The organism is Nitrosomonas sp. Nm51, assembly GCF_900111165.1.
GTDB lineage: Bacteria > Pseudomonadota > Gammaproteobacteria > Burkholderiales > Nitrosomonadaceae > Nitrosomonas.
In genome coordinates, this window is the sequence record NZ_FOGH01000003.1 from 1 (window position 1) to 115343 (window position 115343).

The following is a 115343-nucleotide window of genomic DNA, read 5'->3' on the forward strand; positions in this document are numbered from 1 at the left end:
CGTGTAGTACTGGATAATCACTCGGCCCATGTTTCCAAAGAAACAATGAAGTATCTTGCCTCAAGGCCTGGAAGATTTATCTATGTACATACGCCCAAACATGGATCGTGGCTAAATTTAATTGAGGCGGCCTTTTCTAAAATGGCGCGGACGTTTTTGAGGCATATTCGTGTTTCCTCCAAGGCCGAATTGCGGGAACGGATACTTAAAGGAATCGAGGAAATTAATTCTACTCCTGTCGTTTACCGCTGGAAGAAATTCAATCTCGAAATCGTTTAATTTGTAAATAATTTAATGAATCGAAATACTAGAGATTTTTCTCCGGATTTGATTGGTATGCTGCAGTATCAACGAATTGATCGGCTTTCGAATATTCAATCCGGTGGTCAGGATATTGATTTAACTGCCAATGCAGTCACAGTTTCTTTAACTAAGAATTTCTAATGGAATTAAGTAATGTATGAATCGTTTTACAGACTAAGTGCCAAACCGTTTCAGTTAAAACCGGACCCCAGTTTTTTTTACGGCAGTAAAGGTCATAAACGCGCTATGGCTTACTTGGAATACGGGCTTTCGCAAGGAGAAGGATTTATTGTTTTGACTGGTGAGGTTGGTGCAGGTAAAACAACGCTGATGCGAAATCTGTTTCGCAAACTTGAATCAGATAAAATTGTTGCTGTTCAAATAGTTAACACGCATATTGATTCTAATGACATTTTAACACTGGTAGCTGCTGCTTTTGGTTTGCCCTACGCAAAAGCTAGTAAGGCTGCTTTGTTACTTGAAATTGAGCAGTTTCTGCAGCGCTGTGATCGACAGGGAAAGCGTGTTTTGCTGGTTGTTGATGAGGCGCAAAACCTTACCTCTGAAACGCTTGAGGAGTTACGCATGTTATCCAATTTTCAGACGGACGAAGCGCCTTTATTACAAACATTTTTACTTGGTCAGCCTGAATTTAAAAAGACTCTTTTGAATCAAAAGATGCAACAGCTTAGACAAAGAGTGATTGCCACTTATCATTTGGGTCCTTTGGACGAGCAGGAAACGAAAGCATATGTCGAGCATCGATTAAATACTGTTGGATGGCAGAATGACCCAGTTCTTGATGACGGTGCTTATCGTTTAATTCATTTGTCGACCGGCGGGATTCCGCGAAAAATTAATTTGTTGTGTGATCGGATGTTTATGATGGGGTGTCTGGAAGAGCTGCATCATTTTGGCGAGGATGCTGTGAATGAAGTCATCAATGATTTTCAACAAGAATTTGATTCATCCCAAACGGCAGCCGAGGAAACAGAAAATGCGACAAATCAGTTTGTGACTGAGATACACGAAAATAACAATCTTGTAAAAGTTGACCTGGAAAAAATGGAAAGCCGATTAGTAAGGATGGAAAAATCTGTGCTTTTTGTCCTGGATTTATTAAAACAAAACCTGTCGTTTGGTAATGCAAAAAATGACTTTAACAAAAGATAGATTATGAATCAGTTAAGCACGCGTCCTTTAATCAAAAATGCGATGACGATCGATGTTGAGGATTACTTTCAAGTCTCCGCATTTGAGAACCATATACCCAAGTCGTCATGGGATACTATACCATGCAGAATCGAACACAATATGGAGAAAATATTGAATTTGCTGGATGAAAAGCAAATCAAAGCAACTTTCTTTACATTGGGCTGGGTTGCTGAACGGTATCAACAGATGACTAGATGTATAGTGGATAATGGACATGAGCTGGCCAGTCATGGCTGGGGGCATGCGCGTGTCACGGAGCTGACTCCAGCAGAATTTAATGAAGATATTATTCGAAGTAAAAAAATATTAGAGGATATAAGTGGCCAGGCTGTACAGGGTTACCGTGCTCCCAGTTTTTCAATTAACAGTAGAAATTTATGGGCGCTTGATTGTCTTGCAGAAGCCGGGTATCGATATAGTTCAAGTATTTATCCAGTGCGGCATGATCATTATGGCATGCCTGATGCTCCAAGATTTGCTTATTTCCCAAGAGGCGATAACGGAGTGCTTGAATTACCCGTAACAACAGTACGACTGTGGGGGCGGAATTTGCCTGCTGGCGGTGGCGGATATTTCAGATTATGGCCCTATACGGTTTCTAAATGGTTTATTAAACGATTAAACAGCGTTGAGTCTCATGCCGCTATTTTTTATTTCCATCCATGGGAGATAGACGCGGATCAACCACGTTTGGATGGCGTCAGTTTCAAGACCCGGTTCAGGCATTATCTTAATTTGCGGCGTATGGAAAAAAGACTGAAAGCGCTGACCCATGATTTTAAATGGGACAGAGTAGATAGAATTTTTCTCAACTAGAAGGTAATGTTTTATAAATGAGTGTACTAACCACGGTATCAGGTACAGAAAATTCAAATATGCAAATGGTTGTGCATGAAATGCAGCCAAGGGATTGTGAGCGCTGGGATCAGTTTGTTCTGTCATGTTCTGAGGCGACTTTTTTTCATCGAGCAGGCTGGAAAAATGTAATTGAACAGGCGTTTAATCATAAGACCTGGTTTTTGTATGTTGAGAGCAACGGTGAAATTCAGGGTGTGCTGCCACTCGCTGAAATCAAAAGCTTTCTTTTCGGACACTCTTTGAGTGCATTGCCTTTTTGTGTCTACGGCGGTGTCGCTGCTAACAACGATGTGGCGCGGAAGAAACTTGAATCAGCAGCCATTGAACTTGCAAAAAAACAAAAGGTTGATTACCTCGAATATCGTAACATGAGCCCAGTACATCAGGACTGGCCGACTAAGGATTTATATGTCACTTTCCGCAAAACGATCGACCAGGATATTGAAAAAAATCTGCTGGCGATACCGCGTAAACAACGTGCAATGATAAGGAAAGGCATTAAATTCGGGCTGGAGAGCGATATTGACGAAGATATAGAGCGATTCTTTATTGCTTATTCAGGCAGTGTGCATCGCCTGGGTACGCCGGTTTTTTCAAAAAAATACTTTCAGATGCTTAAACAAACATTTGCGCAAGACTGTGAGCTCATGACGATTCATAAAAATGGAGAGACGATAAGTAGTGTAATGAGTTTTTATTTCAGGGATGAAGTATTGCCTTACTACGGCGGGGGCACCGGCGACGCCAGAAAGTGGGCTGCAAATGATTTTATGTATTGGGAACTGATGCGGCGCAGCTGCGAGAAAGGTTATAAGACATTTGATTTTGGACGGAGTAAGCGAAGTACCGGATCATACAGCTTCAAAAAAAACTGGGGATTCGAGCCCCAGCCGCTTTATTATGAGTACCAATTAATTAAGTCTTCTCAGATACCCAATCATAGTCCTTCAAACCCGAAATATAAGTTATTTATTCAAACCTGGCAAAGATTGCCGCTTTTTGTTGCGAACAGGATTGGACCGTTTATTGTCAAGAACCTGGGTTAATGTGGCAGAGGACAATTATTAAATTTACAGAGTGAAGTCACATGAACACTATTGTTTTATCAGAGAATTCAAATCGCAGTTCAATTCTTTTTGCCATTTTGATGACAGTACTGGCTATTGTTGGGATTTTGGCCATTTATCATGAGACCGTTTGGTCTATGGTAGATACCTGGTACAGGTCTGATACCTATGCTCATGGTTTTTTGATACTGCCGTTTGTGATTTATATGGTTTGGACTAAACGTCAAAGTATCGCCATTCTCAATCAACAGCCCAGTCCAACCGCTCTAATCGGCTTGCTTGTGCTTGGCGGTCTTTGGCTGATTGCGGAACTGGCAAGTGTCCAGGTGGTAATGCAGTATACTGTTGTGGCCATGCTGCCAATCGTGGTTGCCGCTATTTTGGGTTACAGGACTATGTATGTTCTGGCATTTCCGCTGGCTTATCTGTTCTTTGCAGTACCATTTGGAGATATCCTGATACCGCCATTGATAAATTTCACAGCGGATTTTACGGTAAGCGCCTTACAGTTGAGTGGCATACCTGTTTACCGGGAAGGTACGTTTTTTTCACTCCCAACGGGAAATTGGTCTGTAGTGGAAGCTTGCAGCGGATTGCGGTATTTAATCGCATCGGTAACATTAGGAACGCTTTATGCTTATCTAACTTATCGTAGTTTAATCAAACGTATCATTTTTATAGCATTCTCGATACTTGTGCCAATAATTGCGAATGGTATTCGCGCATACTTAATTGTCATGACTGGACATTTAAGTGATATGCAATTGGCTGTGGGTGTGGATCACCTGATATACGGGTGGATCTTTTTCGGTTTTGTCATGCTATTACTCTTTTGGGTTGGTTCTCTATGGCGCGAAGATAGAATAGATGACGACAAGAGCCAAAGGAATGACGGCAGTAGAATCAAGGATGAAAATAATGTCGTTTCGATCAAAAAGACGGTTTTAATAACGGGCTCGGTACTTGCAGTCGCATTAATATGGCCGATTTACGCGGCCCATCTCGAAAAGGATATTAATTTTGTCCAGCCAGAATTTAACTTTTTTCATTCTGATAAAAGCTGGCACTTAACCGATGACCCGGTTTCGAATTGGGATCCAATTTATATCGGCTCTCCCGGAAAGTTTGAGGCGCACTTTATTAACGGCGAATACAAACGGGTCAGCTTATTTATTACTTATTACCAGAATCAACGACAGGGTAATGAATTAATAAATTCGGGAAATGTGCTAGTTCCGGAAATGGATTCTCCTTGGAAGCAGGTTGATGAGAACGTGCAGTCATTCATGGTGGGTTCTCGTGAAATTACATATCGCCAGGTTCAACTAAGATCTTATTATGAAAATTTGCTGGTATGGCGCTGGTATGTATTAGACAATGATGAAACAATTAGTCCGTATATGGCGAAAGTGATGCTCGCTAAAAACAGATTGTTAACAGAAAATGATTTTGGTGCTGAAGTAATTGTCGCAACACCTTATGGATTGCAGCCCGATGAAGCAATACCTGTACTTCAACAATTCCTAAAGGATATGTTGCCTGGCATAACAGACAGTCTGGATAATGTAAACAAGCAGTGATTTTTATGATCCATCAAATAATGTATGGTTGTTTGTAAAAAATTAGCGAACCTTGTATGGCATAATCTTAGATGCAGAACCCGCCTTTAATTGCGCACGTCATTCATCGCCTTGGTGTCGGCGGATTAGAGAATGGTCTGGTTAATCTGATTAATACCATTCCTTCCAGCCGGTATCGTCACGCTATCATCTGCCTTGAAGATTACACGGATTTTCGTAATAGAATTATTCGGAATGATATTGAAATCATTTCATTGAATAAACGCGAGGGGTACGATCTTAAATTATATCTGAAGCTGTTTACAGTATTGCGTAAATTAAAACCGGATATTATCCATACACGTAATCTGGCAGCTCTGGAAGCCCAAATAATTGCCGTTGCCGCAGGAATTAAAAAGCGAATACACAGTGAGCACGGCCGTGACATATCTGATTTAAAAGGTGAAAATTTTAAATATAATATGTTGCGCAGGGTTGTTTATCCATTTGTAGGGCATTTCATCACGGTCAGTCAGGATTTGGAATCATGGCTCACACGTTTGCTGGGTATTTCACCGGAACGGATTAGTCAAATTTATAATGGCGTTGATCATGATCGTTTTTCTCCTGGATTATCCAGTTACTGCCGATTTAGCCCAGAAGGTTTTTTTACAGAAGGTGCATTTATCATTGGTAGCGTAGGAAGAATGGAAGCAGTTAAAGACTACCCGAATCTGGTGCGTGCTTTTTTGCTGATTCTAGAAAAATTTCCTGAAGCGCGTAACAGAATGCGTTTGATGATTGTTGGTGATGGCAGTACACGTAAAGAATGCACTCGTTTAGTGCGGAAGGCCGGAGCCAGTAATATTGTCTGGTTTCCAGGAGAACGCTCTGATATTCCGGAGTTCATGCGCATGATGGATCTGTTTGTATTACCTTCGCTTGCTGAAGGGATCTCAAATACAATTTTGGAAGCGATGTCCAGTGGGTTGCCCATTGTAGCAACACGCGTAGGCGGAAATGTGGAATTGGTAGAAGACACGAGAACCGGTAGGCTGGTTGCTTCCGGCAGTACAACAGAGCTTGCGGATGCAATTCTGGATTATTTTACAGCCCCAGGACTAGCTCTAGAGCATGGCAGATCAGCGCGTCAAAAGATTGAAACAAATTTTAGTATTACAACCATGATAAATAAATATCTTGACGTATACGATCAAGTTTTATTACAAATAAAATAGGTTGATTGTAACTGTTCAATCCTGTTATCGATTATTCATTCAGCTTTAGCGATTGAATGAATTCCAATAAAAGTGATTACAATTTATCTGTCGGCTGTCTGGCCAAGTCAGTATGGTAAGCAAAGTCTACTTGGTAATATAAGTGAACACTGTCAGTCGAGCCATTTACTTAAATAGATATTAATTAAATCGACTACTACCTGTGCTTTAATGACGAGACCGAGATCAATCATTTCTGAACCCATGACTATGCTATGATTGTTGGCAGGCACTGGAGCAGGGATCAAATGATTGGCCTCTTCTCGAAAAAAAACGGCGGTGACTATGCCTGCGAATATTAATTTCCTGTTTGTAGGTCGTGTCATTCTCAGGGTGTCTGATGGATTAACAAAGACCGGGCTTCCGCTGGAACCTGGAAATACAGCAGCATCAATGAGAAACTCCTTCCGGCCTTCGAATTCAAGGGCGATCGGCGTTGCTGTAGTGCCGCGGCGAAAAATTGGCATGAGATTAACCTGATCCCACACGCCACTCGGATAGCCAATAAAAAATACTTCCTCTGGTACGTCGAGCGCACTTAAAGTTATAGCGTCAGGTGCTAACCGACTATCGATAGTGTGATAATATAATTCAACGCCTTGATCATTTGCGGCTTGTTCAAGTGGTCGTAGTGGAATAATTGCAAGATCGATTTCTGGGTCGGGGTGCATGTACCATGCGTGCGAAAAATCATCTATATTTAGTTGGAAACGTTTGCCGAATATAGGTTGGCCATTGCGTTTTTGTGTAAATACAAGGCCGCCACGTTGTACACTTTCTACTAGATGTCGATTGGTAACGATAAACAGGTACGTACTGTTTAGGTGGTTATGGCTCACAATAAAAGCGGTTCCCGATCCCTCACTGCCGTCTTCGAGTACGGTATCAACACGAACGGTATTAAACAGTAACTTCTTGGTAGTAGAATTAATTTCCATCATTACCCGCGCTCCGGTGAGATAAAATCACATCACGATGTTATTCATCAACCAATTCAATCTCTGGTTGTATAGCGCAGACTTTATTGGCTTTTTTAGTCTTTTCGTGCATGTTTATTGATTTGTTCAATAGCATTTTCGACTGCACGAGCGGCTTCTTTCGCTTCGGCCTCGTTTCCCATCATTGTTAATCTACCAAAGTTGCCAAAGGGTTTTACGTCAATAAGCGTAACATGCGCGGCCTTTTCAGCTTGATTGGCTGCATAGATTGCATAGCCTGCAGGCTCCACTTCCAGTATAAACATACTTCTTCCTGGTAGAATCATAGAGCCCTTTCGCAACTGACGATTAATAAGTGTGGCATGGTCCGGTGTAATGGCGCAGATAATTTCGTTCCACGCAATTCGACAGGCCATACGTGATTCAATAGTAGCGCCAATTTCCCGCAGAACAATATTACCTGCTTCGAGCACATCACTTTGATTGCGGTAATGGATTTCCATTGAACCAAATGAACGCTCCACGACCTGTTCACCCATGCGTACACTCGTTTCCTTCAATGCGATATCGGACAAGCGATGCACAGCCATGCCTGGTGCAACTTCAATCCACAAACATGCATCGCCGGGAGTAGGCAGAAACCCTTGTGAAGATGTGGCTAGATAAGAAGCGAGCTGAGGCTGCAGTGAATCGATAAAAACAAAAGTACGCAAAGAGATCTGCATGATTTCTTAGTGCGTAAGTCCCATATAGAGCATAGGCAGTTTCTCGGGAAGTCTCTCTACATGATCCAGAACAGTGTAATTTTTCATGCCAAAGATGCGCGAGACATACTGGTCAGCACCCGGATCGAGCGAAAGCGCGTAGGTTACGATACCAGAACGCAATAATTCCTCAACGGCGTGTTTTGTATCAAAGCGGAGGTACTGTGGATCACGTACATCATTATCGGCAGGTTCGCCATCGGTAATAACGAACAGGATTTTTTTATTTTGGGGTTGCTGTCTAAGTATCGAGCCAGCATGACGCAAGGCTGCTCCCATACGTGTCGAATAACTGCCTTCCATGGCTGCGAGACGAGCTTTGACAAGATCGCCATACGGTGCATCGAAATCTTTGAAGCGGGAGTAGTGCACGTCATGCCGCCCATCGGAGCAGAAACCGTGTATGGCAAAAGGGTCTCCGATACGATCAAGTGCATCTGAGAAAAGGACAGTGGCGGCGCGCGTGAGGTCCATTACCGTGTAATCATGGTCGTGAACTTTTTCATTAGCGGACTCAGACATGTCTAACAACACCATGACGGCTAAATCCCGCATGTTCCGTTTATGGCGAATCATAATCCGGTTGTCAGGTTGTTGTCCCATACGAATATCGATCATGGCACGCACTGCTGCATTAATATCCAGTTCATCACCGTCTTCAACGCGCCGGATACGTTGCATGCCATGCGGTGTCATGGAATCGATAAGAAATTTAAGCCGCGATATGATCGGCTTGTTATCCTCTATAATCTTATTTATCAGATCGAGATCGCCTAGTTTGGGGCGGCGTTCCAATACAGTTACCCAGCTGGGCCGTTCCAACTGTATCTGGTAATCCCATTCATGATAGTGGTAGGGATCAGATATCGGTTCTTTTCCCTCCATAGAATTGATGGTTACGCCCTCTTGATCCAGCCAGTACTCCGTGGGCAGTACCCATATTTCCTCTGCATCGTCACCGGCAAACTCGTTATCCAGCGAATTTACCATTTCCATAATATTAACCTTTTTACGCGTCTGCTTAGGCATCCAGCTTGCTTCCAGGGCTTCCATTTCGTCGTATTCTTCAGATTCCCAGATGGCGCGGTTGTCGTCTCTATAAATTGCGCGCAGAATATCCGATCGTGGGTCATATTCAGGCAAAGGGAACTTCGCTAAGTGATGTGCAAGTTCTACACCGATGTTCCAGCTTGATTGGTTAGTGTCCAGGTCTTGTTCTGCTCTAAAAAGTTCGACACCTTTCCGTATCCACGGATGGGGATCAGCGCTGTTTTCTTCAAGCAGCGCTCTTGCCAGCCGGTTTAACAAATCACCCACTGTTTGCGGCTCGCTATAATCCGTCAGTGGGTGCAATGCCAACCAGTCATTACGCATGCCAGGGAACTGGCGGCAGGCAAGTTCTTCCACTCGTGCATCTTCAATTACTTCAATAACGGCTATCTGGGTGGTATTCAGCATCTGCATTGACAAGGGCTTGTGCGTATAAACAAGGTGTGCAGCACAATGATTGGCAATAGCGCGGTAAATTTCAGATCCAGGGATCACAGACTCAACCGCCATTGCATCGTCCTGGAATGTGTAATCATCATAGGCGTCAGCAATATGGATAATATAATGACTGATGTAGGGTCTCAAACCTTCTCGGTTTTCATAATCTCCAGCGGTAGGTCGCAGGAAAAAATCACGCCCCCACATTGCGCGTAAGTAAATGTTGAGACGACGCTGTACATCTACGAACAATGTGCCTTTTCGTTCGGACTGCAGAACAGACAGTGCGTCCGGGCTTTGCAGTGAAAAATAACGGATTTGACCGTCAAAGTCTGATTTGTACGCTTGAGTGCCCCACTGCACCCATCTGCGCAGACCACCAAGAGTCAGCTGTGTCAGCAGCAGATCAAGTTTCTCTAACATAGGGCGCAAGCCGCGCGGTGCTTGAGCCAGCATAATAGACAATACGCTGAGATAGCTACGGAAGAGTTCTTCGTCACTCAATCTTTCAGCAGCAAGGGGAGCCGTGCTAACTATAAGCGCAAGCACTTGGCTTGAAGTTTTGGAAGCCATAGAGAGCAGAAAGCTTACAATATCCGGTAAAATATCCTCGCCAATGACGTAGGCTACGCGTGGAATCTCCTGGATAAAGGTTACAACAAGTTCTTCTCCTCGTCCAAGGTCATGCAACGCCACAGCTGCCTTAAGATAATTGCTCAGGCCGCGCGATGAGAAAACCTTGGCTGCCTCTGCCCATGATGAACGCAATACATCCTGTGAATTGCTCGGCAGATCATCAAGGAGTACTTGATATTCTTCAAGGTGGATAGTCATTTAAGCAGCCAGCGTGGCAAATTGGGTTTATTCCGTATTTTCTGCAGTTTGACTGTTTCGTATAGCTCTTTTAGAAATAGGTAGTAACCGCAGAATCAAGCGCATCTCGCATATCGGCATCATCAGTGATAGGGCGAACCAGTGCAACACGGCATGCAGCAAGCGGCTGCACGCCCTTACTGATGAGAGAACCAGCATAAATCAACATACGCGTTGACAGACCTTCATCCAGTCCGTGTCCTTTGAGATTACGTGCGCGCTCAGCGATATGTACAAGATTTTTGGCGACGTCTAGACTTACTCCCGATTCATGGGCAACAATCTCTGCCTCGATATCGTGTTCCGGATAATCAAAATCAAGTGCACCAAAGCGCTGTTTGGTCGACTGTTTGAGATCTTTCATAAGCGACTGATAGCCAGGATTATATGAAATCACCAACTGAAAATCCGGATGCGCTTCGATGACTTCGCCTTTTTTTTCCAGAGGCAACATGCGGCGAGCATCAGTAAGCGTGTGAATTGATACAATGGTATCCTGGCGCGCTTCTACTACTTCATCGAGATAACAAATTGCACCGTATCGGGCTGCAACAGCCAGCGGGCCATCTTGCCAATGCGTTCCATTGGCATCAAGTAAGAAACGTCCTGTAAGATCTGACGCGGTCATATCTTCATTACAGGCTACGGTAATCAGCGGTTTGCCAAGCTTCCAGGCCATATACTCAACAAAGCGTGTCTTGCCGGATCCTGTAGGTCCTTTCAACATAATAGGCATGCGCACTGAGTAAGCCGCCTCATACAGTTCGATTTCATCTGAAACCACACGATAGTACGGCTCGCTTCTGATGTGATATTGCTCCAGTACGCCGGACGGGGCGGTATCGATCTGTGCGGCGGTCTGTTGCACCGCCTGCTGTTGCGGCGTCCGGCGCGCCAGCATCGCCTGCCGGGGGGAGTAAGTACGTGTGAATGTCTGATTCTGCATAACAAAACTCCCTGTACTTAATCCGGCCAGACACGGCTTGGAAACAGCTCAACACTGCTTTCCTTAACACTGTTTGCGGAAACGGTTTTCTGTTTGGTATTTTTTTTGACAGCCGTCGGCCTGGTTTTCGTTTTTTCTTCCGTTGGTTTAGCGGCAGGTGGTGCTGCGGAATCAACGGCCTCAGATTTTGATTGTGGGGCTGTGCCGGCCTTGGCTTTACGCACGCTTGAGGTTAGCTTGTCTTTCATTGTGTTCATAATGGTATCGCCTCATTAATTATTGCTTCAATCTCTTCTACTGCCCGCTTGCCATTTCCTTTCATTTGGTAAACCGAAATACCTTCCAGCGCCGCGCTTCGATACGCGGCACGCCGGCGAATCATGGCTTGAAGCACGGGAATATCAAATTCCTTGAGCGCCTCGTTCATCGCGTTTGAAAGTGCGCTATTGGGTTCAAGCTGGTTAATGACAAGATAAGAATGGATATCCGGGTTGTCCTTTTTTGTTTTTTCGATTTCTTGTGATAGCTTTATGCTTGCCCAAAGGTCAATCGGAGAGGGTAAAACGGGTATTAATGCAATATCACAAGCTAGCAAAGCTTGTGCGGATGTATGACTGTCCAATGAAGGTGGACAATCAAGCACAATGTATTGGTAAATCTTATATTTAAGTCGCAGACCATAAGCATTCCAATCTCCGGATACTGCTTCAACCGGTGTGGAAAAAGCATTTGTGCCCATCGCTGCCCACTGCAATGAAGAACCTTGTGGGTCAAGATCAATTACTATTGTTTTGGCACGCAACGTTAATCCGGCTGCCAGATTCATTGCTAAAGTAGTTTTGCCGGCACCACCTTTTTGATTAATAATAGCAATGATATATGGAGCCATAGTCAATCGCTTTTTTTCAAGTAAAGCTGGTTTATGCGCATTGCTAAGCCTAATTCGGCTTCACCCAGCTCTCCTTTGTCATTTGTATCCAATGTTATATTCACGTAAGTGCTCGCAAAATTGATATTCTGTGGATGCAATCCGGTTTCTTCAGCAAGCGCGGCTAATGCATCAAGAAATGCTCTGGTCTCGTTGTAACTCTCGAACTCAAAACGTTTGAACAATGCCGGAAGTCCGCCGCGCGATTCCCAGCCATCGGGCAATTCAGCCAAGCTCATTTTGTTCTGCCCTCATATCATCAATTTTGTTGATATGGGTAATTTCATCATTCAGAATAGATTCCAGCAACGCAGCTGTTTCTTCGTCGCGCATGCGCTGTGCATGTGATAGTGCATCCTGATATAAATGCACGGCGTTAACTTCCAACATGCGATTGAACATCAACAATTCATCCTGGTTTCGTCCAAGACGCGCTGGCATTAAATTCCCGGCCGAAGGCGCTACACCACACAAGATTAAGCGCTCCATCAGACGCTCAGCATGCTCAAGTTCTTCAATCGCATCCTGGCGAAACTTCTCCTCTTGTATGGGATCTCCCTGCAAACGCGCAAGTATGCTTTGCGCAAGGTATTGCTGCACCGCACTCATTTCATGGGTGAGCGCGCGTGTCAGCCAGCCTAGCGTACGCGAATCGACACTCATCGATTTACTTATTAGCTGCGGGTAGAAGTAATTTCAGCATCTCGCCCACCACCGTTAATCTCTGGTTTCGTCGGCAGAATGTTTTCCACTTCGCTATGCACACGTGCAATGATATGCGCGGCTACGAGACCGTCACCTACGCGTTCGCAGGCGTCCGCTCCGGCGCGAACGGCAGCATTCACAGCGCCTGTTTCGCCCCGTACCAGTACGGTTACATAACCACCGCCAACAAATTGCCGTCCGATCAAACGGACTTCAGCAGCTTTAGTCATGGCATCCGCCGCTTCAATAGCGGGAACCAGACCACGGGTTTCAATCATGCCAAGCGCAATACCTGTCGTATTAGCCATTCTAAAATACTCCTAAAAAAACAATTGTTTCAAAATTGATAAAAATCATGCTCCAGGAGCCGTCGGCAGAATGCCTTCCACTTCGCTGTGTACGCGTGCAATGATATGCGCGGCCACAAGACCGTCACCCACACGTTCGCAGGCGTCCGCTCCGGCGCGAACCGCGGCGTTCACTGCACCTGTTTCGCCCCGCACTAATACGGTGACATAACCACCGCCAACAAATTGACGCCCGATCAAACGGACTTCGGCCGCTTTAGTCATTGCATCCGCCGCTTCGATAGCGGGAACCAAACCGCGTGTTTCAATCATGCCAAGCGCAATACCGGTCATATTAGCCATTCTAAAATACTCCTAAAAAAACAATTGCTTCAAAATTGATAAAAATCATGCTCCAGGAGCCGTCGGCAGAATGCCTTCCACTTCGCTGTGTACGCGTGCAATGATATGCGCGGCCACAAGACCGTCACCCACACGTTCGCAAGCGTCCGCTCCGGCGCGAACCGCGGCGTTCACCGCACCTGTTTCGCCCCGCACCAGTACGGTAACATAACCGCCGCCGACAAATTGACGCCCGATCAAACGGACTTCAGCCGCTTTAGTCATTGCGTCCGCCGCTTCGATAGCGGGAACCAGACCGCGCGTTTCAATCATGCCAAGCGCAATACCTGCATGTTCAGCCATTTTGTTTCTCCTCTTCAAACTTAGTTAAAAATAGTTCATTCATACTGTTCAAATTAAAAAAATCGATTGCGTCTCGCATGATTTTCTATCTGCTTATCTATTCCGCTTATTTATCCCAATTATCGATAATCCCGCAGATGGTCAGATCAGTTAATACCGTTTTGTCCGGCATTGCCATACGTCCCGCACTGCCGCTTGCCGTAAACACCCACTTGCCTATCGGCACACCTACCGGGTCCGTTGCCACAAGCGACTCTCCCGATTGTGTTTCGAGCACCCGCAGCGATACGGCTTTCAAACCGGGCACCCGGCGAGTACAAACCAGTTCATCGATGACACGCATGATTTCCATCAGGAATTATTCACTTCCCACTGATCGATAATGCCGACAATCGTCAGATCACTTGGAAATTCCTTACTACCCGCCGCTTCGCGCGCGGCCGACGAGCCGACGCATATTACCCAGTCTCCAGGGATACAGCCAACCGCGTCGACCGCGACGCTCGGCGTTCCGCCGATTTTGTCTACCACAACCAGCAATGGACGATGTCCCATTTCTCTGATCCGGTTGGTCGACACCAGTGTCTTTTCAACCCGCATGATTTTCATAGCAACACTACCTCGACAACGCGACCCGTTTTAATGCCCAGCCGCTTTAACTTCATCTTCAATGAACGTACAACGCTCCGTGCCCGCTTTATCGCTGATTGCTATCTGGCAATTCAAAAAGCCTCTTGCATGGAGATCCGGGTAACGCGCCTCAATTGCCTTTTTGACGCGTCTACCACGCGCGATCATACGTTCACGGGAGCCCGGCACATTCGACGAGTAGTGATAATGCACCAGTACCGGTACAGCCAGACCATGCTTGATATTAAGATTTGTGAAAATCTTGATCCCTACATCCAGGTGGGCCGCGCCTTCTTCTACCGTGCGCAAATGTGCAAAATAAAATTTATTGCGCAAGTGAAGTTCGTTCATGGCCTCTCCCGCGCAAATAAAGCGCTCGTTGTGGCCGATTACGGCGTAGCGCCCGGCATGATATTGAACGACAAATTCGATTTGCGACAGGTTGGCTTCGAGCAGACCCAGTATCAGATTTCGCATGCCTGCCGCCATCTTCCCCGCTCCCTGGCCTGTTCCGCTTTGAGATTCCACCTTGGCCACAGCGTCGGAAATATAGTTGCGTGCAGCTTCCAGATCCATACCTAACGATTGTTGATAAAGCACGCCGTTATCAATATAGCGATCTGGATCGATATCACCGTTCGCATCCGGCAAGTAAATACAAATGGAATCGATGTCCGTATCAACCCCGATTAATAAAATTTCCGGGGCCGCTCCGCGCCCATAGGTATTATTAATCGCGGCACGCAGTCCATTGAGTCTTGCCAGAGCGGATTCAATCGCTTTGTTCGTATCGCTGCCGTGTGCGGCACAGCCTTCATGGCCAGGATTCGAACTACTGTAGTGATAGGCCGCTATTTTCAGATAATTGCGCTCTTCACTACCGGGAAGACCGCCGGACAAACGTTCAAGTTCACGATGCGCCCAGTTGGCGATATCTTCCTCGATATCAAACATTGCACCGGCATAGGATTTGACAAATACAGACTCACTGGGTGCGAGTCGAAGTATAAAAGACAACAATCCTTGCAGACGCCCATCCGAACAGGGGCTGATGTTTACGGTGTGGTATCCGCAGGATTGTATGTAATCGGTATGCAACGCATTGACTTCACGCCAGGATGCCTGATCAAACCGCACCTTGGCGACACATTCCTTGAAACTGCGAAAAGTACAGTATGAATGCAATGCGCGTAAGTTTAATCCGGATACCCAAGCATCCTCGAGCAGATCCAGCGGCAGTTCATAACGCAGATTATCCTTCGCGATACGTTGCGCATGCGTCACGAAATCCAGTTCGTGCTGATAAATAGAGAGTTTTTTGAGCGTATTCGTAATTGCCGAGAAGCGACTGCGAACGAGCTCTTCATAAATATACAAAAGATCATTTAATTCAGCATCGACGAGCGCGTGTCTGCAGCTTTGGCTCGGGCCCACAGTACAGACCGGTTCCGGACTCGGTACGTTTTCAACTGATAGATTCGTGCTTACATTCATTCTGGTTATTCGCTTACGTGATCGTGATGTCTGTTTGCGGTTACGTATATTCATTATGAGCTACCCTTTCAGGCACGCGCGCCGCCCGAAACAGTCACAACAGCACCCTTGCTCGAATTGCCGGCCGAGCCGGTAATTCGGCTTTCCGGTACGGGTGGGCGTTCCATTTCACGAAAATGCTGCGCGTTGATGCCAACACCCCGGGTCTCGCCGCGCATTGATAAATTACGCGTCAGGGAAGAAGCGCTTTCAGTCCCTGTAATACGATTCTGAGCATGCCAAGCATCATCACCTGTGATGCGTGTGCCCATCTTGCCTTCGCCAGTCAATCGTTGATGGGCGGCAGCTACCGCTTCTTCCTGTGTGATTTGCAAATTCATGCTGTCACGATGGCGAAATTCCGGTGTTCCCGTAATGAGTCCACCTGCTTTATTAGCCGGACCTGTTATACGTTCATCGGTGTAAACATAGCCCGTGATATTATCGTTGGCAATACGCCGTTCTTGTGCTTGCCGCGCAGGCGGTTTAATACTGAAATCGGCCGGGGGAGGTGGCAATACCGGTTCTTCAGAAGTACGTGCTCGAGGGACAAAACGTCCGCTTGATGCGCACTTGCTGGCAATATTGTCTGCTCCGATGTAAGGTGTTCCGGTTACGGGTTCGCAAATACCCCGTTCGTCACCTGTCATTGCTCCTCCATTAGCGCCAGGACGATCGCCTGTAACAGCAACAGCCGGTATGCTGGTGCTATCAGGCAGGCGCGCCTTTTGCGTTTCAAGCGCCGAAGTTCCACAAAAACCACTATATTGGTTGCGTCCAATATAAGGCGTTCCACTTATGGGGGCACAATCGCCATATTCATCCCCCGTAACTTTCTGGGAGCGGCCCACATAACTTCCCGTAACTGGCTGACCGCGCCATGTCTGGTCGACCAATACTTTGGCAACAGGGGGTACAGGGGTGCTGACAGTGCAACCTTCCGGATTTGCACCGACATAATCTGTCCCGGTGACGGGTTTGCACCCACCTTTATCGTCACCGGTTATCTTTGGGCTATGCCCGACCTCCGTTCCAGTCACTGTACCATTTGCAAGCGTTTGCATGGAACTTACTTTACGCGGTCCGTTGGCCTCACATAACTTTCCGAAGTCGGAGGCAGTATAGTACTGCGAGCCGGTAACCGGACGGCAGGAGCCAGGTTCGTCACCGGTAACTTTGCCGGAACGACCGACTTCAGTACCGGATACCGGAAGATTGTCCTGCGAACTCATTACACTGACTTTATGTGGGTGAGACGGTGGCTCCGATCGACAGACATCTTTAAACTGCTCGGCTGAAAGATACTCGGTTCCAGTAATATTGCTGCGACAAGCACCCGGTTCATCACCGGTGATCTTTGTGGTATGCCCCACCGCTGTACCGGTAACCTGCTGATCATGTCCGGTGTGTGAGACAATTACCTTCTCGGGCGCATCATCCGCGGTCTGGCGCGTGTAGTTTGTACCCGTAATGGCCCGATCGGCGCCGTATTCGTTACCCGTTACCTTTTGCGTATTGACTACTGTAGTACCGGTGACTGCTTTCTCTTTTTCAGTCCAGGCAATATTAACTTTTGCCGGAGTCGGCGCAGGTTTGCTGGGGCAAAATTCATCAAAGCGCTCTGCAGCCAAGTATTCTGTGCCAGTTACGTTACGGCAGGCACCAGGCTCATCGCCGGTTACTTTTATTGAGCGACCCAGTTCGGCTCCGGTTATCTTGTGACTACGCAGCGTACTGCTGACACTTACTTTAGTCGGCGCAGGTTCTGGCCGTGTAGTACATAAGCTCTCAAATTGTTCGGCACCAATGTACTCTGTACCAGTGATGGCGCGACAGGAGCCAGGCTCATTACCGGTAACCCTTTTACTTCGTTCTACCATTGTTCCTGTTACCTCATGGTCGGAAAGGGTATGGCCTTTTTCGACCTTGGGAGGCACGTGTAACGATTGCGTGGTACGCATACGTCCAGATGGACGACATTCCTCGTTACGGATACCGGCAAAACCAGCAACAGACCGTACCAATCGACGCTGCATAGCCACTTGACGGCCAGTAGCGCCTTTAACTATTGCAGTTTGCCAATCCATATCCGGCATTGCGGTAGCAATTTTAGCGACTTGCGATACCCGTTTTAATCCAGACTTGCCATCCTGGGCTAACGCTGCGCGTCGAGCGCGCGCAAACGCACGACTGCTCAAATTAACAAGCGTCTTATTATGCACATTTGATGCTGCCGGTGCAGAGTCAGCACGAATTTGACCGCTATTTATCTCGGCGGCATCATCTCTTGTAATAGAAGAACCTCGTTTGATACCGTCAAAACCGCTATTACTACGATCACTTGATTTTTCAGTTATTTCTTGAGAAGTTGCGGTTGGCAGGCTGCTGCGTTGGTGCTGCGTACGTTTGCGTCCACTTGGCAAGCCGGATGTGGCCTTCACAGCAGCCTTACCTAATTGGTTCATTGCATTACGCCGGGCGCGGCTAACGCTGCGACCACTATTTATTGATACAGTGTCAAAGTCTACTTGATCAATACTTGCAACGACAGTCTTTCCTGTAGAGGGAGATTCCTGCTTACTATTATTGCAATCGCAATCATCACAGTCACATGATTTTTTTGAAATACCTTCTTGTTCAATGATGGTTGACGGCATGTTGTGCTGGTGCTGTGGGCGCCTGCGTCCACTTGGCAAGCTGGATGTAGTCTTCACAGCGGTTTTGCCTAATTGGTTCATTGCATTACGTCGGGCGCGACTAACGCTGCGGCCATTATTCACAGTTGCAACGTGTTTACTGGACGCAGAATCTAAAGTTGTGAAGACCGGATCGACAGATGACGTGGTTGAGGCAGTATTACTAGTGTTGTGTACTGCTGCTGACTGCTGATTAAATTTTTTATTGGTCATACCTGTCTTGCCATGTAGCGCCATTACCTTACGACGCCGCAAAGCTAGATCACGCCCCGATAAAGTAGCAACGGCAATACTATCTGAGACTTGCCTCATTACATACCTCTAACAATTAATATTCGGTTTCGATTATCGATAAACAACGAAAGCCAATCCCTGACTTTGGGTGTAATTATCGTAGGCGACAAAACGAACCATATGATCGGGGAATTCGCGATGACAGGCTTCGATCTCAGCCAGTACCGCTTCTACCGATTGCTCACCGAACAAGGGCAATTTCCACATGTACCAGTAGTTGCTGTACGCATCGGCACCTTTTTCGGTGTGTTCAACTGCAGGGTTCCAACCCAGACTGATGGCATAAGCGATTTGGCGGCTTACCTGATCGGGCGTCAATTGCGGTAAATATGAAAAAGTTTCATACTTGCGTGTAGCTTTATAGGCTTGAACAGTCATTTCTATTTATCCTTTCTTGCTTAAGAGTAACGATTCATAGTCTCATGATCCGAGAGCAGCAAATTTTGTATCAAATTTTCTCAACACCATAATTTAGAACCACTATTTGCATTACTTGTGTGTAGCATCCAATTTATCTACGGTATCAAACTCAAATTTGATTTCTTTCCATGTTTCCATGGCGATCTTGAGCTCTGGCGAGTATTGCGCCGCTGCCGTAAGAATCTCCTTACCCTCTTTCTCAATCGGACGACCTTCGTTACGCGCCTGCACACATGCTTCCAGCGCAACCCGATTAGCTGCGGCGCCAGCTGCATTACCCCAAGGATGGCCCAGCGTTCCGCCACCGAATTGCAACACGGAATCGTCACCAAAGATGGTTACCAGCGCAGGCATATGCCATACGTGAATACCGCCGGAAGCTACTGCGAAAGCACCGGGCATCGACCCCCAGTCCTGATCGAAGAAAATACCGCGTGCACGGTCTTCAGGAACGTATGATTCACGCAGCATGTCGATCCAGCCCAAAGTCGCTTCACGGTCACCTTCAAGCTTGCCGACCACGGTACCGGTATGCAGATGATCGCCACCGGACAGGCGCAAAATCTTGGTTAATACGCGAAAGTGAATACCGTGATGCGGATTACGATCGATTACCGCATGCATTGCACGGTGAATATGCAGCAACATGCCGTTGTCCCGGCACCAGTTGGCCAATCCTGTATTGGCGGTGAAACCACCGGTAATGTAGTCATGCATGATAATTGGCGCACCGATTTCTTTAGCGTATTCGGCGCGTTTATACATTTCTTCCGGCGTTGGTGCGGTGACGTTCAAATAATGCCCCTTCCGCTCTCCCGTTTCCGCCTCAGATTTGAGAATGGCTTCCATGACGAAGTCAAACCGTTGTCTCCAACGCATGAACGGTTGACTGTTAATGTTTTCATCGTCCTTGGTGAAATCCAGGCCGCCACGCAGGCATTCGTACACGGCGCGACCATAGTTTTTGGCTGACAAGCCCAGTTTAGGCTTGATCGTACAACCGAGTAATGGACGTCCGTATTTATTCATCACGTCGCGCTCAACCTGAATACCCAGCGGTGGGCCGCCACAGGTTTTAACGTAAGCGATTGGGAAACGAACGTCTTCAAGCCTTAACGCACGCACCGCTTTGAATCCAAATACGTTGCCCACCAACGATGTAAACACGTTAACCACCGAGCCCTCTTCGAACAAGTCGATTGGGTAAGCAATAAAAGCAAAAAAACAGGTGTCGTCACCTGGCACGTCTTCAATGCGATAAGCACGGCCTTTATAGAAATCCAGATCGGTTAATAGATCGGTCCATACCGTGGTCCAAGTTCCTGTAGAAGATTCGGCAGCTACAGCAGCAGCAGCTTCCTCGCGATCAACACCTGGTTGGGGAGTAATTTTAAAGCAAGCGAGAATATCGGTATCGAGAGGAACATATTCCGGCATCCAATAGGTTTGTCGATATTCCTTAACACCGGCATTGTATGTTTTAACAGCCATCTTGCAATTTCCTATTATTGAAAGTTCTATTTAAAATTTCTCAATAAATAGTTGAGAAATTATTATAGATCGAAGAATTATTAAAAGGATCTGTTTGTAATGCTTCACGAACTATATGCCAAGTCATGAATTAAAACAAATTAATAATTCTGATAGTTATGATAATATTTTATTTATACATAGGTTGTAACTGCTAACCCCCAAAAGAAATTAAAAAAACACTTGACAGGTTTTCAGGCGGCAAAAATTTGATTTCGTACCATAGCAAGAAACTCCCACACTAACTGCCTTATAAGCGAAACCCGCGAAGGGGGAAAGTATCAATGCATGTATGAGGGGCGGATCATCCCGTATTAGCGATGAAATTTCTGTAATGGAAATGGAGTGAAGGGGATGTGTTGGCTCGGGTAAAGCACTTGCCAACCCGGTTCGGGGACGGGCGTATGCTTTGCCTGTAGTATTAGCATTGAGAGGTGCTAATGGAATGGCCGGCAGGAGCTGTATGAATCGAGAGATTCACGTACGGAGTCTGTGAGGAGCTGGAGGTGAAATTCCTCCGGCTTACTCGACCGAAATTTGAATATTAACCGACATTAACTCAGTTGCTATCAGCAATTTTTGAGACACAGCAATTTTTGAGGCACTGACAAAAAATCAATAGGAAAAGATTTCATTCAACTGACTAAATGACGCGCCGGGCGAGGTTCCGCCGCCAATTGCATACAGCCGTCCGTCAGCCACTGCCACGCCTAAGCCATGCCTTGCTGTCGGCATGGGCGCCATGATCATCCAACGATCTTCGTCGGGAAGATATTTCTCGTTATTGTCAAACGTGCCTTCACCTGACTCTCCACCGAGCACATAAATATGTCCGTCGATAACGCCTGCGCCAATACCGCTGCGCGCAGTCGGCAAATTCGCTTTGAATTGCCACTGGTTAGTTGCAGGGTCATAAGCTTCTACCACGCTGGTGTTTTGCCGGTATTTCAAATTGGATCGTCCGCCGATTGCGTAGATTTTGGAATTGGCCGCCGCAATTGCAAGATGATCGCGGGGCGCCGAAAGGGGTGCGGCGATTGACCAGGAATCCGTTGCCGGGTCGTATATTTCGGTAGCGCCTGTGTTTTGTGTGCCGTCGTAACCGCCAATTGCGTATATCCGGCCCTGATAAACGGTTACGCCCAAAGCGCCGCGTGCTGTTGGCATTGGCGCGCGTTCGCTCCAAGTCTGCGTAGCAGGGTTATACTGGTATACTGTATTGACGGCATGCCAGACAGTCAAACCGGATTTGGCAAATCCGCCTATAACATATAAAAACCCATCAAGTGCCGCAATGCCTGTGTGGTGCCGTCCTTCTGGCATAGGCGTTGATACGGACCAGCTATTCGCAGCCGGATCGTAGACCTCAACATTCCGGCTGATAGCAAAATCCAGAATGCTGCCAAGGCTAGGCCGGTTAAAACCACCGACAACATAGATTTTGCCGTCAAGTGCGGCTGCAGCGATTTCAGTACGCTCGCTTGGGGCAGGGGCGCCCTGGCTCCAGACTCCGGGTTCGGGATTTGCATGAATCAACGGCACATGTCCAAACGAACACAAAAATATCAGCAGTGTTATTAGGAGTGGGTGTATTAACATCGGATGCCCTCCAGTGCAATGTTATTCAGAAAGTCCGTCATTAAACCTAAAATCCTCACTAGATCGCTACAACTATGGTCAATCTTATGAAATAAAACTGATATTTCTTTATACGCTACGCACCAAAAGGGTGGGTCACGCTATGATGCTTATAGCACACTGTTCTTCCTTTTTTGCTGCGTTGCAATTCGTTGCAATAACGCGTTATTACGCCTCATTGCGTCTTGCCAAAAAGGAAGAACAGTGCACTCTAAACACCATCCAACTGAATAGATGATTCTAGGTTAAAATGTTGCATCTTTAACTTTCAGCAAAGTAGAAAATCCCCTGCCAGGCGGGGCTTAGAACAATGTTTACAGAGTAGTTTCACCGAATCAATGGTTAAATACTATCGATACGGCAGCTTGATTAGACCCAGTCTTTTCCGGTCAAGAAATCGGTATAAAGCCTGTTTTCCTCACTGCCGCTTTCAGGTTTCCAGTCGTAGCGCCATTTAACAACAGGCGGCAGTGACATTAGTATGGATTCCGTGCGTCCGCCGGTTTGCAGGCCAAACAGTGTCCCGCGGTCCCAGACCAGATTGAATTCAACATAGCGACCACGCCGGTATGCCTGAAAATCACGTTCTCGTTCGCCATAAGGCGTGTCTTTACGGCGCTCCAGGATGGGGCGGTACGCATTCAGAAAATTACTGCCGACATTTTGCGTCAGGTTAAAACAGGTTGCAAAATCCGGCTTGTTCCAGTCGTCAAAAAATACCCCGCCGATTCCACGTGGCTCGTTGCGGTGTTTTAAAAAAAAATACTCATCGCACCATTTTTTCAACCGCGGATAACATTCGTTGCCAAAAGGCTGTAATGCATCTTTGCAGACCTGATGAAAATGAACGGCGTCTTCTTCAAATCCATAATAGGGCGTCAGGTCCATGCCGCCCCCAAACCACCAGACCGGCTCGGCGTCTTCCTTACGTGCTTCGAAATAACGTACATTCATGTGAACCGTTGGCGCATAGGGATTGCGTGGATGTAGAACTAGTGAAACACCCATAGCTTCAAACGATCTGCCAGATAACTCCGGGCGGGCCGCAGTCGCCGATGCGGGCAGTCCGCTGCCAGAAACATGTGAAAAGTTGACGCCACCACGTTCTAGTACGTTACCTTCTTCGACCACCGCACTTGTTCCGCCACCGCCGCCGGGACGGTCCCATTGGTCGCGTCGGAAGCTATTGCCATCAATCTGTTCAAGCCCAGAGACAATGCTGCCTTGCAGCCGGGTCAGATATTCCTTAACTTGCGTTGTGCTCATTCGATCTCCCGTGTTATAGCGTATTCCGCCTTATAATCGCCATACGCAATTCATGTATGCCTTTTATTTTTCAAATTTTGGCTTGCACTCTTTTATTATATTGTTTATATCTACAAATAAATGCGATTGCAAAAATTTGATGTGTAAAGAGTGTCTATTGTTAAATAAACGATAAAGCCAAGGCATGATGCCGTTGCCATACTTTTTACGTTTATAATACTGAATTTGGCTGGCCTGCTGCATATTGTACCTGTTATATAACATGATTAATCTGGCTATTGCATCAATTGCTGGAATTTGAATGCCGAACTGTGTTGAATTGCGTGCTCGCGACCGCAGACGCAGTTATTCTGCGGCATAGGGAGCATGTGCGTTCAATTCAACACAGGGCAAGTTAAAAACCAGCAAGGGATCCGTGGGTACAAACTGTACTTTCGTTAGAATTTATGAAAACGGTGCAAGTGACGATAAAAATGTACAAGCTGACTGGCATCAATACAATGATAAAAACATTTACAGGAAAACTTACGCATGTCTGGTAGTTCATTTGGCAGGCTTTTCAGTGTTACATCATTTGGCGAGTCGCATGGCCCTGCAATCGGTTGTGTGATTGACGGTTGTCCACCCGGTCTGGAAATCAAGGTATCTGATATCCAGCATGAACTGGACAGACGCAAACCGGGCACCTCCCGTCATGTAACACAGCGTCGCGAATCCGATACGGTGGAAATTTTGTCCGGTGTATTTGAAGGTAGAACCACGGGCACATCGATCGGATTACTGATCCGTAACGAAGACCAGCGTAGCAAAGATTACAGTAAAATTATGGATGTATTTCGCCCCGGTCATGCTGATTATACTTATTGGCAAAAATACGGTATTCGTGATTACCGTGGTGGTGGCCGTGCATCGGCGCGCGAGACTGCAGTACGAGTTGCTGCTGGCGCAATTGCCAAAAAGTGGTTGAATGAAAAATTTGGAGTTGTGGTACACGGTTATATGTCGCAGCTTGGGCCGATAGAAATTCCGTTCAAACAATGGGAAGATGTCCATCAGAATCCATTTTTTGTGGCGGATAGCAGCTATGTAGCGCAGCTTGAAACTTTTATGGATCAATTACGTAAATCCGGTGATTCTGTGGGCGCAAAAATCAGCGCTGTTGCAGAGAATGTGCCGGTAGGCTGGGGCGAACCGGTTTATGACCGTCTTGATGCCGAAATTGCATATGCCATGATGAACATCAATGCAGTTAAAGGTGTTGAGATTGGCGCAGGCTTTGCAAGTGTGGCGCAGAGCGGTACCGAGCATTCCGATGAAATAACACCGGCAGGATTTCTCAGTAATAACGCAGGTGGTATTTTGGGCGGAATATCAACCGGGCAGCCAGTTACTGTCAACGTCGCCATTAAACCGACTTCCAGCATACGTCTAGGCAGACGCTCCATTGATAAAAACGGCAAACCGGTGATTGTTGAAACACATGGCCGGCATGATCCGTGCGTCGGCATTCGCGCAACGCCTATTGTCGAAGCAATGCTTGCCTTGGTGTTGATTGATCATGCATTACGTCACCGTGCGCAAAATGCGGATGTTGTTTGCCATACACCGAAAATCAAAGGCAATGCCAGTTACATAAGCCATGTCAATGGAAAAGATAGTGCTGGCCTTCCCTTGAAGGAAGATCCGGAGCCCGAAGAAGGATAATTTGTACTGCTGGCAAATAAACAAGAAATTTTGGGACAATGACGTTTGTCCTTGACAAGAAAGGTTAAATCACTCATTGCCGCCGCCGCGAACAATATGAAACGAACGAAGCAAACTATCTGCCGACACATATATGTTCCGGGCATGATTGTACGATTTATAGCACCGGTCGAAAGAAAATAAATAATAGTTAGCAGCCCGCTGCCTGCTTCAATCTGTTATAATCTTCTCCCGTCTGCGAAGCAGTAGCTTGGTAATACAGAACATATCACAAGCGCAAGCGCCCGTAGCTCAGTTGGATAGAGTACTTGGCTACGAACCAAGGGGTCGTGGGTTCGAATCCTGCCGGGCGCGCCAGTTGATTGTTTTGCAGTATCTAACTCTAACGAATAAGATTAGATCGCGCGTGGAACGCGCCGCGATCTGAATCGTTTGTTGGACGAGCCCGGTTATTGATTGACTATGGAAATATATCCGGGTGGTTTTCCCGGTCTGGGTGTGTCTTACATGATCTGATGAACAGATCACTGAACGGCAACATTGCATTGCCGTTTTTTTGTACCTGAATCTGTGTTTTTGACCGGATGACAGGGCAAAGGAGGCAATTTCAACCCGAGTTGGGTTCTCCCTGTCTGGCACGGATTCTGGTGATGTGGGCGTGGTAGCGTTTACATGAGCGACGGCTTCCTTTCAGTTTAGCTACTATTGAGTATTAACGATTGATTGGTTTTAATCGAGTGCGCACGATTTGCATTACGCCTCGCCAAAACGGGTAAATCTGGTAACTGGATTATTAAGATTTCAGTTTGATATCTCATATATATGCAACTAACGTAAAGTTAATGGGCACGCTTTAGGGCTTCCTCCTTGCACGCCATGTTAGAACTTTTCTCATAGCCAGTGGAATATCGTTGTTTCAATTGGTCAGTGGTTGCGCCAAATAGAGTTATAACCGATGAGTAATCGGCGATTGGGGACTGTTGTAGCATGGCAAGTAGTTTTTTATTTCAGACAAAAAGATACCAGGTCTTGCAATACAACATCACAGCTCCATGCCAGCCTTAAACTAAAGATCTTACACAAAACCGACAATCACTTTTCAAATCGAAAGAAAGTGTTAGTCAAGAATGCATGTGTAGCATTACCGCCATCCGCCAGCATTTTCAGTCTCGCTCGTTTTGTCCCCTATTTGTGTCACGGTTCAGGTGACGCAGGGCGATGTGCGAATGTCTAAGGTAGAGCTAAACTTAATCGCGTGTTCTAATATCCGACCTTTGTTTGGTCTGTGGCTGCAATATATTGCTGTTTGCCGGCACGCTGTGCGTCAGCCATACATTGCCGCCGATTGTTGAACCGCGCCCGATGGTAATTCTGCCCAAAATAGTCGCGCCTGCATAAATCACTACATCGTCTTCCACGATCGGGTGACGCAGATTACCTTTGACCAGTGTGCCGTTTTCATCGACCGGGAAGCGTTTGGCGCCTAACGTCACTGCCTGATACAGCCGAACATTCTGGCCGATAATCGCTGTTTCACCGATAACCACCCCGGTACCGTGATCGATAAAAAAACTGCCGCCGATTTGTGCGCCTGGATGAATCTCTATTCCCGTTACAGAATGCGCAATTTCTGAAATCATGCGCGCTATTAACGGCGCGCCAAGTTTATGCAGTTCGTGTGCCAGGCGGTAGTGCGTGATTGCCATAATCCCTGGATAACAGACCAGGACTTCGTCAACGTTGCGTGCGGCAGGGTCGCCCTCATAAGCGGCGACAATATCGCTGTCGAGCAGTACACGGATTTCCGGCAGGCGCTTGGCAAACGCCTGCGTGACTGTGATTGATTTATCCCTGTCTTCGGGACTGAGCGCCTCCGAGCCTGAGTTATAGTGCAGTTCATGCTGAATTTGTACCATTAAATTGCGCAAGGTAACATTGAGCGTATGTCCCACATAATGGTCGATACCCTCATTCGCCAACTCTGACGAGCCCAGCCGGTTGGGAAATAAAGCTGCGCTTAATCCTTCGGCAACGCTGGCCAGCATTTTCCGCGAGGGCAGTTTCGGTGGCCTGTCATGGCGCTTGCGGCTCTCCAGAGAAGCAGTGCGTATGTCTCTTAATTTTGAAACAATATCGTCAATTTTTAAATTGGTACTTCTCACCTGAATATCCCGTGTTTTTTTGGTAGTGTTCACGCTATGCCAACCCCTGCAATCAATATCATCCCTGAACTGACCGGTAATTTAAATCTATTGTTTGTCTGCTGTTATCATCTGGTCACCTGCCATTCGGCGCTGAATGCGTTATTATAATGTAAACAATGATTACGATTCCAAAAGCTTTATTGATTGAGCGGTCATGGCGTGGCATTTAAATCAGTGGTGGCGTAACCGGATACTCGAGCGCGAGGAAATACCACAGCATATCTGGCAAAAAATGATTCATTTGCGTTGCCTGAACGGGATGGACGCGGATGAACTGCGCCGGTTGCAGGCGCTTGTTTTGCTGTTTCTGCATGCCAAAGTGATCAATGGTGCGCATGATCTCGAGATTACGGATGAAATGCGTGTCACGGTTGCGCTGCAGGCGTGTGTTTTGATCCTGAATCTCGGTCTGGACTATTATGACGACTGGATCGAAATCATTGTGTATCCCGGTGAATTTATTCTCGAGTACGATTACGCCGATGAGGCTGGTGTTGTGCATCATGCGCGTAATATCGTTTCCGGTGAAGCCTGGTTGTCGGGCCCGGTAATTTTGTCCTGGCAGGAAATGGCAAATACGCATGCAGCACCTGTTGTTCATAATGTATTTATTCATGAATTCGCGCATAAACTGGATATGCTGCATGAAGGTGCAAACGGATGTCCGCCCCTGCATGCGAACATGAGCGCGCAAACCTGGTGTGATGTGTTCAGTCACGCTTATGCAGCATTCTGCAGTCAGGTAGAAGAGGGCGCCGATACGGCGATTGATATCTATGCAGCCGAGAGCCCGGCAGAGTTTTTCGCTGTTTTGAGTGAAGTTTTTTTTGAATCTCCCGCAGTCCTTAAACAGCACTTTGTTGCCGTTTACGAACAGCTTGCGCTGTTTTACCGCCAGGACCCGGCAAAACGCGTGGCGGCTGGCGGCTGGCCGCGTAAAATGCGGTCATGACTGCGGTTGTGCTCAAGTACGGATAATTTTTGCAACTTCCTTGATACGCCGCAAATTACGCATTACCTGAGCCAGGTGATACCGGTTCTTGACCTGCAGGATAAAGCCCATGGCCGTATAGTCTTTCTCGCTTTCCATGGCGATATCGTCAATATTGGACTCTGTTTTTGCGATCGCCGCTGCGATCCTGGCCAGAACGCCATGCTTGTTCGCAGCTACAATCTTGATTTTGACTTCGAATGTGCGGGTAATATGTCTGCCCCATGTGACGTCCAGATAATTTTCCGGATTCTTTTGAGCCTGCGCGATAATCGGGCAGGTATGTGTATGAATGACCAGTCCGTGATCTTTTTTAATTAATCCGACAATGACATCGCCGGGTATCGGATGGCAGCACCTGGCAAACTGAACGGTCAAACCTTCGGTGCCAAGAATTGTAATTGGGTCGCTGGATAACCGCTCGCTGTTGACCGATTCAAGCGGGGAAAGCAATCGTTTGGCAATTACCGCGGGTAGCTGTTTACCCAGCGCCAGGTCGGCCAGCAGTACTTTTTTCGATTTGACGCCGCAATCGCGCACCAGTTTCTCCCATTGCGCGTCACTGACCAAATCAGGCTCAACATTCAAAGCCAGCAGCGTTTGGTTTAGCATGCGCTCACCCAATTCAACGGATTCGTCGAACTGTATGGTTTTAAGAAAGTGCCTGATATGAGAGCGCGCTCTTCCTGTAACCACATAGCTCAGCCAGGAAGGATTGGGTTTTGCGTAAGGTGCTGTAATAATTTCCACACGGTCGCCGTTTTTCAGTTCACTGCGCAGCGGAGCATTCTCTCCGTTGATTTTTGCAGCCACACAGCAGTTACCGATATCGGAGTGAATCGCATAAGCAAAATCCACAGCAGTGGAGCGTCTTGGCAACGTTAAAATCTTGCCATGCGGCGTGAATACATAGACGTCGCCCGGAAATAAATCAACTTTCAGGTGCTCCAGAAATTCCATGGAATCAGCGGAATCACTTAAAATTTCCAGCAGGCTTTGCAGCCACTGGTGCGTTTTTATATGCAAATCGTTGAGATTTGTATCGGCGCTTTTGTACATCCAGTGGGAGGCAACGCCATTCTCTGAAATCCGGTGCATTTCCTGCGTGCGGATCTGTATTTCTATCGGAATACCGAAAGGACCCAGCAGGGTACTGTGCAGCGACTGATATCCGTTGGCCTTGGGTATTGCGATATAGTCCTTGAATTTTCCAGGAATCGGTCTGTACAAACCGTGTAATGCACCGAGCGCGACATAGCAGGAAGGAATGTCCTTGACAACTACACGAAATCCATAAATATCAAGTACTTCAGAAAATGATAGCTGTTTTTCCACCATTTTCTTGTAGATGCTGTAAATATGTTTTTCGCGTCCGTGAACCTGTGTTTCAAGACCTGCTTTTTTTAACTTGTCTATGATGGTATCCTGGGTTTTCCCGACAACCTCGCGGCGGTTGCCGCGCGCCGCTCTGGTCGCTTTGACCAGTACGCGGTAGCGCAGCGGATGAGAATAGCAAAAGCCAAGCTCCTGTAATTCCTGGTAGATTTTGTTCAATCCCAGACGATGGGCGATGGGTGCGTAGATTTCAAGCGTTTCGCGGGCAATGCTGCGTTGTTTTTCTGTCCGCATAACATCCAGCGTCTGCATGTTATGCAATCTGTCGGCCAGTTTAATCAGAATGACCCGCACATCGCGTGCCATGGCCAGAAACATTTTGCGGAAATTTTCGGCTTGCGCCTCAGCCTGCGTCTGGAATTGGATTTTATCCAGCTTGGACACGCCATCAACCAGCTCGGCAACCGGCTCGCCAAATCGTTCACTGATTTCCTCTTTGGAAATATCCGTATCCTCGACGACATCATGCAATAAAGCCGCAGTAAGTGTTGGCGCATCCATATGCAGCTCACTCAAGATTCTGGCAACAGCTATCGGATGGGATATGTAGGGTTCGCCTGATTTTCTGTATTGACCCGAGTGCGCACCCTGACCGAAGGAATAAGCATTCTTCAACTGAGTAATATCTTCCGGTCTCAGGTACAGAGCGGTTTCGGAAAACAGTAACTCGGCTTCGTGCATGGATGGAACGGTTCAATTAAATGGGCTTAAACGGGCGAAATCGTGAGACAAGCGGCGGCCCGGACAAAAGCGCATAGCGCTGATGTATACGCTTGTGTTTTTAACGTCAGATATTTTTGGGATTTAAAATATCCATGTCGAATTTGCCTTGTGCGAGTTCGCGGAGCGCGATGACGGTCGGTTTGTCGCGCGCTGACTCAATCATGGGCGAAGCGCCTATTGCCAGTTGCCTGGCGCGGGCCGTTGCCGCTAATGTCATGTCAAAACGGTTCGGGATTTTCATCAAACAATCGTCTACAGTAATGCGTGCCATATTATTTATTTCAATGAACAGATAGAAGTTAAGTTGCTGCAATTAAATTTCAACTCAATTGCGTGATCAATACCTGATGTTTTTCAATTTGCCGCTCTCTTTTCAGGCGTTCCGCATTGACTATGCAGGCCAGGCCATTCAGTGCTTTTTCCAATTCGTCGTTAATAATAACATAGTCGAATTCATTCACGTGGCTGACTTCTTCACGAACCGCTTCGAGCCGTTTCCGTATTACTTCTGTATCATCTTGATCACGCGATACCAGACGCTTCTCCAGCGCTCTGCAAGAAGGCGGCAAAATGAAGATACCAATGGCATTTGAAAAAAAACGGCGTACCTGTGCTGCGCCCTGGCAGTCGATCTCCAGCACTATATCCTGCCCTGTCGCGATTGCATCGTCAATCCATTTTTTTGATGTGCCATAGAGGTTGCCATACACTTCAGCGGATTCAAGAAACTCTCCGCGAGCCTGCATCTGTCTGAAAATATCCTTGCTAACGAAGTGATAGTCGCGGCCGTCAATTTCTGCAGATCGCCGCGGGCGCGAAGTATACGAAATCGATAATCTGAGATGCGTATCTTTTCCCAATAATGCCCTGATCAGACTAGTTTTTCCGGTGCCAGAAGGTGCGCTGATGATAAACAAGCAACCTGATTCTGTTGTCGTAGCCATGATCTTATGTTATCCGTATTCTAGAAAGTTTTAACGTGTATGCAGCGCAGTAATGGTCTGCGCTTTTAAAGTTTTAATAAGCCGCATTTCTTCAGATGAGATACCTTCAGGCGCCTCAGTTTGCCGGTCCGCGTAAAACAAACCGATTCTTTTTTCATTCACCACCAATGGGAGCACAATAAAACTGCGTGCATCCGGTAATAATTCCTTAAACCATTTAGGCAATAAATTACGTACTTTATCGGTGGACGCATCTGAAATAATCAGATCCATATTTTTTTTCATCGCTAAATGGAAAATATCAGTTGATATGGCGAGCGGAAATGTGAACGCTTTTTGGTATGTCAAATAATCGTTACCGAGCGAGCTGCGTGCGCGATATTGTCCTTTCTCCTGATCACGTAAGCATAATGTAATAAAACGAAATCCAAGACTATTATAAAAAGTTTCCAGAATCAATGTAATCAGGTCGCTCAGTTTGTATTTGCCTGAAGCCATGATTTCAGTGACGTCCTGGATGCCTGCCAATAACAGTCTGGCTGCATGATGTGGCTTGCCGCTGGGATAACACTGCGGGCTCGGCGCTTCTTCATTTTCTGTAAATGCAAATGTCAGCTCTTTGAGCAGGTTTTCTCCAGTTTCAAAATTCAGCTCAGCCGCGCCAGCGTTCATCCTGATCTCTTTTTTTTGATCGGAGGAACGCAAGCCGGTGTTTATTTCGAACGCTTTTGTTTCTTTGTTTGCATTTGTAATCAGCGCGTTCAGCCTGGTTTTGTTCATGTCAAGCGCCTTACCGAACTGGAGCAGCAGCGTGTCTTCCAAATCCGGATTTAGTGATTGTTCCGTGCCGAGAACCAGAGGCGCAGCTTTTTGACTGAAATCAACAGCCTGCTGCATCCATTCAAGCCTGCTTTTAGGCGGCTGGCATATATCGGCCGATCGCATTTTTAGTGTCTTAACGATACTTGCGGGAATTTCCCATTCCAGCATAACTTTCTCGGCGAAGCTGTCTAAATCAAATCGCAGTATCTGCCGCGATGCTTGTGCTGGTGTGTGCGAGCCTTGCCTGATCAATGCAGTTATATCCTGATAGTGATCGGGATAATACGCAGCCAATAACAGACGTCCGATATTTTTAAATAATGCAGCAACGACAACTTCTTCCGCATCGCTGAAACGGCTATACCGGGCCAGTTCGCGGCTAACCATGCTGGCAGCCAGCGCGTACACCAATTCATATCGGACATATTCGGCCTTTTTTCCAGGCATGCCATCGACCAGCAGTATCGCCAGTGCACACGTCTTGACCGTATTAAATCCCAGTAAAAAAATTGCTTTACTGACACTTGTTATTGCTTTGCTGGACTCGGCGCGAAAGGATACCGAGTTAGAAAGCCGTAGTATCTTCTGAGTCAGAGAAACATCAGAAAGTACAAAATAGGTGAGCTTGCGAATGGATTCATCATCAGAGGAAGACAGTTGAACAATTTGAGAAATCGAAGCGCCTAAAGCAGGCAGATCCTGATCGCTGCGAATGGTTGCCAATAAGTCGTCTTCTATCGTGCTGGCTTGTCCGGCATGGGTTTTATTTTGAGTCATTTTAAATTAAAGAACGCTGCTTTAAGCAGATTTTTTGCCTAGATCAGTTTGTTACCCTTGTTGCAAAATATCATGTCCATACAATTTGAAAAATGGCGGATAAGCGATAAACGAAAACCGCATTTCAGGCTATGATGCCGATTTGCCAAAATTAGTGCAGTATCTTTATAAACGATACTGCCTTGGCGACACCCCTAATAAACTGAAGAATGATGCTAATTCAACCGATGCCCTTTTTTTCAAAATAACGTTGGTGATAGTCTTCGGCAGGATAAAACGGAGCGGCGTGCTGGATTTCCGTAACAATAGGTGCTTTCCAGCGCCCACTTTGCTGCGCAGCGTCTCGGGACAATCTGGCAGACTTTTCCTGGTCTTCGGTAAAAAAGTAAATCGCTGACCGGTATTGCGACCCGACATCCACGCCTTGCCGGTCTTTCGTTGTGGGATCATGACACTGCCAGAATGCTTCGAGTAATGCGTTGAGCGGAATGACTGAGGTGTCGTATTCAACCAGCACGACTTCTGCATGGCCGGTTTCGCCTGTACATACCATTTCATACGAAGGGTGTGGCGCATTACCGCCGCAATAACCGCAGGTTGTATTCACCACGCCGGGAATTCGAGAGAAAGTTGATTCCACGCCCCAGAAACAGCCAGCGCCAACTATGATTTTTTCTATAGACATTGAGAACGGCAGTTTATTTATTTAATTGCGTTTCAGCATGCGTTCATGCACTTGCAGCGCACGCATGCATTTACAACGGCCAACCCGTCACGGCGCTTTGTTCTTTCGAGCCATGGCAATAACTTCATCGAGTGTACGCAAAGTATCCTGCGGTGTTCCACCTTCTTTGCCATGCACCATATATTGCCCGGCAACGACAAATACCGGAACGCCGGTTAACTGATACTGCCGCATCATCTGGTTCGAACGGGCAACCTGATTCTGTACAGTAAATGATTGATAGTGATTAATAAATTTTTCTTTATCGACGCCTTGTCGCGCAACCCAGTTGAACAAAACAGTTTCATCATTTAGATTGATCTTGTCACGGTGAATAGCCTCGTATACACGGTCGTGCAATGTTTCTATTTCATCCATTGCTTCAATAGTGTAAAACGTTTTGGCGCCGGGTATCCAGTTGTTTCTGAAAATAGCCGGTACGTAACGGAAGTCGACATCGTCCGGTTTGTTCTTCAGCCATGCCTTGACATGCGGGTGCAGATTATTGCAATGCGGACAACCATACCAGAAAAACTCAATCACTTCGATACGTTCACTGTCTTGCGTGGGCTGGGGATTTTGCAGCACTTTGTAGTCGCTTCCGGCAACGATCCCGGCGTGAGTGCCTGCCGTACTCGATAACATGATTCCTAAAAACACAATCAATACCGTAATCAGTCTGTTCATATGCAAGTCCGCTCCTTATGTGAAGTTAAATTGATATTGCATCCATCCAATGGTATTACCGGGTTTTGATAAACTGCGCTTCTATTCCGTTTTCCCGCAGGGTGTGATGCATCTGATCCACGCGGGATTTTTGTGTGAATGGGCCGACCCGTACTCGATACCAGATGCCTTTATCGGACAACTCGGCCGATTGCACCGATGCAATGACGCCTAACAGTGCGAGTCTTGCCTTGAGATTGTCTGCATCGGCATTATTGCGGAATGAGCCGACCTGGAGATAATAGGTTTCCGTATATGCGCTGGCGGGCTGGATTTGTTTTTCCCGGGCTGGCGGCGGTTGCGGTAATGCAACCGATGGTGCCGGAGCCGGTCTGGGTTTTTCGGTAATCTGCGGCTGCTCCGTCGTTTGAGGTGTTTCAAATGTCATGCTCGGCTCGTTATCGCCGGGCAGGATGTTATAGAAATCAAACTGCAGCTTTTCGTCCATTTTTACGGTATTTTCCGACCGGGATTCTGCGCTCTTGTCCTGCCCTTCATTACCGGGATTATCATGAACGCCACGATGCTCGCTTATCTGCTGTTCTGTTAAAAAGGGGCTGGGTGCCTGTTCCAGATAAAACCAAATGCCAATGGCGCTGATAATACCCAGCGTATAACCAATAAAGATACCCAGCATCAGAGCGCCATTTCCGCTTCTAGATGTTGCGGATTTGCGGGATTTATAATCACGGCTCATGAATCTATTGCGTCCTTTTTAAAAATTACATCTTTTCCGGGGCGCTGACACCCAGTAATGTCAATCCATTTCTCAATACCTGCCGGATCGACGTAATTAACGCCAAGCGTGCTTCCATAAGTGAAACGTCTGATACCAGAAAATGCGTAGAATTATAGTAACTATGAAATTCACCGGCCAGTTCTCTTAAATAGAAAGCAATCAAATGAGGAGAAAATTCCTGTGCCGCTGCAACAATGGTATCGGGAAAGTCGATCAGCCGTTGCAGCAATGTCAGCTCGAATGCATTGGCCAGCAGGTTTGTGTCTGCATCCGCCAGTGTTGCAATATCTCCATCCCATTGCTCCAGTACGCTGCAAATACGCGCATGGGCATATTGAATATAATAAACCGGGTTTTCATTACTTTGCGATTTTGCCAGATCAAGATCGAAATCAAGGTGCTGATCGCTTTTGCGCATCACATAAAAAAAACGTGCTGCATCGTTGCCGACTTCCTGGCGCAATTCCCGCAGCGTAACGAATTCACCCGACCGTGTTGACATGGATGCTTTTTTGCCATTCCTGTACAGCACAGCAAACTGCACCAATGCAATTTTAAGCTTTTCCGCATCCAGCGCCAGCGCCTGCAATGCTGCTTTAACCCGTGGAATGTAACCGTGATGATCGGCTCCCCAGATATTGATAACGGTTTCAAAGCCGCGCTCAAATTTATTGAGATGATAGGCGATATCCGAAGCAAAGTAAGTGTACTGACCGTTTTCTCTCTGTACTACGCGATCTTTTTCGTCACCGAATTCAGTGGAACGGAACCAGGCCGCGCCATCCTGGCGATAGAGGAATTTTTTTTCTTCGAGCATGTGCACGACATGTGCTACCAGACCGCTATCGAAGAGCGATTGCTCTGAAAACCAGATATCGAACGCCACGCCGAATTCCATCAAGTCATTACGGCAGTCGCCCAGTTGTTCTGTCAGCACGAAATTGTGAATATATGCATAATCCTGGCCTAAAATAGTCTTGGCGTTGGCGATGAGCCGGTCCAGCGATTGGTCGGTATCTATCGCGCTCTCGTGCGCTGATGCCGGAAAACCCTGCAGCAGCTTTTCCGGGTGATGGACGTACCGGTCAGCATGCGCTTCATGGATCAGCCGCGCCATAGCTTTAACATATTCGCCCCGATAAGCGTTTTCCGGAAATGGCACGTGAATATTATTTAACGCCAAATACCGCAGCCATGTGGAAACAGCCAGAATATCCATCTGGCGGCCGGCGTCGTTGACATAATACTCGCGTGTCACCGAAAAGCCGGCGGCAGACAGCATATTCGCCAGGCTTGCGCCAAACGCAGCGCCCCGTCCATGTCCGACATGGAGCGGTCCGGTCGGGTTCGCGGAAACAAACTCGACCTGTATGTTTCTGTTATTGCCGAAGTCGCTGGCGCCAAATGCGCTGCCCTGCTGCAGAACAGTAGAAAGACAGGCCTGTTTGGCGGTTGTTTTGATAAAAAAATTGATGAATCCCGCCCCGGCGACTTCCACTTTTTCCAGGTGTGGCGATGTCGGCAACGCTTCGATCAAAAGCGCGGCAATCTCACGCGGGTTTTTTCGCAGCGGTTTGGCCAGTTGCATGGCGAGATTGCAGGAATAATCGCCGTGTTCGGCCTGCCGGGTGCGTACTATTTCGATACCGGTCTGTATCTCATTGTCGGTTTTGACCTGCTCAACGGCATGAAGCATGAGTTGAAATAAATGGTCTTTGAAATTCAAAGGCGCTGAAGTATTCATAACAGTGGAATAATTGTATTCCTTTACTTTTATTGGGGGTATCGTCATGTGTTATGTGTAATTCTGTTTGTTTTTCGGACAAAGGGATCACGTTTTTGTGCCGCGGGACATGCCAGAACATATTCAAGACGCGAAAACGACGATAATTTTGCTCGAAAAACAAACCCGAAGGGCGCGGCATATTTCTGCATCTGCTTGTTCGAAGCGCTTGAACATGGCTATGGCTATGTTCTGCACGCTTTTCACAAACATCCATCAAAAATCTGCACGCGCATAATTACGCATAACACGTGACGATACCTCCCAAGATTTAATCGGACGGATATTTTAATATATTCCGGCTTTAGTTGTCTGCGTCAGCGCAGGGATTTGTTTTTATAGAAATTCAATCCGTCCCGGCTGTTGTCTTTGAATGCTGACGTAACGTTTCAAACAGGCAGATGCCAGCGCTGACCGATACGTTTAGACTCTCAACGCCGCCTTGCATGGGAATGCGCACCAGCTGGTCGCAGGTTTCGCGTGTCAGCCGTCGCATTCCTTTTTCTTCAGACCCGAAAACCCAGGCAACCGAGTCATGGATATGAAAATCATTCAAATCATGTTCGGCATTATCCGCCGTACCGACAAGCCAGATATCGCGCGCTTTGATCTGCCGCATTGTACGCGCCAGATTGGTGACGGCTATATACGGTACGGTTTCCGCAGCGCCGCTGGATACCTGGTATACAGCAGCAGTCAATCCGACTGCACGGTCTTTCGGCGCGATCACAGCATGCACGCCAAATGCGTCTGCTACCCGCAGGCATGCACCCAGATTATGCGGGTCCTGTATGCCGTCCAGTATCAACAGCCTGGCCGGTCCGGTCAATGCATCCAGGATATCATCGATACTGGATGCTAATGCTGCCTGATCGATCATGGCCGCCACACTTTGGTGCCGCCTTCCGCCCGCCATTTTTTCGAGTCTATCGCGTTCGCAGAAAATCAACCGTACTTGCCGGGATTCGGCCAGCGACGTCAGGTTGCGGGTACGCTGATCGCTGCGTCCGGCGTCAATATAGATTTCCCGGATGCTGTCGGGGCGCTGCCTTAACCGGCTGACAACGGCATGAAATCCAAAAATCAAGCGTGTGGCCGCCATTTTTCTATACTGAATGCTGTTTCAATCATGAAAAAGTTTAATGTCTGATGCAAGCGATAATCTTATCGTTTTTTTTGCTTCGGTTTACTTTTTTTCGGCGGCGTGCTTTTTTGGGATTCACTCAGGATGAAATCAATTTTGCTGGTTTCCAGATCAACCCGCACCAGTTTGACACTCAGACGGTCGCCGATACGAAATTGCCTGCCGGTGCGTTCACCCAATAAGCAATGCCGGGCGGGGTCAAAATGAAAGTAGTCACTGGGCAATTCGGAGATGTGAATGAGGCCTTCCACGTATATCGTTTCAAGTGCCACGAATAATCCAAAACCGGTGACGCTGCTGATAATTGCGTCGAAACATTCGTTGATCTTGTCCTGCATGAAAAAACATTTCAACCAGGTTTCCACGTCCCGCGTGGCCTCATCGGCGCGCCGTTCCGTTTGTGAACAGTGACCTCCCAATACATGCCAGTCGCCGGGCATGTATTGTTCGCCGCGCAGTACTGCTTTGATTGCGCGGTGTGTCAGTAAGTCCGGATAACGCCGGATAGGCGAAGTAAAATGTGCATAGGCGTCGTAAGCCAGGCCGAAATGACCGCAGTTATCAGGACTGTATTGCGCCTGCGGTAACGAGCGCAACATGACGGTTTGCAGCAGATGTTTGTCTGGTCTGTTTTTTATTTTGTTTAGTGTTCTCGCATAATCGCTGGCCTTTGGCTTATTCTTGCCCCCAAGCTGCACGCCGACTTCCTTGAGAAAGTGACGGAGCGCTTCCAGTTTGTCGGCTGCGGGCGTTTCGTGCGTGCGGAACAGGACGGGGTGTTCATGCTGTTGTAAAAAATCGGCAGCGCATACATTGGCTGCAAGCATGCATTCCTCAATTAAACGATGGGCATCGTTGCGCTGTACCGGCTCAATTTTTTCAATTTTGCCCTGATCATTAAAAAACATTTGCGTCTCGGTGGTTTCAAAATCAATGGCGCCACGTTTTTTACGCGTTTTCAGTAACACTTTGAACAAGGCGTGCAGGTTTTTCAGATCGGGCATTAGTTTCGCATGCCGTTTAGCCTCCTTGCTTGTAGGAGCGGCCAGCATGGCCGCGACCTGGGTATAGGTCAGGCGCGCATGCGAACGCATCAATGCCGGATAAAACACATAATGCTGTCGTTCGCCCTGGGCATCAAAACGGATTTCACACGTCATGCATAAACGGTTCAGCTTAGGGTTTAGCGAGCAGAGTCCATTCGACAGCACTTCGGGGAGCATGGGAATTACCCGCAATGGAAAATAGACAGAATTGCCCCGGCTAAACGCTTCCTTGTCAAATGCGTCGCCAGGATGCACATATTGTGAAACATCTGCAATCGCAACGTATAAGACAAACCCGTCATCATCACATGCGCAATAGACCGCATCATCGAAATCGCGCGCGGTTTCGCCGTCAATTGTAACCAAGGGCAAATGACGCAAATCACGGCGCTCTGAATGATCCTTTTGCAGCACCCGTGCTGGCAGTTTGGCTGACAGCTTTTCAATTTCGGCCGGAAAAATATGCGGCAGGTCATGTTTGCGTAATGCGATCTCGATTTCCATGCCGGGATCGATATAATCGCCAAGAATTTCAACAATACGTCCAATCGGCTGTGCGTGTTTGCTGGGCTGTTGAATAATTTCAACGATGACAACCTGGCCTGCGCTGGCGTTGAATGAAGAATCGCCCGGAATCAGAATATCCTGATTGATGCGTTTGTTTTCCGCCACAACATACAGTATGCCGTGATCCATATGCAGCCGCCCGACCAGTTGATGGTTGACCCGTTCAAGCACTTCGACGATGACTGCTTCGCGCCTGCCGCGCCGGTCAAGACCTGCTTCCCGGACAAGGACATGATCGCCATGCAGCACCTTATGCATTTCCTTGGCCGGTAAAAACAAATCAGTACTGTCGTTATCGGGAATCAGAAAGCCGTAACCGTCTGCATGACCCTGTACCGATCCCTTGATCAAATCCAGCTTTTCCATGACGCAAAGATCGCCTTTGCGGTTTTTAAAGATTTGTCCCTCACGTAACATTGCTGTCAGTCTGCGTGCGAAAGCATCCTGCTCATGACGTTTGATTCCCAGTAGTTTTTGCAGTTGCTGTTCGGTTGCCGGAATGCCGGTTTGTTTCAGTATTTGCAGAATGAACTCCCGGCTGGGCAGGGGATAAGCGTAACGCGTTTTTTCGCGCTCAAGATAAGGATCCTGCTTTCTTAGCTTGCGCTGTTCTTTGATTGACAAAATAGTGGTTTCCTATAGAATGTTGCACTCTTTTTGGCCTGAAAATAATAATATCCGAAGTTGCCCAGATGGCGGAATTGGTAGACGCGCATGGTTCAGGTCCATGTTCCTTCGGGTGTGGAGGTTCGAGTCCTCTTCTGGGCACCAGTCAAACAAAATCCAGATAAAAACGGATTGTTCCACACGTCTCCTGTCTTTTATTTAATCAGGTGGCTAAAAAACATTTGCGTTGTTGATAACGCTAAAAGCTGTTTGCTGCCTGTCATGACCAGATTGATGGAATACTGGCGGTGTAAATTTAAGTATTATGTGCATGCTTGGATAATTACTGTGCATTGAACGCGCTGACAACAGATCAAAGAATATAGTATAAAGGGATACTATAACCAAGTCAGGCATGTTTGCACATTGTTGGGATCTTGTTGGGATATATATATCGATTTTATAATGTATGGATGGATGCATGAACGATCACGTTCTTCCGGAACATGTTTAAAAAGTGGTAGTGTGTTGCAGGAAGCTATCTATAAATTTATAGCAAAATTCGGTTATGATAAGAATAACGCAAAGTTTTCACGTGCCAGAAGTGCCAGAACAAATGCTGGCGCATGAAAACCTTCGTTGGGTGTTAGTACAACAACGTCACTAGAGCCAGGTGAATGTGTGTTTGCTGACTTGAATTTAACTTTAGGAGGAAATTAGTATGATGAAATTAACTAGGATCGTTTGTATAAGCTTTGCTTTCGCGCTTTTGGCGGCAGCTGGTGCCGTACAGGCTGGCGAGGCAAAAACGTTTAAAATCATTATGAATGCTTACGATACCGATATTCCTGAACTAAATGTCGAAGGCGTGACGGTAAAAAACATCCGGGCGTTTAATGTACTGAATGAACCTGAAGCAATCGCCGTGCACAAAGGTTCGAAAGTAAAAATCACGATTGAAAACAAATCGCCGATCAGCGAAGGTTTCTCAATTGATGAATATGGCATTCAGGAAGTAATCAAGGCTGGCGAAACCAAAACGGTTTCTTTCACAGCCGATAAGGCGGGCGCCTTTACCATCTGGTGTCAGCTTCATCCTAAAAATATCCACCTGCCAGGCACGTTAAACGTTATAGACTAACGCAGCCAGGGTCTGTGCAGTAATACAGGCACAGACAACAATATTGTTATGTTGAAACGGCCGGTTGAATCCGGCCGTTTCATCTCCGTTAATTTCCATTGTTAAGAATGGATGCTGCCAGGCAAGCCGCTTTCTTGTTTTTCGCCTGTTCTTTCCCTTTATCCGGATTTTAGTGGGTTTGTTTATCACTACTCCTCACGGGACAGTATGCACCTTGTCCGCAGCGGTCTGATATCGGATGTAGTGGATGCAAACGTGTTATCAGCGACGGGCACAGCTAAACAATAAAGAATCGATATGTATTTCGATTAGCAGCGCCTGTTCAGTAGGTTTGCCGTATCCGTCAATTCACGGATTGACGGCTTTACACTTTCATTACGCGAATAAGATCTGTACCACCAACCTGGTGCTGGTGGGTGCCTGCGGTCACGATAACGACATCTCCCGGTTTGACGTAACCAAGTTCCTTGGCCCGTCTTACGGCGAATTCAAGTTTGACGCTATCGTCACTGCCCTCTTCGCAGAGTAACGGCATCACGCCCCAGTTCATGGATAAGCGCCGTGCCACAAGTTGTGAATAAGTTACCGCTACAATCGGACAATCCGGACGGTTTTTGGAAATTAGCCGGGATGTGAAGCCGGTTTCTGTCAAACTGAAGATGGCAACCGCTTTGAGCTTTTCCGCCATGTTAACCGCCGACTGGCTGACTACTTCGGGAATGATATTCACCGGATCCATGCGGATTTTCTGTAAGTAACCGTATTCGTTCAGCGATGCTTCCGCCCGTTGTGCGAGAATAGACATGGTGTGCACTGCTTCTACCGGGAATTTGCCTATCGCGGTTTCTCCCGAGAGCATGACCGCCGATGTGCCGTCAAGTATCGCGTTGGCCACGTCACTGGCCTCGGCGCGGGTGGGCTTGGGATTACGTTCCATGGATGCGAGCATCTCGGTAGCGGTAATCACCGGCTTGCCGTTCATTACCGTGATGCGGATGATTTTTTTCTGGAATCCCGGTACTTCCGCTAATGGCAGCTCGACGCCGAGGTCACCGCGCGCCACCATCACCCCGTCTGCTGCTTTCACGATTTCCTCAAGGTGTTTGATGCCGGCTTTATTTTCGATTTTGGCAATGATTGGAATACAATTTTTTGTCTCTAGAAAAATATCCCGGATACGGTGGATATCTTCTGCGCTTTGTACAAAAGATGCGGCCAGATAGTCCACGCCATTGTCTGCGGCAAAGCTGACTTCCCGGACAATGCCATCCCTGAATTCAGGACTCACCGCATTGACTGCCAACTCGGTATCAGGCAGGTTGACGCTCTTGTTTTCCTTCAAGACACCGCCATGGACGACCTGGCAGATAATTTCGTTATTTGTGATCGAAGTGACTTCCAGCTCGATAGCGCCGTCATCAATCAGGACCGGAGTGCCAGACTTTACTTCACTCGGCAGGTTTTTGTAGGTCACGGAAACACCGTCCACGGAGCCGATGCGCCCGTCCGTAAATAGGGTAAACTTCGCGCCGCGCACCAGTTCTACCTGGCTGTCACGCAATTTGCCGGTGCGAATTTCGATTCCGCGAGTATCGGCCATTATCGCCAGTTGCACGCCCATTGCATTGGCCGTATCGCGGATCCAGTCCAGCCGGATCTGGTGTTCCTCGATGGTGCCATGGGACAGATTCAAACGGGCGACATTCATTCCCGCAGCGATCATCTTTCTCAAAATATCGGGCGAATCGCTGGCAGGACCGATAGTGGCAACAATCTTGGTTTTGCGCAGGCTGTTCAGATTATTCATTGAGTCATGTTTCAGAACGTTACACTTGTCATAAGATACACTATAGCCTGGTGACGCTGTTGATTATAAATTGATTATGGTTAGGTTGATTTGATTAGAAGTCTTCGGATATGTTTGGCCGGGTGTTGAGCGTGCAGTTGTAATGGCATGGAATTGACCGGTTTTGCGGCGAGAAGATACGGCAGAGTGTTTTGAATTTTTTAAAAAAAGCGATGGATTATCGGTGTAATATGCCGGTGAATCCATGATAGGCAAATTTACCGTATTGTATTGATTTTACTAAAAACAACCACCGTATGATGATCGGTGTATATTGACAAGGCCATTCAATTTGTAGTTAGTGGTTAATCCTATTAATTTCTGACTTTGCCGCTATTCCCTTTTCTGGCAATGTTGTATTGCAAAGCTTACTTAATTTTACTGGTGCCGGTTTAAGACCCCTTTGCAGGGGTGCTTTTTGCCATGTTGATTTGATTTAGTCCACTTCATTACGGCCTTCAACAGGCGCGCCTTCATGCGTTGTGCCATAGCTATCAGTGTTTTCAGGACCCGGAGGCGCCGACGGTCCACCACAGGCAATTAAAACAAATGATAATAGTACTGCAAAAAATAATGTGAATTTCATAATTAAAAACCTTTGTTAAAAAAATTGCTTAATCTTAATAAGCGCTGTCAGTATACCTTCAAATACACTATGTGGCCATACCATATGGAATGAGGTAAATTGTAGTCTCCGATATTGTCGGCAATTATTTTATCCGTATCGTTAGGGGTGTTAACAAATAGTGAATTATTTCTGTTGTTCCTGAAATTGTGCCGGGCAAGGCATGAGAAGCGCCGTTTGGCTATTCCAGATGAGCGACGAATAACGCAGTATGGCACCATTTCAGGAATAACCCATAGAGCTGGGCCCATTTTAGCCTTCCGCTGCGTTATCATGCGCTCATGTGGCTCGACTACGCCACGCTCACGCTGCCTTGCTGAGGGCCAAAACGGGTATCGGCAGTAACAGTTCGCTAATTGTTAACCCTCCAGGTGCGAGCGACAAACGGGTGACCCTTTCACGCTCCTGTCAATTCGCTTCACCACTGAGCCAGCATTTATCTTTAGGCGCATTTCGCCTGAAGCCCCAAACCGCGGCATGACCTCTGGTTTTTTGTATGCTTACCGAACCGGAATGCAGTCATTTTTCGATCGGTTATCACCGTGTTTGACAATCGGGGTAGTTTTCAGTACATTGAGTCCGCTGGAAAAGGGTTTTTTCCTGTAGTTACTTCAGCAACATTCTGCTGGAAGAAGCTGCCCGGGTATGGTGTAATTATCGCACCTGTACCATGGCGAAAATGTGAAGGCCAGGCCGCGAAGATATCGTTGTACGCCGGTCACCCTCGCTAACTGGCAATCCGCTATGAAGATATTGTGAGTAATCCGATCAAACCATTGCTGCAAAAATGTGTCAGTATCTGGGCTCGAGCATCAACCGGCAATGATCGAAGTGCTGCTGACGGGATCTTCAAACAAAGCCAACAATGAAAATGCCGCAGACACCTACAGCCAGTCACGCGACATCTGGAAGATAAGCCTGAACAAACCTGTCACTGATTGGACAGATACGGTTGCTCCCGTTTCGCGCACTGACGGTTATCCTCACCAATCCAAAAAAGCGATTATTCAACTGCGCACACGCTTCAGAAAATGACGAATAAATTACTCCAGCTGAATACCTATAACTATCGCCGGGGCGGCTCAGACGCAGTATTTCTCGATCAGGACAAGCTGTTTAAAACGCTGGGGTGGAAAACGGCGGCGTTTACTATGCATCACCCCAACAACGAACCGTCACCCTGGTCTGATTACTTTGCCGATGAACTGGAGTTTGGAGAAAACTATTCACTGCCGCAAAAAATTATAATGGCTGGAAAAGTCATTTATTCCTTTGAGGCCAAACAAAAACTGGCGCGAATGCTCGATGCTTTTCGGCCTGATATCGCACACGCTCACTGTATCTACCACCACCTGTCACCTTCAGTTCTGTCGCTACTGCACGAGCGGGGAGTGCCGACGGTGATGACGGCGCACGATCTGAAAATCGCCTGCCCCGCCTACAAAATGCTGAACAGCCACGGAATCTGTGAAAAATGCAAGCGCGGCAATGTACTTCATGTTGTCAAAAACCGGTGCATCCACAATTCGCTGATTACCAGCGCATTGGTCGCCGTCGAGTCCGGCGTTCACAAAGCGCTTCGGCTTTACAAAAACAATCTTGACCGCGTTATCGCCCCCAGCCAGTTCTACAACAAAAAACTCATAGAGTGGGGCTGGCCCGAACAGCAGATCAGTTACATACCGAACTATATTAATTGCGACGACTACGCACCCAATTATGAGAGCGAAGACTATTTCCTTTATTTCGGCCGGCTGGCGCCGGAAAAGGGTGTCGGCACACTGATTCGCGGCGCTATCGAAACCGGTATATCCCTGAAGATTGCAGGCACCGGCCCCATTGAAAAAGAACTCAAAGCGCTCGCCAAAGACCGTGCCAATATTGAATTTCTAGGCTACTGCAGCGGTGAAAATCTCTGGAGCCTGATCCGCAACGCTAAAGCGGTCGTGCTGCCTTCGCAGTGGTACGAAAACGCTCCTGTCAGTGTGCTTGAAGCTTACGCCTCGGGAACACCTGTGATCGGCGCCGATATCGGCGGCATACCGGAAATGATCCTCCCTGCAAAAACCGGTTTTCTGTTCCAAAGCGGCAGTGTGCCCTCCCTGGTGGATGCCATCGCACAACTCAATCGTAAAACATCGGCGCAGATCGCTGAAATGGGCCGACGCTGCCGGGAGTACGTCAGCGCCACCTTTACCAGGGAGCGCTATATTAATGATCTGTTGTCACTTTATGCCGAGCTTGGGGTGAGTAACGCCGTCGCAACGGAGATACATGATGGCCGCGCAAATTGATTCCGGCTACCGGCAATTCGGTCTCGGGAAAATCACCCGGCGGCTGGTGAGTTACGCCCTGTTTGAAGGCCGGCCGCACACCACTAAAGGCCAGTGGTTTAACCCGGTGGTCTTTACTCTGCTGCGGACTTTAAAAGTGATTCCCGGTAATCCCAGAATCACGTCACCCATTTTTATCACCGGCTTGGGCCGGTCGGGAACCACCATTCTCGGTCTGCTGTTTTCATTACACCGCGACGTCGGCTTTTTGAATGAACCCAAGGCCATCTGGTCATTAGTCAACGAACACAGCGATGTCTGTGGCGATTACCTGTGCTCGGGGGGGCATTTCCGGTTGTCGCCCACCGAGGCGACGGAGCAGCAAATCCAGAGTGCGCATCGTATGTTTTCGCGCTACCTGCGATTCACCGGTTCAACACGTCTGATAGACAAATATCCAGAGCTTATTTTTCGCATCGACTACCTGCTGAAAATTTTTCCCGATGCCCGGGTGATTTTTATTTCCAGAAACGGTCCGGATGCGGTGGCGTCGATTGAGCTTTGGTCCAGGCGGCTGGGAATAGCGAAAGCCGGAGGAAGGACCGAGGACTGGTGGGGACGCAACGACCTGAAGTGGACCTATCTCCGGGAGCAACTGTTGCAGGAGGATTCCCGCTGGCAATCACTGCGTGAGGTGGCAACTCAAGATCTGGATCACCTCAACCGCGCGGCCATTGAATGGATTATCAGCATGCAGGAAGGGTTAAAGCAGCTGAAAAGCCACCCCGAAGCGGTCTGCCGCCTGGAATATGAAAAGCTCGTAAACGATCCGCAGCAAGAGATTGCCCGGCTGCTCGAATACTGCCATCTGTCGCCGGATGCGGCGGTGTTCGACTACGCGAACAAATCACTGTACCCCAGACCGCACAATACGTGGCCGCAATTACTACCCCCCCATCGCGGAGCAGTTTGAAAGCACCATGATTGCTCTCGGCTATTCACCAGAAGATTACCAGTCACCTTCGAATTACAAGAACAATGCCAAAAACGTTAAGAATTCTGGGCACTCGAGGAATCCCTGCGCAACACGGCGGTTTTGAAACTTTCGCGGAGCACTTTGCCCTGTTTTTGGTCAAAAAGGGCTGGCGAGTCATCGTCTATTGTCAGGAGGACGCTGGCACCGACACCACCTGCAGCGAGTGGGAAGGTATCGAGCGGGTCCATATTCCGGTATCGCAATCCGGCGCATTCGGTACCATCGTGTTTGACTGGAAAGTCACCGTCCACGCTGCCGCCCACAAAGACCTGTTACTGACGCTGGGATACAACACCGCGGTGTTTTGCGTGCTGTTCCGCCTCAAGGGACTGACCAACCTGATCAATATGGATGGCATTGAATGGAAGCGGGGGAAGTGGTCTCTCATGGCGCGTACCTGGCTCTACCTGAACGAGCGCGCGGGATGCTGGCTGGGAAATCACCTGGTGGCCGATCACCCCGAAATAGAAAATCATCTGGCGACACGGGTAAGCCGGCAAAAGATCACCATGCTTCCCTACGGTTCGGACGCGCTGACAGATTGTGATGCTGCGCTGCTTGACGCTTACGGCCTGCAGCCCGGTCAGTACGCCCTTGTGATTGCCAGACCTGAACCGGAAAACTCTATCCTGGAAATCGTCATGGCGTTTTCCCGCCATATACGCCGCAAAAAGCTGATGGTGCTCGGCGATTTCGATAAAGCCAGCCCCGCGTACCGCGAGCAGGTGTTTGCGGCGGCCAGCGGTGAAGTGGTGTTCCCTGGCGCTATTTACGACGCCGCTACCGTGCAGGCGTTGCGTTACTTCGCAACTGCCTACGTTCACGGACATCAAGTCGGGGGTACCAATCCGTCACTGGTCGAGGCCCTCGGAGCGGGCTCACCGGTGATTGCGCACGACAACAAATTCAATCGCTGGGTCGCCGGGCCCGACAACCTGTACTTTGAAAATGTCGACCGCTGCTGTGAGCTGTTTGACCGGATTTTTGCCGATCAGGACCTGTGCAACGCCATCCGCGCCGCTAATCAGCAACGCCACAGGACGCTGTTTACCTGGGACACCATCAATCAACAGTATCTTCAATTGATCGAGCAGTTCGATTTCTGATTTTTATAACCGTATATTTCTATTTTGTTTTATTCCAGTAAAAATGAACTCCGAAACTCTAGTGCGTATGAACAAGATGTTGTATTGTTGCCGACTGGAGAACGGGCTGTTCCCCCTTCAGGTGCGGTAGCGCCCTGTGGGTGAGCTTGTCAGTGTTCATGGGCTGCGTTGACCCCGGCTATATCGTCTGGATAAGCACTGGTTTTTTTGACTAGTCTGCTTTAAGGATCAGATTGATTTGATTGGCGGATCACAGTCAGCGCGTTGCCCGCCCGCTCTTTGCCCTCGTTGTTCCCTTGATGCTGATACAGCGTTTCCGCCTGTTTTAAGTCGGACTTCGCCTGTTCGACGTTGCCGCTGTTGAATAACGCAACGCCACGATTGAAAAACGCATCCGCATCGTTTTGATCGATTCGAATGGCTTGAGAATAATCTTCAATACTGCCGGCAAGGTCGCCCAGACGATTGCGGGCGTTACCGCGTTTCAGGTAGGCAGCGCCGTAATCCGGGTCGATGTCAATGGCGCGGCTAAAATCGGCAAGCGAGCCCTGATTGTCTCCAAAATTTTGCGACCGGATCAAACCGCGCATGTACCACGCCTGGCTATGGTCCGGCGCACGCATTTGCGCTTGCGTACAGTCGTTTAACGCATCACGTAGCGCGCCTAAATCGTAGTTGACCACACATCGGCTATAATACGCTGCTGCATATTCCGGATTCGATTGAATGATCCGATCCAAAGCAGTCAGCGATTCTCTCAATTGCCCCTGCCGATATAAACTCAGCGCGTCCTGATAATCACTATCTGTGTCGGCATGAGCCGGAATCAGTGCATTGACCAGAGTAGTAAAAACCAGAATATTGAACCAGTGACGAATTTTCATAGTTTTTCTCCGCATAATTTTAAATAGTGAGCCTCTTGCAAAATTTTCACGCGTTAACCGCAAAAAGTTCGGTATTTGCCTATAAGACCGGTTTTTTTGATCGACAGTTCTGATTTTGTGTTGTTGCGGGGTTATATCATCATTTTTTCCAAAATCCGGCATATCTATTGATGACTAAAAACGGATCACTTTCACGTGACTAAAGTCATCGGTTGATTCGCTGCCGGAACAAGAATGCCAAACATCAGATAGCACATGACCCTGGTATGGCCGCGCACACGCACCATGGGACCGCCAGATTCGTCTTTCAAGCACGCTTGACGCGCTCAACCGTACTGCGTTCGTGATAACGGACAGCTTCAGCCGTAATTTACGCGCTTTCAGCACCGGATTCCGCGATACATCACAGGTAGAGTCTATCAGGTCATACAGATTAACGACCCGTTCAGCGGTCATGTACGTCAAAGGCATTGCTGCTTGACCGTCGCTGTCGATGCCGATGTTAATAACCCGCTCACCGGTATACCACCGTCCCGCCCTGGATAACCGTGATAAGTAATGATGAATTCTTCTATACGAACCAATTCCAGCGTGGTTACCAGTTCCTGCTGCTTTTTCGTTAATGGACCTGATTCTTCTGATAACCAGGGAAATAACGAACTTTGTATGTTCCGCCAGGTTTGTGATAAAGTCTCATGCAGTCTTTTCATTTGTTGATCTTTTTCGAGTTTTTGACAATTCAGCTTTATCACTTGTGGACATGCCGCTTGCATTTTTTGGCCGTTCGGGCCGGTAATTCAGCTTAATTCTTGGGTTTTGCAAGTTTCTCTATCGAGTACCACTTCTTGCATTCGTCTCGACTTATTTTCGTGCTGACTCACAGGCATTGCAGAATGCCAAATCAGTAAGCTGTCAATCGATACAAAGCTTCTGGAAACACGGTTATGAATATGCATGCAGACAAAAAACCGGAAAATGAGAATAAATCCGTTGAAGAGAATACCGCTAAAAAACAGAAACTTAGTGGAAACGTGCCACAGTTTGTCGATAATCGTCCGGAAACCGCAGCCCGTAACAAACTGCGTGAAACAATCAACGGCAGCGAACGGGTAAAACAGCTGGCGGCCATTCAGAAAATGGTCAATAACAGCATCCGGACAAAGCAGCAATACGCCATTTCGACGTTATCCGCCAGGACACAACCTGCAGCTGGGAACGATAAAGCCAGCCTCCAGGCGAATGCAAAAACAAACGTTGTGCAGCGCCATGTCATCCAGCTGCAATACGATGCCGACGCGAAACTGGAATCTGTCAAAACGAAAAAAGATGAAACCATCGAAAAACTGAAAGCCGCCAATTATTCAGAGGTCATTAAGCTGCATGCCGAGATAAAAGAAATTACCCAGGACCTGTACGAGCGCAGGGCGCTCTCAAGTCAAAAGGATAAGGTTTTTAATCGTCATACCGATGGCTCGTCGGAATGCCTGAAAGCGGTCATCAAGGCTTTTCAGGAAATCCCGCAGCCCGAAGTGAATGAATTGGCTCAGAAATTTGAAAATCTTTTTGTTAAATACGAACCGTTGTATCACGCAGCATACGATCAGATCGCTAACGCCATTGCAACGAATAATGATTTCAAGGAATCCAGTCAAAAAATAGAATCGATCGAAAAACAACACCGTGAACAATACAGCAAACTTGAAAAATTATTTAAACCCATCTACGACTTCAATGAAGCGTTAAAAAAAGATGAAGACATCCAATACAGCCTGGGAAAAGACCGGTCTTCTTCAATATCCGGTTCCGCTTTAAAAACGCTGGACTTTACCAATATAAAAAAGTTTTATAAAAAAAATCGCGAGCTATTTTCTATTCAGCTAAAGCAAAAGAAAACGACTATAAAAGACTTTGAAAAGGACACGGAAAACGAGCCACTGCGGGAAAAAACTGCACTCATCCTGCTGGCCGGCACCGAGGAGCGAAAAAGCAAAATCGTTGAGTTGTTTAAAAATGATTTCGACAAACAATTGCAGATTTTCAACCGGATCAACAAAAATCACCGCACCGATCCGATTGAAGATGTGGTTAAACTCATTAAAGACGCAGGCGCCGATAATATAGTTGCCACGCTTGGATTGATCGAGAAAGCAGGCAACAAAGGAAGCATTGCCGAAATCAATGCTTTTCAGGAACAAGCCAAAGGCACCAAAGACAAGCCCAGTCTCACGAACGCAGCCGGCTTTCTGGATGGCCTGGAATACGAATCCCTGACCAGGCTTACCCGATTCATGACGGCGGTGGGGAGAGTCTGCGGTTTGGCGGCCATCAAAAGCCTATGGGAAAAAGCGGCGGAAAATAATCATATCGACGAAACCATTGCATTTTTTGCAGGCACGTACATACCGGAAACCCTGGCCGGTTCCGAAGCCGAGATCGGTCTGGCATTCGCGCAAAAGACCGGGAACAGTTCTCCGGCAGACTGGGGGAAACTGTTAAACATCGGCACATGGGAAAAAGAACACCTGCTTGCACTCGTAAAAGCGTTTGACAAAAACAACGGTAATGCCACAGCGGAACAATGGGTCAACACCGCAAAAACCGACCCCGCGCTTAAAACCAAGCCGGATGAAGTGCGCGCTACAACCAGGCTGAACATGTTTGCCAATGAAGAATGGTATGACAGCTATGACATCTCAAAAAAGGGATCTTCGGCCCAAAAGGCACAAAAAAAATACACCCAGCTTTTATATGCGCTGCTGGGCGATAAAAACCTGACAGGACTCGGAGATATCAGTTTTGATAATATTAGAGGGGATTTCCTCTCCATGCTGATATTTTTTCACCGGCATATCGCTTCGTTTGATGCCGGTATGGGCCAGGGTTTCGACCGGGAGAAAGCAGGCGAGGGAAAATATGCCAGAAGCAATAAAGATCACCCCTTGAATGAGCAGTACAAGGACTTATTATCCCAGGAAGGCGTCTATACCAAGGATTTGCTCCAGCCGCTGAACCCTGCTTTGTTGGGGCTTCAGGACGGGGGCTGGATAAAGTCAACCGGAACCAAAGGTGCAGCTACCTACCGAAGAGGACAAAAGGGAGTCGCCTCAGCGGGCCTGCCTTCTCATAACCTTAAAATACTGCAGGACCAGCAGGAAATCATCGGCGTCTCCAGCGACAAAAAGAAGGCGAAAGGAACGTTTTTCAAAGACCCCAAACTTGATACCGCTCCCAAGATCAGCCGTTCCGTCGATGATGACGCATCCATAACAGATACATTAATTGAAAAGCAGGAAGAAGCGTTAAAAGACAAAACCGGCGGTTCATTCGCCAACAAAAATTTTCATGACGGGCTATTGCAGGACAGAGGCGCGCTGATCACGCAAATAAGTACGGTGATCAATTCGATTTCGGGTGGAAACCAGGTATTAAACGCCATTGGCTCGGAAGGCCATCCCAGTCTGATCCTAAAAGTGCCTAAACCCGCCAAGTACAAATACAAAAACACTGATTACGACACGACGAAACAAATCCTTCCGGATATTGTTGCAGACTTTAACTCGGCATCGGGTCAGGAAATAAAGATCACCGAAAGAGGCAGTTTCGGTTTTCAACGGCCCACCATCGCCGATACCGGAGAATCCGTCAGATTATGGCCGGGCTATGCGCCGGTGGAATCGCTGTTGCCGGGACTCAAAGCGTTGGTGGAAAATCTTGCCAACAAAAAAACCGGCGTTCCACTGACGAAAATCGACGATCTGGATAATTTAAAAACCGATACCAAGCAGCCGGTTTTATACATCGAAGCGTTAAAAACAGCCATGCGGCATGCTTTTATTGTGTTAAAACATAAAATAGACAGCAACGCATCCGACGAGAAAACAAGAGTCTACGAATGGCTGAAATCCAGAATGCTTATCAAGCTTCAGCAGGCCGGTATTTTATTGACAAAAGGGAACACGCTGTACGATGGCGTCTCAACGCCGACCCAAAAGGAGAAAAACAAGCATTTCGCCATGACTGCAGACATGACCGACAAGCTGCAGGAATACGCCATGCTGCTATCGGCCGCTACTCTGGACAATACTGTAAATCCCAACATCAGTCATACTACCCCTGGAAAATTTAAAGACACGGACGATCTCTATGAGAAAAAAGTCATCTCGAAATTAAACGCTGCCGATTACCGGGTCTTTTATCTGGATAGCGGAGAGCAGGCACTGGTAGCTGCGGGCATACTGGCCAACAGATTTCAGCAAGGTAAAGATGAGAGCGATACCAAAGTAGAAAAAAGTGAATACATCAGCAAAAACCCGTACTTCGAAATCGGCGTTTTTGGCGGAGACAGGCGCTCCAATCTTGAAAAAAGCGATACGGGAAAAATTGTCCACGCAGACTTGTCGCCCGTTATCACAGAAGGCAGAACCACGCCCAAGCCCAAATCCGAAACCCAAACGGAAGTCAAGAGAACCTGGCAGGATGCAAAAGGCGATGTGAACAAGCGTGATGTCATTCCGGTTATCGATATTACCAACAGCAGCATTGACGAGGCGGTCAATCTGGGCAAAATGCCGGATAATTTCATCATTGTGGAAAGCTTGACCAAACACCAGCAACTCGGCGCAGATAAATTTATCATGGGCAGGTTAATTGCCGTCAGCAATACCGAAGGCACAAAAACGCCTCACCCGCTTGTTAAAACGAACTTCCTGGATCTGGCTCAAAAAATTGTCGGACCGGTCGCTAACGAAGCCTATAACCCGCTGTTAGCAAAAATCAGGGCCAATATGGACAAAGCGCTTTATTCGGATGACCTGACATAATCACCCGGCCATCCGATTGGGCGCAGTAAAATCAAGTGCTTTCCGTCTTGCTTTCCTGCTCTTGCGCCTGTTTCTGAAGAATCTTTTGAAACGGCGCTATGATCTCCATGGGCAGCGGAAATACAATGGTTGAATTTTTCTCACCGGCAATTTCGGTGAGCGTCTGCAGATAGCGCAGCTGCAGTGCCTGCGGTTCCTTAACCAGCACCTGCGATGCTTCCAGCAGGTGTTGTGACGCCTGCAATTCACCTTCGGCATGGATAATTTTGGCGCGCCGCTCGCGTTCTGCTTCAGCCTGCTTGGCGATGGCGCGTATCATGGACTCATTGATGTCCACATGCTTGATTTCGACATTCGCGACCTTAATGCCCCAGGCTTCCGTCTGTTCATCCAGAATTTTCTGAATATCGTCGTTCAGCTTGTCGCGGCTGGAGAGCATCTCGTCAAGCTCATGCTGACCCAGTACCGAGCGCAATGTGGTCTGTGCCAGTTGGCTGGTGGCTGCGTCGAAGTCTTCTACCTGGATGATGGCGCGTTCGGAATTAACCACGCGGAAATAAATCACCGCGTTCACTTTAACGGAGACATTATCCCGTGAAATCACGTCCTGGCTTGGCACGTCCATGACGATGGTTCTGAGATCAACGCGCACCATGGTCTGGATAACAGGCACAATGATAATCAGCCCCGGGCCTTTGACTTTCCAGAACCGCCCCAACTGAAACACCACGCCGCGTTCATATTCGCGCAGCACTCTGAACGCACTGGCAAAAAAAAGTATGGTGATACTCAGAATAATCAATACGATTTCCATCAGACTAACCCTCCTTGAATTGAGTAGCGGTATTTGAATCGGGCTCAACCTTTAAAACCAGTCCGTCGATGGCCACCACGCGGACTTTTTCGCCGCGCTTGAGTGGCGTAGTTGTCACCGCTTCCCACCGCTCGCCCTGGATCCTGATCCATCCACGATCAGAAAAATCATTCAGCACTTCACCGGCACAGTGCAATATATGTTCAGCTCCGCTGACCACGGGGCGTTGCCGCGCCTTGATCGCCATGCCTAATACCAGCAAAAAAAATGCGGCGGATAATAAAGCGAATGTCACTATCAGTGGAATCGACACACCATACCCTGGTACGCCGGTATCCAGCAGCATGACCGAGCCAATAACAAATGCAATCATACCGCCGATACCCAGCGCGCCAAAACTCGGTACGAAAGCTTCCGCCAGCATGAACGCAATACCGAAAAGCAGCAACGCCAGCCCCGCGTAATTGATGGGCAACACCTGGAACGCGAATAATGCCAGCACCAGGCAAACGGCGCCGACAACACCTGGAAAAATCATGCCGGGATTGGAAAATTCGAAAATCAACGCATAAATGCCGAGCATCATCAGTATATAAGCGATATTCGGATCGGTAATGATTGCCAGCAGACGGTTGCGCCAGTCTGGTTCAAAGTGCTCGATTGATATGTGTTGCGTGGATAATATCCGCGTATTTCCCAAAACATTGACGCTACGCCCGTCAATCTTGGCCAGCAAATCAGGAATATTTTCTGCAATCAGATCGATCACGCCGGTCTCCAGCGCTTCTTCCGCTGTCAGACTGGCCGCTTCACGCACTGCGCTTTCCGCCCATTCGGCATTGCGGCCGCGCATTTGTGCCAGACCGCGAATATAAGCCACGGCATCGTTGATAATTTTGTTCGACATGGGGTCTGCCGGCGGCGTATCTCTCTCTTCATCGCTGTCCTGAAACCGGTCGAACATATCCTTGTCAGGCGCGCCGGGCAGCCCGCCGATCTGCACCGGCGTTGCCGCGCCCAGATTGGTGGCGGGGGCCATCGCGGCAATATGGCTGGCATACAGGATATAGGTACCGGCGCTGGCCGCGCGTGCGCCGCTGGGCGATACAAAAACGACTACCGGCACCGGCGATGCGATGATACTGCGTATGATTTCACGCATGGAGACATCAAGCCCGCCCGGTGTATCCATCTGTAAAATAATAATCTGGTTGTTCTGCTCGATCGCTTTATCAAAACCGCGTTGCAGATAATCATAAGTGGCGGGACCGATAGCGCCGTTCACATTCAGCCATAACGCATGTCCGGTATTCTGCGCGGAGAGTATCCCCGGCCAGAAAAACAACAAGAAAAAAATAATACCGCAGTTTAAATTTGAATAGCGCATATTCTTTATTCACCTCGGGAGCGGTTTATGCGACACCGACTATGCCATCCATTGCATCCGAACATGATCGCGATTTAGCGCTAACCATTGTAATGCAATGATTGCGCTGGCGGAATTGATTCTGCCTGACTTCAGATACTGCAACGCAGTGCTGTATGCGACAACATGCACACGGATATCCTCACCTTCATGCGCCACACCAAAAACACCGCCTGCGCGCGCTGTGTCGACGCGGCCGCAAAACAGGGCAACGCGCTCGGTCATGCCGCCGGGGCTAACCAGATAATCATACAAAGGAATCAAATCGGCAACAGTGCAACCCGCTTCTTCTATACTTTCGCGCTTGACGACATCTTCTGCCTGTTCACCGTCTTCGATAATGCCGGCAACGATTTCCAACAACCACGGACCACCTGGCGCACGCATGGCGCCGATACGGAATTGTTCAATCAGAATGACTTCGTCTCTGTCAGGATCGTAAGGTAACACAGCCGCCGCATGACCACGCTCGAACAATTCACGCATGATGGGTTGGCTCCACCCGCCGCTGAACAAACGGTGCCGCAACCGGTACCGGTCAATACGAAAAAACCCCTGATAACAGACTGTTTGCTCGAGAACCTGCAGATCCCTGTCATTAGTCATTACTCCTCCTCTGCGCTGTTAATGCATTTTTAATGCATTTGATTCACAGTCAGTCAGTATAGTGCGGGAAAATATCAAGTGCAAAAGTTACCAATTGACGTTTCAACAAAAAAAGCACGAATAACCGGTTATTTCACCAGCGCCGCACTTGACAGAACCGGACTGGTTCAGGTCAGTATTGCAGCACCAGCTGGCTATATGAGGCGTCTTGCAGACGGTTTAAGCGTTAGAAACACCATGCATGCTCAACCCAATTTCATTGCACAATTCCTATTCCCCTGCTAGATTCAGGGTTGTTGGAAAAGAGGTTGATTGAATTTTTATTCGGGCTCTGTTCTAACAAATAAAATTTTTTGACAATCATTGCTTAATGGGAACAACATTGTTATGTTGCAGTTTCTGAATATGCAGTATTTAAAAAAGAAAAATTATGCATAGTGCCCCCAAAATCAATATCCTGATAGTCGATGACGACACGTTCATGCTCAAAATACTGACCAAGATGCTGAATAATCAGGGTTTTGAATCAGTGGACGCGTGTGATAACGGAACCGACGCGCTAGCCAGAATTGACCGGGCCGACACGCGCCCGGATTTGATCCTCCTTGATCTCAACATGCCAAATATGGATGGCATCGAATTTGTCCGCTATCTGGTGGAACGACAATTCCCGGGCAGCCTCATTCTGGTCAGCGGTGAGGATGAGCGGATGCTGAAAACAGCGGAAAAACTTGTGCATGCGCACCGGATACCTATGCTGGGGTATCTGCACAAACCCGTCAATCCCGACAAACTGACCAAAATTATCACAAAATGGGCGCCGCCTGAGGCACAACAGCAGTCGGAATCCGAAAAAAAAGCTTACAGCGCACAGGCGCTTCGGTCGGCAATATCCAACCACGAATTGGTCAATTATTATCAGCCGAAGGTAGCTGTCGCTACGGGCGAGGTCATTGGCGCGGAAACACTGGTGCGCTGGCATCATCCAACAGATGGGCTGGTGCTGCCGGGGCAGTTTATCAGTATTGCCGAGCAGTGTGGGCTGATCAACGATCTGACCTGCCAGGTTCTGAAGCAGGCGCTCACACAAGCACGTATCTGGCAGGAAAACGGCGTCGTCTTGCGTGTGGCAACGAATGTCTCAATGGATAATCTGACATCACTGGATTTTCAGGATCTGGTTGTCAATTTAGCCATTGAAAACGGGTTATCGCCGCAAAATATTGTACTTGAGGTGACGGAAAGTCAATTAATGGACACCGATTCGCGCGTACCGCTCGAAATTCTGACCCGGTTGCGCCTCAAGCGGTTTCATTTGTCAATTGATGATTTTGGCACCGGGCACTCATCAATGGCTCAGTTACGCGACATACCGTTTGACGAGCTTAAAATTGACCAGAGTTTTGTGCACCGCGCATGGTCGGACGAAACATTGCGCGCTATGTATGACGCCAGTCTTTCGATGGCAAAACAACTGGGTATGGAGGTCGTCGCCGAAGGCGTGGCGGATGCGGATGACTGGACTTTTTTACGGCGGACAGGCTGTGATTTTGCCCAAGGGAATTTTATTTCGAAACCACTCAAGGCTGAAAATTTCGAACAATGGATGAGCGACTGGGAAAGCCGTGTGCACAACGGTCTGATAGTGAATTCTGCTTGACCTGGCGCTTCGCGCTATTAACATTCTAGCAGCAATTCTTCATTACAAAAATTGCGGTACGGCAAAAACTAACAGTAACACGCTACAAACTTCGTAACACGATTTTCATTTGGGTGAGTAAATGCAACCATGATATTTTATACCGTTTATGCTATCACTAGTACTCTATCCATGTGATATTGCCGGATACAGCGTTACCGTGGTGTTATGCAACAAGGCACAGCACGCAGGAAAGGGTTATTCCCTTTTCAAGCACTGTAACGCGGTTGCAGGACACCATGATAGCGCCCTGTGGGTGGACTTGTCAGCATCCATGGTCTGCGTTGTGTCTTTCGACAATAGAACGGCTGCTGCCTGCAAGGCATGCCCTGCCATGGTCACTGACAAACGCACTGAGCCCGGCAATATCATATGGATAGCGTCTCGCATCAGTCAACTGAGGCCTTAAGTTGAGCAAGCTATCCAATCGTTTCTTGCATGGGATCCTGTTGTTTTTTTCGGTTAGTCTAAGCGTCTTTACCGTGCATGCTGACACACTGCCGGCAACTGCCGGCAAAAAGATGGGTATCGGCGCGCTGGGTTATATCGAGCCCCGTTCCAGAGTAATCCGGGTTTCTCATAATGCCGGTCCGGAAGGAGCCAGAGTCGCTGAGCTTTTTTTTCAGGAATCGGATCAGGTTGAATTGGGACAGCAACTGGCATTGCTATCTGACTATAAAAAAAGTTTTGCCGAAGTCGATGCCGCCAAAACCCGTATTAAGGCGCTCAAAGCACAACTGGCTGCCGAAAAGGCAACATTGGCATACAATCAAAAAGAATACCAGCGCTACGAATCGCTTTCGCGACAATCGATGACGACAATTTCTCATGCGGAAAACAAACATCTGGCATTCAGGCAATCGCAATTAACCGTTGAGCGTCTGCTGGCGGATATCGATAATGCCAAATCTCAATTGCTGATTGCTGAAGCGGAACTCGAAAACACAATCATTCTGGCGCCAATCAGCGGAACCGTTTTAAAAATCTTGACGCGCCCCGGGGAAAGAATTAATGATCAAGGGCTCCTTGAAATGGCGGATTTAACACAACTGGATATCGTTGCCGAAGTCTATGAATCGGATTTACCTAAAATCCGGATTGGACAAACGGCGCATATCAATGCCATCGGTTTTGAACGCACTTATACGGCGCAAGTCAGAGAACTGGGCTTCCAGGTTAAAAAAAACGATTTGAACGACACAGATCCATTGGCGGACAGAGATAACCGAATCGTAGAAGTACGTTTGACACTGGAGTCCGAGGCGGTCAATAAGCTTAGACATCAGGTTTTCCGTCAAGTACGCGTTCAAATCAAACCGTGAAAATTTTTAATCTATGGTATTTTCCCGCCCGGCTTGCCTGGCGGCAATTAATTCATGACAAGCCGAAGCTGGTGGCGGCTACTAGTGGCGTACTGTTTGCCTGTGTACTAGTATTTATGCAGCTGGGCTTTAAAGATTCACTTTATACCAGTGCGGCTTCCATGCCGTTGAAACTCGACGGTGATTTATTCCTGATACATCAGCAGAGTGAAGCGTTGTGGCGCACGGTTCAATTTGAACGCAGCGAACTTATGCGCGCATTAGGCCATCCGGCGGTGACTGAAGTCGCTCCGCTATATCTGTCGCTCGCATCTTTTAAAAACATTAATACCCATGTTAAAAGGACATTGATGGTCTATGGGTTTGATCCGGATATGGAGCTTCTAAATGTTAACTCTTTAAAAGAACTGAAATATCCCCTAAGAATCAAGGATACCGTCGTCTTTGATGAACTGTCGCGTCCTGAATTCGGCCCGGTGGGCGAGTTAATACAATCCGGCCAGGATAGAACGGAAGTTAATGATTATAAAGTTAAAATTATTGGTCTTTTTCAATTGGGCATCTCATTTGCAGCAGATGGCAATTTAGTGGCCAGTGACCTGAATTTTATGCGGATTTTTCCGGAAAGAGAGATAAATAAAATTGATATCGGCGTTGTACGTCTGCAACCCGGCGCATCTGTCCAGCAAGTGCAAAGTGAGCTGCGCGAGCATTTGAATGAATTTGTAAAGGTATACAGCTACGAGCAGATCCGCGATCATGAAAGAAGGTACTGGGAAAATGTAGCGCCCATTGGCTTTATTTTCGATTTTGGTACCGTAATGGGGCTTGTCGTGGGAATGGTTATTGTCTACCAGATACTTTTTACCGAAATTACCAATTACCGGTTTGAATTTGCCACATTAAAGGCAATGGGTTATGAGCATCATTACTTTATCCGCGTGGTATTTTCCTCAGCGCTCATTCTGGCCATTCTCGGTTTCATACCCGGCCTTTTACTTTCAAACAGTCTGTACGATCTGGCCGAATCGCAGATTTTTTTACCCATGACAATGACGCTAAATAAAATCATCACGGTTTTCGCATTCATCTTGCTTATGTGCATTGTTGCAGGCTTTCTGGCAATACACCGGCTTAAATCAGCCAATCCGGCGGATATGTTCTGAGGCGCTTTGAAGATAATGATTATTGATGTCAATAATCTGAAATTCAGTTTCGGCAGCGGCACCTTGACACAACCGGTTCTAAATGGCGTCAACCTTGCCATTCAGAAAGGTGAGATTGTGCTCATGACCGGGCCGTCCGGTTCTGGAAAAACCACAATGCTCACTATTATTGGCGGGTTGCGTCAGGCCTCGAACGGCAGTGTAGTGATTCTTGGCGAACAGCTGGTCAATAGCAATGAACTGGCTAAAGTGAAAATACGCCGCCAGACAGGTTATATTTTTCAGCAACATAACCTGCTCAAGTCGCTGACTGCTTTGCAGAATGTTTGTATGACGCTGGAAATGTATCAAGATTTAACCGAACATGAACGGCAGGACCGTGCGCAAAGGATACTGGCGGCAGTGGGGCTTGAAGACCATCTGCATTACTTTCCGGAAGCGCTTTCCGGCGGCCAGCGGCAACGCGTCTCAATTGCCAGAGCACTGGCAGGACAACCGAAAATAATTTTGGCTGACGAACCGACAGCATCGTTGGACAGGCAAAGTGGACATGACGCCGTAGAGATTTTAAAGCGGCTTGCCAAAGAATCGAATACAACCATCCTGCTGGTCACGCATGATTACCGTATTCTCAATATTGCCGACCGTGTTGTTGAACTGGAAGATGGTGTGGTTAAAGCTGTGTAGAATCAGCGGGTAACTGTTTGCTAAAATATGGCCTGTTGTCTGAACATGCCGCGAGCGCACAATGCATCATTCTTAAGGCTTGATATAGATCAAAATTCGACAAAAACATTACAGGTACTATCGTTACTTCGTATATCACAAAATGATACCGGTCATTTTCAATCTCAATGGACTATAATTATATGAAGAAATTAGCACTTGTTTTTGTTTTGCTGTCTGCATTTCTGTTTATGGCATGTTCTCCATCAGCTCCGGATTCACCTAACCCGGACAGCTATGGACAGACCATACAGCCTGACCATAATGTACCAGCAGAACATCAATAAAAACGAAAATCGGCAGACTGAAAGTATCGTTAACAAGCGTCGTTAGCGCGCTGTTAGCCTGCTTTCAGCAGCCTTTCTGAAAGGCCACTTCACAACCCAAACCAAACCATTATTCAACGAACACTACGGATAAACGCTTTTTTCTGCGTTGTTTGTAAGTTCCTCAATCCTGCTTTCAATCGGATTCTCGCAGCAAACCATTTGATGATTAACATCCTGCCACTGACAAAAACAGACCCTGCTTCAGTTTCTTTACTGGCCAGAGAAATTTGGTTCAGACATTACCGCGACATGCTGTCGAACGCACAGATCCACTATATGCTGGCGCAACGTTATTGCCCAGTGCTGATTCAATCTCAACTGACTGAAGAAAATATCTGGTGGAAGAAACTGGTTAAAGACGGAACAACCATCGGCTTTTCATGTTGCATGCGCACAAGCATGCAACATGTAATGAAAATCGATAAATTGTATATACATCATGGCCATCACCGCAAAGGTTATGGCAAAATGCTGGTTGATGACGCCGTTAAGACAATGCACTGTGCCGACTGCACCGCATTAATTCTGACTGTCAACAAACAGAATTACACTGCCATTCAGGCTTACCGGCATTATGGATTTGAGATCACCGGGGACAGTGTCGTCGATATCGGTGGCGGTTTTGTTATGAATGATTACCTGATGTCGATAACACCTCGCGTTTCAATTTGAACCATTTCATTTTAGATGAATATTAAATTCACCAAGATGCACGGCCTCGGCAATGACTTTGTTGTTATCGACTGCATCAACCAGAACGTTTCATTGAGTCAAAAACAAATACGGTTTATTGCTGACCGTCATTTTGGCATCGGTTGCGATCAGGTTCTGCTTGTGGAGAAGGCAACCGGTGGCGCCGACTTTTTTTACCGGATTTTTAATGCCGACGGTGGTGAAGTGGAGCAGTGCGGCAACGGTGCGCGATGTTTTGTTCGCTTTGTACACGACCGTGGTCTGACACAAAAAAACCCGGTCAAGGTCAAAACGCTTGGCGGTGAAATCACGCCGGTATTGCAAAAAAATGGTGACGTCACGGTGAATATGGGTACCCCGCGGTTTGCGCCAGAACAGATTCCCTTCATCGCTGATAAACAGGCCGTAACTTATTTACTTGATGTAGAAGGAAAGACTGTTAAAATTAGCGTGTTGTCAATAGGCAATCCGCATGCGGTACGGATTGTTGAAAACATTGAAACAGCGCCGGTAAGCAACGAAGGCGCATTCATCGAAACACACCCGCGTTTTCCCAAACGGGTCAATGTCGGTTACATGCAGATTCAGAACCGTCAGCATATCCTGTTACGGGTATTTGAGCGGGGTGCGGGAGAAACACTGGCCTGCGGCACAGGCGCCTGTGCCGCAGTGGTGGCCGGAATCCGGCAAAACTTACTGGACACCCCGGTAACAGTCAGTACACGCGGTGGCGATCTTTCTATTTACTGGGGAGGCGATAATACACCAGTCATGATGACTGGACCTGCCGTGACTGTATTTGAAGGTGAGATTAACCTGTAAGGCAACTGCCAGATTCAATGCAGCTTGATTACACCATGCATTCAATTATACCCTGGGACTAAATATTCAGGCATCAAGGAAAAATAATGAAAACGGAAGATGTTGCGCATTATCTTGTAAATCATCCCGACTTTTTTAATGAATACGCTGATTTATTGAACGATCTGCAAATCCCGCATCCGCATCAGAATAATGTGGTTTCATTGCATGAACGGCAGGCGATCGCGCTTAGAGACAAAAATAAAGTGCTTCAGGACAAGCTGTTGGAGCTGATCAGCTTTGGCGAGGAAAACGATGCTATCAGCGAGAAAATGCATCGTTTGACAATCGCGTTACTGACTGCATACAATTTCGACGATTTTTTAAACGGACTTAAATATTGCCTGCAGGAGGATTTCGCTATTCCTTATTTTGTCATGCGAATATGGGGGCTTGACTTGGAAAATAAGGATTATGATGAATTTGCTCAAACAAGTGAAGATGTCCATGCCATTGCTGCAAGCCTGAACCAGCCATATTGCGGCAACCACGTCGCCGACGGGATCAAAGCGTTATTTGCTGAGAATGCCGAGCATTTGCAATCCTTTTCCATGATACCGCTTACCACCACCCGGCCCACCGGCCTGCTGGTGCTGGCCAGTCCGGAGATTGAACGGTTTTATGCCGATATGGGTACTTTGCATTTAAAACGGCTCGGCGAACTTATCAGTGCTTCAATCGCGCGCCACACGCTGTCTGCAAGCAATCCGTCACAAAATCAACACCAGCACCCGCCAGATGGACACCCAATCTGAATCTTTTGCAACGGCTTTTAATCGGCATCTTGTCAGCGAACGCCGCTTGTCAGCACATACCTGTAAAAGTTACGCCCATGACATACACATTCTGTTCAAGCAACTCGCGCCCGCCACAGTGGGGCATGTACAGCCGCAGCATATCCGTCAGGTCATCATACAACTGCATGGCAAAGGATACTCCGGCAGAAGTTTGGGCCGTATGTTATCGGCCTGGCGCAGATTTTATCACTTTCTGATACGTGAACACGGTTTCCATCATAATCCATGCACCGGAATACGCGTTCCCAAGTCGCCCAAAAAGCTGCCGCATGCGCTGTCACCAGATGAAGCCGCGCAACTGTTGACTTTTACCGCTGTAAACCCCTTGATAATCCGTGACCGCGCCATGTTCGAGTTGTTTTACTCTTCGGGGCTGCGGCTGGCCGAACTGGCGCAGCTCGGGACCAATGATATTGATTTTCCGGACGGTACGGTGCGGGTTACCGGCAAAGGTGGAAAAACGCGTATTGTACCTGTTGGCAAAGTGGCAATTGAAGCTCTGCAGGAATGGACGGGTTACCGGAACAAAATTGCCAGATCCGGTGTCGATGCGCTGTTTTTGTCTCAGCACGGTAACGCAATCAGCGCCAGAACAGTCAGTCATCGATTGAAAACGCACAGCAGACAACAAGGTCTGCACAAAAATGTACATCCGCACATCCTGCGGCATTCATTTGCATCACACCTGTTACAGTCAAGCGGCGATTTGCGTGCCGTGCAGGAGATGCTCGGACATGCGCATATCACGTCTACCCAGGTATATACACACCTTGATTTTCAGCATTTGACGCATGTATACGATGCCGCGCATCCCCGCGCGAAAAAGAAATAACGCAATCGATGCTATCGGAAAACCGCCCGCTTGTTTTTCCGTTCTCGGTTTCTGCCAAAATAGGCCGGCTTTAATCAGGTATAATTCATTATTTGAATTATTCAGGCACATAAAAAATACCAATGACAACAATCGTATCAGTAAGACGCGGGAACAGCCTTGCACTTGGCGGGGACGGTCAGGTTACCCTCGGCGCAGTCGTCGCCAAGTCAAGTGCAAGAAAAGTCCGCAGACTTTATCATGAAAAAATTCTTGCTGGTTTTGCTGGCGGAACGGCCGATGCATTTACATTATTCGAACGTTTCGAGGGCAAACTTGAAGCACATCACGGTCATTTGATGCGATCCGCGGTCGAGCTCGCCAAAGACTGGCGTACCGATCGCATGCTGCGCAGACTTGAAGCCATGTTAGTGGTCGCCAGTGAAGATTCGACACTGATCATCACCGGTGCTGGCGATGTCATCGAACCCGAATACGGGCTCGCCGCCATAGGCAGCGGTGGTTCTTATGCACACGCGGCAGCGCGCGCACTCCTGGAAAATACGGAATTGCCGCCCAGGGAAATTGTCAGTAAAGCGTTGACGATCGCCGCTGACCTGTGCATCTACACCAACCAGGAACATGTCATCGAATCTATAAACTAATTCGCGGTTTCCTGCATATTCATACCGCATCCTTTTAAACATTACATTTACACTAAAATCATGTCTCAAATGACGCCACAGGAAATTGTCCATGAACTGGACAAGCATATTATCGGGCAGAACTCTGCCAAACGTGCAGTGGCCATTGCGCTCCGGAACCGATGGCGCAGGCAGCAAATTTCTGATCCACTGCGTCAGGAAATCACGCCCAAAAATATTCTCATGATCGGCCCCACGGGTGTCGGTAAAACCGAAATCGCGCGGCGTCTTGCCAAGCTGGCGGACGCGCCTTTCATTAAAATAGAAGCCACCAAATTTACCGAAGTCGGTTATGTCGGACGCGATGTGGATTCGATTATCAGGGATCTGGTTGAAACGTCAATTAAACAGTTGCGCGAAAAAGAAACCAGAAAAAAGCAGCCGCTTGCGGAAGACCGCGCCGAAGAACGGATTCTTGACGCATTATTGCCGCCGGCGCGTAATTTTGATTCCCACCCCGGCACTACCGAAGAGAACAATTCAACACGGCAGAAATTTCGCAAAAGGCTTCGAGAAGGTGATCTCGATGATAAGGAAATTGATATCGAAATTGCCGCGCCCCGCGCCAGTATGGAAATTTTCGCACCCCCGGGTATGGAAGATCTGACTTCCCAAATTCAGGGGATGTTCCAGAATATGACCGGCGAAAAGAAAAGAACACGAAAACTGGCCATTCGTGAAGCTAAAAAGCTGCTCCTCGAAGAGGAAGCCGCCAAAATGGTCAATGATGAAGAACTGAAGCTCAATGCAATTCAGAATGTTGAACAAAATGGCATCGTTTTTTTGGATGAAATTGACAAAATAACCAGCCGTTCCGGTCATGTGTCGGGCGGCGACGTTTCCCGGCAGGGTGTGCAGCGCGATTTGCTGCCGTTAGTGGAAGGCACTACGATTTCCACCAAATACGGCATGATCAGAACGGATCATATTCTTTTTGTCGCCAGCGGCGCATTTCATTTGACGAAACCGTCCGATTTGATTCCCGAACTGCAGGGAAGATTTCCGATACGTGTTGAGCTAACCAGCCTGAGCGTCAGTGACTTCGAGCAAATCCTGACCAATACCGATGCATGCCTGACACGACAGTATGAAGCGTTGCTGAAAACAGAAAGTATTGAACTCAAATTTTCACCCGATGCAATCAAGCGTCTTGCCGAAATCGCTTATTCCGTTAACAACAAAACTGAAAATATCGGTGCCCGGCGTTTGCATACTGTTATGGAGAAGCTGCTGGAGGATATTTCATTTAATGCGCCTAAACAGAGTGGGAAAACTATTGAAATTGACTCAGCGTATGTTGACGAGCGTCTGGGGGATTTAGCCCAGAGCGAAGATCTGGCGCGTTATGTGCTGTAGGCAAAATAAAAAAAGCATCTCTGGGCAGAGATGCTTTACAAGTACAATCACAAGGAGAGAAAACAAGCGTTCGACTTCTGCTGGTGCATCGATGAACAAACTTGATTAGTCACCATTATACTGATACCACTTTCGTTTATTTACATGATAAGCTGGCAAACTACCGCCCATTTCGCGTGTTTGCATTCGTCTGCGCAGTAAAGTGCAGTCAGCGGGAAAGGTAAGTGGCGGCTACTCTTTCACAAAGCTGCTTACCAGCTGCACAGACTGAGTTTCCGGATCATGCATTGCGAAAACGTGAGCGTTTCACCAGTACAATGGATGCGACCGGCAACACCAGACCAATGATGGTTACCGTTATCAGCAAGTGACCCAGTTCGCTATAGTCTGCTGGTATGACGATTTCACCGGTAATTGTGTCCTTCACCTCACGCGTTACTTCGTAAATCTGATTCAGATATTTGGTGCCCAGCTGTGAAGCGGACAGTGCCAGGTTGGTAAACGACGCCATTACCGCAAAGAACGTTGCTTTGAGTTTGTCCGGCGCGGAATTCGCAATCCATGCCAGCATCGGTATCATGGCGATCTGCCCCAGCGGAGATTCCAGCGCCGTATCGATCAGCGCGATAAAACGCGCATCCACGACACCACCCGTCAATGCGGCAGTCCATTCATGCAGACCAAAATACATGCCGATAATCGGCAGCGATAAAAAAGTACCGGCGATCGTCAGAAAACCAATAATATAGGCGATAGAACGTTCTGCCATAAAACGCCGAAAAATGAACATGCCGAATAGCGTCAGGGTGGCTCCAACCAGTGATAGCACAGCAAGAAACTGTTGATCAAAGCCCAGTTCATCGATCATCCACCAGGTTGAACCGGCACCCGGTCCCGGAATGGCGCGGAAAATAAACACCAGAAATGCAGTTCCCACAAGAACATGACGCGCCTCAGGTTCAAGCTCATTCGTCAACCGCCACATTAAAAACAGAACAATCGACATGGATATCAGGAAAATCACTTCTTCCGCCCCCGGCATACGACTCAAACCCACTGCCAGCGAAGTAAGGGTAAAAAACAGACCGCCACCCAGAATCCACCAGTTTACCGGCGGTGGTTCAGTATGAATTGCCAGCAGTCTGGCCGATTCCAGCCTGCTGTAACCCTGGGATACTAATTGCTGGATATTGCGCCTGCGCAGCCATGATGCCAGCATCACCCCCAGAACCGATACCATGGGAATGATGAGCGCAAGCTGGTATACCAGCAAATATACCGCCTCTTTTTCATCTTCTGGTAACGTGGCGGCATCGCGCAGCAAGAAGACATTCACCACCGATACCAGAATACCGCCGCCAATAATGGCCACCCGGCCTAACGTCTGCATCGTGACATGCATCAACTTGCGCGTCTGAGCGTCCAGTTTGGTTCCGTTTTCATCAACACGCGGCACGGCTTCCACAGTCATCGCATCGGCGACAACATCCTGCAAGACGTAACCAATCGGTGCAAGCAGCGCGGAGACAACATACCAGGTTTCGATAGAAGCCATTGACGCCATGAATTCCGTATGTCCGAGCAGACCGATCATGATGCCCAGGCTTAGCATGATCAAGCTGGCTCCGAGATAGACCAGAAGGCTTTTCCAGCGCCACATCAGATCAACCAGGTGACCAAGCGGCATTTTTAACGCCCATGGCAGCATCATCCAGAAACCAAGCATGGCCAGAAATTCCGCGGATAATCCAAGTTTTTCCTTAACATAAAACGTTCCAACTATACCTGTTAATCCCGAAATACCTGCGGCAACATAGACCATCAACGGCGGCATGTAAGACAGCCGCATCTCCCGTCCAAGCGATATTATGTTTGCATTGAACCAGTGACTGACGACAGCAAAGAGACCCGTAGCAGAGAAAATTTTCATGGATTGTTATTGTTAGTTAAGTTTGGCGTTCAATGTGTTCTAGTGCTCTATCAATATGATATTGCCGGGTTCAGTGAGCTTGTCAGTGTACATGGCAAGGCGTGCCTTGCAGGCAATAGCCTATTCTATTGCAAAAGGCGCAACACAGACCATGGGCGCTGACAAGCTCACCCACAGACCGCCGGCAGGCAATGATACAGGTTTCGAATTGCTTGAGCGGTCGGGCTGCAGATAATGCAGATAATGTTGTGCATGTTGATCAAGGTAGAGGTCTCAAGACTGGAATTATTGAACAGTTTTTTACCTGCAGGTTGATGAAAAACGTTTTCGAGGCAGGCGACGCAAGCAAAACGCAGCGGACAGCCATCATGCTCACCCGGAGGGCGGGGCAGGGTGTACCGGGTAAAAATCGGCGTTTATATAATAAATGCGCATAGATGTACATTTTTCAGCCTGTTTTTAACGCTGCAGCAGTAGCCCAGATAGTTTTTCAACGCCCTGTTAGACTGGTGAATATACCAATACAAGTTATTACTCAAGCCAAACACCGGGTTAAGCCAAACACCGGGTTGAAAATATACTCTGCCAAACAGAGAGCGAATCGGAATTTTGTTTATGCGCGATGCAGCTTATATAATGTTGGAAGAAAGTGCTGGTGATTTCATTCGTCTATCAGATAAGAGCACCCCAATTTGAAAGGGTCGTTATAAATTTCACGCTCTTGGCAGCGGGAACACTACGGATTCGACCACGCCGCCTAATTCTTCTACTGAAACTTCTTCACCGGTTTGTTCTGCACCAATTTGCCTAATACGTGCTATCACCTGTTGAACCAGTATTTCCGGTGCGGACGCACCTGCGGTAATGCCGATCTGATGTTTGTTTACAAACCAGTTATCTGTTAGCTGCTGGGCATTGTCCACCATATAAGCCTCGACGCTGGCATTACGCGCAACTTCACATAACCGATTGGAATTAGAGCTATTAGGGGAGCCGACCACAATAACCAGGTCGCACTGTTTCACCATTTTTTTTACCGCATCCTGCCGATTCTGCGTGGCATAGCAGATATCGTCTTTCTTGGGGCCGGTAATCAGTGGAAAACGTCTTTTCAAGGCATCTACAACCCGGGCCGCATCATCGACAGATAACGTCGTCTGTGTAACATAAGCCAAATTCGATTCATCTTTGACCTGAAGATTTTCAACATCACCTTCAGTTTCGACAAGATACATGCCTTTGTCCGCGCCTTCTGCCTGTCCCATTGTCCCTTCGACCTCAGGATGTCCCTGATGTCCAATCATGATAATTTCCTTGCCTTCCTTACGCATCTTGGCCACTTCCACATGTACTTTTGTTACCAGTGGGCACGTTGCATCGAATACCTGAAGCTCTCTTTCCGCCGCTTCCCTGCGAACCGCATGAGAGACACCGTGGGCGCTGAAAATCAAAATACTGTCTTTTGGCACTTCATCCAGCGTTTCGACAAAAACAGCGCCCTTTCTTTCCAAGTCTTCTACAACAAAACGGTTGTGCACGACTTCATGACGCACATAAATCGGCGCACCATGCATCGATAGTGCGCGCTCCACAATCCCAATTGCACGGTCGACTCCTGCACAGAAACCTCTGGGATTTGAGAGTAATACTCTGATCATTTCATTTTTCTCCATGAAAAGATGCGTAAAAATACATCAATCGATAAACTGATTTTAATCCTGTTCCTGGCCGTAACGTTTAACCAGTTCGACCCGCTTCAAGTAAGCATCACGTGCTATCTGAATATCTTCAAGGTATTGTGGCAACTCCTTCATCAACAATGCCTGCGGTCCATCAACCAGTGCTTTGCTTGGTACCGGATGAAAATCCACCAGAACCATGTTGGCGCCCGCGATAATTCCTTGCGCTGTTATATGCATGATATCGAGTATGCCGTCCGGCGAACCGGCCCGGGTACCCACTGAATGGGATGGGTCAATGCAGACCGGCATCCGTGTCAACCGTTTTACAACCGGTACATGTGCAAAATCGACAAAATTGCGGTGCGGATCCCCCATATTCGTTTTCATGCCCCGCAAACCGAATATCACCTTGCGATTACCTTCAGAAGCCAGATATTCCGCAGCATTTAAGGATTCGTCCAGCGTAATGCCAAATCCGCGTTTAATCAAGACTGGAAAAACTTGCTGCCGCCCGACTATTTTCAGTAATTCAAAATTCTGGGTATTGCGGGTGCCAATCTGCAACATAACGCCTGTTGCATTACCGGTTTGGTGTAGCGCAGTGCGTATTTCTTCCAGATGCGCTTCGTGCGTAATCTCCATTGCGATGACTTTTATGTCATACTTACCTGCCAGATCAAACACATAGGGTAGACAGCTCTTTCCGTGCCCTTGAAAGGAATAGGGGCTGGTTCTTGGCTTGTAAGCTCCCATCCGGGTGCATACCTGTCCTTCCGCCTGCAGTGCTTTCATCATGATTTCCGCATGCTCGAGCGTGTCAACAGCGCACAAACCCGCAAAAACATTTAATGTATCCTGGCTGAAAAGTACACCGTTATATTCAAAACTGCTGGAGCGATTGTCATTCTGATGCCGCCCGAGCACGCGGTATTCTTCTGACACACGTACCACACGTTCCACGCAGGGAAGATTGCTGATTTCTTCGGTTGACAGCGCCTTGGTGTTTCCGATCAAATACAGCTCTGTCAACGTTTGCTCGATACCTACTTCGGTATGCACGCGCGCTGAAATACCGGGAAGATTGGCAAGATGGGCTAACAGCTGTTTATATTCTTGGCTCTCCGGCCGGGTATTGGGAACTAGAATTAGAATCATAAATTGGTATCAAATAGTTTATGCTGGCAAATCCAGCATAAATAAACGGGTATTGAATTCTAACCGAAAATACGGGCTGTTGCCATGCATCTGCTAACGTTCCGCCGCACGGAATTTGTCGAATGCCTGCAGACAAGCATGCATTAATTCTCCGACATACACAATACCCAGAAACTGCCGTGTCTGACCGTCTATCACTGGAACGGTTGCATGCTTGCAATCTTTCAATTGTACATATGCCTGATAGGCATTCATCTCGTTCGTTAAAATCTCTGGCGGCGTTACAAGCATGCAGCCAATTTGCTGATTCAAAGTTGTTTCGTCATCCCTGTCAATCAGAATCAGCATCGCCGGATTGATTTGCCCCTTTAACAAGCCTTGTTGATCAACAACATAGGCTGTTTCAACCGACGGTGTAAATGGCATCATCACATGACGCGCTGTTTTCAGCGTCATATCCGCGGTCAATGCAAATGGCTGTTTTAGCATTAACGTGTTTACAGGCAATTCAGTCAGACTTTGCTGTATCTGAGAAGTTTCCGGCTCTACGCCGCGAGAACGTAATTGGTGATAAAAATAAGACCGGTTAAACAGCTCTCTGGTTACAGTGCCTCCGGTAGCGACCGACACCATAACCGCCGTCATCAGCAGATAACTGCCCGTCATTTCAAAAACGATTAAAATTGTTGCAATCGGTGCGCCGATTACGCGGCTGACAACGGCTCCCATACCGACAACCCCATAAATGGCTGGTGATACATCCATATTGATCAATATCTGAACACCAGTTCCGCACATTGCACCCATCACCGCGCCGAGAAACAGTGCAGGCCCGAATATGCCTCCTGAAAAACCCGCAGCGAAGCTTATTGATGTCGCCAGCAGCTTCGCCAGTAACAGCATCGTTAAAAAACCGATGGCCATCTCAGAATGCAGCACATCGCGAATCACTTGTTCGCCCAGTCCGAATGTCTGTGGAAAAACAACCACAATGCCGCCGAGCAGCACGCCGCCTATTAATGATTTAATCATGGCAGAGCCCGGCAACTGTTGAGCAACATGACTAAAGCGGGACATCATTGCCATATAGATAACGGCCAGCGCTCCGCCAGCGACGCCGACCAGTGCAAACAAAAAATATTCCCAGTTTGCAAACACAGGCAGGTCGGGCAAAATAAAAAGCATGTTATCAAGCGCATGCATTTTGACAATCGCCGTGGCTGCCACAGACGAAATCGCGATGGGCATGACAGACCTGCTGCCAAACCGGCCCAGTACGACCTCATGCGCAAAAACCACACCAGCCAGTGGCGCAGAGAAAGAAGCCGAAATGGCGCCCGCCACGCCGCATGCCAGCAGATTTTTTTTACGCTCTGCCGTGAGCTTAAATACCTGCCCCAGCCACGACCCTATCGATGCTCCCAGATGTACCGCCGGCCCGTATCGCCCGACTGATGCCCCGCTGCCAATCGACACAATAGTTGCTACCGCACTGCTCACACCTGCTTTGAACGATAAATCACCTTTTCCAAGCCGCGCTGCTTCGATGACGTCTGCCGGACCCTCATTCAGCTGCTTTGGCATGCCATAGCGGACGACCAATCGTACGACAACCGCACCGGCGACTGGCAGAAAAAATAAGTGCCAATTGGAAATTGTTTCCAGATGTTTATAAAGCATACCGCCTGTTGCGCCCAAAAACAGTATGTGCAGATTATCGATTGCCCATAAAAATCCCAGCGAGGCATAACTGGCCACAACACCGGCAATCATGGCCAACAAAGCCATAAGAATGATTTCACGCCAACTGGTTACGGATTCATGCATGGTGTATCTACCTGTTACTAAAACGCATGTCGCATGGTCATCCTGGATATTGCGTCAATACGCTGGATTTTGATTTGTAATTATTGTGTCTATCGGTTTTCATGGATTCTAACGAAAGCATGGTTTGTACTCACGGGCCACCTGCCGGTTTCTAACTTGCCCCGTCCTGAATTGAGCGCGTATGCCTCCTATGCCGCAGAATAACTGTACCTGTGGCCGCGGGCACGCTCAATTCAACACTGCTCAGCGTCTGAATTCCAGCAACTGGTGCAATATCCAGGCCAACGATAAACTTGGCTGCGGCAAAATGTCACATGGTCATGAGTATCCATTTAAACTAATGTAATATATTTTTTTAAATCAACGAAAAACGGCCGCACAGACTAGTACAGCAAAAGCACTATGTTTAACGATCTTAACAAATCTCCGCTCAACAAGAACTTGCAAAGGCTGTTTATGCTCAGGAATATCGCGATTCTCGCACAATGCCTGACATTCAGCCTGGTGTATATCATTATCGATCTTGACATTCCGTGGACTGGGATGATTATTGTTGTCATATTGCTGACAACACTCAATTTATTGACATGGATACGGCTGTATCGAAAATGGCCGGTATCAAATCTGGAGTTTTTTGCACAATTGCTGATCGACGTGTTTGCGCTGAGCGCACTATTATATTTCAGCGGCGGCTCAACCAATCCTTTTATTTCACTGTATCTTTTGCCACTTACCATTGCAGCCGCCACGCTTCCCTGGCGATATACCTGGGTGATGGCCATTATCACCATCGGTTGCTATACGATACTGTTGTTTAATTATATTCCGCTTCCGCATGATCACAGCAAGCATCTGATCGAATTTAATTTGCATGTATCCGGCATGTGGCTGGCATTTGTGCTGAGCACTGTTATTATTGCCTGGTTCGTTGTTAAAATGAGCATATCCATACGGGATCGAGACCATGATCTCGCCCTTGCCAGGGAACAGGTGCTGCGCAATGAACAAATCGTAGCGCTGGGAACATTAGCGGCAGGTGCCGCCCACGAACTAGGCACTCCGCTTTCAACTATGGCTGTCATCACCGGAGAGTTACAGAAAGAAAATACAGACGACAGTGAATTTCAAAGCAATATTCGTATTCTGCGCGATCAAATCACCCACTGCAAGGAAACACTGACACGGCTTCTTGCAAAGGCAGGGCAGGCACGCGTCGAAGGCGGCAGCCAGCTGCCCGTTGATGAATTTCTGAGTTCATTGCTTGAAAAATGGAAACTGATACGGCCGACTGTAAAATTCAGCTATCATAGCGACGGCCCATTACCCGCGCCGAAAATTATGGACAATCAGCTTGTCAGCCAATCGCTGCTGAATTTATTGAATAATGCCGCCGATGCATCATCAAAACAAATCGAGATTAAGAGCCGCTGGGACGAGACAAATCTGCATCTGGAAATTATTGACGATGGTGAAGGATTATCGGATGAGGCCACACATCGTGCCGGTGAAGCTTTTTTCACCACAAAAACGCCCGAACAGGGATTCGGTATTGGCTTGTTTCTGGCCAATGCAAATATTGAACGTTTGGGCGGCAGCGTTCATTTATTCAACCTTGAAAGCCGGGGCGCATGCACTCAGGTTACCCTGCCATTAATTGAATCAGAGGCATGAATTTAACAGAATCTGCTGACACCGGGGAACAGCCCGATTTGCTCATTGTCGATGACGACGAAATATTTTCGGATGTGCTGGCAAAAGCCATGACCAAACGGGGATTTAATGTGCACACCACACATAATATCGAAGCCGCAATGCGCTTTGCCGAAACGATTGTCCCGGAATATGCTATCGTGGATCTCAAATTATCCAATGAATCGGGACTAGTACTCGTGGAAAAATTAAAAGAACTGGATCCCGGCACCAGAATAGTCATGCTGACAGGCTATGCCAGTATCGCCACAGCTGTAGAGGCTATAAAGCTTGGCGCCACGCATTATCTGGCCAAGCCCGTTGATGCAGATGAAATTATGAGCGCATTCGAACGCGTCGGCGGTGAAACTGATATACCTATCAGTGCCAACCCATTATCCGTAGGCAGACTTGAATGGGAATATATTCACCGTATTCTGGCCGAGAATGATTACAATATTTCGGTTACAGCACGGATGCTGAACATGCATCGCCGCACGTTGCAACGAAAACTGGCAAAAAAGCCACTCCGCGAATAATCCCAAACATATCGCTTTTTTGCCGGAAAAAAGTATAGTGAAACTTTTATACTGTTTTTTTCTACGCTTATTTATTACATCTCAGGTACAAAAAACAGATACATGAATAACTTTAAACCGGGTCAACGCTGGATTTGCGATGCCGACTTGCAACTGGGTCTTGGCGTTGTGCAATCGGTTGAAGAACGCGCTGTCAGTATCGCTTTCCTGGCAACAGGTGAAACCCGTACCTATGCGCGTCAATCCGCTCCGCTCACACGCGTGACCTTTGGTGCCGGCGATACAGTCGCCAGCCATGAGGGCATCGTCATCCAGGTTTTATCAGTCCAGGAAAAGAATGATCTGTTCATTTACTCAGGTAAAGACCAGACTGGCAACGCCGTCACGCTCCCTGAACACCTGCTGGCGCATCATCTGCAATTCAACAAACCAATTGACAGATTGTTCAACCTGCATCTTGATCCGGACAAATGGTTCAGGCTGCGGCACCAAACCTGGCTGCAACGCAATCAACTTGCAAATTCCTCTTTGTACGGCTTGCTGGGCGGACGCACCAGTTTGATTCCACATCAACTCTATATTGCCTATGAAGTTGGCCGCCGGTACGCACCCCGTGTTTTACTGGCTGATGAAGTCGGGCTGGGTAAGACAATTGAAGCTGGTATGATTATGCACCAGCAACATTTAGCCGGCCGTGCCGAACGTATTTTGATCGTGGTTCCGGAAACGCTGACACATCAGTGGCTGGTAGAAATGCTGCGCCGTTTTAATCTGCATTTCAGTCTGTTCGACCAAGAACGTTTTGCCGCACTTGAAGAAAGCAATATCAGCGACAATCCTTTTCACAGCGAACAACTGGTTTTGTGCGGAGTGGATTTTCTTTGCCGCGATAAAAAACATGTTCAGGCAGCGTTGAAAGGTGACTGGGACCTGGTGGTTGTAGACGAAGCGCATCATCTGACGTGGTCAGAAACCGAATCCAGTCCGGCATATCAGACAATCGAACAATTGGCCGCACGCACGCGTGGCTTGCTGTTGCTAACCGCGACGCCCGAACAGCTGGGGAAAGCAAGCCATTTCGTCCGCCTGCGGCTGCTTGACCCGGATCGTTTTTCAGATTTTCACCGCTTTGTCATTGAAGAGCAGCAATTTGAACCGGTTGCCGATGTCATTGAGGAACTCCTCGATGGCCAGAAACCAAGCGATGACCTCAGGCGCATCGTATTATCGACCGAAAATACGCCGCAAACACAAGCACTGCTCGCCTGTTTGGAAAAACCAGAAACTGAACCCGAGATATGCACACAGGCGCGTCACGCACTTGCGAACATACTGCTTGACCGTCACGGTACAGGACGTATACTGTTTCGTAATACACGCGCTACGGTCAAAGGCTTTCCAGCAAGAAAACTGGTGGTTACACCGTTGCCGTTACCCGATTATTATGACGATTGTTTAAAGATTTTCGAAACGACGCCGCTGTCGGAGCCGCAATTGTTACTGTACCCTGAACTGCTTTATCAGGCCGGTGCCGATAAAAACAGTCCGGACTGGACTGAAATTGACCCGCGCATCGACTGGCTGCACCAAACCATGTTGCAGCTCAAGCCCGAAAAAATCCTGGTAATTACAGCCAACGCACAAACCGCGTGCGATTTGGCGCATGCGCTGAAGATGATGACAAGCCGGCATATACCTGTTTTTCATGAGCAAATGTCGCTGCTTGAGCGCGATCGCGCGGCTGCTTTTTTTGCCGATACAGATGCAGGCAGTCAGGTTCTGATCTGTTCTGAGATTGGCAGCGAAGGACGCAACTTCCAGTTTGCCCGCCATCTGGTTTTATTTGACCTGCCGTTCAACCCTGATTTGCTGGAACAGCGCATTGGCCGACTGGACCGCATTGGTCAAACGGACACAATTAAAATTCATGTGCCTTGTCTGCAAAACAGTGCGCAGACGATTATGCTGAACTGGTTGCACCAAGGTCTGAATGCGCTTAAAAAAAACTGCCCCGCAGGACTGGCCGTATACCAGCAGTTTAAACACGAGTTGATACTGGCAATGCATCAGCGAGAGCCTGAATCAATCTTTTTTGCAAGTTTGGCCGAGCGTACCCGAAAGGCCAGTCAGATGCTGAGTGAAGCGCTTAACCGCGGGCGTGACCGGTTACTGGAATATAATTCATTCCGCCCACAAATTGCCAAACAGCTCTATACCGTCGCTGTTTCTCGCGATGCAGACAACAACGTACAACACTATATGGACTCGGCTTTCGATTGTTTCGGTATACATACAGAGGCACATCGTGCAGACTGCTATCGCATAGAACCCGGTACGCATATGACCGCATCGTTTCCCGGGTTGCCCGACGAAGGGCTGGTTATCACCTACAATAGAAATACAGCGCTTGCTAACGAGGACATGCAATTTCTGACCTGGGAACACCCCATGGTCATCCACGCGATGGAGCGTGTACTGGATAACGAAACCGGTAATGCCACCGTATCAGGCTTTTCACATCGCGACGCCCGGCCCGGCACACTGTTTCTCGAATGCCTGTTCGTTCTCGACATTACTGCAGAGATTTCTGCGGCCGGCTATCGTAACCGCATGCCCTCAATCATGGCGCGCACGATCATCGATGAGCATGGCCGTTCTGATTATTCAACGCTGGATCATGACAGTATCAATCAAAACCTTTCCCCGATATCGCCGCATGTGGCCAGGCATGTTATCGACCTGAAAAAAGAAGCCGTCAAGGAGATGGCCGCCGCCAGTGAGAAGCTTGTTCAAATACAAATTCCACACATCATCCGGCAAAACAGAGAGCAACTTCAGACAAGCATCGCTTCAGAAATTGAGAGACTGAAAGCATTGCGAGAAATCAATCCCAGTATACGTGATGAAGAAATTCTATTTTTCGAACAGCAATTGAAAAATATAACACGGGCATTGGATGCTGCACACACCAGACTGGATGCATTGCGTGTTATTGTCGCTACCTGAGTATTTTATCTGAATTTGTCTGTTACACCCGGTTCTGCCTTCATTTTCTATTCGCCGCGCCTGTATCTTATAATGGCGCTATTTCTTTATTCTTGCCCTTAGTCATGAACGAACCGCGTATTATCGTCGCTTTGGATTTCAACAACGCTAAACAAGCGCTTAATTTAGCCGCACAGCTTGATCCGCAATTATGCCGTTTAAAAATCGGCAAGGAGCTGTTTACTGCAACAGGACCCAGCTTGGTTGAACAGCTGATACGCGATGGATTTGATATCTTTCTTGACTTGAAATTTCACGATATTCCCAATACTGTTGCCGGCGCCTGCAAAGCGGCCGCCAACATGGGAGTCTGGATGATGAACGTACACGCACTCGGCGGCAAAAAAATGTTACTTGCCGCACGCGAAGCGGTTCCACCGGGCGCGGCCAAGCTGATTGCAGTAACATTGCTTACCAGCATGGGCCCAGACGATCTGGATGATATCGGGCTGCATGAAGAACCGGAGCAGGTTGTGCGGCGCCTTGCCATACTGACAGAAAATTGCGGCCTTGACGGCGTGGTGTGCTCTGCACTGGAAACCGCCGGTTTAAGGCAACACGTCAATTCAAACTTCAAACTGGTCACACCCGGCATACGTTTGGAAAACGACAATCATGGTGATCAGAAACGTGTAACGACACCGTCTGCAGCGGTAAAAAACGGTGCCGACTATCTTGTCATCGGCAGGCCTGTTACCCAGTCGCCTGATCCGCTATGCATTTTGCGGCAACTGAATCATACCGTACAAAATGAAAGCGTTGTTTCGCCCCGTGATTCATAGTGAAGGGGTCTTGATAATAACTGTAAAAATACAGCATATGATTACATAAGTACCGAATCAGCGATTAATGGTTTCATTCAAAAAGATTTCGGCGTTTGCAGCGAAGGTTAAATTTCTTCGTCGACAAAGATCACATGACGAAAATAATGCTGTGACTCGAAGCTTGCCCCCAAAGCCCCAATTATCAGGCCCAGTGAGGCGCTGAAAACACTCATTTGCAGCCGCTCACCCCATCCCACGGTGTCGGCGGATGATTGCGTGCTGCTTGCCCACGTTGCGATCAAGTCGGCATCGAACAGCAGATAACCTATCAAAATGCCAAGTAGTCCCAGCGATAGCCACGTTATCGACATTCCCAGCAAAACAATCCCCGACGCAGAACTATTGGCAACAACCATTTGCTCACTTCGCTGTCGGCGCCCATCGGAAATCAGTTGCTGGCGTACGATGACATAGACGGTAGTAACCAGGCAAGCCAAAACGGCCGTGAAAACGATCTGACCAAAATCTTGCGAAAGTGCCAGATCCCAGGATTCGGCGGACATGAACAGGATTGCCAGCGTCGAAACGGATGCTAGAGTCAGTCCACTCAACCGCCGTGGAAATTCCCATGGTTTCGCAGCTATGATTGCCTGAACGATCTCGAAGCGATTGATCCACGCAGCGCGAAGCGTGAACATCATGGCATTATGGCTTTTTTGCGGAGACTCTTCCAGTCGCTGATCGGCGACTTCGACCAGCGAATCATGCTGCCGTTGAACTTGCCAGGCATCCAGTTCTTCCATCGACTCCAGCTCGTTCACCTCGACGGGACGCCGCATAAGGTTGTTGCTGCGACCGCTTCGGGCCAAACCGGTCAAGTGACCCATGGCGTGCAACAGTAAACGACTTAAACGATGAGAAACCTGCTGAATGCGTTGATCGCGGCTGCGCGATTCCCCAACAGCCCGCGGATCAATCAGGGATAACGAAACAACGGCGGCGTCCAAGGGGCGGCTGAGCGCAGCCAAACACCGCGGTGAGTAAAAGCTTTCTAGATCTGCGGCTGTGACTAACAAGACAAAATCCAGATGTCTCAGATCCCGTTGATCGGCAGCATGTTGCAGCAGGACGCTCGGTTGTGCCCGCGATTCTGAGGCCACTTCAGGCAGATCCAGGCGAATAATTTGAAAATGAATATCGGGATGCGTTTGCTGAAGGTAAGCGTGCAGCTGATCGGCCGCTTCAGTTACCGACACACGATCTATTTCATCGATATTGCCGGCGACAATCAAGCCGATTTCAACTAGTGCTCTATCCATATGATATTGCCTGGTACAGCGTTATCGTGGTGTTATGCAACAAGGCGCAGCACGCAGGAAAGGGTTGCTCCCTTTTCAAGTACTGTAACGCAGTTGCAGAGCACCACGGTAACGCCGTGTGGGTGAGCTTGTCAGCGTCCATGGTCTGCGTTGCGCCTTTTGACAATAGAATGGCCATTGCCTGCAAGGTACGCCTTGCCATGTACACTGACAAGCGCACTGAACCCGGTAATATCATATGGATAGAGCACTAGCAACGCGCTCATGCTACTGGTTAATAAAAGTGACACGCCAGAATTCTGGCGTATACGAGACGTCATTAAAAATGAGGGCGATCATCAAGGCGCAATCCGGACACGTATACAGGAAAAATAAGCCGTTTTTTCCATGAGCAGTGAATGTACTGAAAGCTGCCTGGGTTGTCAAACACCGTGGTAATCGATGTTGGCGTGGAACATGTTCGAGCGGCTGTTCAAAACAGCATCCGTGCCACGTTTGATGATCCGCAACCCGGACGGCGCCGCAGTCAATTATCGAGACAAGTTGTATTGCAGAAACGATCCAAAACTTCAACGCTCGGCAGGAGTCTGTGATGAACAAATATACTAATCGTGAATGAAAATTTGGTTTAACTTAGTAAGCGTTATCGCAAAGGTGGCTTAGCTGCATTGCAGCAAAATGATTTTGTTGAACGCTATCAAAATCTGAAAGCGGAAAAGGCGCCAGACGATCCAGTTTATTGAAGACTTCTGGGTGTTGACAGGTGGTAAATTTTGTTTGTTGATTGGCAGTCCTGAAACTCTTCACCGCCTTGCCGCCAAGCCTGACCGGGGGTGTCTGCGATCAGCGTCTTTAGGATAACATGGATCGTGCTGCCGGTACTAACCTGGCTTTATCCGAGGAATCCAATGCCTTAAAGGCCGCTGGACGGCCTCAAGATTTTTGAGGAATCGCTGTGCCAGCGCAGTGCCTTAACGTGCTCTGCGTCCTTCTACAGAATCGGGCCGACGGTGGCGATGACATTGTTCCAAATGCGGCGCGAGTAAGACCATGCGCGAACATCATCCAGCGTCACCGAATCAGACTGAGTAATATACTGCTGTTGTCGATCGTAAATAAGCTGTGTCATTTCGTCGTCACGTAATAGAATGTCATTCTCATAGTTCAGATCGAAACTGCGCAGATCAAGATTAGTTGTTCCAATCAATGACAGTGCGCGATCAATTGTAAATGTTTTAGAATGGAGCAAGCCGTCACGAAACTCAAATATCTTCACGCTGTGTTCCAATAGTTGGCGGTAGTAGCCGTGACTGGCAGCTGCGACGATCCATGAGTCGTTGCGTTTAGGAAAAATCATCATCACGTCTACTCCACGAATGGCAGCGGCACAAATCGCATCAAGAACGGTTGGATTAGGAACGAAATACGGTGTCGAGATGACAACTTCTTTCCTGGCCAAAGCCAACAGCGTGGCGAACAATTGAGGTGTCGCTCCACGACGATCGGTCGGGCCGTCAGCGAAAAGCTGAGCTGGAAACCCCCCCTCGAATTCTTTCGCCTTCATCTCAATGGACTCAGGGATTTCCTCACCGCTATTTAGCAACCAATCCGATGTGAACAGCAATTGGTTCTGCGCAACGACTGGCCCTTCCAGCCGCAACATGATGTCTACCCACGGCGCGTACTTCGCTTTAACTCGAAACTCGGGATCAGCACAGTTCTGACTTCCGCACCAAGTGATGCAGCTGTCGATAACCGTGATCTTTCGATGGTTCCGCAGATCCAGTCGGCTGAACAGAATCGTATCAACGACCCATTTCATCGGCAGCGCGACAGACAACTTCACACCTGCATCCCGCATCTCTCGCCAATACTTTGACCGAACAAACTTTCGGGAACCAAGTCCGTCAACCATTGCATGAACGGCAACATCACGCTTGGCAGCCCGGACGAGCGCGTTAGCAACATTCCTGCCTGTATTGTCATCCAGCCAGATGTAATACAAACACTGGACGCTCTCTGTCGCATTGTCGATGTCTTCGACCAATCGAGAACGAGCAGTTGCGGCGTCAGGCAATAACTCGGCTCTATTTCCGACGGTCGTCCCAAAGCCGTCAACCGATGCGGCTCGAAAAGCAGTTTGATATTCAGTCTCGACATTTCCAGCCAGATTTTTGTCACAACTGCCCATAGCGGCTCCGGCCAATAAGCGAAGCTTTGAAAAAATCTGGTCATGTCGCCTGTGTACCGTTCGCCCGAGACTGATTTCTCCAAACAGTAAATAGACTAGAACGCCAGCGTATGGCACGAACAGCATGACCATGAACCACGCCAGTCGGGCTGCCGATGAAAGGTCATCGCGCAACAGTATACGCGTCGAAAACACGATTACGGCCAGGGCGTGGACAACCACAAATCCTTGGATCAACATAGTTAGTCGCTCCTGAAAAAGTTTCAACCTAAAAATTTCAGTACAGTGGTACAAAACAATAATTGCAATTTAATACCTGCATATTTTTTCATACCGAAATTGCCAGTAAGCTATTTTGTTCTCGCCCCCGGAAATTTCTGAAGAAAAAGTGTGCAGGTAAGATAAATAACCCCTGGCTGAAATTATTGCGCAGAAGATTTTTCAAAATGTCCTTTCTCAGGACCGGCTAACTAACCCTTGTGTGTACGTTTTTGTTCTTCTTCCATTTCCATGGCCTCGGGCGATGCTTGAAATTGGTCGTTACGCGGATCAAGCTTAGTCAGTACCGGCGAAGTTTCAGGCATGGTGGGAACAAAATGTTCCTGCTCTTCGATCGGCACATCTTTTGTATGGCTAATGTGATAACCGGTGATTACTGCGAGTAGCAGCAGAAATCCGGCATTACCCAAGAATAGTCCTTCGGGGCCCAGTAAATTGATCAGTTGGGCCATCACGATAGGGCCGATCACACTGCCGATGCCATAGGTGAGCAGCAGGGTCGCACTGGCGGCCACAATGCGAGTTGCGTCTGTGCGGTCATTGGTGATAGCCACCGCCGTTGGATAAAGTGTGGCAGACAATCCAATAAACAAAGCCGTAAGCAGCGTCAATAGCGGCAAGTAGGTGATGTTCAGCAGACCAATCGCAGCCGCTATGACGGCAGTGGCCAGCGCGACCCAGAACATCAAGCGGCGACGGTCGAATCGATCACACAGCCGGCCAATCGGCCAAGCCAGCAGCATGGCGGTAACAACCGCACTGGCCATGAAGATTGAGGTCCGAGCCACATCCAACCCTGCCAACGTCGCATAGACCGGCCCCAGTGCATAAAAGCTGCTGATTAATGCGCCACCAGTCAAGGCTCCGGTAACACCACTGAAAGATTTGCGGATCAAGGTAGCAACAGAAATGCGCTGGGCCTGTTCAATGTGCGGAGCTTTCATGCGGGTCAGCGACAGGGGCACCAACGCCAACGCCAGCAATATTGCCGCCAGCGAAAAGGGCATAAAATTCGCGGGATCACCAATATTGACGAACAGCTGGCCGCCAGCAGCAGCCACAAAAAAAACGATCTGGTAAATGGCAAATAGGGCGCCACGGTTAGCGTTGGTGGCGCGGCTGGAAAACCAGCTTTCGATCACCACAAACACACCGGCAATGCTGAAACCAGACATGATACGTAAAGTCGCCCACAACAGCATAGAAACTGCCATCGGATATATCAAGGCGGTCACGGCAGCAATGGCAGCAAATACCGCAAACGCCCGAATATGCCCAACGCTGGCGATGACCTTCTGAACGTGGAGGGTCCCCAGTACAAAACCGACGGAATAACACACCAAAACCCAGCCAATAGTGTCCGCTGAAACCGATTCGTTACTCAGTCGAATCGCTAATAGAGTGGTCAGGAAAGTATTGCCGCTTACCAGTAGCACAATACTTAAAATCAGGGCAATCAAAGAATTGATCATTCGAGTCATAGCGTGCACTCCGAGCGGTGCTGGTTCAATTCAAATAAGATGGGGCCGGTGAATATATAACATAATAAAATAAGCTTATCTTACCAGCCTCTTGCAAAACTCAAAGAAATAGAGGGAATTATTGGAGCTATTGTCAAATCTGGTGTATGGAGAATCAAGCGGCCTCCTGTTTTTGACCTCCATTTTGTTTAACGCCGTTAACGGATTTTATGCCCTGCAAAACATCCGCTAACGGTTTATAGCCCCTCAAACGAAACCATTTTTTCTGTGCCACTTCCATCAGTTTGAACGCCATCGTCAAGGTTGTCGTCCGGCTTCCACAGTTTCTGGTTCTGGCTGTTCTCAGCCGTACAGTAGCGAAGACTGATTCGACCGGACTGGTTGTCCTAATGTGCTGCCAGTTTTCTGCAGGATAGTCATAGAAGGCCAGCATGGAGTCTTTATCCTTTTCCAGGCATTCCATCGCCTTTGGATATTCCGGGCTGAAACGTTCTATACAGTTATCAAATGCTGCATACGCTTGTTCCCGTGTTTCCGCCTGCCAGATATTGTACAGTGCTTCTTTGACTTTGGGCTGCATGACCTTGGGCAGCTTTTCCATTACATTGGCAGTTTTATGTACCCGGCAACGTTGCCGATCGGTCTGGGGCCAGCATTTGGCAACAGCCTTCCGGAATCCCGAAGCGCCGTCACCGGCAGCCGGTTCAGGAGCTTCTTTAAGGCCGCGCTGCTTCAAATCCATTAACACTTCAGTCCAGCTCGCTTCAGATTCACGATAGCCATCCGATAAGGCCGGTAATTCCTTACGTCCCGTTTCATCTGAACCTATAATTACCAGAAGACATAACCGGTCATCCATTCTTACTGTACTGTACACACCATCGGCCCAAACATAAACATAGCGCTTATTACTTAACTAAAGCTTCACGCTTTTTTAGAGCATGTGACTGAGTTTAATAATTTCAGGCATTGTGGCGGTGCTGGCTGTCGGCCATGGTGAAACAGCACCAGCTATGACCCTGTTATCAATAGGACAGAATCGAAATTTATCCTTTATATACAGTTGGATATTGTTGAGACAACGCATGATTTTTGTTATCATTCCGGTGTTCAAGCATTGAAATCAATAATAAATCTGGCTTGTCTATACACTCCAGGCCGTTATCGCGCATTCTACCTTTCACGTACCGTCAATCTGTTGCGATGCCTGCAAACACTGTTATTGGAGAATAAGGCAACAGTCCATTGTAATTTTATCATCTTGGCAGCGCGAAACTGACACGTTCCAGGCCTTGCCCGTATGAATGAAGACAAGCCTTATGCGCACCAGGACCGGATTCGCGGGTCTGTAACAACACCTAATGGTTTCACTTAACCAAGATTAATAGTAACCCCAATAGTCAAGACCCGCTGTTATGTTTAAACTTGTTTTCAAGATGAACAAGTTTATTAAAGCAGGAGGCTTTATCATGAAAACAGTACAAACACTCACCATCGCTTCAATAATTGCTTTTGTTTTAGTTGCATTGCCGACCAGTGTTTTTGCTACCGATCAGGCTGCCCATTTAACATTAGCTCAACAATACAAACAACAGGCCGATGAATATCAGGCCAAGATAAAAGACGAAATTGAAGCAGTTAAAAGAAAACCCCGCTCTGCTTCCTTTGGTAGAAATGCTAAAGTTTTCAAACAGCACGTGGCGTATAAGCTGCAAAGCCTGGAAGTAGCCATGGCTGAAAATCTGGAAAAAGCTGCCTACCATGAAAAAATGGCAGCTGAACAATCGTTCCATCCTGTAGCAGCCTCTGCTGGCAAGACAGGCAATACCGGAAGTTAAACTGACGCACGCCTTTCCAATAAAGTCCTGGAAAAACCCACTTCGGTGGGTTTTTTTTCGTCTGTCACATATCTCAAAGTCAAGAAAGAATACAATCCGCTTATCGCTATTCAGATCGTATCGGCGGGTGAAGCTCATAAAGTATGGGGTGAGTAGTTACACAAAATTAAATTAAACCATGGAGTCTGGGTGGTTTTCTCCGGTTTGGTTAAATCAAGAAATTAAATTAAGTGCGCCGATTTACTTTATAACCAGGTCATAAGCAAGTTTTGCTGCAACGGCATCCATAATTGCCATTCCAACAGAATCATAAATTATAGTATTTCCGTCCGGTACGATTTTAGTACCGGCATAGATTTCCCCGATTTCAGCGAATATTTCACAACCGGATCCACGAATATTTCCAGCCTGATCCTTTGCGGCAGCACGAGACTCAACGATAACGGTATTGGCCATTGCTGCATCATTGAGCTCTCGGCCATCAACTGTATTCCATCCGACAGAAGTAACGAATGCGCCTTCCTTCAACCACGCGCCATCTAATATAGGTTCTTTTGCGGCGGTAGTGCATGCGATGATGTCAGCACCTCGCACTGCCTGCTCGGCATCCGCATAATACCTTGCACCAATCTTATCTGCCAGCGCTTGTCCCCGTGCTTCATTTCTTGACCATAACCGAAACGCTTTGAAGTCCGCAATTTTGGCAAGCGCTTTCGCATGGGAATGCGCTTGAACACCATTCCCCATAATTGTCACAATAGCATCATTTGTTTTGGCTAATTTGCGTGCTGCTGCTGCAGACCCTGCTGCTGTGCGCATTTCAGTAATCAAGCGGCCGTCCAATACAGCGAGTGGCGTGCCATTGTTTTTATCGAAAACCAATATGACGCCTTGTAACGTAGGTACGGCCGTCCCCGAATTTTGTGGATAGAGTGTAAAAACTTTGACCGCCATAGCCTCACCCGCGGCGGGCATTGCCGCCATCATAGCGTTATCTTGCCCCGGCACTTGCACAAATTGTCTAACAGGTTGAGCAACTCTCCCAGCAGAAAAATCAATCATTGCATTTTCAAGCACGTCCATTAACGGCTGCCACGTCAATACCGCTTCAATTTGCGTTTCGCTAATAAATGGCAAATTGTTTAAAGTCTGTCCTGACATTTCTCCTCCAAAATTAAAATAGTTTAGTTAATACATTAAAAAATGGTAATGTAATCCCGCGCCGGGATATTCAATTTTCCGATTTTAAACTGACTATTCTGGGTATATTCATAATAATATTCCAGTAATAATTGTTGATGCCGGTCTAAAATTGACTGCCTTAACCGCTTATAAATTAATCAGGGGGAACAGTGCATAGGATGCTGCGCATTCATGGATAAATCGACCAGGCTGAGTTAGTTACTTTGCCTCCTGTTGATAGTTTAAGCGCGACGGATTCCGCTATAAATTGGAGCTTCGTAATAAAACCGGTCAGGAATAGGACATGGTAATTGACACAAGCCACAAAACAAAATTTTGATACCTGCAGTAAGTAGGAGTAGGCTCAAATTTTAGTAAACCATCAAAAACCCAACAAAATTCCAAAAGATATGAAAACAGACAAAAGCAGATTCAAAAGCACCTTGGCGATGCCAAGCGGGAAACTCAGCATCATCAGTCTGGAAAAAGTCGCCGAGACGTATCCACAGGTAAAAAAACTGCCTTTTTCCATCCGCATTTTATTGGAAAACGCCTTGCGAAACCAAGACGGATTTTTGGTAACCGGTGGGCATATCGAAAACTTGATCAATTGGAACCCCAAGGGAAGCGATGCCTCCGTGCCCTACAAACCGGCACGCGTGCTGATGCAAGATTTTACTGGCGTTCCCGCCGTGGTCGATATTGCCGCTATCCGCTCCGAAGCCATCCGCAAGGGCAAGGACGGAGCCAAGATAAACCCCAAAGTGCCGGTTGATCTGGTCATCGACCATTCCGTACAGGTTGATTTCTTCGGTACCGACTATGCCTATAAAAAAAATGTGGCGTATGAGTACAAACGCAACAGCGAACGCTACGAATTGTTGAAATGGGCCCAGAACGCTTTTGAGAATTTTACGGTCGTACCCCCGGGAATGGGTATCTGTCACCAGGTAAACCTCGAGTATTTGGCAAAAGTTATTGTTGCCCGAGACGGTTGGGCGTATCCCGACACCTTGGTCGGCCTCGATTCGCACACCCCTATGGTCAACGGTATCGGTGTAGTGGGCTGGGGGGTCGGCGGTATCGAGGCCGAAGCGGCTTTACTGGGGCAGCCTATCTATTTCTCCAGTCCGAAAGTTATCGGGTTGCAATTGAAAGGAAAACTGCCTGAGGGAATTACCGCTACGGATATGGTGCTTGAAATTACAAATCAGCTTCGTGCATATGGTGTCGTGGGAGACTTCGTGGAAGTGTTCGGCGATGGCCTCGACCATTTGTCGGTTCCAGACCGTGCAACCATTGCCAATATGTCGCCTGAATTCGGCTGCACAATCACTTTCTTTCCGATAGACGACCAGACTCTTGGGTATATGAAACAGACCAATCGCGAGCAAGAACAGATCGACCTGGTGGAACAATATTGTAAAAACAACTTGTTATGGCGAACGGGCAATGAAAATATGGACTATTCCGATGTGCTGACGGTGGACCTGTCCGCATTGCAACCCTCGGTCGCCGGGCCAAAACGCCCACAGGATAAAATATTGGTCAAAGACCTTAAGAATCAGTTCGGAAGCCTTTTAAAAGAGAGTCACGACAGGGATTATGTACCTTTGGAGGAACGTGAAACCTGGTACGCCGAAGGAGGTTCGGGCACCCTTTTCAGCAAGTGCTTGCGAGATCAAAAAATGGCGGACGATGTGGAAGTTATAGTCAAAGAGGAAAAGGCGCTACATTCGGTACGTATCGGCAAGGGAAATCAGGAATATGCCTTGAGCGATGGCTCGATCGTGGTGGCTGCCATTACCTCCTGTACCAATACCTCTAATCCCTCGGTCATGTTGGGCGCAGGCCTGATTGCACAAAAGGCTATAGAAAAAGGTCTGGGTGTAAAACCGTGGGTAAAAACCTCTTTGGCGCCAGGCTCCAAGGTTGTAACCAATTATTTAAGACGCGCAGGCCTGTTACAATATCTTGAAGCCTTGAAATTCCACGTGGTGGGTTACGGCTGTACCACTTGTATCGGCAACTCTGGCCCGTTGCCGCCCCATATCGAAAAGGCGATAGACGCATGTGATTTGGTGGCCGCTTCGATCTTGAGTGGGAATCGCAATTTTGAGGCAAGGATCCATCCCAAGATACAGATGAACTTCTTGGCATCGCCCATGCTGGTAGTAGTCTATGCCATTGCTGGCAGGGTGGATATCAATTTGATGGAAGACCCGCTGGCAGAGGATGCAAATGGCCGCCCCGTGTATTTAAAGGATATTTGGCCGAGCCAACAGGAAGTGCAACAAGCCATTGAAAGTGCCACCACCAAGGCGGATTATGCCCAAGAATATGCCGTAATTTTTGATGGGGAAGAACAATGGCGAAGCCTGCCCGCACCAAGCGGATCGGATTACGCGTGGCGGGACGATTCCACCTATATCAAGGAAATCCCTTTTTTCAAGAACATCAGCGAAACTCCTGAACCCTTGCGAAACATAGAAAATGCCAGGGTGCTAATGAAGCTGGGCGATTCGGTCACTACCGACCATATTTCTCCCGCAGGATCCTTTGCCGAAGATACTCCCGCAGGGCAGTATCTAAAATCGAAAGGTATTGAGCGTGCGATGTTCAACTCATACGGTTCGCGCAGAGGCAATCATGAAGTGATGATGCGCGGTACCTTTGCCAATGTGTTCATCAAGAATGAGATCGCCTCAAAACAGGGCGGTTTTACCACATATTTCCCAGAAAACAAGGAGATGAGCGTATATGATGCCGCCATGAAATATCAAGAAAGCAATATTCCCCTGGTGGTGCTGGCTGGCAGCGAATACGGTTCTGGATCTTCACGCGATTGGGCTGCAAAGGGTGCCAGCTTATTAGGCGTAAAAGCGGTCATTGCCAGCTCGTACGAACGTATCCACCGGTCCAATTTAGTAGGAATGGGCGTGTTGCCCTTGAGTTTCAGGGAAGGGGAAAACGCCGATAGCTTGTGCCTGTCCGGACACGAAACCATCGCCATTTCCGGAATAGAAGAGGGACTTCATCCTGGGAAGGAACTAACCGTAACCGCAAGAAAAGAAAACGGCTCGGAAATCACGTTCAAAGCCACAGTCCGCCTGGATTCGAAAATAGAAATTGAATATGTAAAACACGGCGGTATTTTGCAATATGTGCTAAGGCAGTTTTTGGAGGAATAAAGTGGCGCTTCAGAAACAGGGCGTTAGTCCTGCAAAGGTCGAAAAGCGGCCAGGATTGCAGGAAAATGACGTTTATTTTTCCTATACATTATATTGCTAGTGTCAGCGCCAATGGTGCTGCTTTTTTCATTGGAAGCGCATTACTCTTCTCTCTTTTTTATGCTTTCTGAAATTAAAACATGATGGAGTACCTCGCGCAGATCATCCTGCTTCTGGCCGTGGCGATAACCGTCGTGGTCACGTTTCAACGTCTACATATCCCGACCAGCCTGGGGTATTTACTGGTGGGTCTGGTTTTAGGACCGTATACGATGGGCCCGGCAGTCTCAATGCCGGGGCTGGAAGTGTTCGCTGAGTTCGGCATCGTCTTCCTGTTATTCACCATAGGTCTTAATTTCTCCCTCCCCCAGTTGCATGCATTGCGCCACCAGGTTCTGGGATTGGGAACCGGGCAGGTTGTATTCACGACGTTACTCGTTGGGATCATCGTTTGGATCATAGGACTCCCCGTCGCCGCAGCGTTCGTAATTGGCGCCGTCTTCGCTCAATCGTCCACTACCATTATCGCCAGCCTGCTAGCCGAGCAGGATGAGGAAAACAGTCAACACGGCCGCCTCGGACTCGCGATGTCCGTTTTCCAGGATGTGACCGCCGTCCCTTTTCTTGTGATCATTCCCATATTGGGCATGTCAGTCTCGGCATATGTGTTAGCCGGGTCTCTGGGGTGGGCGCTTGCGAAAGCTGTTCTCGCATTCGCACTCGTGTTTTATGTCGGACGCTGGTTGCTCCGGCCATTGTTTCATCTTGTGTCCAAACGCAGATCAATGGAGATGTTTACATTGGCAGTGTTATTGGTTGCATTACTTGCTGCATGGACCACAAACAGCCTTGGGCTATCGCTGGCGTTCGGGGGGTTTCTTGCCGGTATGATGCTGGGAGAAACAGAGTTCCGCCACCAAGTGGAATCAAGCATACGCCCTTTCCGTGACGTTTTGCTTGGCTTGTTCTTTATCGGTATCGGCATGCGTTTCAATCCGGCGATACTACCAGTTTTGCATTGGGCTGCATTGGGTGCATTTCTCATTCTGGCAATCAAGACGCTGACTGTCGCCGCAATGGTGCGCGGAATCGGCACCGACGCCCAGGTTGCGTGGCGCACCGGCTTGATGTTGAGTGTGGGCGGTGAATTTGGCCTGGCCCTCATTGCGATAGCACTCGACTCCGGCGTGATTAACATGCAACTGGGCCAGATTGCGATAACATCCGTGCTTTTATCGATGATCGCAGGCGCCGTTCTTATCCGGTTTAATGGCACTATTGCAGCATGGTTGGTTAAAGTGCCGCCCACCGAAACTTCCGTTATTCCAGAATTACTGGATACCCCGGAACGACAGGTGGTGATCGGAGGTTATGGGCGCGTAGGCCACACATTAGCCGTACTATTGCATGCAAGCGGCATTCCTTTTGTGGCTTTCGACACCGATCCTAAACGGGTGGCGCAGGGACGGGCGAATGGCCATCTGGTATCCTATGGTGATATTTCCGATCCGGGGTTATTGACTTCCGTTCATGTGGAACGCGCTTCTCTGGTCGTGATTACCGTTGACAAATCCGCTGCAGCTTTAGACGCAATTTCGTATCTGTGCAGAACGTGTCCCCAGGTGCCGGTCATTGCGCGGGCGCAGGATCTCGAAACGTGTACCCGCCTGCTTGACGCCGGTGCAATGCACGCGTACCCGGAAACGATTGAAGCGAGTCTTCGTCTAGGTGCGATGACTCTGCAGATGCTTCATGTTCCGTCCTATGATATAGATCAGATAATTCAAGAGGTGAGAGATTGGGGATACAAGTCCGTCTCGGAGGATGAGCGGAGTAAATTCTGATAATATACAACCAGGAGTTTGTTTACCTGCGTTGCCGGATGCGTCATTGACTATTTGCAAATGGGTGTAAGTCACATTTTTTATGCCGATACTTCGTATCCGCGTTATATGATATTTACAATGCTATGTCGTATGGCTCAAACTCTGTGCTTACATTGGTTGATCCCTCATTTATTGAGCTTTTGGTGGCTCATAAACAGGGAGACTTCCAATGAACTCTGGGATTATCAAGTCTAAATAGTCCACGGGCAGAGCCGGGGCTACCTTTTGTTAATTATGACGAAACTGTTCAAAAATATTCTCTACGTATCCGAAGCATCCGTTGCACAAGGATCGTCGATAGCGCGGGCCGTGTCAGTGGCGGAAAACAATCAAGCGGGTCTGACGGTTATTGATGTTACTCCGGACATCACGCCGGACATCGGGATGCTGCCTGCCGGACGCACCCCAGGTGAATTGCAGGCAATCATGGTAAGCGAACGCCGAAAAGAGCTGGGATCTCTGATCGAGCCTTATATGGAACGACTCGACATTCAGTTGGACGTACTTGTAGGCAAGACGTATATAGAGGTGATCCGTACCATTTTACGTGACAACTACGATCTGATGATCAAGCCCGCTGAAAATCCAAATTTCATTGAACGACTGTTTGGCAGCGACGACGTGCAACTGCTGCGTAACTGCCCCTGTCCGGTATGGCTCACACGCTCAGAGGAACAATCGGATTACACGCGCATTCTGGCAGCGGTCGATGTTAATCCTGATGTCCCGGATGCACCAGAGCAAACGCTCAACCGGCAGATTCTTGAACTGTCCAGTTCACTCGCGATATCCAAATTTGCTGCACTGGATGTCGTTCATGTTTGGGATGCCCCATTCGAGATGAAGGTGCAGTCATGGAGCGACAACCCACGTGAAGCCAGTATGGCCTATGTAGAAGGTGAACGGTCACGTCATGAGCGCGCGTTCAACCGCCTTGGCCGGAATTTCAAAGACCAGATAGGTCCAGAGGCGTATGACCATCTTGGGCCTCAATTCCATTTGCGCCGCGGAGCACCCTCCAGGGTCATACCGCAAACGGTGAAGGAGTTCCAGGCCGATCTGGTGGTCATGGGAACGGTCGCTCGAACAGGCATCGCCGGATGGCTCATTGGTAATACGGCAGAAGCTATTCTCGAACAGTTGCAATGTTCCGTGCTCGCTGTTAAACCCCCTGGCTTTGTCTCTCCGGTAAAGCTATCTGAGTAGCAAGCGCCATTCTGGTGACAGATTATTCAGATGCGGTAACCAGCATAGAGGCTTTCGGCGCCGGTTCGATTTGTCTACAATATCCAGAATAGGCGGCCTCTAGAAAAAATTTTCGAATTCACTTATGGAGGCTGCGATGCATGCAAAAGGATATGATGGCATCCCAAGCGAGCTGTGTAATTGGATAACATTTTTAGCCAACAGATTCACGAAATCAGCCGGCAGCTTGGACATGTTCCGCTGATTGATAGTCATCCACGCCGTGATAAACATTAAAAGATGAATTTGGTGGCTGTGCAGTTCGTGTACGGGGGCATGCCGAAGTGATGTGTCACCTGTGCTTGGTATTCTGGCATAAACTGCCAACCAGATAATGATCCTGGTGACTTAAAAATTTCCAGGCAAGCCGTAAAAAATAGAATTTAAATCAACTTATGGAAAAACTGCGCCTTAGGAGCCGTTCATAAATAACTGTAACACCTGGACCGCATCTGACGGGAACACTGCGGCGTTGTTCGCCGCCGCGCATAGCTCTTGCGCTATGACTCATCCTCCCGCCTTGCATTGCATCCCGCCAGACGCGCCCAATTGTCACACTTATTTATCCGCGGCTCCTTAATTTTGGCAAAATCTCAAAAATAACCCTGTACATCGGCAAGAACGCAATTATTTCATACTGATTCGGATTAAAATTTAGCCTGAACCGGATTATTGCTACTTGCGAAATATGCCGACGGGAGTTTTGCAAGAGATTCCTTTGATTGAGACTTGTGCAAACATTACGCCGAATTGCCCTGAATCTATATCTTGTTGAAAATGTGGTGAGTTAATAAGCCCGCCACCATAAGGTTGCCGGCATGCTTGTCGAGTATAGATGGATTCGGTGCTGGCATGAAAATCGAGGACAAATAATATAAATGCTAAAAAAACGAGCCGGGATAGTGGACAGTGACGAACACTTCTACTAGGCTATTCGCAAAATCAGGGGTTGGCGGGTCTCACCTGTGGCTGTGGGTGATGGCGGCCGCAGTGATGATATTGACCGGCTGCAGCACTACATTCAGGCATGCGCAACTTCCTCAGAATGGCCAGGCGCGAATACCGGAAATCCAGATTGACCCGGCTACGGGTGTCAGTTCGCTTGAATTGAGCGTCCTGATTTACAACGTGGCCGGCCTGCCCTGGCCGATAGGTTGCGGTAAAGCGTCCCGGACTGTGGATGAGTACGGGGAGAAAATTCCGATAGCCTGTAATAGAAGCGCGGCGCTGCGTGCCATTGGTGACTCGCTTGGAAAGCTTCGCCGGCAAGGACTTGAACCGGACATAGTGATGTTACAGGAAGCATTTATATCTGCGGCGGCGGAGATACCGGTCCGTGCTGGATACCCAAACTGGGTGACTGGGCCCGGCGTCTCGGACCTTGGCTTGAAATATTCCGGCCGTGCCAGCCAAAATTTTATTGATGAACGTAGTTTCTGGAAAGGGGAGAAGCTCGGAAAATGGCAATCCAGCGGACTCATGCTTGCCAGCAACTTTCCCATTAAAGTGGTTTACAAACACCCGTTCAATCAATGGGAATGCGCTGGTTTTGATTGCCTGGCAAACAAGGGACTATTGGTCGCTGAGATCGAAGTGCCCGGATTACCTTACCATCTTCGGGTAGCAACCACTCACTTTAACTCTCGAGGCCGCTCCGGCGTATCGAGCGAGCGAGCACTCATTGCCCACAACCTTCAACTCGACGAAGCCAGAGATTTTCTAAGAACGATAATAAACCGGGACCTGCCATTCATATGGGGAGGAGATTTGAACATGCGCAACTCTAACGACCGCCTCGTCTACTTTGTGGAAACTTCTATTTTCAGGATAAATGAAGTTTCCGCGTTTTGTAGCGCGTACCCGGAAGATTGTGAAACCCAGTTTGAGTGGCGTTCTGATGCGCCTTGGCAGGAGACTCAGGATTTGCAGGGGTGGGTGCCTGGCAATCAGATTTCCATTATGCCGCTCTCCATGGAAATGCTGTTTGATGACCCTGTTGACGGAATTATGCTTTCGGATCATGATGGTGTGTTTGTCAAGTACCGGCTGAGTTGGCCGGTACCGAGTAATCTCTCGCCGGTGTCACCAGAAATAAGATGAAAGCCAAAACCTGGCTGGCATTTCACAACGGTTGGTCATTCTAGAACGTAATGTATTTATATTAATGGAAGTACCCATGTCTTATGTCATAAAGAACACCGGATGGATGAGTATTATTGTCATGTTTTGTATGATGACTGCCTGCAGTGTATCTGTGAAGAGACCTGCCGAACCCAAAACAGTATCAGAACAACTGCTTATTAACAAAGCCCTGGAAAATAGTCTGACAGATTTTAAGACAGAATTTCCACAAGGAACACCCGTCGCGCTGGAAGTATCAGGACTGACCACCGACAAGGGTAGAAAAGGATACGATGTAACGCAGCGTCATGTCAAAAAAGTACTTGCCGGCCGGCTTGGCAAGGAGGGTCTCGTGATTGTTGAAGACAGCAGAAAGGCCAAATATCAGGTGCGGGTGATTATCGAGACAATAGGAACCAATCGGGGAGTACGGTTTGTAGGCATGCCTGCAGCTAACTCTTCATTTATCCCTATTTCTATTCCCGAACTGACCTTGTGGAGAAGAGATAGACGGCAAGGAATTGCTCGATTTTATTTTGATATTTTTGAGACGGGTACTGGTCGTTTTGTAAGTAAAACTGAGGTATACACGGGGACTATAAACGAAACGCGCTACACACTTTTTTTTATTTTTAAATGGGAAGAGTCTGAGTTGAATGAGCCCCTGGAAAGACTCTAAATCCCCCTGAAAACCTAATTACCCCTGACAATTTGAACATGATTCTCGCTTTTCAGCCAAAGGCAGCGGTGCATTACAATTGATCGCTTTTCTGTAGGGTGCAGAGTGATCAACAAGTTTTGATCTATTCAAAATCCTTGATGAACCCGCCAGTCAGGAAACAGGTTAAAAACCGAATTATGTGCCTGCCACGAAATCAATCAAAGAACAGAAAATAAAAATGACAACACAAAAGCTTCGCATGATTGTAATGAACGGTCAAAAAATCATTCAGGCTATGGTCAATAACGAGTGGAGAAACTATCGGCACGATCAAAAAAGCGGAAGAAGGCATCAAGCCAGGCATTTACAATATTTACCTGACTAATGCGGAATACGCTTTTTCTTTTCCGTCGATACGATATTTAATCCGCCAGACTGTGCCCCCGCAGGGACGGAGACTATCGAATAACTTATATAACTATTTATTTATAAGATGTTTTTCAAATTAATATAAATACTATTACCCCAATAGTTGCCCCTTATCAATCAATGTTGTTTATTATCAATCTGGTTTAACTCATGGCCGGCTTTACAGAAAAACTCGATAGTTTATTAATCCAGAATTAACAACCGGAAATCAGACAGGTGTTAGGGTTTCTCGAAATATAAAAACGGGTGTCAAAATGACGCCCGTTTGTTTTTTGACGCCTGACTTCGGCCCAACTTCCCAACAAACAAGACGTGGATATATACATCATCATGATGTCTTAACGGGCCTGACTTCGGCCCAACTTCCCAACCGTAAGATTTTGATGACTTTGATTGTTGCATTAGTCTTAACGGGCCTGACTTCGGCCCAACTTCCCAACACTCAACCATGTCGCATTTGTTCGAGGCGGTGTCTTAACGGGCCTGACTTCGGCCCAACTTCCCAACAAATAAGCAACGAAGAAATAATGGACGCAACGTCTTAACGGGCCTGACTTCGGCCCAACTTCCCAACTGTTGATGAGGGAGTACTCAAAAATATCACGGTCTTAACGGGCCTGACTTCGGCCCAACTTCCCAACCGCATCGGTTCGGCGCGGTAGTCGTGACTCGGCATCGTCTTAACGGGCCTGACTTCGGCCCAACTTCCCAACATATACAGCGATGGTTCTAACTTATTCAGTGTAGTCTTAACGGGCCTGACTTCGGCCCAACTTCCCAACTCAGGATATTATGGACTTCAAAACAAACCTTAGTCTTAACGGGCCTGACTTCGGCCCAACTTCCCAACGTTTTGGGATTGGATCAACGTGTGAAAAAAGGAGAGTCTTAACGGGCCTGACTTCGGCCCAACTTCCCAACTGAAGAATCACTGGAATACCAGAATCTTCAATTGTCTTAACGGGCCTGACTTCGGCCCAACTTCCCAACCGACTCTTCCACAGCCCTTTATCCATGGGGCATACAGAGGCAAAATCGGCGGTCTCGGCATTTTCTTTTCCCACAAGCTGGAAAGCATGTCCATTTTAGCCCAGAACCCGCATGAATACTAGTGCGGCGCGTTTTTCTGTCGAAAACAGATTAAATATGTTCGTTATCATACTGAATATATGGCTGGTTATTAAAAATTTTGCTTAAATATTAGGCAACCAGGTTGGCAACTTTTTGCGGTTTTTACAGTGCGCCGCATTTTGATGATTGGCACTGGTATATTTACTACACAATCCAGTAAGGCGCATTCGGCGCGCCAGGTATTTTTCCCTGCCATTGTATATGATAACGGCAGCGGCCACACACCGGCGTGATAAGTATATGGTCTTCCTGCGGATTGATCAGGCGGCGTAGCCGCAGGCGCAGCGCGATGAGCCCATCGGGCGTCAGGCCGCATTCAAAAACGCTTTTTTGCACGCGAACACCCGCCGTTTCCAGTACTTTGGCGACCCGGTTCAGGCGTTTCGGATGTGCGATGTCGTATGAAATGACGACCAGATAGAGTGCGCTCATCGCCAGCGGGTTGCCTGAAATTCGTTTGTATTATTCGAACGGAGTGCTCTGGCCAGCGTCAGTATGTCGTGGTCAATGATACGGCGTAAATCCATTTCGGTCTCAGTTTGCGGGTGTTGTTGAATGCTGTTGAAACGGTCTTCCAGTGCGCGTATGAATGTGCGGATGGTATCGTTGCCGAGGCTGCATACTTCAGATTGGATACTGTGCGCTTGCGGATCGAGTTGCCGGGTGCGCAGCAGTCTGAGCACAGTGGCGTCGACAACATAGGCGCGGAATACTTCCATCAGGTCTGATGCAAGCGCCAGGTGATTGCCGCCCGGTAAATGCAGCATGCCCAGATGCGCGTTCAGGCTGCGTGCCTGCAACAATCCGGCGACAGCCTGGTACAACAGGGTGTAGCCAAGCGAAAGCATGGCGTTGACCGGGTCGGGAGCGGGACGTGCCAGTCGTTTGCTGAACTGCCATGGTGGCGGCACCAGCTCGGCAAAAGCGCGCCAATAGAGTGCTGCGGCTGCACCCTCGCTGCCGCGCAGGCTTTCCACGCTGGTAGCGGTTTTAAGCGACTGTTCGATTTGTTTCAGGCGCTGATTGGCAGACAGGTCGAGTGGCGATGATTTGAGATGGCGCTGACCGCGTGCCAGTACAAGACGGGAATTATGCAGTTTCGCCGCGACAATCCGGCGTGCGATATCCAGCTGAAACGCAGGATCGGCATGGCAGGTGAATTGCGCCTGCAACAGCGTAATCTGCCGCCCTGTTTCCGGGTCGAACCGGCCGTAATAGCGCCCGAGATAAGACAGGTAGGACAGGCTGCAGTCATTGCGGGCTGCCAGCTGCAGCGTCTGCGTCGTCACCTGAACAGGGCCGAAGAGCATGATCTGGTCCACCTGGTGTGCGGGCAGATTCAAAATGGTTTTGCCGTCACGTTCAACCTGGTAGCGCTGGTTGTCGACACTCAGACGTACCTGCTTGTCCACCAGATAAAGCGTGCGCTGTAACGGTGCCAGCGGCGGCAGCGGGTGATTGAATTCAGGGTCTTCGGGCGCGGCATCCTGGATGGTTTCCCGAGGCGGTTTGTCCGGTTCCGGTTCTGCGCCGGTTGATGTAGTGGATGTGGTCTGTTCGGGCAAGGATGCGGTATCTGGTGAAACATCGGCGGATTGGATTTTGGTTGCCGTTTTGGATGACGGTGACGGCGGGGCGGTTGCCTTAAAATTTTTCGGCACCGTATCGTGCCATGTTCTCGGGATTGCCAGGCTGCGCACGAAATACCAGCCAAGAAATTCCAGGCCGTCGTCGAAGTGAACAATCCGGGTTTTCAACGGATTAAGACGCAGAGTCAGCCGCTCAAGCACATCCCGTGTCAGATCCAGTGCGGCTTCTGCGTGTTTTCTGGACCTGGCGAGGACGATAAAATCGTCGGCGTAACGGATGAGCACATGATCAGCGTCGAGCAGCGCTTCATCAAGGGTGTCCAGATACAGATTCGCCAGCATGGGAGATATTGGGCGCTGCCCTGTGGTATGCCCTGTTGCGGCACGGTCTTCTGGTCGCCATCCTGTATGGGTGTGGTCAGCCATTGTTCGACCAGGTCGATCAATGCCGGTTCCGGTGCGACGGTTTGCAGGCGTGCGAGCAGTTCGGCATGCGCAATTGTGTCAAAAAAGGCTTCGATATCGGCATCAACAATCCAGTGATAACCCTGACGCTGATAAAAGCCGATACGTTCCACAGCCATGCGCACGCTGCGGCCCTGGCGGTAAGCATACGAGCAGTCTTCGAGTTCTGCCTCCACTTTCGGTGTCAGCACCAGGGTGAGGCTGGTCTGCAAAATGCGGTCGCGTACCGTTGGAATCGCGAGTCCGCGCGGCGACTTTCCCGGCCGTTCCGCCCAGATGCGCAACAATGGCTGCGGGCGGTAAACGCCGTGGATGACGTCCTTTGCCAACTGGCGCAACACGGCATCGATTTGCGGCGATAAGGCGCTGATAGTTTCGCCGTCCACGCCGGCCATGCCTTTGTTGTCGGCGACTTTTTCCCAAGCCTGTTTCAGTTTGCTGAAGGTGAGCGCCTTGCGCAGCAGCGCACCGATCGCCAGCATGTCAGACGATCCAGTGACCGGCCATCGGTTTCAGGCCTCTGCCAAGTCCTTCGCCACTGGCGCGCCCGATATCCAGGCCGCACAGCGCGTAATACCGTGCGGAATCCTCGCTGCCGTGCAGGATCTTAATCATTGCTGACTGCAGCCGCAGCAGATTTTCGGCATCCAGCTCCATCAGATAAACGCTTTTCTGCACCCGCTCGCCCCAGCGCTCACAAACCTTTGCAGCGCGCCGCAGACGGCGTGGATCGGCGATATCGGTGATGACGAGGTAGTGCATGTTTACCACAAAACGATTGGATAACAGCGTGACTGTACCAAAATTCTGGACTGCTGGGTAGATTTTGATTGCGATGGTATGTTCGTAACTATTGATCAGAACATTTTATAGCGCTAAAAACACTGCGGATACGCGTTACTTTGAAGGGTTTATTGAATAACAGCCAAGGCGGATCACAATTTTACTATGAAAGAACATAGCCTAAAGACAATAACACCCCTTACCCCGAAAAAGCAGGGGCTACGAATGGTGATAAAAGAGTACTGAGTACTGCAACGTTACGGTGCACATTTGCTGCCGAAGCGACCAAATTGCCTGTAGTCCGGTTGGAAAACGGCCTTTTTACTATGCGTGCTCTATGGCGACAATTTGGGGTGCGGGTTGGTCGCTTAAGTCACATTAACGTGCGGAGTCAAAGCTTCAAAAAATTGAACGATTTTTGACAGCTGTGCACCGCAACATTATTATCTTTCATCATTCGGGGCGAAACAATGCTCTCATGACCATTAACGCCGTTATCCATTTTACGCCGTCATGTTCCTTGAGCTCGTCAATCTGTCTCTGTAAGATCATACCGCGATCTCCAACTTACTTGGAGGGGACTTCAGATTAGCCGGGCTGGTTTGAAAAACCAGTTTCTGGCCGTCGTCATCCGCCGGCCAAGCCAACTACATCCGCATTGCCAGGTTGCCCATGATCCAGATCGTGCCGATGGCCATGATGATCAGCAACAGGACCGAAAAAAGGATCAGTTGCAAATCCTCACGTTTCTGCCGCGACAAATCGATATGCAGAAAAAAGCGGAAATGCACTGTGATCTGCACTAGCGCGCATGCGCCTAGAAAGATCAATAATGTCGGCCGGTCCAAACCGCCCCATGCAACGATCGCGAACGGCCCAACCGTCAGCGTGAACGCAAGCCCAAAACCAATTAGATAATCGCGTAGTTCGCGTCTGTAATCAAGATCGTTCATGCGCTAATTCCTGCAAGAAAGACAATAGTGAATATTCCGACCCAGATAAGATCGAGAAAATGCCAGAAGAGCCCAAGCCGCAACAGGCGGGTCTTGACAATCGGGATCATTCCGAAAGTCCGCATCTGGATCAGCATCACCACGATCCAGATGCATCCTGCCGACACATGTAAACCATGCAGCGGGACAAGCCCCCAGAACGCCGACAGGAAGCCGCTGCGCGACGGCCCGGCGCCCATGCCGATCATGTTGGCGAAGTCGCGCGCTTCAAAGCCCAGGAACCCCAGACCGAGGGCGAGCGTCACGCCAAGCCACAGTGCAATGCGGCCACGTCCTTGTTCGTGCCGCATTGCGAGCGAAGCGATTCCGAAGGTCAGGCTGCTGGTCAACAGGATCATGGTCTGTATGAATACGCTCGTCAGGTCGAACACGTCCTTCGGGCCTGGCCCGCCGGCCATTCCCACCGGGTTTGCCATGGTGACATAGATGGCGAACATCAATCCGAAAATGATCAGGTCGCTCATCAGGAAAACCCAGAAGCCAAATACCAGCGTTTCGGCCTGATCATGCGCTTCACCATGATGTTCGCCAAGGTTGATGCCGGGATGCCTCATCGCGAAGCCTTCAGTGTTTCGGGCAGTTCAAGAACGGCCAGACCCTGGTTAACGTCATCGGTCTCACGATCCCGGGTGATCGGCGACGCCGCCCTGACACGGGCAAGCCATGCGCGATGTTCACGGGAGATTTCGTCCGCCGGAATTGTATAGGTGGTGTCGAGCATAAAGGTGCGGGCAACGAACGCGACCACAATCGTCAGTACCGACAGCATGGCAAGCCACCAGATGTACCAGACCAGCGCCATACCGAGTAAAGTCGCCGCGGCGCATATGATCATACCGAGCGCAGTATTTTTCGGCATCGTGATATCCCCGTAATTTGCTGTGTCGGCAAAAGCACGGCCATTGGCCTTGGCTGCAGCAAAGTCATCGCGATCTTTCACCTGTGGAAGGACCGCGAAATTATAATGCGGCGGCGGCGACGGCGTAGCCCATTCCAGCGTGCGTCCGTTCCATGGGTCGCCCAGGGGAGCGGCCAGTTTATCGCGATCGCGGACACTGACCCAAATCTGTATGACTAACGCCGCCAACGCCGACAAGACCAGCGCCGCACCAAAGAGGGCGGCCAGCATCAGGGGTTCGAACGCCGGATCGTTGAAATTGGCCGAGCGGCGCGGCATTCCCATCAGGCCCACGACGTAGAGCGGCAGGAAAGCGAAGGAGAAACCGAATATCCAAAGCAGGGCCGAGACGCGCCCCCAGCCTTCATGCAGGCGAAATCCGAAGGCTTTCGGAAACCAGTAGTGAATGCCGGCCAACAAACCGAAGACAACCCCCGGGATGATGACATTGTGGAAGTGCGCCACCAGAAATAGCGTGTTGTGCACCTGATAGGTGATCGTCGGATTGGCGAGAATGACGCCGGTCAGCCCGCCGATCACGAACAGGATAAAGAAACCGGTCACGTAAATCATCGGCACCGTCATCCTGATCCGTCCGCGGTACATTGTCGCCATCCAGTCATACACTTTCACGCCCGTCGGCACGGCGATGCACATCGACGCGATGCCGAAGGCGATGTTCACGTTGGCGCTCTGTCCCATGGTGAAAAAATGATGCAGCCAGACGCAGAAGCTGAGCACCGCAATCGCCATTGTCGCGTAAACGAGCGAGGTGTAGCCATAGAGCCGCTTGCCCGAGAAGGTTGCAACCACTTCGGAAATGATGCCATAAGCTGGCAGCACCAGAAGATAGACTTCGGGATGTCCGAACAACCAGAACAGGTTGACATAATTCATCATGTTGCCGCCCAGGTCATTGGTGAAGAAATGAAAATCCAGATAACGGTCGGCGGCGAGCATCAACGTGGCAACCGTCAGCGGCGGCATCGCAAAAATCATGATGATCGATGTACAGAGCACGGTCCAGCAGAACAACGGCATGCGAAACAGCGTCATTCCAGGCGCGCGCTCCTTGTAGATCGTAACGGCGAAATTGATCCCGGACAGCGTTGTGCCGATCCCGGCAATGGCCACTGACCATATCCAGTAATCGGGACCTGGGCCGGGATTGAAGGCAAGCCCGGTATAGGGCGGGTAAGCGGCCCAGCTGCCAGTCGAAAACTTGCCGAATACGAGGCTTGACATGACAAGCACAGCACCGGTGGCGGTCAACCCCAGGCTGATCTGGTTCATCACCGGAAACGACATGTCGCGCGCGCCGATCTGTAAAGGCATGATGTAATTGATTACTCCGGCAACCAGAGGCATCGCTACGAAGAAGATCATGATCGTGCCGTGTGTACTGAACAGTTCGGCGAAATGCTCGGGCGTGAGAAACCCGCCGCTCAGGCCGTCGGCCTGCTGCGCACGCATTAGTACGGCTTCGATTACGCCGCGCGTCATCATCACCAAAGCAAGCACACAATACATGATGCCGATACGTTTATGATCGGTACTGGTCAGCCAGTCTGTCCACAAAGAGCGCCATGCTCTCAGCCATGTAATGAAAGCGATTACAGCGATCGCGCCGGCGATAACAATCATCGCGGCGGCGCCCGCGATCAATTCACTGATGGCCGGACTCTGGATTGCCTGCCAGATTGGCAGCGAGGAAAGGTCGAGGCGGCCGAAAAGCCAGGTCGTTGTGTGGTCAGACGTCATTTGCTGCTTCCATTGAAAAGCGGCTGCCACACATAGCCCGCTGCCCCTGGCTGATTTGCCGGAAGAACGGGTTCACCGCCGTGATACCGTCCGATTACCTTTTTGAAGAGATCCGGCGCGACCTGGTTGAAGTAGATGACACCGGCAGGCATTCCATTCGTGCCGATCGCTTCGTATACCTGCGCGCCCGTCGAGGAAGCGCCGAGCAACTCATAGGTTTGCGCATCAAGCGGCACGCCGTCTGACTTAACCCTGGCCACCCATTCGGAAAACGCTTCGGGTGTCATGGCTACGGCATCGAATTTCTGTTCGGTGAAACCCACACCGCTAAATTGCACATTCTCGCCTTTAAAAACACCGGCTGCATCGGCAAGCAAATGAAGTTTCGTGCGCATCCCCGGCATCGCATAAACCTGCCCGGCCAATGCATCGACCATGAATGACTGCATCACTGTATCGCTGGTCAGGTTCAGCGATACGGGCGCTCCAGCGGGGAAGGCCAGCTGATTGACCGTGGCGATGCCGAGATCGGGGTAGATGAACAACCATTTCCAGTCGAGCCCCACCACCTGAACGTTGAGCGGCGCTGCGTCCGACGCGATGGGTTTATAGGGATCGAGCGCTTTGGTGCTGAACCAAAGCTTGGTTGAAAGTACGGCTACAATCATAAAAGGTACACCCCACATTACGAGTTCAAGCCAGCCTGAGTATCCCCAGTCCGGCGTGTAACGGGCTTTGGTGTTCCGATAGCGGTAACGCCAGAGCATCACCGGCACCAGGATAAAAACCGGCACCACCGCGATCATAGTCCAGCCTACGACTTCGATCAGATGCGCGCGCTGCGCTGCAGCGATTGGCCCTGCAGGATCGAGGAAGCTGCTGCGCTGTTCACTACAACCCGCCAGAATCACCGCAGTCAATAACAATACGCTGAATTGTTTAGCCTTGTTGTATCCCATCGCAGTCCCTTCAACAGTTCCGTTTACCAGCTCAACGCAACGTAACGCTGCACATTATCCTTACGTATAAGTAAAAGTGCGCGTTTTTTGCCACTGTTTTCTTTGACTGCGCGCTTAAATTCGGAGACGCTGTTTACTGTCTTGCGGTTAACCTGCAGGATGACAGAGCCAATTTCTATACCTGCACTGGCAGCAATCGAGCCAGCCTGAACCTTGGTTATCACCACGCCTTCACCCGGTTTGACATCGAATTGTTCAGCCAGTTGTGGCGTCAGGTTCTGGACAGTCAGCCCTATATTTTCAGCACCTTGCGCTGAACCCTGTGCTACCTGGCTGTCCATGAAAAGCTTACCAATGGTGATTGTAAGATCGCTTTTTTCTCCGTCCCGCAGAACGGTCAAATGCTCCCGGCTACCCGGTGGAGTCAAAGATACGCGATTACGAAAACTGCCAACATCTATTACAGGTTCACCGTCATAACTGACAATTACATCTCCCTGACGCAGTCCTGCCTTGTCCGCGGGAGAGTTCTTAGTTACTTCGGCAACGAGTATGCCTTGGCCGGGATCAATGCCAAACGACTCGGCAAGCTCGGCTGTCAGAGGTTGAATTGCAATACCGAGGTAACCGCGAGTGACTTCTCCTTTCTCAATTAATTGGTGGGCGATAACCTTGCCGAGATTGATTGGAATCGCGAAGCCTACGCCCATGTAGCCACCGCTGCGACTGAATATGGCAGTATTAATACCCACGACTTCGCCATTCAGATCAACCAGTGGTCCGCCGGAATTTCCCGGATTGATGGCGGCGTCGGTCTGGATAAAATCTTCATAATCACTGATGCCCAGACTGGTCCGTCCCTTAGCGCTTATCACCCCCACGGTAAGGGTGTTGCTGAGACCGAAAGGGTTGCCAATAGCTATCACCCACTCACCGACCTCCGCTTTGGAGGAGTCGGCCAAGGCAAGCGCTGGACGTCCTTCCGCTTTGATTTCGATGACGGCAATATCGGATTGTGGATCGCGTCCCGTGATTGTGGCGACATATTCGCGTCCGTCCTGAAATTTGACAAGGATCCGGTTTGCGTCCGCTACCACGTGGTTGTTGGTAAGAATATAGGTCTTATCAGATTTAAAATCGCTTTTTGCTGCAAACACAAATCCCGAACCATGTCCTATGATTTGACGCTCTCTTTGTGGTGCGTCAAAACGTGGCCTGCGCGGAATCCCCGTGAAATCATCGCCAAAAAAACGTTTGAACAGATCGTCGCCAAAAGGCAACCTGTTGCCAAACGGTGAAGAAAATGGCGTATTCGTCGAGCCCGTTGCGGCAGATTCGACCTGTATAAATACTACTGATGGAGAAACGGACCTTGCCACTGATGCAAAGGCTTTGCTGGTTTGTTTCAGGTTTTCAACACCGCCATCCATTGCATATACCGGCGTGACGGCAAAACAGATCAATAACAAAAAAAGTTGTATGTTACGATTTTTTTTCATCATTTTCTCCGGAAAGTAATAGTTCTGAGTGGGTTCGGTATTATGACGGGGGCCAGCGCGTCGCCCGCCAGCAGCCTGCATACGATGCTGCTATCGGGCCAACAAATACGCTGGCCTGCGCCTCTTGTAATTGTTTTTTGTGGCTTCAGAGTTATTCTCGTCAAGTATTATCGTTTCTAAGGATGCCGATAGTAGAAATCTTCTCATTTGCGCGATTTTACGGCGATTGCAATCATCACATACGACCAGCCATGAAAAATCATTTCAATTGCCACCAAAAGACCTATTATCCACAGCGCAGAAGCTGGCCATTGAAAAAAAATCAAGCCGCCCAGAATCAGTGACACCACGCCGGAAAATATGACCCAACCCCAGCCAACCCCGGCATTTTTTAACTGAAATCCTATAACAATCCGTAAAATACCAATTGCAATGAAGGCGCCGCCCAGCATGGCCGTTAACATTAGCGAACCAGCCATGGGCTCCGTGATCAATATTGCGCCGGTTACTATGTATAGCAACGCAATCAAAACATGCAGCGAGATACTTTTCCATCCCTTACATTTAAATGCGTCAATAATTTGAAACACACCGCCGGCTAACAACAAAATACCGAATAACAATACAGTCGCAATTGTAAGCGCTACGCTCATCCCAAGTGCAACGGTTCCCAATATTATGAATAATATACCTAAAGCTAACAGCCAGCCCCAGCTCTTACGCAAGTCTCCGAACACAGCGTCAATCTCGGGAGCCAGTTCTTTAACGTCTTTAGTGAATTCCTTACTCGTTGATTCAGTCATTTTTTCTCCTGTGTATTTAGTGTGTTTTATCTTAACCAGCGCCGGCAAAGACACCAATGTCTTTTTTCTCTGATTGTCTAACTGGCTTCATTAAATGCATCTTCTGCTGTTTCAAAAGACCTTAGCCGGCACTAGGACCATAGAGTGATGTCTCAAGATTCAAATTATGGGCAGTCAATTTTTGTGACCGGATTGTGGTTCTGCCGCCGCATCATCAACCATGCTTTGATAGCGGCCGCAGTCAGTGGAACAGCGCCAACACAGACGACACCTCTTGGAGCTCACTGTTCCTGTTATGACATTGTGGTTGTGGTGCTTATTAAGTATTAAACACAGGTTAACACTATGCGTTGTAAAATGGGTTAACAACATGCCGCATGGAAAATATCAACTGTCTTTCCAGAACTTGATACCCATACCGGCTGTTGGCTACTGCTCTCCAGCCATCAGAGTGACATTCCTGACTGTTGTTAAGAGTCGTTCATGAATAAGTGTTACAGTTATTTATGAACGACTCCTTAGATAATTGAGATGAATCAGCAGGCAGTAGTCTTGGTACAAACCGTTTCTGATCAGGGAAACGCGGGTATATGCGGCTCTGTGCCTTCAATCTCCACTTTGGGTAAATGCTGTTTTATACTCGCTTCGATTTCATTTACTCGATCGGTTGGCACGTCGGCCAGTACTAGCAGTTCACCCGCCTCAATCGCTCCTTCATATTCTTTAAGCCGGCGACTATCAACGTTCATTCCCACCATCCCGCTTATCCATGCGCCGACACCCGCACCTGCGAGTGTGGTTGCCAACAAAACGCCACCTGCAACTACCGTTGCGGCCGGAAAAGCAATGGCTACCAATCCGGCCAGCAACCCGGTTGACCCGCCGACCGCCAACCCTTGCTCGACTGCCGGGACAAAATCACTCTTCTGTAAAAGACTGGCTTCAGGCAGGTTTTCAAGTGGCGTGCCGGGTTTTGCAATCACGTGAATGTGCCGCTCTTCAATACGCGCTAAAAGCAGTTCATCAACAATTTTTTTAGTGGTATCGATGTCTGGAACTAGAAAATAAATTCGTCTCATAATGGTTTCTCCAATATGTTAATTAAGTGCTACAGGTACAAAAACTTATTTTTTGTCAGTAAACGATCCGGCAAGATCAGTAAGAAAGTTGCGAATTTCATTAAAGAGATCGCTCTTGGGCATTCCTCCCTCAGTTTCTTCAATAATTCCGTCTAGATGTTTGTAAAGCATCCTATAGTCATCTTTACTGCCGTAGCCAAGGGCCTCGGCTATTGTTAGCTGAAGACGCGCTTGATCAAGAAAATGTGTTAAAGATATATCCTCTACTTCTGTACGGTCTTTTTTTTCTGCCAAAGCTTCTGCTTTATCGAGATTTTCTTCAGCCCGTATAATGGGCAATGGAATGATATGCCTGGTCTCTACCAATGAATTCAGCGCTACCCGCAAAACAGCTTTGGCTTTTTTAGTGTTGCCGGCATCGACCAGGGAAATCGCATCTCTTATCGCTTTTGGATAAATGGCCAGTGGAATATTGACGACGCTAATATTAACTTCACTTGCCAAGCCGCCCAAAATATCCCGGGCATTCTGGATTTTGTTATCTTCAAGATAATCTTCTGCTTGTTTTCTCGCTTGTTCAATTTGTTCCAGAGTCGAATATAAATCATGGATGGTAATTTGCGCGTCAATAGCTGCGAGGGCTAAATCAGGATCACGCGCGAGGGCAACTTCCAGCTCACCTATTGCTTTTTCTAAAGCACTTAATGCTTTCTGCTGTTTATCTTGCTCCAGAGCGGCTAAGGCTTTTTTTGTATTAGCAATAGCGTCTGCCGCTTCATGGATAATTTGTTTCTGTTTTTCACTGATTATTTTATCTACTTTGGCTTGCGCAGCTTGTGCAGCAGAGTTAGCCGGATCATTTGGTTTAATTATCGATTTACCATCAGCGGCACAAAGCGGTAATGACAATAAGGCAACCGATAACATGGCCAAATTCATTTTTAACGAAAGGGTTCTAAACAACATAACGGTTCTCCAATTAATTTTGATTGACCAAGCATTCTCTTTGTATTATTGAAGCCATTTGCTTAAAAAATTCTCCAAATATTCATTCAGTGACCGAATTTAATAAATTAATCTCTTTTTATTCTGTTGCTTAACTGTATGTTTATCCTGATTCCGGAAAATTGTACGAATCCGTTGGAACCCGGCCCGGATAGTCGCGGGTGAACGCTGCAGGTAACTTGCGCAGAGTTGGCGTCAATGCGTTTTTGTCATTCAAGACCTCCGTAAGGCACGATGCATACGTCTTCGCACGTTTTAATTGGCCGGCTTCACGAATCTTATGACCGGCCCTCTGTGCGCTCGAGTACAAATCGTTTTGCTTTTTAATGGAAAGAATATTCATTGATTTTCCTCCACTTCTGCAGCCAACCAGTCATCCAACTCATATCCTGGCTCAAACCCACGAGCCTGCGCCTTGTAGTAGGCTGAAACTGCAACACGAGAATTTTGATTTTCAATATCTGGTTGAGATTCTTCCTCAGCAGCATTACCTCCGTCAGTTAATTTTCTCTTGCTACTTTTAGATGATTGTTTTGTTAGTCCCATTTTAATCTCCTTAACTTTAGAGTCGGCTATCTCATAGAAATTTCATAAATTTATTTAAATCAGCCTATCTCTCAATACTTTCCTTAACCCAGCTCTCTGCCGCCTCACGCTGGCCTTTTTCATTGGCATCAAAATAGCGCACCTTGGCTGTTGTGAAAGCCTTGCAAAAAATGGCCATGCCTTTTTCCCAGCCCTTGTTTCCGACAATGCCCAATCGTTTAATGTCGTTAAAATGCCGGATGCCGAACTTGGTATCCTCCCAGACGGCTCCTGCCGTCCAGCCATGAAAATTGATTAACTCTACCAGCATATTCACCTTGCCATGACTTTCTATCTCTTGTTCTATTTCCGGCACAAAAAAATCATAGTCTTCTTTTTCCAGTTTGCCGGTTATTTTTAGATTGATGTATCTCTCCTCTTCGATCAGTTCAATACCTTTTAAGGTGACAGTCATCTCTTTCTCCTCTTGTTACGCTTTTAGCCATTTTTTGGCTTCTTCGATTTGATTTTGGTCAAATACCTTTACATGTGGATGTACAAATACCTGCGCCAATGCCGCCAACCAGTGTTGCCACGTATGCCCGGCAACGATACCAAGGCGTTCCACCTTTTTATGATGCCTTTTCACGAAGTCAAAATGCTGTTCTGCCGCATCAAAATTGTCCCAGCCTTCAAATCCGGAGGCGTCGATCATGACTCGAATACTGTCATGCTCATTAATAAGCGCCTGGGTTTTCTTGCCAAATTCTTTAAAGTCTTCTGGTTTCAATGTTCCAGTTATGGTAATCTCCACCAGATTTCGTGTAATAGATTGCACAGTAAGCATTATTTCCTCTTTACAAGTAGAGATGTTTTTAACTGGCTCACACAATTCCTATAAGGTTTGGTACATTCTTAGCGGGATCAACGTAATAAAATACGGGCGCTTCTTTAAGCTCCTCCTCGCTCGCGTCTAGTGCTGCTTTATTGTTTTTGAATTTGAAATTATCCACAGGTACAGTCACTAATTTGGCATCAATTCCAAGAAAGCCGCCGACCGGCATAATTGCGAATAAAACGCTATCAGGCGGAGAAGATAGAATTAGGTTGCTGATTTTTCCCCGCTTCTCGCCGTTGTTGTTCACAACATCCATGCATATCATTTTGTTGATGTGCATTTCTTCAATACTTTCGATTTTATCGACATACGTAATTTTTTTGGACGCCGTGCCAGCATAAACCGGAACACTAATCAACAAACACGATACCAAGACTAACAGGACGAGCGAATTTCAAGCCTCTTGATCACTCATGTCTTAATCGTATGATTCAAATTTGATGCGGGTGCAGTTGTTTGCTCTAATTGATTCATTTCTTTTCTCCAGATCGTTTAATTGCGCAGAGTGGATGTAAGAATTTCTTCGCACAAGAGCAGCGTCGAATATTTTTTGAACATTTGTCTGCTAATCGTAGACCGATGCAGGCGTTCTTACATCCTCTTTCCCTTTTATCCAGTGCGTATCAGCTTCAGAGTTGTTTTGCGCACGGCTGGCATTGATACAGTCGGGCGACGCGCCAAGGTCTTCCGGGCCGGACATGCATTGGGCCAGTTTTGCCTCACGCTCGGTTTTGTTTGCCTGATACCAGTCAACAGACTGGACCTCACCTTCGTCGTTGAGATCGTTGCAACCGGCCAGCCCCAGTACCAGTAAACAACCTGCCGCTATCGAAATTCCGTTTAACAGCTTTTTCATAATGATATTCCTTCAAATAACAGATCGTGGTCTCTCCTCAAAGATGGCCGGTATCCGGTCTCATCCGGACTTAAAAAACCGGAAGATTCTCCTATGAATTTCATTTAAATACTAAAATTTAATCACGCGGCGATAGAACCTAGAGCCAGTACCCGGGAACCCAGGTCACCCCCCGCCACCGGTCCGCCCAGTGGCCGGGGCACCACTGGCCCGGCACATGGTTAGAATAGGAAAGTAAACTGCCGCCAGCTTTGCTCGGACTTTACAAATTCGACAAGTTGGGCGGCAGGGCAGGGAAACGGATTTCGACGCGCAGGCCCGGGTTATTGTCCGTGAGACTGAGCGTCGCGCCGTGCTGGTTGACAATGGCTTTGACGAGTGCGAGGCCTAATCCGCTGCCCTCGTCGCTGCGGCTTGCGTCGAGCCGGCTGAAGGGTTTCAGCATGCCATCATGCGCTTCGGCGGGAATACCGGGCCCGTCATCGGCCACTTGCAAAATCGATCCGCCCGTGCCGAGCCGGCAAGCGGAAAGCGTCACCGTGCTTCCTGCAGGCGTGTGCCGATTGAAGTTCTGTAACAGATTGGTCAGCAGTTGCTTGAGCATTTGTTCGTCAGCGTGAACCGTAACGGGACTTGATGCATCCTGGATAATTACAGCTTGCTTCCTGTCGGTAAACGCCGGTTCAAACACTGCAGCGACATCCCGTATTACTTCGCGCAAGTCTATGACAGAGAATGCCGAACGGCTAGTAGAGGCTTCCAGTCTGGAGATGCGCAGCACCGTGTCAAAGATCGCTCCAAGATTATAGAGCGCCGCCTCCGCATCATTCAGCAGCTGCTGGCTGTCGGCCCGGTTTTCCGACGCTTCACGCACGAGAATGAATGCGCGATTGAGTGGCGAACGTAAATCGTGCGCAATAGCATGAATCGTATTTTGCGTACTCTTCATCAGCGTGGAAAGCTTTTCGAGCGATTCGTTGACCAAACGCGAGATGCGGTCGATCTGTGCGTTTCCATTGCTGATACGAACGCGTGCACCGGTGTCGCCTTGTGCAACTTTTTCCAGGGTTGCGGCGATTCGTTCAAGCTGCCGCAGGGGGCGGCGGCTCAGCAGCCATCCGATCAGCAAGCCAACCGCTATCGTGGTTATTCCTTCAGTAATGATGGCCCACGCAAGGGTGTCGAGTTCATCCTTCATCAGCTGCGTATTTCTGCCGACGACTACATGCCTGCTTTCGAGAACCACCGCGCGCGCAAACAGCGTTTGATCCATCCCGTTTGACACCAAAGTCATCGTGCTCCGGGTAGTCAGTTTATCCGGGATGACGGCAATATTTATATTGCCGGCAAGTTTTCCGCCGCTTTCGTCAAACAATCCCACGAAGCGTTCGCCGGCAACAGCGGGATCTTCCAGTTGATTCACAACATTTGCAAGCGCAGCTGGTCCACCTTCGTCGTAGATGCGGCGCAACAGCGAGATTTCTTCAGCCAGCCGGGCCTCCAGCTTTGCAAGCGTGGTGTTGCGTACCATATGATAAATAGATGTTCCGGCGATGAGGAACGTCAGGATGAACAGCAATCCTGCAAACACCAGCATGCGGTTTGCGGAACCGAAAAATACATCAGCGGGGCGCACGGATGGAATGGCCCATATTGCGGTTCGTGTGCAACAGCGCCGCATCGAACGGTTTATCAATTTTCGCGCGCGACCGGCTTATTGTGTCCAAACC

The 115343-nt window shown here is 48.3% G+C and carries 104 protein-coding genes, 2 tRNA genes, 1 pseudogene and 1 CRISPR repeat array (1 of these 108 running past the window's edge); of the genes and pseudogenes, 39 read left to right on the forward strand and 68 right to left on the reverse strand.

Going from position 1 to position 115343, the window contains the following annotated elements; all coding sequences use genetic code 11:
* The 7 genes from BMY60_RS01900 to BMY60_RS01925 form a co-directional block, all read left to right on the forward strand.
* On the forward strand, positions 1-279 hold a 279-nt coding region (locus tag BMY60_RS01900; RefSeq protein WP_177166538.1), incomplete at its 5' end, for a transposase.
* A 15-nt stretch (positions 280-294) separates the two neighbouring features.
* The gene (locus tag BMY60_RS15935; protein WP_218141599.1) at positions 295-444 is read left to right on the forward strand and encodes a hypothetical protein; all 150 of its coding nucleotides are present in this window, start codon (positions 295-297) and stop codon (positions 442-444) included.
* A 12-nt stretch (positions 445-456) separates the two neighbouring features.
* A complete protein-coding gene (locus BMY60_RS01905; RefSeq protein ID WP_090330785.1) occupies positions 457-1476 on the forward strand; it encodes an XrtA/PEP-CTERM system-associated ATPase in 1020 nt (339 codons plus the stop codon).
* 3 nt (positions 1477-1479) lie between these two features.
* Entirely contained in the window at positions 1480-2334 is an 855-nt protein-coding gene (locus BMY60_RS01910) for an XrtA system polysaccharide deacetylase (protein ID WP_256250627.1), read from the forward strand.
* 59 nt (positions 2335-2393) lie between these two features.
* Positions 2394-3422 carry a FemAB family XrtA/PEP-CTERM system-associated protein gene (locus BMY60_RS01915; RefSeq protein WP_218141604.1) on the forward strand — a complete coding sequence of 343 codons (1029 nt, stop codon included), beginning with the start codon at positions 2394-2396 and terminating at the stop codon, positions 3420-3422.
* A gap of 41 nt (positions 3423-3463) precedes the next feature.
* Complete coding sequence (gene xrtA, locus BMY60_RS01920; RefSeq protein WP_090330787.1) at positions 3464-5023, forward strand: exosortase A; 1560 nt, start codon at positions 3464-3466, stop codon at positions 5021-5023.
* 71 nt (positions 5024-5094) lie between these two features.
* On the forward strand, positions 5095-6240 hold the full coding sequence (locus BMY60_RS01925; RefSeq protein WP_090330788.1) for a TIGR03088 family PEP-CTERM/XrtA system glycosyltransferase: 1146 nt from the start codon (positions 5095-5097) through the stop codon (positions 6238-6240).
* A gap of 152 nt (positions 6241-6392) precedes the next feature.
* On the opposite strand, the gene BMY60_RS01930 is transcribed toward BMY60_RS01925, so the two are convergent.
* From BMY60_RS01930 to hemF, 19 genes are all read right to left on the reverse strand, one after another.
* Positions 6393-7220 carry a S1 family peptidase gene (locus BMY60_RS01930; RefSeq protein ID WP_256250628.1) on the reverse strand — a complete coding sequence of 276 codons (828 nt, stop codon included), beginning with the start codon at positions 7218-7220 and terminating at the stop codon, positions 6393-6395.
* Between the two features lie 92 nt (positions 7221-7312).
* Positions 7313-7942, reverse strand: coding sequence for a BMC domain-containing protein (locus tag BMY60_RS01935; protein WP_090330790.1), 630 nt, complete (start codon positions 7940-7942; stop codon positions 7313-7315).
* Between the two features lie 6 nt (positions 7943-7948).
* Positions 7949-10303 (reverse strand): nitric oxide reductase activation protein NorD, encoded by a 2355-nt coding sequence (locus BMY60_RS01940; RefSeq protein WP_090330791.1) that lies wholly within the window; start codon positions 10301-10303, stop codon positions 7949-7951.
* A gap of 70 nt (positions 10304-10373) precedes the next feature.
* On the reverse strand, positions 10374-11288 hold the full coding sequence (locus BMY60_RS01945; protein WP_090330793.1) for a CbbQ/NirQ/NorQ/GpvN family protein: 915 nt from the start codon (positions 11286-11288) through the stop codon (positions 10374-10376).
* Positions 11289-11305: 17 nt separating this feature from the next.
* Positions 11306-11545: a hypothetical protein gene (locus BMY60_RS01950; protein ID WP_090330794.1), complete on the reverse strand. Its 240-nt coding sequence runs from the start codon at positions 11543-11545 to the stop codon at positions 11306-11308.
* Positions 11542-12177, reverse strand: coding sequence for a ParA family partition ATPase (gene parA, locus BMY60_RS01955; protein WP_090330795.1), 636 nt, complete (start codon positions 12175-12177; stop codon positions 11542-11544). Before parA ends, BMY60_RS01950 begins: the two co-directional genes overlap by 4 nt.
* 2 nt (positions 12178-12179) lie before the next feature.
* Positions 12180-12455, reverse strand: coding sequence for a 4a-hydroxytetrahydrobiopterin dehydratase (locus tag BMY60_RS01960; protein WP_090330797.1), 276 nt, complete (start codon positions 12453-12455; stop codon positions 12180-12182).
* Entirely contained in the window at positions 12442-12879 is a 438-nt protein-coding gene (locus BMY60_RS01965) for a ferritin-like domain-containing protein (RefSeq protein WP_090330799.1), read from the reverse strand. The genes BMY60_RS01960 and BMY60_RS01965 overlap by 14 nt, the downstream gene beginning before the upstream one ends.
* Before the next feature lie 11 nt (positions 12880-12890).
* Positions 12891-13229, reverse strand: coding sequence for an alpha-carboxysome major shell protein CsoS1 (locus tag BMY60_RS01970; RefSeq protein ID WP_090330800.1), 339 nt, complete (start codon positions 13227-13229; stop codon positions 12891-12893).
* 45 nt (positions 13230-13274) lie between these two features.
* Positions 13275-13571, reverse strand: a complete 297-nt coding sequence (locus tag BMY60_RS01975; protein ID WP_090330802.1) for an alpha-carboxysome major shell protein CsoS1 — start codon at positions 13569-13571, stop codon at positions 13275-13277.
* A gap of 45 nt (positions 13572-13616) precedes the next feature.
* A complete protein-coding gene (locus BMY60_RS01980; RefSeq protein ID WP_090330804.1) occupies positions 13617-13913 on the reverse strand; it encodes an alpha-carboxysome major shell protein CsoS1 in 297 nt (98 codons plus the stop codon).
* A 106-nt stretch (positions 13914-14019) separates the two neighbouring features.
* Positions 14020-14265, reverse strand: a complete 246-nt coding sequence (locus BMY60_RS01985) for a carboxysome peptide B (RefSeq protein WP_090330805.1) — start codon at positions 14263-14265, stop codon at positions 14020-14022.
* Positions 14265-14522 carry an alpha-carboxysome shell vertex protein CsoS4 gene (locus BMY60_RS01990; protein WP_090330807.1) on the reverse strand — a complete coding sequence of 86 codons (258 nt, stop codon included), beginning with the start codon at positions 14520-14522 and terminating at the stop codon, positions 14265-14267. Before BMY60_RS01990 ends, BMY60_RS01985 begins: the two co-directional genes overlap by 1 nt.
* Before the next feature lie 30 nt (positions 14523-14552).
* Entirely contained in the window at positions 14553-16037 is a 1485-nt protein-coding gene (locus BMY60_RS01995; RefSeq protein ID WP_090330808.1) for a carboxysome shell carbonic anhydrase, read from the reverse strand.
* Between the two features lie 68 nt (positions 16038-16105).
* Positions 16106-18541, reverse strand: a complete 2436-nt coding sequence (locus tag BMY60_RS02000) for a CsoS2 family carboxysome shell protein (protein WP_256250631.1) — start codon at positions 18539-18541, stop codon at positions 16106-16108.
* Positions 18542-19117: 576 nt separating this feature from the next.
* On the reverse strand, positions 19118-19444 hold the full coding sequence (locus tag BMY60_RS02005) for a ribulose bisphosphate carboxylase small subunit (protein WP_090330810.1): 327 nt from the start codon (positions 19442-19444) through the stop codon (positions 19118-19120).
* 111 nt (positions 19445-19555) lie between these two features.
* Positions 19556-20977, reverse strand: a complete 1422-nt coding sequence (locus BMY60_RS02010) for a form I ribulose bisphosphate carboxylase large subunit (protein ID WP_090330812.1) — start codon at positions 20975-20977, stop codon at positions 19556-19558.
* Between the two features lie 654 nt (positions 20978-21631).
* Positions 21632-22615: a Kelch repeat-containing protein gene (locus tag BMY60_RS02015; protein WP_090330813.1), complete on the reverse strand. Its 984-nt coding sequence runs from the start codon at positions 22613-22615 to the stop codon at positions 21632-21634.
* Positions 22616-23023: 408 nt separating this feature from the next.
* Positions 23024-23920 carry an oxygen-dependent coproporphyrinogen oxidase gene (gene hemF, locus BMY60_RS02020; RefSeq protein WP_090330815.1) on the reverse strand — a complete coding sequence of 299 codons (897 nt, stop codon included), beginning with the start codon at positions 23918-23920 and terminating at the stop codon, positions 23024-23026.
* A 531-nt stretch (positions 23921-24451) separates the two neighbouring features.
* Between hemF and aroC the strand changes: the two genes are divergently transcribed.
* Both aroC and BMY60_RS02035 read left to right on the forward strand, forming a co-directional pair.
* Positions 24452-25624 (forward strand): chorismate synthase, encoded by a 1173-nt coding sequence (aroC, locus tag BMY60_RS02030; RefSeq protein WP_090330818.1) that lies wholly within the window; start codon positions 24452-24454, stop codon positions 25622-25624.
* A 280-nt stretch (positions 25625-25904) separates the two neighbouring features.
* Positions 25905-25981 (forward strand) — tRNA-Arg (locus BMY60_RS02035).
* A gap of 890 nt (positions 25982-26871) precedes the next feature.
* Here the strand turns inward: BMY60_RS02035 and epsC are convergent.
* Complete coding sequence (gene epsC / locus BMY60_RS02040; protein WP_090330820.1) at positions 26872-27819, reverse strand: serine O-acetyltransferase EpsC; 948 nt, start codon at positions 27817-27819, stop codon at positions 26872-26874.
* Between the two features lie 163 nt (positions 27820-27982).
* Between epsC and BMY60_RS02045 the strand changes: the two genes are divergently transcribed.
* Entirely contained in the window at positions 27983-28780 is a 798-nt protein-coding gene (locus BMY60_RS02045) for a M90 family metallopeptidase (RefSeq protein WP_090330822.1), read from the forward strand.
* Between the two features lie 12 nt (positions 28781-28792).
* On the opposite strand, the gene BMY60_RS02050 is transcribed toward BMY60_RS02045, so the two are convergent.
* The 10 genes from BMY60_RS02050 to rnr form a co-directional block, all read right to left on the reverse strand.
* Positions 28793-30895, reverse strand: coding sequence for a RelA/SpoT family protein (locus BMY60_RS02050; protein ID WP_090330823.1), 2103 nt, complete (start codon positions 30893-30895; stop codon positions 28793-28795).
* 106 nt (positions 30896-31001) lie between these two features.
* Positions 31002-31208 carry a DNA-directed RNA polymerase subunit omega gene (rpoZ, locus tag BMY60_RS02055; protein WP_090330999.1) on the reverse strand — a complete coding sequence of 69 codons (207 nt, stop codon included), beginning with the start codon at positions 31206-31208 and terminating at the stop codon, positions 31002-31004.
* Between the two features lie 49 nt (positions 31209-31257).
* Positions 31258-31881 carry a guanylate kinase gene (gene gmk / locus BMY60_RS02060; protein ID WP_090330825.1) on the reverse strand — a complete coding sequence of 208 codons (624 nt, stop codon included), beginning with the start codon at positions 31879-31881 and terminating at the stop codon, positions 31258-31260.
* Positions 31882-31911: 30 nt separating this feature from the next.
* Positions 31912-33480 carry an HDOD domain-containing protein gene (locus BMY60_RS02065; RefSeq protein WP_090330826.1) on the reverse strand — a complete coding sequence of 523 codons (1569 nt, stop codon included), beginning with the start codon at positions 33478-33480 and terminating at the stop codon, positions 31912-31914.
* A gap of 220 nt (positions 33481-33700) precedes the next feature.
* On the reverse strand, positions 33701-34165 hold the full coding sequence (msrA, locus tag BMY60_RS02070; RefSeq protein ID WP_177166539.1) for a peptide-methionine (S)-S-oxide reductase MsrA: 465 nt from the start codon (positions 34163-34165) through the stop codon (positions 33701-33703).
* A gap of 87 nt (positions 34166-34252) precedes the next feature.
* Entirely contained in the window at positions 34253-34891 is a 639-nt protein-coding gene (locus BMY60_RS02075) for a thiol:disulfide interchange protein DsbA/DsbL (RefSeq protein WP_090330828.1), read from the reverse strand.
* Between the two features lie 55 nt (positions 34892-34946).
* Complete coding sequence (locus tag BMY60_RS02080) at positions 34947-35627, reverse strand: SPOR domain-containing protein (protein ID WP_090330830.1); 681 nt, start codon at positions 35625-35627, stop codon at positions 34947-34949.
* A gap of 25 nt (positions 35628-35652) precedes the next feature.
* Positions 35653-37413, reverse strand: coding sequence for an arginine--tRNA ligase (gene argS, locus BMY60_RS02085; RefSeq protein WP_090330831.1), 1761 nt, complete (start codon positions 37411-37413; stop codon positions 35653-35655).
* Positions 37414-37798: 385 nt separating this feature from the next.
* A complete protein-coding gene (gene rlmB, locus BMY60_RS02090; RefSeq protein WP_090330833.1) occupies positions 37799-38554 on the reverse strand; it encodes a 23S rRNA (guanosine(2251)-2'-O)-methyltransferase RlmB in 756 nt (251 codons plus the stop codon).
* A gap of 62 nt (positions 38555-38616) precedes the next feature.
* Complete coding sequence (gene rnr / locus BMY60_RS02095; protein ID WP_090330834.1) at positions 38617-40833, reverse strand: ribonuclease R; 2217 nt, start codon at positions 40831-40833, stop codon at positions 38617-38619.
* Positions 40834-40895: 62 nt separating this feature from the next.
* Here rnr and BMY60_RS02100 point away from each other — a divergent pair.
* Positions 40896-40980 (forward strand) — tRNA-Leu (locus tag BMY60_RS02100).
* Between the two features lie 556 nt (positions 40981-41536).
* Entirely contained in the window at positions 41537-41956 is a 420-nt protein-coding gene (locus tag BMY60_RS02105; RefSeq protein WP_256250634.1) for a nitrosocyanin, read from the forward strand.
* A gap of 364 nt (positions 41957-42320) precedes the next feature.
* On the opposite strand, the gene pyk is transcribed toward BMY60_RS02105, so the two are convergent.
* Together pyk and BMY60_RS15605 are read right to left on the reverse strand one after the other, a co-directional pair.
* A complete protein-coding gene (gene pyk, locus BMY60_RS02110; protein ID WP_090330836.1) occupies positions 42321-43763 on the reverse strand; it encodes a pyruvate kinase in 1443 nt (480 codons plus the stop codon).
* Between the two features lie 475 nt (positions 43764-44238).
* On the reverse strand, positions 44239-44388 hold the full coding sequence (locus BMY60_RS15605; RefSeq protein ID WP_177166540.1) for a hypothetical protein: 150 nt from the start codon (positions 44386-44388) through the stop codon (positions 44239-44241).
* A gap of 828 nt (positions 44389-45216) precedes the next feature.
* Here BMY60_RS15605 and BMY60_RS02115 point away from each other — a divergent pair.
* The 4 genes from BMY60_RS02115 to BMY60_RS02130 all read left to right on the forward strand — a co-directional run bounded on the left by BMY60_RS02115 (position 45217) and on the right by BMY60_RS02130 (position 48842).
* Positions 45217-45462: a hypothetical protein gene (locus BMY60_RS02115; RefSeq protein WP_143057327.1), complete on the forward strand. Its 246-nt coding sequence runs from the start codon at positions 45217-45219 to the stop codon at positions 45460-45462.
* Positions 45459-46721, forward strand: a complete 1263-nt coding sequence (locus tag BMY60_RS02120) for a glycosyltransferase (protein WP_090330839.1) — start codon at positions 45459-45461, stop codon at positions 46719-46721. The genes BMY60_RS02115 and BMY60_RS02120 overlap by 4 nt, the downstream gene beginning before the upstream one ends.
* Complete coding sequence (locus BMY60_RS02125; protein WP_177166541.1) at positions 46705-47673, forward strand: sulfotransferase family protein; 969 nt, start codon at positions 46705-46707, stop codon at positions 47671-47673. Before BMY60_RS02120 ends, BMY60_RS02125 begins: the two co-directional genes overlap by 17 nt.
* A gap of 65 nt (positions 47674-47738) precedes the next feature.
* Positions 47739-48842: a DUF1972 domain-containing protein gene (locus tag BMY60_RS02130; protein WP_090330842.1), complete on the forward strand. Its 1104-nt coding sequence runs from the start codon at positions 47739-47741 to the stop codon at positions 48840-48842.
* A 221-nt stretch (positions 48843-49063) separates the two neighbouring features.
* Here BMY60_RS02130 and BMY60_RS02135 read toward each other — a convergent pair whose 3' ends face one another.
* The gene (locus tag BMY60_RS02135) at positions 49064-49726 is read right to left on the reverse strand and encodes a tetratricopeptide repeat protein (RefSeq protein ID WP_177166542.1); all 663 of its coding nucleotides are present in this window, start codon (positions 49724-49726) and stop codon (positions 49064-49066) included.
* Positions 49727-50187: 461 nt separating this feature from the next.
* On the reverse strand, positions 50188-50436 hold the full coding sequence (locus tag BMY60_RS02145; protein WP_143057328.1) for a hypothetical protein: 249 nt from the start codon (positions 50434-50436) through the stop codon (positions 50188-50190).
* Positions 50437-50670: 234 nt separating this feature from the next.
* Between BMY60_RS02145 and BMY60_RS02150 the strand changes: the two genes are divergently transcribed.
* Positions 50671-54546: a hypothetical protein gene (locus BMY60_RS02150; protein WP_090330848.1), complete on the forward strand. Its 3876-nt coding sequence runs from the start codon at positions 50671-50673 to the stop codon at positions 54544-54546.
* Positions 54547-54577: 31 nt separating this feature from the next.
* Here BMY60_RS02150 and BMY60_RS02155 read toward each other — a convergent pair whose 3' ends face one another.
* The 3 genes from BMY60_RS02155 to nudF are packed head-to-tail and all read right to left on the reverse strand — an operon-like array spanning position 54578 to position 57392.
* Positions 54578-55360 carry a slipin family protein gene (locus BMY60_RS02155; RefSeq protein WP_090330850.1) on the reverse strand — a complete coding sequence of 261 codons (783 nt, stop codon included), beginning with the start codon at positions 55358-55360 and terminating at the stop codon, positions 54578-54580.
* A gap of 4 nt (positions 55361-55364) precedes the next feature.
* Positions 55365-56747 (reverse strand): NfeD family protein, encoded by a 1383-nt coding sequence (locus BMY60_RS02160; protein ID WP_090330851.1) that lies wholly within the window; start codon positions 56745-56747, stop codon positions 55365-55367.
* Between the two features lie 39 nt (positions 56748-56786).
* On the reverse strand, positions 56787-57392 hold the full coding sequence (gene nudF / locus BMY60_RS02165) for an ADP-ribose diphosphatase (protein WP_090330853.1): 606 nt from the start codon (positions 57390-57392) through the stop codon (positions 56787-56789).
* A gap of 78 nt (positions 57393-57470) precedes the next feature.
* Between nudF and BMY60_RS15940 the strand changes: the two genes are divergently transcribed.
* The 11 genes from BMY60_RS15940 (at position 57471) to hslU (ending at position 67856) form a co-directional block, all read left to right on the forward strand.
* A complete protein-coding gene (locus tag BMY60_RS15940; protein ID WP_218141600.1) occupies positions 57471-57677 on the forward strand; it encodes a hypothetical protein in 207 nt (68 codons plus the stop codon).
* Positions 57678-57822: 145 nt separating this feature from the next.
* Entirely contained in the window at positions 57823-59052 is a 1230-nt protein-coding gene (locus BMY60_RS02170) for an EAL domain-containing response regulator (RefSeq protein WP_090330854.1), read from the forward strand.
* Positions 59053-59501: 449 nt separating this feature from the next.
* Positions 59502-60413 (forward strand): efflux RND transporter periplasmic adaptor subunit, encoded by a 912-nt coding sequence (locus tag BMY60_RS02175; RefSeq protein ID WP_143057329.1) that lies wholly within the window; start codon positions 59502-59504, stop codon positions 60411-60413.
* Positions 60410-61579 carry an ABC transporter permease DevC gene (gene devC / locus BMY60_RS02180; RefSeq protein WP_256250635.1) on the forward strand — a complete coding sequence of 390 codons (1170 nt, stop codon included), beginning with the start codon at positions 60410-60412 and terminating at the stop codon, positions 61577-61579. Before BMY60_RS02175 ends, devC begins: the two co-directional genes overlap by 4 nt.
* 15 nt (positions 61580-61594) lie before the next feature.
* Positions 61595-62266, forward strand: coding sequence for an ATP-binding cassette domain-containing protein (locus tag BMY60_RS02185; RefSeq protein ID WP_090330857.1), 672 nt, complete (start codon positions 61595-61597; stop codon positions 62264-62266).
* A 530-nt stretch (positions 62267-62796) separates the two neighbouring features.
* Positions 62797-63306, forward strand: a complete 510-nt coding sequence (locus BMY60_RS02190; protein ID WP_090330859.1) for a GNAT family N-acetyltransferase — start codon at positions 62797-62799, stop codon at positions 63304-63306.
* A gap of 15 nt (positions 63307-63321) precedes the next feature.
* Entirely contained in the window at positions 63322-64149 is an 828-nt protein-coding gene (dapF, locus tag BMY60_RS02195) for a diaminopimelate epimerase (protein WP_090330860.1), read from the forward strand.
* A gap of 86 nt (positions 64150-64235) precedes the next feature.
* On the forward strand, positions 64236-64943 hold the full coding sequence (locus tag BMY60_RS02200) for a DUF484 family protein (RefSeq protein WP_090330861.1): 708 nt from the start codon (positions 64236-64238) through the stop codon (positions 64941-64943).
* Positions 64927-65817, forward strand: a complete 891-nt coding sequence (xerC, locus tag BMY60_RS02205; RefSeq protein ID WP_090330862.1) for a tyrosine recombinase XerC — start codon at positions 64927-64929, stop codon at positions 65815-65817. Before BMY60_RS02200 ends, xerC begins: the two co-directional genes overlap by 17 nt.
* 122 nt (positions 65818-65939) lie before the next feature.
* Positions 65940-66461 carry an ATP-dependent protease subunit HslV gene (hslV, locus tag BMY60_RS02210; RefSeq protein ID WP_090330864.1) on the forward strand — a complete coding sequence of 174 codons (522 nt, stop codon included), beginning with the start codon at positions 65940-65942 and terminating at the stop codon, positions 66459-66461.
* A 60-nt stretch (positions 66462-66521) separates the two neighbouring features.
* Positions 66522-67856, forward strand: a complete 1335-nt coding sequence (hslU, locus tag BMY60_RS02215) for an ATP-dependent protease ATPase subunit HslU (protein WP_090330865.1) — start codon at positions 66522-66524, stop codon at positions 67854-67856.
* A gap of 280 nt (positions 67857-68136) precedes the next feature.
* Here the strand turns inward: hslU and BMY60_RS02220 are convergent, their stop codons facing one another.
* From BMY60_RS02220 to BMY60_RS02245, 4 genes are all read right to left on the reverse strand, one after another.
* Complete coding sequence (locus tag BMY60_RS02220; protein ID WP_090330867.1) at positions 68137-69786, reverse strand: MFS transporter; 1650 nt, start codon at positions 69784-69786, stop codon at positions 68137-68139.
* Positions 69787-70499: 713 nt separating this feature from the next.
* The gene (gene ispH / locus BMY60_RS02235; protein ID WP_090331005.1) at positions 70500-71444 is read right to left on the reverse strand and encodes a 4-hydroxy-3-methylbut-2-enyl diphosphate reductase; all 945 of its coding nucleotides are present in this window, start codon (positions 71442-71444) and stop codon (positions 70500-70502) included.
* Between the two features lie 54 nt (positions 71445-71498).
* Complete coding sequence (locus BMY60_RS02240) at positions 71499-72623, reverse strand: 3-deoxy-7-phosphoheptulonate synthase (protein WP_090330871.1); 1125 nt, start codon at positions 72621-72623, stop codon at positions 71499-71501.
* A gap of 93 nt (positions 72624-72716) precedes the next feature.
* A complete protein-coding gene (locus tag BMY60_RS02245) occupies positions 72717-74450 on the reverse strand; it encodes a chloride channel protein (protein WP_090330873.1) in 1734 nt (577 codons plus the stop codon).
* Between the two features lie 402 nt (positions 74451-74852).
* Between BMY60_RS02245 and BMY60_RS02250 the strand changes: the two genes are divergently transcribed.
* From BMY60_RS02250 to pyrF, 4 genes are all read left to right on the forward strand, one after another.
* The gene (locus tag BMY60_RS02250) at positions 74853-76121 is read left to right on the forward strand and encodes an ATP-binding protein (protein WP_090330875.1); all 1269 of its coding nucleotides are present in this window, start codon (positions 74853-74855) and stop codon (positions 76119-76121) included.
* Entirely contained in the window at positions 76118-76678 is a 561-nt protein-coding gene (locus BMY60_RS02255) for a response regulator transcription factor (RefSeq protein ID WP_090330877.1), read from the forward strand. Before BMY60_RS02250 ends, BMY60_RS02255 begins: the two co-directional genes overlap by 4 nt.
* Positions 76679-76780: 102 nt before the next feature.
* On the forward strand, positions 76781-79684 hold the full coding sequence (rapA, locus tag BMY60_RS02260; RefSeq protein ID WP_090330878.1) for an RNA polymerase-associated protein RapA: 2904 nt from the start codon (positions 76781-76783) through the stop codon (positions 79682-79684).
* 104 nt (positions 79685-79788) lie between these two features.
* Positions 79789-80505 carry an orotidine-5'-phosphate decarboxylase gene (pyrF, locus tag BMY60_RS02265; RefSeq protein ID WP_090330880.1) on the forward strand — a complete coding sequence of 239 codons (717 nt, stop codon included), beginning with the start codon at positions 79789-79791 and terminating at the stop codon, positions 80503-80505.
* Between the two features lie 107 nt (positions 80506-80612).
* Here pyrF and BMY60_RS02270 read toward each other — a convergent pair whose 3' ends face one another.
* The 5 genes and pseudogenes from BMY60_RS02270 to BMY60_RS02285 all read right to left on the reverse strand — a co-directional run.
* Positions 80613-81806, reverse strand: coding sequence for a hypothetical protein (locus BMY60_RS02270; RefSeq protein WP_090330881.1), 1194 nt, complete (start codon positions 81804-81806; stop codon positions 80613-80615).
* A 131-nt stretch (positions 81807-81937) separates the two neighbouring features.
* Positions 81938-82072 (reverse strand): hypothetical protein, encoded by a 135-nt coding sequence (locus BMY60_RS16110; protein WP_256250636.1) that lies wholly within the window; start codon positions 82070-82072, stop codon positions 81938-81940.
* 725 nt (positions 82073-82797) lie between these two features.
* Positions 82798-84237, reverse strand: coding sequence for a cardiolipin synthase (gene cls / locus BMY60_RS02275; RefSeq protein WP_090330883.1), 1440 nt, complete (start codon positions 84235-84237; stop codon positions 82798-82800).
* Positions 84238-84467: 230 nt separating this feature from the next.
* Positions 84468-85757 (reverse strand): MFS transporter, encoded by a 1290-nt coding sequence (locus tag BMY60_RS02280; protein ID WP_090330884.1) that lies wholly within the window; start codon positions 85755-85757, stop codon positions 84468-84470.
* Between the two features lie 154 nt (positions 85758-85911).
* Positions 85912-86673 (reverse strand): annotated as a pseudogene (locus BMY60_RS02285) (IS256 family transposase); the annotation flags it as partial.
* Positions 86674-87226: 553 nt separating this feature from the next.
* On the opposite strand from BMY60_RS02285, the gene BMY60_RS02290 reads away from it, so the two are divergent.
* On the forward strand, positions 87227-87595 hold the full coding sequence (locus BMY60_RS02290) for a hypothetical protein (protein ID WP_090330886.1): 369 nt from the start codon (positions 87227-87229) through the stop codon (positions 87593-87595).
* A 240-nt stretch (positions 87596-87835) separates the two neighbouring features.
* Here the strand turns inward: BMY60_RS02290 and BMY60_RS02295 are convergent, their stop codons facing one another.
* The gene (locus BMY60_RS02295; RefSeq protein ID WP_090330887.1) at positions 87836-88756 is read right to left on the reverse strand and encodes an ornithine cyclodeaminase family protein; all 921 of its coding nucleotides are present in this window, start codon (positions 88754-88756) and stop codon (positions 87836-87838) included.
* 431 nt (positions 88757-89187) lie between these two features.
* Between BMY60_RS02295 and acnA the strand changes: the two genes are divergently transcribed.
* From acnA to BMY60_RS02310, 3 genes are all read left to right on the forward strand, one after another.
* A complete protein-coding gene (gene acnA, locus BMY60_RS02300) occupies positions 89188-91968 on the forward strand; it encodes an aconitate hydratase AcnA (RefSeq protein ID WP_090330889.1) in 2781 nt (926 codons plus the stop codon).
* 179 nt (positions 91969-92147) lie between these two features.
* Entirely contained in the window at positions 92148-93851 is a 1704-nt protein-coding gene (locus BMY60_RS02305; RefSeq protein WP_090330890.1) for a cation:proton antiporter domain-containing protein, read from the forward strand.
* Between the two features lie 276 nt (positions 93852-94127).
* Positions 94128-95099, forward strand: coding sequence for a universal stress protein (locus BMY60_RS02310; RefSeq protein ID WP_090330892.1), 972 nt, complete (start codon positions 94128-94130; stop codon positions 95097-95099).
* A gap of 427 nt (positions 95100-95526) precedes the next feature.
* On the opposite strand, the gene BMY60_RS16115 is transcribed toward BMY60_RS02310, so the two are convergent.
* Positions 95527-95649 (reverse strand): hypothetical protein, encoded by a 123-nt coding sequence (locus BMY60_RS16115; protein ID WP_256250637.1) that lies wholly within the window; start codon positions 95647-95649, stop codon positions 95527-95529.
* A 398-nt stretch (positions 95650-96047) separates the two neighbouring features.
* Between BMY60_RS16115 and BMY60_RS02320 the strand changes: the two genes are divergently transcribed.
* The 3 genes from BMY60_RS02320 (at position 96048) to BMY60_RS16545 (ending at position 98305) form a co-directional block, all read left to right on the forward strand.
* Positions 96048-97238: an endonuclease/exonuclease/phosphatase family protein gene (locus BMY60_RS02320; protein ID WP_143057330.1), complete on the forward strand. Its 1191-nt coding sequence runs from the start codon at positions 96048-96050 to the stop codon at positions 97236-97238.
* Between the two features lie 76 nt (positions 97239-97314).
* Positions 97315-97938, forward strand: a complete 624-nt coding sequence (locus tag BMY60_RS02325; RefSeq protein ID WP_090330896.1) for a hypothetical protein — start codon at positions 97315-97317, stop codon at positions 97936-97938.
* Positions 97939-98188: 250 nt separating this feature from the next.
* Positions 98189-98305, forward strand: coding sequence for a hypothetical protein (locus BMY60_RS16545; protein ID WP_371264179.1), 117 nt, complete (start codon positions 98189-98191; stop codon positions 98303-98305).
* A gap of 311 nt (positions 98306-98616) precedes the next feature.
* A CRISPR array of direct repeats spans positions 98617-99339; the repeat unit is 36 nt; unit sequence GTCTTAACGGGCCTGACTTCGGCCCAACTTCCCAAC.
* 285 nt (positions 99340-99624) lie between these two features.
* Here the strand turns inward: BMY60_RS16545 and cas2 (BMY60_RS02335) are convergent.
* From cas2 (BMY60_RS02335) to BMY60_RS15615, 20 genes are all read right to left on the reverse strand, one after another.
* On the reverse strand, positions 99625-99912 hold the full coding sequence (gene cas2, locus BMY60_RS02335; RefSeq protein ID WP_090330898.1) for a CRISPR-associated endonuclease Cas2: 288 nt from the start codon (positions 99910-99912) through the stop codon (positions 99625-99627).
* Positions 99909-101393, reverse strand: a complete 1485-nt coding sequence (cas1, locus tag BMY60_RS02340) for a CRISPR-associated endonuclease Cas1 (RefSeq protein WP_256250641.1) — start codon at positions 101391-101393, stop codon at positions 99909-99911. The genes cas2 (BMY60_RS02335) and cas1 overlap by 4 nt, the downstream gene beginning before the upstream one ends.
* The gene (locus BMY60_RS16120; RefSeq protein ID WP_090330901.1) at positions 101279-102016 is read right to left on the reverse strand and encodes a reverse transcriptase domain-containing protein; all 738 of its coding nucleotides are present in this window, start codon (positions 102014-102016) and stop codon (positions 101279-101281) included. Before BMY60_RS16120 ends, cas1 begins: the two co-directional genes overlap by 115 nt.
* Before the next feature lies 1 nt (position 102017).
* Positions 102018-102296: a CRISPR-associated endonuclease Cas2 gene (gene cas2 / locus BMY60_RS02350; protein WP_090330902.1), complete on the reverse strand. Its 279-nt coding sequence runs from the start codon at positions 102294-102296 to the stop codon at positions 102018-102020.
* Positions 102297-102964: 668 nt separating this feature from the next.
* Positions 102965-103270 carry a cytochrome o ubiquinol oxidase subunit IV gene (cyoD, locus tag BMY60_RS02355; RefSeq protein ID WP_090330904.1) on the reverse strand — a complete coding sequence of 102 codons (306 nt, stop codon included), beginning with the start codon at positions 103268-103270 and terminating at the stop codon, positions 102965-102967.
* Positions 103267-103884: a cytochrome c oxidase subunit 3 gene (locus BMY60_RS02360; RefSeq protein ID WP_090330905.1), complete on the reverse strand. Its 618-nt coding sequence runs from the start codon at positions 103882-103884 to the stop codon at positions 103267-103269. Before BMY60_RS02360 ends, cyoD begins: the two co-directional genes overlap by 4 nt.
* The gene (locus BMY60_RS02365) at positions 103881-105989 is read right to left on the reverse strand and encodes a cbb3-type cytochrome c oxidase subunit I (protein WP_090330907.1); all 2109 of its coding nucleotides are present in this window, start codon (positions 105987-105989) and stop codon (positions 103881-103883) included. The genes BMY60_RS02360 and BMY60_RS02365 overlap by 4 nt, the downstream gene beginning before the upstream one ends.
* On the reverse strand, positions 105986-106948 hold the full coding sequence (locus BMY60_RS02370) for a cytochrome ubiquinol oxidase subunit II (protein WP_177166545.1): 963 nt from the start codon (positions 106946-106948) through the stop codon (positions 105986-105988). Before BMY60_RS02370 ends, BMY60_RS02365 begins: the two co-directional genes overlap by 4 nt.
* A 23-nt stretch (positions 106949-106971) precedes the next feature.
* On the reverse strand, positions 106972-108450 hold the full coding sequence (locus BMY60_RS02375) for a DegQ family serine endoprotease (protein ID WP_256250638.1): 1479 nt from the start codon (positions 108448-108450) through the stop codon (positions 106972-106974).
* A 200-nt stretch (positions 108451-108650) separates the two neighbouring features.
* Positions 108651-109298: an HdeD family acid-resistance protein gene (locus BMY60_RS02380; RefSeq protein ID WP_218141601.1), complete on the reverse strand. Its 648-nt coding sequence runs from the start codon at positions 109296-109298 to the stop codon at positions 108651-108653.
* Between the two features lie 524 nt (positions 109299-109822).
* On the reverse strand, positions 109823-110329 hold the full coding sequence (locus BMY60_RS02385; RefSeq protein ID WP_090330910.1) for a DUF1269 domain-containing protein: 507 nt from the start codon (positions 110327-110329) through the stop codon (positions 109823-109825).
* A gap of 45 nt (positions 110330-110374) precedes the next feature.
* Positions 110375-111295 (reverse strand): YfdX family protein, encoded by a 921-nt coding sequence (locus tag BMY60_RS02390; protein WP_090330912.1) that lies wholly within the window; start codon positions 111293-111295, stop codon positions 110375-110377.
* 142 nt (positions 111296-111437) lie between these two features.
* The gene (locus BMY60_RS02395) at positions 111438-111677 is read right to left on the reverse strand and encodes a hypothetical protein (protein ID WP_090330913.1); all 240 of its coding nucleotides are present in this window, start codon (positions 111675-111677) and stop codon (positions 111438-111440) included.
* Positions 111674-111880 carry a DUF2934 domain-containing protein gene (locus BMY60_RS02400; RefSeq protein ID WP_090330915.1) on the reverse strand — a complete coding sequence of 69 codons (207 nt, stop codon included), beginning with the start codon at positions 111878-111880 and terminating at the stop codon, positions 111674-111676. Before BMY60_RS02400 ends, BMY60_RS02395 begins: the two co-directional genes overlap by 4 nt.
* A 64-nt stretch (positions 111881-111944) precedes the next feature.
* The gene (locus tag BMY60_RS02405) at positions 111945-112334 is read right to left on the reverse strand and encodes a SpoIIAA family protein (protein WP_090330916.1); all 390 of its coding nucleotides are present in this window, start codon (positions 112332-112334) and stop codon (positions 111945-111947) included.
* A 15-nt stretch (positions 112335-112349) separates the two neighbouring features.
* Positions 112350-112706 carry a SpoIIAA family protein gene (locus BMY60_RS02410; RefSeq protein WP_090330918.1) on the reverse strand — a complete coding sequence of 119 codons (357 nt, stop codon included), beginning with the start codon at positions 112704-112706 and terminating at the stop codon, positions 112350-112352.
* 37 nt (positions 112707-112743) lie between these two features.
* Complete coding sequence (locus BMY60_RS02415; protein ID WP_090330919.1) at positions 112744-113118, reverse strand: PRC-barrel domain-containing protein; 375 nt, start codon at positions 113116-113118, stop codon at positions 112744-112746.
* A gap of 204 nt (positions 113119-113322) precedes the next feature.
* A complete protein-coding gene (locus BMY60_RS02420; protein ID WP_090330921.1) occupies positions 113323-113613 on the reverse strand; it encodes an EexN family lipoprotein in 291 nt (96 codons plus the stop codon).
* A 262-nt stretch (positions 113614-113875) separates the two neighbouring features.
* On the reverse strand, positions 113876-115210 hold the full coding sequence (locus tag BMY60_RS02425; protein WP_218141602.1) for a HAMP domain-containing sensor histidine kinase: 1335 nt from the start codon (positions 115208-115210) through the stop codon (positions 113876-113878).
* A 95-nt stretch (positions 115211-115305) separates the two neighbouring features.
* A protein-coding gene (locus BMY60_RS15615; RefSeq protein ID WP_177166546.1) for a hypothetical protein crosses the window boundary here: on the reverse strand, positions 115306-115343 show its 3' portion. 121 nt of this gene lie beyond the right edge of the window; the window shows 38 of its 159 coding nt (coding positions 122-159); its start codon lies beyond the right edge, outside the window; the stop codon is at positions 115306-115308.

Excerpts from the sequence above, each read along its gene's own strand:
- BMY60_RS02220 (WP_090330867.1), bottom strand. The coding sequence starts at position 69,786 with ATGAAAATTTTCTCTGCTACGGGTCTCTTTGCTGTCGTCAGTCACTGG.
- BMY60_RS02120 (WP_090330839.1), top strand. The coding sequence starts at position 45,459 with ATGACGAATAAATTACTCCAGCTGAATACCTATAACTATCGCCGGGGC.
- BMY60_RS02410 (WP_090330918.1), bottom strand. The coding sequence starts at position 112,706 with ATGCTTACTGTGCAATCTATTACACGAAATCTGGTGGAGATTACCATA.
- BMY60_RS02065 (WP_090330826.1), bottom strand. The coding sequence starts at position 33,480 with ATGACTCAAAATAAAACCCATGCCGGACAAGCCAGCACGATAGAAGAC.
- argS (WP_090330831.1), bottom strand. The coding sequence starts at position 37,413 with ATGAATACTTCAGCGCCTTTGAATTTCAAAGACCATTTATTTCAACTC.
- BMY60_RS15935 (WP_218141599.1), top strand. The coding sequence starts at position 295 with ATGAATCGAAATACTAGAGATTTTTCTCCGGATTTGATTGGTATGCTG.
- BMY60_RS01935 (WP_090330790.1), bottom strand. The coding sequence starts at position 7,942 with ATGCAGATCTCTTTGCGTACTTTTGTTTTTATCGATTCACTGCAGCCT.
- BMY60_RS02390 (WP_090330912.1), bottom strand. The coding sequence starts at position 111,295 with ATGTTGTTTAGAACCCTTTCGTTAAAAATGAATTTGGCCATGTTATCG.
- BMY60_RS02385 (WP_090330910.1), bottom strand. The coding sequence starts at position 110,329 with ATGAGACGAATTTATTTTCTAGTTCCAGACATCGATACCACTAAAAAA.
- BMY60_RS02200 (WP_090330861.1), top strand. The coding sequence starts at position 64,236 with ATGAAAACGGAAGATGTTGCGCATTATCTTGTAAATCATCCCGACTTT.
- BMY60_RS16120 (WP_090330901.1), bottom strand. The coding sequence starts at position 102,016 with ATGCTGGCGATCGGTGCGCTGCTGCGCAAGGCGCTCACCTTCAGCAAA.
- BMY60_RS02130 (WP_090330842.1), top strand. The coding sequence starts at position 47,739 with ATGCCAAAAACGTTAAGAATTCTGGGCACTCGAGGAATCCCTGCGCAA.
- cas2 (WP_090330898.1), bottom strand. The coding sequence starts at position 99,912 with ATGAGCGCACTCTATCTGGTCGTCATTTCATACGACATCGCACATCCG.
- BMY60_RS01925 (WP_090330788.1), top strand. The coding sequence starts at position 5,095 with ATGCAGAACCCGCCTTTAATTGCGCACGTCATTCATCGCCTTGGTGTC.
- BMY60_RS02045 (WP_090330822.1), top strand. The coding sequence starts at position 27,983 with ATGGCGTGGCATTTAAATCAGTGGTGGCGTAACCGGATACTCGAGCGC.
- pyrF (WP_090330880.1), top strand. The coding sequence starts at position 79,789 with ATGAACGAACCGCGTATTATCGTCGCTTTGGATTTCAACAACGCTAAA.
- BMY60_RS16110 (WP_256250636.1), bottom strand. The coding sequence starts at position 82,072 with ATGAGCGCGTTGCTAGTGCTCTATCCATATGATATTACCGGGTTCAGT.
- rpoZ (WP_090330999.1), bottom strand. The coding sequence starts at position 31,208 with ATGGCACGCATTACTGTAGACGATTGTTTGATGAAAATCCCGAACCGT.
- BMY60_RS01915 (WP_218141604.1), top strand. The coding sequence starts at position 2,394 with ATGCAAATGGTTGTGCATGAAATGCAGCCAAGGGATTGTGAGCGCTGG.
- BMY60_RS01950 (WP_090330794.1), bottom strand. The coding sequence starts at position 11,545 with ATGAACACAATGAAAGACAAGCTAACCTCAAGCGTGCGTAAAGCCAAG.
- BMY60_RS02240 (WP_090330871.1), bottom strand. The coding sequence starts at position 72,623 with ATGATTCTAATTCTAGTTCCCAATACCCGGCCGGAGAGCCAAGAATAT.
- BMY60_RS02160 (WP_090330851.1), bottom strand. The coding sequence starts at position 56,747 with ATGCGCTATTCAAATTTAAACTGCGGTATTATTTTTTTCTTGTTGTTT.
- BMY60_RS02405 (WP_090330916.1), bottom strand. The coding sequence starts at position 112,334 with ATGACTGTCACCTTAAAAGGTATTGAACTGATCGAAGAGGAGAGATAC.
- BMY60_RS02255 (WP_090330877.1), top strand. The coding sequence starts at position 76,118 with ATGAATTTAACAGAATCTGCTGACACCGGGGAACAGCCCGATTTGCTC.
- nudF (WP_090330853.1), bottom strand. The coding sequence starts at position 57,392 with ATGACTAATGACAGGGATCTGCAGGTTCTCGAGCAAACAGTCTGTTAT.
- BMY60_RS01985 (WP_090330805.1), bottom strand. The coding sequence starts at position 14,265 with ATGGAAATCATGCGTGTCATCGATGAACTGGTTTGTACTCGCCGGGTG.
- BMY60_RS02190 (WP_090330859.1), top strand. The coding sequence starts at position 62,797 with ATGATTAACATCCTGCCACTGACAAAAACAGACCCTGCTTCAGTTTCT.
- BMY60_RS01990 (WP_090330807.1), bottom strand. The coding sequence starts at position 14,522 with ATGAAAATCATGCGGGTTGAAAAGACACTGGTGTCGACCAACCGGATC.
- dapF (WP_090330860.1), top strand. The coding sequence starts at position 63,322 with ATGAATATTAAATTCACCAAGATGCACGGCCTCGGCAATGACTTTGTT.
- gmk (WP_090330825.1), bottom strand. The coding sequence starts at position 31,881 with ATGGCTACGACAACAGAATCAGGTTGCTTGTTTATCATCAGCGCACCT.
- BMY60_RS01940 (WP_090330791.1), bottom strand. The coding sequence starts at position 10,303 with ATGACTATCCACCTTGAAGAATATCAAGTACTCCTTGATGATCTGCCG.
- BMY60_RS02155 (WP_090330850.1), bottom strand. The coding sequence starts at position 55,360 with ATGGAAATCGTATTGATTATTCTGAGTATCACCATACTTTTTTTTGCC.
- BMY60_RS15605 (WP_177166540.1), bottom strand. The coding sequence starts at position 44,388 with ATGAAATTCACATTATTTTTTGCAGTACTATTATCATTTGTTTTAATT.
- BMY60_RS02005 (WP_090330810.1), bottom strand. The coding sequence starts at position 19,444 with ATGACTGTTCAAGCCTATAAAGCTACACGCAAGTATGAAACTTTTTCA.
- hslV (WP_090330864.1), top strand. The coding sequence starts at position 65,940 with ATGACAACAATCGTATCAGTAAGACGCGGGAACAGCCTTGCACTTGGC.
- BMY60_RS16545 (WP_371264179.1), top strand. The coding sequence starts at position 98,189 with ATGAACGGTCAAAAAATCATTCAGGCTATGGTCAATAACGAGTGGAGA.
- BMY60_RS02185 (WP_090330857.1), top strand. The coding sequence starts at position 61,595 with ATGATTATTGATGTCAATAATCTGAAATTCAGTTTCGGCAGCGGCACC.
- rlmB (WP_090330833.1), bottom strand. The coding sequence starts at position 38,554 with ATGGCGGCCACACGCTTGATTTTTGGATTTCATGCCGTTGTCAGCCGG.
- BMY60_RS02015 (WP_090330813.1), bottom strand. The coding sequence starts at position 22,615 with ATGTTAATACACCCACTCCTAATAACACTGCTGATATTTTTGTGTTCG.
- msrA (WP_177166539.1), bottom strand. The coding sequence starts at position 34,165 with ATGTCTATAGAAAAAATCATAGTTGGCGCTGGCTGTTTCTGGGGCGTG.
- hslU (WP_090330865.1), top strand. The coding sequence starts at position 66,522 with ATGTCTCAAATGACGCCACAGGAAATTGTCCATGAACTGGACAAGCAT.
- BMY60_RS01965 (WP_090330799.1), bottom strand. The coding sequence starts at position 12,879 with ATGAGTGTCGATTCGCGTACGCTAGGCTGGCTGACACGCGCGCTCACC.
- BMY60_RS16115 (WP_256250637.1), bottom strand. The coding sequence starts at position 95,649 with ATGAGTCATAGCGCAAGAGCTATGCGCGGCGGCGAACAACGCCGCAGT.
- BMY60_RS01995 (WP_090330808.1), bottom strand. The coding sequence starts at position 16,037 with ATGAATGTAAGCACGAATCTATCAGTTGAAAACGTACCGAGTCCGGAA.
- BMY60_RS02000 (WP_256250631.1), bottom strand. The coding sequence starts at position 18,541 with ATGAACCAATTAGGTAAGGCTGCTGTGAAGGCCACATCCGGCTTGCCA.
- BMY60_RS02280 (WP_090330884.1), bottom strand. The coding sequence starts at position 85,757 with ATGACTCGAATGATCAATTCTTTGATTGCCCTGATTTTAAGTATTGTG.
- BMY60_RS02305 (WP_090330890.1), top strand. The coding sequence starts at position 92,148 with ATGATGGAGTACCTCGCGCAGATCATCCTGCTTCTGGCCGTGGCGATA.
- BMY60_RS01975 (WP_090330802.1), bottom strand. The coding sequence starts at position 13,571 with ATGGCTAATATGACCGGTATTGCGCTTGGCATGATTGAAACACGCGGT.
- BMY60_RS02170 (WP_090330854.1), top strand. The coding sequence starts at position 57,823 with ATGCATAGTGCCCCCAAAATCAATATCCTGATAGTCGATGACGACACG.
- BMY60_RS02365 (WP_090330907.1), bottom strand. The coding sequence starts at position 105,989 with ATGACGTCTGACCACACAACGACCTGGCTTTTCGGCCGCCTCGACCTT.
- BMY60_RS02150 (WP_090330848.1), top strand. The coding sequence starts at position 50,671 with ATGAATATGCATGCAGACAAAAAACCGGAAAATGAGAATAAATCCGTT.
- pyk (WP_090330836.1), bottom strand. The coding sequence starts at position 43,763 with ATGAATAATCTGAACAGCCTGCGCAAAACCAAGATTGTTGCCACTATC.
- BMY60_RS02145 (WP_143057328.1), bottom strand. The coding sequence starts at position 50,436 with ATGAAAAGACTGCATGAGACTTTATCACAAACCTGGCGGAACATACAA.
- cas2 (WP_090330902.1), bottom strand. The coding sequence starts at position 102,296 with ATGCACTACCTCGTCATCACCGATATCGCCGATCCACGCCGTCTGCGG.
- hemF (WP_090330815.1), bottom strand. The coding sequence starts at position 23,920 with ATGAGCACAACGCAAGTTAAGGAATATCTGACCCGGCTGCAAGGCAGC.
- rapA (WP_090330878.1), top strand. The coding sequence starts at position 76,781 with ATGAATAACTTTAAACCGGGTCAACGCTGGATTTGCGATGCCGACTTG.
- BMY60_RS02400 (WP_090330915.1), bottom strand. The coding sequence starts at position 111,880 with ATGGGACTAACAAAACAATCATCTAAAAGTAGCAAGAGAAAATTAACT.
- acnA (WP_090330889.1), top strand. The coding sequence starts at position 89,188 with ATGAAAACAGACAAAAGCAGATTCAAAAGCACCTTGGCGATGCCAAGC.
- BMY60_RS01945 (WP_090330793.1), bottom strand. The coding sequence starts at position 11,288 with ATGCAGAATCAGACATTCACACGTACTTACTCCCCCCGGCAGGCGATG.
- BMY60_RS02105 (WP_256250634.1), top strand. The coding sequence starts at position 41,537 with ATGATGAAATTAACTAGGATCGTTTGTATAAGCTTTGCTTTCGCGCTT.
- aroC (WP_090330818.1), top strand. The coding sequence starts at position 24,452 with ATGTCTGGTAGTTCATTTGGCAGGCTTTTCAGTGTTACATCATTTGGC.
- parA (WP_090330795.1), bottom strand. The coding sequence starts at position 12,177 with ATGGCTCCATATATCATTGCTATTATTAATCAAAAAGGTGGTGCCGGC.
- BMY60_RS02050 (WP_090330823.1), bottom strand. The coding sequence starts at position 30,895 with ATGCACGAAGCCGAGTTACTGTTTTCCGAAACCGCTCTGTACCTGAGA.
- BMY60_RS02375 (WP_256250638.1), bottom strand. The coding sequence starts at position 108,450 with ATGATGAAAAAAAATCGTAACATACAACTTTTTTTGTTATTGATCTGT.
- BMY60_RS01980 (WP_090330804.1), bottom strand. The coding sequence starts at position 13,913 with ATGGCTGAACATGCAGGTATTGCGCTTGGCATGATTGAAACGCGCGGT.
- cls (WP_090330883.1), bottom strand. The coding sequence starts at position 84,237 with ATGTTGATCCAAGGATTTGTGGTTGTCCACGCCCTGGCCGTAATCGTG.
- BMY60_RS02420 (WP_090330921.1), bottom strand. The coding sequence starts at position 113,613 with ATGAAAAAGCTGTTAAACGGAATTTCGATAGCGGCAGGTTGTTTACTG.
- BMY60_RS02295 (WP_090330887.1), bottom strand. The coding sequence starts at position 88,756 with ATGTCAGGACAGACTTTAAACAATTTGCCATTTATTAGCGAAACGCAA.
- BMY60_RS02290 (WP_090330886.1), top strand. The coding sequence starts at position 87,227 with ATGAAAACAGTACAAACACTCACCATCGCTTCAATAATTGCTTTTGTT.
- BMY60_RS01970 (WP_090330800.1), bottom strand. The coding sequence starts at position 13,229 with ATGGCTAATACGACAGGTATTGCGCTTGGCATGATTGAAACCCGTGGT.
- BMY60_RS01930 (WP_256250628.1), bottom strand. The coding sequence starts at position 7,220 with ATGATGGAAATTAATTCTACTACCAAGAAGTTACTGTTTAATACCGTT.
- BMY60_RS02135 (WP_177166542.1), bottom strand. The coding sequence starts at position 49,726 with ATGAAAATTCGTCACTGGTTCAATATTCTGGTTTTTACTACTCTGGTC.
- BMY60_RS02010 (WP_090330812.1), bottom strand. The coding sequence starts at position 20,977 with ATGGCTGTTAAAACATACAATGCCGGTGTTAAGGAATATCGACAAACC.
- BMY60_RS01910 (WP_256250627.1), top strand. The coding sequence starts at position 1,480 with ATGAATCAGTTAAGCACGCGTCCTTTAATCAAAAATGCGATGACGATC.
- BMY60_RS02075 (WP_090330828.1), bottom strand. The coding sequence starts at position 34,891 with ATGAACAGACTGATTACGGTATTGATTGTGTTTTTAGGAATCATGTTA.
- cyoD (WP_090330904.1), bottom strand. The coding sequence starts at position 103,270 with ATGAACGATCTTGATTACAGACGCGAACTACGCGATTATCTAATTGGT.
- BMY60_RS02310 (WP_090330892.1), top strand. The coding sequence starts at position 94,128 with ATGACGAAACTGTTCAAAAATATTCTCTACGTATCCGAAGCATCCGTT.
- xerC (WP_090330862.1), top strand. The coding sequence starts at position 64,927 with ATGGACACCCAATCTGAATCTTTTGCAACGGCTTTTAATCGGCATCTT.
- BMY60_RS02245 (WP_090330873.1), bottom strand. The coding sequence starts at position 74,450 with ATGCATGAATCCGTAACCAGTTGGCGTGAAATCATTCTTATGGCTTTG.
- BMY60_RS02270 (WP_090330881.1), bottom strand. The coding sequence starts at position 81,806 with ATGGATAGAGCACTAGTTGAAATCGGCTTGATTGTCGCCGGCAATATC.
- BMY60_RS02250 (WP_090330875.1), top strand. The coding sequence starts at position 74,853 with ATGTTTAACGATCTTAACAAATCTCCGCTCAACAAGAACTTGCAAAGG.
- BMY60_RS02325 (WP_090330896.1), top strand. The coding sequence starts at position 97,315 with ATGTCTTATGTCATAAAGAACACCGGATGGATGAGTATTATTGTCATG.
- BMY60_RS02080 (WP_090330830.1), bottom strand. The coding sequence starts at position 35,627 with ATGAGCCGTGATTATAAATCCCGCAAATCCGCAACATCTAGAAGCGGA.
- BMY60_RS01905 (WP_090330785.1), top strand. The coding sequence starts at position 457 with ATGTATGAATCGTTTTACAGACTAAGTGCCAAACCGTTTCAGTTAAAA.
- BMY60_RS02370 (WP_177166545.1), bottom strand. The coding sequence starts at position 106,948 with ATGGGATACAACAAGGCTAAACAATTCAGCGTATTGTTATTGACTGCG.
- BMY60_RS02360 (WP_090330905.1), bottom strand. The coding sequence starts at position 103,884 with ATGAGGCATCCCGGCATCAACCTTGGCGAACATCATGGTGAAGCGCAT.
- ispH (WP_090331005.1), bottom strand. The coding sequence starts at position 71,444 with ATGATCAGAGTATTACTCTCAAATCCCAGAGGTTTCTGTGCAGGAGTC.
- xrtA (WP_090330787.1), top strand. The coding sequence starts at position 3,464 with ATGAACACTATTGTTTTATCAGAGAATTCAAATCGCAGTTCAATTCTT.
- BMY60_RS02125 (WP_177166541.1), top strand. The coding sequence starts at position 46,705 with ATGGCCGCGCAAATTGATTCCGGCTACCGGCAATTCGGTCTCGGGAAA.
- BMY60_RS01960 (WP_090330797.1), bottom strand. The coding sequence starts at position 12,455 with ATGAGCTTGGCTGAATTGCCCGATGGCTGGGAATCGCGCGGCGGACTT.
- BMY60_RS02425 (WP_218141602.1), bottom strand. The coding sequence starts at position 115,210 with ATGCTGGTGTTTGCAGGATTGCTGTTCATCCTGACGTTCCTCATCGCC.
- BMY60_RS02395 (WP_090330913.1), bottom strand. The coding sequence starts at position 111,677 with ATGAATATTCTTTCCATTAAAAAGCAAAACGATTTGTACTCGAGCGCA.